Source organism: Streptomyces fumanus, from assembly GCF_014655295.1.
Classification (GTDB): domain Bacteria; phylum Actinomycetota; class Actinomycetes; order Streptomycetales; family Streptomycetaceae; genus Streptomyces; species Streptomyces fumanus.
Map to the genome: position 1 here is coordinate 57,672 of NZ_BNBI01000015.1, position 113,029 is coordinate 170,700.

Below are 113,029 nucleotides of genomic sequence, written 5' to 3' on the forward strand. Positions count from 1 at the left end.
CCAGCCGGCCCGGGCGAACCGGGACATGGTGGAGACCGACACGTTGCGGGTGACGGACTCCAGCATCAGCAGGGCCTGGGCCTTGCGTTCCTCGGGGGCGAGGCCGAGTCCGGCGCGGACGGCGGCCCGTACGCTGCCGGGCCGCAGCGGCCGGCCCCCGACCAGCACCTGTCCGGCGGTGGGCTTGCGGGCGCCGAAGACGGTCTCCAGGATCTCCGAGCGGCCGGAGCCGACCAGTCCGGCCAGCCCGACGATCTCCCCCGGGCGGACGTCCAGGTCCAGGGGCGCGAACTCGCCCTCGCGGGTCAGCCGCCGCACGCTCAGCACCGGTTCGGCGGCCGGCGGCGACACGGGCCGGTCGGGGAAGACGTAGGCGACGTTGCGGCCGGTCATCAGGGAGACGACCTCGCTGGTCGGGGTGGACTTCGCGGGCAGTCCGCGGGCGACGGCGCGGCCGTCCTTGAGGACGGTGACCCGGTCGCCGATGCGGCGGATCTCCTCCAGGCGGTGCGAGATGTAGACGACGGCGACTCCGGCGGCGGTCAGGTCGCCGACGATCCGGAAGAGGTTGTCGACCTCGTCGGGGTCGAGGGCGGCGGACGGCTCGTCCATCACGATCAGCCGTACGTCGTGGGAGAGGGCCCGTGCCATGGAGACGATCTGCTGCTGCGCCGCCGACAACTCCCCCACCAGGCGGCCGGGTTCGATCTCCGGGTGGCCGAGCCGCTTGAGCAGGGCGCCGGTCGAGGCGCGGGCCGCCTTGCCGCGGACCACGAATCCGGCGGTGGTCGGCTCATGGCCGAGGTGGACGTTCTCGGCGACCGACAGGTGCTCCACCAGGTCGAGTTCCTGGTAGATGGTGGCGATGCCCAGGCGCATGGCGGCGATGGGCGAGCGCAGCGTCACCTCCTCGCCGCGCCAGCGGATGGCGCCGGTGTCGGGCTGGTGGGCGCCGGCCAGGACCTTGATGAGGGTGGACTTGCCGGCCCCGTTCTGGCCGAGCAGACAGTGCACCTCGCCGGCCTGGACGTCGAGGTCGACGCCGTCCAGGGCCCGGACTCCGGGGAACGACTTGGTGATGCCGGACATGCTGAGCAGCGGTGGTTCTGGTGCCATGTGGGGTCCCCTCGGCGGGCGTGCGGGCCGGTGACAGGGCAGTTCAGGGCGGTTCGGGGCAGAGCTGGGCGGTGCGTGGCGGTACCGGGAACGGGCACGGCGGGGCGGAGCGCCGCGCGGGAAGGCGTGCTCTTACCAGGGGTGCGTGCGGGTGGGGTCGTACGGGTGGCGCGTAGGGACGTGCGGCTTGGTACGTACGGACGTGCGGGTGGTGCGTACCGGAGGTCGTACGGGTGGTGCGTACCGGGGTTGTACGGGTGGTGCGTACGGAGGTCGTACGGGTGGTGTGTGCCGGGGTCGTGCGGGTGGTGCGGCTCTACGCGGGGGAGAACAGGTGGTCGCTGATGAGCCGGGCCGCGCCGATGACTCCGGCGGTGGGGCCCAGTTCACCGAGCACGATGGGCAGGTTGCCGGTCGCCAGCGGCAGCGACTGGCGGTAGACCTGGGTGCGGATCGCGGCGAGCAGGGTGTGGCCGAGGCCGGTCACCCCGCCGCCGATCACCACGAGACCGGGGTTGAAGAAGCTGACCAGGCCGGCGATGACCTGGCCGGTGCGGTTGCCGCCCTCGCGGATCAGGTCGAGGGCGGTGGCGTCGCCCGCGGCGGCCGCGGCGGCGACGTCGGCGGCGCTGAGGCCCCCGTTCGTCTCCAGGCGGGTCGCGAGTTCGGCCGACCGGCCCTGCTGGGCGGCCTCCTCGGCGTCGCGGGCGAGTGCCGCGCCGCTGAAGTGGGCCTCCAGGCAGCCCCGGTTGCCGCAGGCGCAGGGGCGGCCGTCGGGCACGGCCTGGATGTGCCCGATGTCGCCCGCGCTGCCCGTCGTTCCGCGGTAGACCTGACCGCCGACGATGATGCCGCAGCCGATACCGGTGCCGATCTTGACGACGAGGAAGTCCTGCACGGTGCGGGCGACGCCCGCGTGCTGCTCCCCCAGCGCCATCAGGTTCACGTCGTTGTCGACCATGACGGGGCAGCCGAGTTCCTGGCTGAGCGCCTCCCGTACGGGGAAGCCGTCCCAGCCCGGCATGATCGGCGGTGCCACGGGGACGCCCTCGGGGAAGCGGACGGGCCCGGGGACGCCGATGCCGGCGCCGTCGAAGCCCTCCGCGAGCCCCGAGGCCCGCAGCTTGGCGGCCATGGACAGGACCTGCTCGAAGACCGCGACGGGTCCCTCGCGGACGTCCATGGGCTGGTTGATGTGTCCGAGGATCTCCAGCTCGGCGTTGGTGACGGCGACGTCGACCGAGGTCGCGCCGATGTCGACGCCGAGGAAACGCAGGTGCGGGTGGAGCCGGATGTTGTGCGAGCGGCGCCCGCCGCGGGAGGCGGCGAGTCCGTCGGCCACGACCAGCCCGGTCTCCAGCAGCCGGTCCACCTCGACGGCCAGCTTCGACCGGGAGAGGTCGACCTGGTCGCCCAGTTGGGCACGGGAGTTGGGGCCGCCGTCGCGCAACAGCTTCAGCAGCTTGGCCTGGTGGGCGTTGGCGGGTCGTGCGGTCATGCGTCTCACGAGCCCCTCCCCGCCTCAATCGGCCGCCTGCTGTCGTGCTTTCGAAGGGAACGTAGCAGCGGCTGCCGAAGCTGGGAAGAAGCTGTGCACAGATTGCCGCCGACTTTTTCCACTCACAGGACAAAGAACGGCGTCACGCCGGTCCCGCACGCCCCCGGCAGCGGCCTTTCAGGACCCCGGCTCCGCACGGGCGTGGTACGAGCGCCGGGTGTGCTCGGTGTGCTCCCGCATCAACCGGGTCGCGCGCTGCTCGTCCCGGTCGGCGATGGCGGCGATCAGCTCGCGGTGCTCCACCCAGGACTGCCGTCCGCGCTGCCGGGCGACCGGCGTGTAGTACCAGCGGACCCGGCGGTCGACCTGGGCGGCGAGCTCGGCGAGGACGGCGTTCCCGGCGAGTTCCATCACCTTGGCGTGGAAGCGGGCGTTCAGGGCGACCGCGGCGTCCACGTCGTCGGCGGCGACGGCCCGCTCGCCCTCGGCGCACAGCTCCTCCAGGGCGGCCACACCCGCGTCGCCGGCGCCCGCGGCGGCGAGCCGGGCGGCCTCGGCCTCCAGCAGCGTACGGACGGTCAGGAGCTGGTCGGCCTCGGCCTCGGTCGGCTCGTGCACGAAGGCGCCCTGGGCGGGGCGGAGATCGACCCAGCCCTCGCTGTTCAGCCGCTGGAGGGCCTCGCGCACGGGCTGGCGGGAGACGCCGAGGTGGCCGGCGAGTTCGCTCTCCACGAGGTGCTGGCCCGGGCCGAGGGCGCGGGTGGTGATGAGCTCCAGCAGGGCCTCGTAGACCCGGTCCCGCAGCGGGCCGGGGCGTTCGAGCTTGGGTACCGCCCCCTGGGGCAGTCCGGTCGACAACATCGCGGTCCCCTCGGCGAAGACGATGGTAAACGGAAAGACAGCGCTGATCGCGGAACGGTAAAGACCGTAAAGGGATTATCAAGTGTCTTTCGTCTACAGTCTACGGTGCGCGCGTCGGTACGCCGGGGCGGGCCGGGGCGCTCAGGGGCAGCGGACGACCTGTCCGGCGTAGGAGAGGTTGCCGCCGAAGCCGAACAGGAGGACCGGGTCGCCGGTGCCGATCTCGCCGCGTTCGACCAGCTTGGCCAGGGCGAGCGGGATGCTGGCCCCTGAGGTGTTGCCGGACTCGGTGACATCGCGGGCGACCACGGCGCGGCGGGCGCCGATCCGCTCGGCGAGGGGTTCGATGATGCGCAGGTTGGCCTGGTGCAGGACGACGGCGGCGAGGTCGGCGGGGTCGGTGCCGGCCCGGGCGCAGACCTCGCGGGCGATCGCGGGCAGCCTGGTGGTGGCCCAGCGGTAGACGCTCTGCCCCTCCTGGGCGAAGCGCGGGGGCGTGCCCTCGATGCGTACGGCGTGGCCCATCTCGGGCACCGAGCCCCACAGCACCGGCCCGATGCCGGGTTCCGCGCCCGGGGCGCACGGCTCGACGACCGCGGCGCCGGCCCCGTCGCCGACGAGGACGCAGGTGGTGCGGTCGGTCCAGTCGGTGACGTCGGACATCTTGTCGGCGCCGACGACCAGGGCGCGGCGCGCGGCACCGGCGCGGACGGCGTGGTCGGCGGTGGCGAGGGCGTGCGTGAAGCCGGCGCAGACCACGTTGACGTCCATGGTGGCGGGCGCGGCCATGCCCAGCCGGGCGGCGACGCGGGCGGCCATGTTCGGGGAGCGGTCGATGGCGGTGGAGGTGGCGACCAGCACCAGGTCGACCTCGCCGGGGGCGAGCCCGGCCGCGGCGAGGGCCTTGGCGGCGGCGTGCGCGGCCAGCTCGTCGACCGGTTCGTCGGGACCGGCGATGCGGCGGGTGCGGATGCCGACCCGGCTCGTGATCCACTCGTCGCTGGTGTCGACCAGGCCCGCCAGGTCCTCGTTGGTGAGGATCCTGGCGGGCTGGTAGTGGCCGACGCCGCTGATACGCGAGCCGTGCATGGGCGGACACCCCTCTGCCTTCGGGTTGCGGGATCCACCAGTCTGATCAGTGACTCACGGGTACGGCGGCAGGTGAAGCGACAGGAAACGGCAGCGCGGCTTGTCGGCTTCCGTCAGACGCGCGGGGGCCGGACGGGTGTCCGTCACCCGGTGAACAACTGGGTCGCCTTCCGTACCAGTTCGTACAGGCCGTAGGCGAGCGGCAGCCCGACCCAGGCCCAGGCCAGGACGGTCAGGCCGCGCCGGTCAGGCGGACTCTGGCTGCTGTCGGGGGACATCGGCGGCCTCCTCGGTCTCGGCGCGGGGGACGTGGTGGCGGGGGTGGACGGGGCGGACGAGTTCGTTGGCGGCGAAGCCGACGGCCAGCAGGCCGATCATGATCACCAGGGAGAGGGCGTACAGGGAGGAGCCGTGGTGGCCGGCCTCCTCGCGCCGGTCGGCGATCCAGTTGACGATCAGCGGCCCGAGGACGCCGGCGGTGGACCAGGCGGTGAGCAGCCGGCCGTGGATGGCGCCGACCTGGTAGGTGCCGAAGAGGTCCTTCAGATAGGCGGGCGCGGTGGCGAAACCGCCGCCGTAGAAGGAGAGGATGACCAGCGCGCAGAGCACGAACAGCGGCTTGGAGGAGTCGCCGAACAGCGCGATCAGGGCGTACATCACCGCGCCGGCGCCCAGGTAGACGCGGTAGACGTTCTTGCGGCCGATCAGGTCGGAGGCGGAGGACCAGCCGATCCGGCCGGCCATGTTGGCGGCCGACAGCAGGGCCACGAATCCGGCGGCGGCGGTCGCGGAGACCGGTGTGGAGGTGCCGGCGAAGAAGTCGGTGATCATCGGGGCGGCCTTCTCCAGGATGCCGATGCCCGCCGTGACGTTCATGCAGAGCACGATCCACAGGCACCAGAACTGCGGGGTGCGGACCGCGCCGCGCGCCGAGACCTGCGGCCCGGCGAGCGCGCTCGGCGCGCCCTGGACCGGACGCGCGGTGCGCGGCACCCGCACCAGCAGCACGCCCAGCGTCATGAACACGGCGTACGTCAGTCCGTGCACCAGGAAGGCGAGGGCGATGCCGGAGCTGTCGTCGCCGAAGGACTCCAGCATCCGCGCCGACCAGGGCGAGGCGATCAGCGCGCCGCCGCCGAAGCCCATGATGGCGATGCCGGTGGCCATGCCGGGCCGGTCCGGGAACCACTTGATCAGGGTGGAGACGGGCGAGATGTAGCCGATGCCGAGGCCGATGCCGCCGACGAAGCCGTAGCCGAGGACGATCAGCCAGTACTGCTCGGTGGCCGCGCCCAGCGCGGAGAGCAGGAAGCCGGAGGAGAAGCAGACCAGGGCGACGGTCATCGCCCAGCGCGGGCCGCGCCGCTCGACCAGGGTGCCGCCGAACGCGGCGGACAGCCCGAGCATCACGATGCCGAGCTGGAAGGGGAGCGCGCTCTGGGTGCCGCTGAGGCCGAGCGCGGACTCCAGCGGCGGTTTGAACACGGACCAGGCGTACGCCTGCCCGATGGAGAGGTGGACCGAGAGGGCGGCCGGGGGGACGAGCCAGCGGCTCCAGCCGGGGGGTGCGACGGGGGGACTCATGATCCGGAACGGTAGGTACCGCCCGGCGCGTTGAGAAGACCCCGGACACCACGCGATCGCCGCACACGCGCCGGGGTCCGCCCCGCCGCCCGGGCCGGAGTACGACACGCGGGCGGCGGGCATCCGGGACGAGACCCGGCTGAAGGGGACCACGGCGGTGTCCCGCACCTGCGGGATCATGAGATCGTCGAGGTCACCTCGCCGAGACACTTCGGCCACCGGCATGTGCAGCACCGGGACCGACCCGACGGAACGGACTGATGGGGACATGGGACGAGTCACGGAACGACGCAAGGTGATCCGCATCCGGGACGGCGCCGTCTCGGCCCGGCCGGACACCCTCGTCGCCGAGGAACCCCTGGAGATCCGGCTCAACGGCAAGCCCCTGGCGATCACCATGCGCACCCCCGGCGACGACTTCGCGCTCGCCGCCGGGTTCCTGGTCAGCGAGGGCGTCCTCGCCGACCGGGACGACCTGCGCAACATCGTCTACTGCGCGGGCGCCACCGCCGACGGCGGCAACACGTACAACGTGGTCGACGTGCAGACCGCGCCCGGCGTGGTCCTGCCCGACATCACCCTGGAACGCAACGTCTACACCACCTCCTCCTGCGGACTGTGCGGCAAGGCCAGCCTCGACGCGGTACGGACCACCGCCCGCTGGCCCATCGCCGACACACCCCCCGTCCGTCTCGACCCCGGCCTCCTCGCCGGGCTCCCCGACCGGCTGCGCGCCGCCCAGCGGGTCTTCGACCGCACCGGCGGGCTGCACGCGGCGGCCCTGTTCACCGAGGACGGCGACCTCGCCGACGTACGCGAGGACGTCGGCCGGCACAACGCGGTCGACAAACTCGTCGGCCGCGCGCTGCAGGACGGCCGGCTGCCGCTGTCCCGGTCCGTGCTGCTCGTCTCCGGGCGGGCCTCCTTCGAACTGGCGCAGAAGGCCGTCATGGCGGGCATCCCCGTCCTGGCCGCCGTCTCCGCCCCGTCGTCCCTCGCCGTCGACCTGGCCACCGAGACCGGCCTGACCCTGGTGGGCTTCCTGCGGGGCAGCTCGATGAACGTGTACGCGGGCGCCGACCGCGTCGCCCAGGCGGGCTGACGGGGGGTACGGCTCAGTCGGGGCGGGTGCCCGTGCCGGCCGTGGTCCGTGGCCGGGCGGTGGGGCGGTCCGGGCCGGGGCGCTCCGCCCCGGTCACCGGGTCGTGCGAGCGGCGTCGGGCGATGACCGCGCAGACCATGAGCTGCATCTGGTGGAAGAGCATCAGCGGCAGCACCGCCAGCGAGGCGTGCGCGCCGAACAGGACGCCGGCCATCGGCAGCCCGGAGGCGAGGGACTTCTTCGAGCCCGCGAACTGCAGTGCGATCCGGTCCTCCCGGCCGAACCGCAGCGCCTTGCCCCCGTACCAGGTCAGCGTCAGCATCACGGCGAGCAGCACCGCCTCGACCGCCAGCAGCGCGGCGAGCCGGACGGGGCTGACCTGGTGCCAGACGCCCCGGACCACGCCCTCGCTGAACGCGGTGTAGACGACCAGCAGGATCGAGCCCCGGTCGACCAGCCCGAGGACCTTCTTGTGCCGGGCGACGAAGCCGCCGATCCAGCGGCGCAGCAGTTGTCCGGCGGCGAACGGCACCAGCAGTTGGAGGACGATCTTCAGCACCGAGTCGGCGGAGAACCCGCCGCCGGAGGAGCCGAGCAGGGCGGCGGCCAGCAGCGGGGTGAGGACGATGCCGACGAGGGAGGAGAAGGACCCCGCGCAGATCGCGGCGGGCACGTTGCCGCGGGCGACGGAGGTGAAGGCGATGGAGGACTGGACGGTGGACGGGACCAGGGTGAGGAAGAGCAGGCCCTGGTAGAGCGGGTCGGTCAGCAGCACCGGGACGAGGCCGCGGGCCGCCAGGCCGAGCAGCGGGAAGACGACGAAGGTGCAGGCCAGCACGGTGACGTGGAGCCGCCAGTGCTTGAGTCCGTCCAGTGCCTCGCGGGTGGACAGACGGGCGCCGTAGAGGAAGAACAGGAAGGCGATCGCGGCCGTGGAGGCACCGGAGGCGGCGTCGGCCGCCGTGCCGCGGGCCGGGAGCAGCGCCGCCAGCCCCACCGTCCCGAGCAGCAGCAGGAGGTAGGGGTCGACCGGCGTGCGGCGCGGCCATCGCAGGCGTGTCACGGTGCTCCACTTGCTCGTTCGCTCATCGGGCACGGGGACGCGGGTCCCCGCTCCATCGTGCTCCCTCACCCGGCCATCGGGAATCCGGTACACCACTCTGACTGTGATCGCGTCCCGTGATGACCGTGCCCGTCCCGTACTAACGTGAGCGGATGTACGACCCCTCTCATCTGCGGACCTTCCTCACGGTCGCCCAGACGCTGAGCTTCACGCGGGCCGCCCGGCGGCTCGGGCTGCGCCAGTCGACGGTGAGCCAGCACGTGCGGAAGCTGGAGGACGCCACCGGCCGGCCGCTGTTCACCCGGGACACCCACTCGGTGGAGCTGACCGAGGACGGCGAGGCGATGCTCGGCTTCGCGCGCCGGATCCTCCAGGTGCACGAGCAGGCGACGGCGTTCTTCACCGGGACCCGGCTGCGCGGCCGACTGCGGTTCGGCGCCTCGGAGGACTTCGTGCTGACCCGGCTGCCCGAGATCCTGGAGCGCTTCCGGCACGACCACCCCGAGGTCGACCTGGAGCTGACGGTGGAGCTGTCCGGCACCCTGCACGAGCACCTGGCGGCCGGGAAGCTGGACCTGGTGCTGGCCAAGCGGCGGCCGGAGGACCGGCGGGGCGAGCTGGTCTGGCACGACCGGCTGGTGTGGATCGGCGCCGAGACGCTGCGCCTGGACCCGGCCCGTCCGGTGCCGCTGATCGTCTACCCGCCGCCGGGCATCACCCGGGCGCTCGCCCTGGAGGCGCTCCAGCGCCAGGGCCGCCCGTGGCGGGTGGCCTGCACCAGCGGCAGCCTCAACGGTCTGATCGCGGCGGCCCGCGCGGGCCTCGGCGTGATGGCGCACAGCCGGGGGCTGATCCCGCCCGGTCTGGTGCGCGTCCCCGACCGGGCCGGGCTGCCGGAGCTGGGCCGGGTGGACTTCGTGCTGCTCGCCGGGGAGCGGCGCACCGCGGCGCAGGAGGCGGCGGACGCGCTGGCGGCGGCGATCCTCGCGGGCGGCGACCGGCTGCACGCGGTCAGGACACCGGCCGCGGGTAGATGAGCTGCTTGACCCGGCGCAGGAACGGCGACGCCTCCACGTGCTGGACGCCCGCCAGGTGCCCGAGCGGGCCGCTGAGATAGGCGTACAGGTCGGCGGTGCTGCGGGTGACGGCGGTGGCGATCAGGTTGGCGGGGCCCGCGGTCGCCGCCGCGTGGGCGATCTGGGGGTGGCCGGCGAGGGCCTGGCCGACCCGGTGCAGGGCGGCCGGACCGGCGGTGATCCACAGGGCGGCGACCACCGGGTGCCCGAACGCCGCCGAGTCGTACTCGACGTCGATGTAGAGCGCGCCGGAGGCGAGCAGCGCCGCCAGCCGGCGTTTGACGGCCGACTCGGAACGGCCGGTGGCGCGCTGGAGTTCCGGGTAGGAGGCGCGGCCGTCCCGCTCCAGGACGGCGAGCAGCGGCTCGTCCTCGGGGTCGATCCGGGCGGGCCGGCCGGCGGCCGGGGCCGGGGGCCGCAGCGCGGCGATCTCCTCGTCGGTGAGGGCGCCGTGCTTCAGGAGCCAGCCGGAGGGGCCGCCGTGGAAGCGGTGCAGCAGTTGGTGGGCCCGGATCTCCAGCACCCGCGGGGTGCGCGGCAGCTTGCCGAGCAGCAGGTCGTCGCGGTCGCCGGCGGTGCGCGGGCGGGTGCCGAAGATCACCTCGGTGCCGCCCGAGGCGAGCCCGATCCAGTGGGTGTCGGGCCGTTTGGCGAGCGCGTCGGCGATGGCGAGCGCGCTGTCGGGGACGCAGCGCAGCCGCAGCGTCCACTGGTCCTGGCCGAGCCGCTCGGCGTCGCGGACCGCCAGCACCCGCAGCCCGGCCTCGGCGCACAGCCTGCGGTAGCGGCGGGCGACCGTGCGGTCGGAGACGCCGAGCAGCGCGCCGAGCCGGCTGAACGAGGCCCGGCCGTCGATCTCCAGCGCGCACAGCAGCCGCAGGTCGAGCCGGTCGAAGGTGTCGGATTCCGTCTCCATCGCGCTCTCTCGTGTCGAGTTCCGTCGCCGGGCCGCCGGGCGGCGGGGTCATCGGCCGTGCCCGGCGCATCGTACGGAGGACCGGACGGAGTGTGTCGAAGGAGTGGGGACAATGCGCGCATGGGGACCGCTGACGGCGGTCTGCCTGGGCACGTTCATGCTGTTGCTGGACGTGACGATCGCGGTGGTGGCGCTGCCGGACATGGCGCGGGGGCTGGACGCCTCGCTGAGCGATCTGCAGTGGGTGATGGACGGGTACGCGCTGGCGCTGGCGGCGCTGCTGCTCGGCGCGGGCGCCGCGGCCGACGTGCTGGGGCGGCGGCGGACGCACGTGGCCGGTGTGGCGCTGTTCGCGGTGGCGTCGCTGCTGTGCGGGCTGGCGGCCGGGCCGGGGATGCTGGTGGCCGCCCGGGCCCTGCAGGGCGTGGGGGCGGCGGCGATGTTCGCCACGACGCTGCCGCTGCTGGGCTCGGTCTACCAGGGCCGGCGGCGGTCGGTGGCGCTCGGGGTGTGGGGCGCGGTGAGCGGCGTGGCGGCGGCGGTCGGGCCGGTGCTGGGCGGGCTGCTGACCGACGGTCCCGGCTGGCGGTGGATCTTCTGGGTGAACCTGCCGGTGAGCGTCGTCGCGGTGTGGCTGACGCTGCGGGTGGTGCCGGAGTCGCGGGGGGCGGCCGGCCGCCGGGTCGACTGGCCGGGTACGGCGGCGTTCGCGGCGTTCGCCGGGACGGTGACGTACGGGGCGGTGCGGGCCGGGTCGCACGGCTGGACGGAGGCCGGCACGGTGGCCTCCTTCGCCGGGGCGGTGCTGGCGCTGGGCGCCTTCGTCGCCGTGGAGCGGCGCTCCGCCGATCCGCTGCTCGATCCCCGGCTGTTCGCGCGGCCCGCGTTCTCGGCGGTGATGCTGGGGGCGCTGGCGTTCAACGCGGGGGCGTTCGCGCTGCTGGCGTACACCTCCATCTGGCTGCAGACGCTGCTCGGGATGAGCCCGGTCCGCGGCGGCCTGGTGTTCCTGTGGCTGTCGCTGGCCTCGTTCGCGGTGGCCGCGGCGGGCGGACGGCTGCTGCACGGGGTGCCGGCGCGGTTCACCATCGGGGGCGGGCTGCTGCTGATCGGCGTCGGCCAGTTCTGCATGGCGTCCCTCGACGCCTCGTCCACGGCGTCGGCGCTGGTGCCGGGACTGCTGCTGGTCGGCGTGGGCACCGGACTGGCCGCGCCGGGGATCGCCGGGGCGGCGCTGGCGGCGGTGCCGCCGGAGCGGGCCGGGATGGCGGGCGGCGCGGTCAACACCTTCCGCCAGCTCGGCTATGCGCTCGGCATCGCGGTCTTCGGCACGGTGCTGACCTCGTCGATGGAGGACCGGCTGCCGCACGACGCGGCCCACGCGCTCGCGGGCGGCGCCGCCGGAGCGCTGCGCGGGACCTTCCCGGAGCAGGCGCTGCGCGCGGCCTTCGCCTCCGGGCTGAACGCGGCGGCGGTGACCGCCGGGGCGGTGGCCGCGCTCGCCGGGGTGCTGGTGCTGGCACTGGCCAAGAGCGGGCGGGGACCGCGCGGGACAGTGACGGAAACGGCCGCGCCCACGCTGGACGAGGAGCGGGCCACCACCCGCGACCGACCGCCGTACCGCCGGTAACCATGGCGTACAGGTTCGGTGCAGATAGCTCCACCGAACCTCGCCCAAGGGTCCGGAAACTGTCCGACCCTTCCCCGCGTGAGCGCAATGTCCCCCGCTGACCAGCGCGGACGAGCGCCCGGCAGGTGATCGCGCCCCCTCCCGCCCCCGCCGGGGGTGGGGTAGCTTTCACGGCGCCGTGCGGGACGCCACAAGCATCGGGAGCGGGGTTTGCGCGAGTTCACGAGCCCTCCGTCCGGCCTGGCGCCGCCGGTGGGCGGCCTGGCCGACGCGGTCTTCCAGAACGCCCGGGAGGACCCGGAGCGCGTCGCCCTGGGCCGCAAGGACACGGCGGGGCGGTGGCGGGAGGTGACCGCCGCCGAGTTCCGCGACGAGGTGCTGGCCCTCGCCAAGGGCCTGCTCGCCCAGGGCGTCCGGTTCGGCGACCGGGTCGCGATCATGTCCCGTACCCGCTACGAGTGGACGCTGTTCGACTTCGCGCTGTGGAGCATCGGCGCCCAGGTGGTGCCCGTCTACCCGACCTCCTCGGCCGAGCAGTGCTTCTGGATGCTGCACGACGCCGAGGTCGGCGCCGCGGTGGTGGAGCACGAGGACCACGCGATGACCATCGCCACCGTCATCGACCGCCTCCCCCACCTGAGCCGGCTCTGGCAGCTCGACTCGGGCGCGGTGCGCGAGCTGTACGACGCCGGCGCCCACCTCGACGACGAGGTGGTGCACCGCCACCGCCGCGCGGTCACGCCCGAGTCGGTGGCGACCGTGATCTACACCTCCGGCACCACGGGCCGCCCCAAGGGCTGTGTGCTCTCGCACGGCAACCTGATGTACGAGGCGGACACCGTCCTGGACCGCTGGGCGCCGGTGTTCCGCTCCCGCCGGGGCGAGGAGGTCTCCACCCTGCTGTTCCTGCCGCTGGCCCATGTCTTCGGGCGGATGGTGGAGGTCGCCGCGGTCCGCGGCCGGGTCCGCTTCGGCCACCAGCCGCGGCTCGACGCCGCCGCGCTGCTGCCGGACCTGGCGGCGTTCCGGCCGACCTTCGTGCTGGCCGTGCCGTACATCTTCGAGAAGGTGTTCGACGCGGCGCGGCGCCGGGCCGAGCGGGAGGGCCGGGCCGGGCCGTTCCAGCGGGCCGTGGAGGTGGCCGTCGAGTACGCGGAGGCGCTGGAGGCCAAGGCGTGGGGCGAGGGCCCCGGGCCCTCGGCGGGGCTGCGGATGCGGCACCAGCTCTTCGACCGGCTCGTCTACGCCAAGGTCCGGGCGGCGCTGGGCGGGCACCTGCGCACCGCGATGTCGGGCGGCTCGGCGATGGACCGGCGGCTCGGCCTGTTCTTCGCCGGCGCGGGCGTACGGATCTACGAGGGCTACGGCCTGACCGAGTCCACCGCGGCGGCCACCGCCAACCCGCCCGGCCGCACCCGCTTCGGCACGGTCGGCCCGCCGGTGCCGGGCGTCGGCGTGCACCTCGCGGACGACGGCGAGATCTGGCTGCGCGGCGCCAACGTCTTCCAGGGCTATCTGAACAACCCCAAGGCCACCGACGAGGCCCTGCACGACGGCTGGCTGGCCACCGGCGACCTCGGCACCCTCGACGCGGACGGCTATCTGACCATCACCGGCCGCAAGAAGGAGATCCTGGTGACCTCCGGCGGCAAGAGCGTCCCGCCGGGGCCGCTGGAGGAGCGGGTCCGGGACCATCCGCTGGTCGGCCAGTGCGTCGTGGTCGGCAACGACCGGCCGTACATCGCCGCCCTGATCACCCTGGACCGGGAGGCCGTCGAACACTGGCTGGCGATGTGCGACAAGCCCCGGCTCGACCCGGCCCGGCTCGTGCGGGACGCGGAGCTGGAGGCGGAGGTGCGCCGGGCGGTGGTCGCCGCCAACACGCTGGTCTCCCAGGCCGAGGCGATCAAGACCTTCCGGATCCTGGCCCAGCCGTTCACCGAGGAGCAGGGACTGCTCACCCCCTCGCTGAAACTGAAGCGGAAGGCGATCGAGAAGGCATACGCGGCCGAGGTCGAGGCACTCTACCGGGCATGAGATTCCCCGGTCAGGAATGCATCCCGCCGTGTGATCGTTGACGATGGGAGTACCACCTGACCACAACCGAAGGGTCGACACACTCGTGAGCAGCCAGGTTCCCCCGATCGTCCTGAACAACGGCGTCGAGATGCCCCAGCTCGGCTTCGGTGTCTGGCAGGTGCCGGACGACGAGGCCGAGAAGGCCGTCGCGACGGCACTGGAGTCCGGCTACCGCAGCATCGACACCGCGGCGGCCTACGGCAACGAGAAGGGCACCGGCCGGGCCATCGCCGCCTCCGGCGTCCCCCGCGAGGACCTCTTCGTCACCACCAAGCTGTGGAACGCCGACCAGGGCTACGACTCCACCCTGCGCGCCTTCGACGCCTCCCTGGAGAAGCTCGGCCTGGAGTACGTGGACCTGTACCTGATCCACTGGCCGCTGCCCGCCCGGGACCGTTACGTCGACACCTACAAGGCGTTCGAGAAGCTCCTCTCCGACGGCCGGGCCCGGGCCATCGGCGTCTCCAACTTCCTGCCCGAGCACCTGGAGAAGCTGGCCGGCGAGACCTCGGTCGTCCCGGCGGTCAACCAGATCGAGCTGCACCCGCACCTCCAGCAGGCCGCCGCCCGCGAATACCACGCGGAGCGGGGCATCGCCACCGAGGCGTGGTCGCCGCTCGGCTCCGGCAAGGGCATCCTGGAGGTCCCGGCGATCGTCGCCATCGGCCGCAAGCACGGCCGCACCCCGGCGCAGGTCGTGCTGCGCTGGCACCTCCAGCTCGGCAACATCGTGATCCCCAAGTCCGTGACCCCGTCGCGGATCAAGGAGAACATCGAGGTCTTCGACTTCAGCCTGGACGACGAGGACCTCGCCGCGATCAGCGCGCTGAACGAGGACCGGCGCACCGGCCCGGACCCGGCCACCTTCGACGTGGCCTGACCGCCCGCCGGCCGACGCACTCCGAAGGCCCGGCGCCCCCTTCCACGGGGGTGCCGGGCCTTCGGCGCACCCGGCCGGAGCCGGCCGATCCCCTGGCCGGCTCCGCCGGCGACGCCCGGTGGGGCCCGGCCCTGGGAGGAAGAGACCGGGCCCCGTGGGGCGGAGTGCGGCTTATGACAGCGGCGGGTAGGCGTTCTTCATGAGCTCCTGGAACTGCGCGGAGAACCAGTGCCCGGACAGCGGCGCGTCGGGCAGCGCGCCGGACATGTTGTTGTTGTTCCGCGGGTTGCCGGTGTACGTGGGGTCGCACATCCGGTCGAAGCCCTTGCCCTCGTCGTTCTCGATCGCCTTGCTGGCGCCGTCGGACTCACCCGGGGGCTTGATCCAGACGTAGGCGTCGATCCCGGTGGCCGGGTTGGCCCGCGGCCGCTCGCCGAGGCCCGCTCCGGCCTGGTTGCACCAGTTGCCGGTGTTGAGCCGGCGGTCGTAGCGGCCGCCGTCGACGTAGGTGTCGACGTTCGTGGTGGCGCCGGGCCCGGTGGGCCGCTTGCTGCCGCCCCAGCCGTTGCGGGAGGTGTCGATCAGCATGCCGATCTTGCTGTCGAAGCCGATCGAGACCAGCTTCTCGCGCATCGCCTGGGCGTAGGACTGCTCGTCGACGTAGCGGTTCCAGTCCACCCACTTCGACTGGCGCACGGACGTCCCGTTCACGGTGTCCGTGATCTTGAAGTTGTCCTCCTTGAGGGCGCTGTAGTTGGCGGTGTTGACGATGAAGCCGTGCACGTCGTTGACGGTCGCGCCCTCGGTGGTCGCGGCGGTCTTGAACATCTCGGCCGAGGGGCCGAAGTTGTCGTCCCAGCCCAGCCAGCCGTGGTGTCCGGCGTCGATGTAGTTGTAGACGTTGGGCACGTCGCCGAGCTTGTTCAGCGCGTAGCCGACGCCCTTCTGGTAGTTGCCGTTGGCCTTCATCACGTCGCAGGTGGGCGTGGCGGTGGCCCGCGGGCTGACGTTGGTGACCAGGTTGGGCAGCGAGTCGATCTCGATGATGGGAACGATCCGCAGCGAGGCGTACTTCGAGTCCGACAGGATCTTGGCGATCGGGTCGATGTACTGCGTCTTGTACTTGTCGATCTCCGTCGGGCCCAGCTCGCCGTTGGAGGCGAGGGCGGCGCAGTCACGGCCGGGCAGGTTGTAGATGACGAGCTGGATGTACAGCTCGTCGGAGCCCTTCTGCCGCAGCGCCTCGTCGAGGTGGTCCCGCAGGCCCATGCCGCCGTTGACACCGTTGATCGCGGCGGTCCGGTCCAGCCACACACCGGTGGGCTGGTTGGAGATCCGGCTGCCGCCGGGCTCGGCCGCGGCCTTCGCGGACCACTCCGGGTTCACATAGCCCTTGGCGCCGGCGTACGGGTTGTCCACCCGGGTGCCCGGGTTGCCGGGGTTGCCCGGGTCGGTCGGGCCGCCCGGGTCGGTCGGACCGCCGCCGCCGTCGACGTTGCAGGTCACTCCGTCCAGGGTGAAGGTGGCCGGGACGGCGTTGGTGCCGCTGTAGCTGCCCTGGAAACCGAAGCTCACGGAGCCGCCGGTGGACAGGGCGGCGTTGTACGACTCGTTGGCGGCGGTGACCGCGGTGCCGCTCTGGCTGATCTTCGCGTTCCAGCCGTTGACGACCTTCTGGTTGCCGGCGTAGGACCACTTCAGCGACCAGGACGTCTTGGCGGCACTGTTGTTGGTGATCGTGACGGCGGCGGTGAAGCCGGTGTCCCACTGGTTCTGCACCTTGTAGTCCACGGTGCAGGGTACGGCCGCCGCGCCGACGTCTCCGGGAACGACGGCGACCGCCGTCCCGGTTGCCCCTGCGACGAGCGCCAGGGCGGCCAGTAACGCTGTTCTGGTACGGCTCATGGATGCGGGTTTCCTCTTCGGTCGTGTGCCGATTGATGGAACCGCTCCCACTGGTGCCGATGAAGCTAGCGCCAAGCCAGGGCAAAGAACAGAGGCGGAACCGAACTTCCCGCAAGAAGTACCGTCGAATATTTTCGACTCTTCAAGCATCTTGACCGCCCCACCCCGCCTCTTCAACATGGGAGCGCTCCCACTGGTTCAAGGCTTGTCGCTCCTCCCCCCTCGTTCCGAGCCGCAAGGAGGAACCAGCACCATGCATCCCGCACGAAGACGCCGCACCACGCGGCGGCTGTGGACCGCCGCGCTGGCGGCCCTGGCGCTCCCGCTGACCATGCTGGGCACCGGCTCGACCACCGCGCACGCGGCGGCGGTCCAGTGCAGCGTGGACTACAAGACGAACGACTGGGGTTCCGGTTTCACCGCGGAACTGACGCTCACCAACCGCGGTACCGAGGCCCTGGACGGTTGGACGCTGACGTACGGATACAGCGGCAACCAGAAGCTCTCCAACGGCTGGAACGGTACCTGGTCGCAGTCCGGGCAGACGGTGACCGTCAAGAACGCCCCCTACAACGCCCGAATCGGCGCCGGCGCCGCGGTGACCACCGGCGCCCAGTTCAGCTACAGCGGCACCAACACCGCGCCGACCTCCTTCTCCATCAACGGCACCGCGTGCACCGGCGCCCACCAGGCACCGATCGCCGTGCTGACCAGCCCCCAGCCGGGCGCGGTCTACTCGCAGGGCGAGCTGGTGCCGCTGGCCGCCACGGCCGCCGCCGCGGACAACGCCACCATCACCAAGGTGGAGTTCTACGACGACACCACCCTGCTGGCCACCGACACCAGCGCCCCCTTCACGCACTCCGCCGCCAATCTGGCCGTGGGCAACCACTCCCTGGTGGCGAAGGCGTACGACAGCCTGGGCGCGTCGGCGAGTTCCACCCCGGTCGGCATCACCGTCTCCTCCGGGCCCACCGTCGTCGCCTCGCCCACCCAACTGGGCGTCCGCCAGGGCACGTCGGGCACGTTCGAGGTCAAGCTGTCCAAGCAGCCGACCGCCAACGTGACCGTCACCACCGCGCGGGCCAGCGGGAACTCGGGCCTCTCGGTCAGCGGCGGCGGGACGCTCACCTTCACGCCGTCGAACTGGAACACCGCGCAGAAGGTGACCATCGCGGCCGACTCCTCCGGCACCGGCTCGGCGGTCTTCGAGTCGACCGCCCCCGGGCACGGCAAGGCCACGGTCACCGTGACCCAACTGGCGGCCGCCAAGGAGTACGACGAGCGGTTCCTGGAGCTGTACGGGAAGATCACCGACCCGGCGAACGGCTACTTCTCCCCCGAGGGCATCCCGTACCACTCGGTGGAGACGCTGATCGTCGAGGCGCCGGACCACGGCCACGAGACCACCTCCGAGGCGTACAGCTATCTGCTGTGGCTCCAGGCCATGTACGGCAAGGTCACCGGTGACTGGACGAAGTTCAACGGCGCGTGGGAGATCATGGAGAAGTACATGATCCCGACCCACGCCGACCAGCCCACCAACTCCTCGTACAACGCCTCCAAGCCGGCCACCTACGCGCCCGAGCTGGACACGCCGCAGCAGTACCCGGCCCGGCTCGACACCGGTGTCTCGGTGGGTCCGGACCCGATCGCCGGCGAGCTGAAGTCGGCGTACGGCACGGACGACGTCTACGGCATGCACTGGCTGCAGGACGTGGACAACGTGTACGGGTACGGCAACTCGCCCGGCAAGTGCGAGGCGGGCCCGTCCGACACCGGACCGTCGTACATCAACACCTTCCAGCGCGGGGTGCAGGAGTCCGTGTGGGAGACGGTGCCGCAGCCGACCTGCGACGCCTTCAAGTACGGCGGGAAGAACGGCTACCTGGACCTGTTCACCGGTGACTCCTCCTACGCCAAGCAGTGGAAGTACACCAACGCCCCGGACGCCGACGCGCGGGCCGTGCAGGCCGCGTACTGGGCGGACGTCTGGGCCGAGCAGCAGGGCAAGGGCTCGCAGGTCTCCGCGACCGTCGCCAAGGCCGCGAAGATGGGCGACTACCTGCGGTACGCCATGTACGACAAGTACTTCAAGAAGGTCGGCAACTGCGTGGGGCCCACGTCCTGCCCGGCGGGCACCGGCAAGGACTCCTCGCACTACCTGCTCTCCTGGTACTACGCCTGGGGCGGGGCCTACGACACCTCCGCGGGCTGGGCCTGGCGGATCGGCTCCAGCCACACCCACGGCGGCTACCAGAACCCGCTGGCGGCGTACGCGCTGAGCAGCTACGCCGACCTGAAGCCGAAGTCGTCGTCGGGCGCGGCGGACTGGGCGAAGTCGCTGAGCCGGCAACTGGAGTTCTACCGCTGGCTGCAGTCCGACGAGGGGGCCATCGCGGGCGGCGCGACCAACAGTTGGCAGGGCCGCTACGCGACCCCGCCGAGCGGGACGCCGACCTTCTACGGCATGTACTACGACGAGGCGCCGGTGTACCACGACCCGCCGTCCAACCAGTGGTTCGGCTTCCAGGCGTGGTCCATGGAGCGGGTCGCCGAGTACTACCAGCAGACCGGTGACGCCAAGGCCAAGGCGGTCCTGGACAAGTGGGTCGACTGGGCGCTGTCGGAGACCACGGTCAACCCCGACGGCACCTTCCGGATCCCGTCGACGCTCCAGTGGTCGGGCAAGCCCGACACCTGGAACGCCTCCTCGCCGGGTGCCAACAGCGGCCTGCACGTCACGGTCGCGGACTACACCAACGACGTCGGGGTGGCGGCGGCCTACGCCAAGACGCTGACGTACTACGCGGACCGCTCGGGTGACACCGCGGCGGCGAGCACGGCGAAGGCGCTGCTGGACGGCATGTGGGAGAACAACCAGGACGCGCTCGGCATCGCCGTCCCGGAGACCCGCGCCGACTACAACCGCTTCGACGACTCGGTGTACGTCCCCAGCGGCTGGACCGGCACCATGCCCAACGGCGACGCGATCAACTCGTCGTCGACGTTCGAGTCCATCCGTTCCTTCTACGAGGACGACCCGGCCTGGTCGAAGGTCGAGAGCTACCTCGCGGGCGGTGCCGCGCCCGTCTTCACGTACCACCGGTTCTGGGCCCAGGCCGACATCGCCCTGGCCATGGGCTCGTACGCGGAGCTCCTCGAATAAGTCCCCGCTAAAGGCTCCGCGTACCGCGTCGGGCGGTCCCCCTCCGCACGGGGGACCGCCCGATCGTCGCGTGCCGCCCCCTCGGAAGGAATCCCGCACCGTGCGAAGAACGCGCATCCTCACGGCCGTGCTCGCGCTGACGGCCGGTCTGCTCACGGGCGCCGCGCCCGCGCTGGCCGCCGGCCCCTCCGGGGTGCCGGTCGCCGCGGACAGCTACACCTGGAAGAACGCCCGGATCGACGGCGGCGGTTTCGTCCCCGGCATCGTCTTCAACCGCTCGGAGAAGGACCTGGCCTACGCCCGGACCGACATCGGTGGCGCCTACCGCTGGCAGGAGTCGACGAAGACCTGGACGCCGCTGCTCGACCACGTCGGCTGGGACGACTGGGGACACACCGGGGTGGCGAGCATCGCCACCGACGCCGTGGACCCGGACCGGGTGTACGCGGCGGTCGGCACGTACACCAACTCCTGGGACCCGGGCGACGGCGCGGTGCTGCGCTCGGCCGACCGGGGCGCCACCTGGAAGAAGACGGACCTGCCGTTCAAGCTGGGCGGCAACATGCCCGGCCGGGGCATGGGCGAGCGGCTCGCCGTCGACCCGCACGACAACGACGTACTGTACCTGGGCGCGCCCAGCGGCCAGGGCCTGTGGCGGTCGACCGACGCGGGTGTCACCTGGCAGCGGGTCACGGCCTTCCCCAACCCCGGGAACTACGCGCAGGACCCGGGCGACACCAGCGGCTACGCCTCCGACAACCAGGGCGTCGTCTGGGTCACCTTCGACGAGTCCACCGGCACCCCGGGCAGCGCCACCAAGACGGTCTACGTGGGGGTGGCCGACAAGGAGAACGCCGTCTACCGCTCGACGGACGCGGGCGCCACCTGGCAGCGCCTGCCGGGCCAGCCCACGGGCTATCTGGCCCACAAGGGCGTCCTGGACGCGGAGAACGGCTACCTCTTCCTGGCCTACAGCGACACCGGCGGCCCCTACGACGGCGGCAAGGGCAAGCTGTACCGGTACGCGACGAGGACCGGGCAGTGGACGGACATCAGCCCGGTCGCCGAGGCCGACACCTCCTTCGGCTACAGCGGGCTGAGCGTCGACCGGCAGCACCCGGGCACGGTGATGGCGACCGCGTACAGCTCCTGGTGGCCGGACACCCAGATCTTCCGCTCCAGGGACAGCGGCGGCACCTGGACCAAGGCGTGGGACTACACCTCCTACCCCGCCCGGGAGAACCGCTACACCATGGACGTCTCGTCCTCCCCCTGGCTGACCTGGGGCGCGAACCCCGCGCCGCCCGAGCAGACGCCGAAGCTGGGGTGGATGACGGAGGCGCTGGAGATCGACCCGTTCGACTCCGACCGGATGATGTACGGCACGGGCGCGACGATCTACGGCACGGAGAACCTGACCGCCTGGGACAGCGGGGGCAAGTTCACCGTGCGGCCGATGGTCCAGGGGCTGGAGGAGACGGCCGTCAACGACCTGGTCTCGCCCCCGTCGGGCGCCCCGCTGCTCAGCGCCCTCGGTGACCTGGGCGGCTTCCGGCACACCGACCTCACCAAGGTCCCGCCGATGATGTTCACCTCCCCCACCTTCACCACCGGCACCAGTCTGGACTTCGCCGAGACCAGGCCGGACGTGGTGGTCCGGGCGGGCAACGCCGACTCCGGGCCGCACATCGCGTTCTCCACGGACAACGGCGCCACCTGGTCCGCCGGCACCGACCCGTCGGGGGTGACCGGCGGCGGCACGGTGGCGGCGGGGGCCGACGGCAGCCGGTTCGTGTGGAGCCCGGACGGCACCGGTGTGCGGTACACGACGGGCTTCGGCACCTCCTGGTCGGCGTCGAGCGGCATCCCGGCCGGCGCGGTCGTCGAGTCCGACCGGGTCGACCCGAAGACCTTCTACGGCTTCAAGTCCGGGACGTTCTACGTCAGCACGGACGGCGGCGCCACCTTCACGGCCTCCCCCGCGACCGGCCTGCCCGACGGGGACAGCGTCCGCTTCAAGGCGCTGCCCGGCACCAAGGGCGACATCTGGCTGGCGGGCGGCGAGGCGGGCGGCACCTACGGCCTGTGGCACTCCACCGACGGCGGCAAGAGCTTCGGCAGGCTGGCGAACGTCGGCGAGGCCGACACCATCGGCTTCGGCAAGGCGGCACCCGGCGCCTCGTACCAGACCCTCTACACCAGCGCCAAGATCGGCGGGGTGCGCGGCATCTTCCGCTCCACCGACCGGGGCGCGACCTGGACCCGGATCAACGACGACGCCCACCAGTGGGGCTGGACCGGCGCCGCCATCACCGGCGACCCGCGGGTCTACGGCCGGGTGTACGTCTCCACCAACGGGCGGGGCGTCGTCTACGGCGACACCGCGGGCGGCACGGACCCGGGCCCGGAGCCGACGGGCGCCTGCGCGGTGACGTACCAGGTCACCAACGAGTGGCCGGGCGGCTTCCAGGCGGACGTACGGCTGACCAACACCGGCACCGCCACCTGGTCGAACTGGTCACTGAGCTGGGCGTTCCCCGACGGGCAGAAGGTGACTGCGGCGTGGAACGCCGAGTACGCCCAGTCGGGCGCGACGGTGACGGCGAGGAACGTGGGCTGGAACGCCACCGTGAAGCCCGGCTCCTCGGTGAGCTTCGGGTTCACCGGTGACTGGAAGGGGGGCAACGGGAAACCGGCCGCCTTCACGCTGGGCGACCGGACCTGCGCGGTGACCTGAGCGGGCACGCGGTGGGGGCGGGCGGACCCGCCCCCACCGGGTCTCACGGGGTGTAGACGGACGGGCGCGGGGCCGTCGGCATCTTGTCACCCAGGTAGAAGCTCGGGTGCGGCGGCTGGTTGTAGCCGCTGTTCTGCCATGCCAGGGCGGTGCGGTACATGGTGTCGTGCAGCAGGGTGGTGATCCGGGTGCTCGTCTCGTACGGCGTCGAGTAGATCCGCAGGTTCCTGTTGTCACTGGTGCGCCAGACGACCTCCTCGCGCCAGTCGCCGAGGATGTCGCCCGAGAGGGCCGGGGTCGCCTTGGTGCCGTTGTTCGAGGCGACGCCGGAGCCGGTCAGCAGCCGGGTGTCGGACGAGGGGCCGTACTTGTCGATCTTCGTGCCGTCGAGGAGTTCGCGCACGGGGTCGCCGTCCCACCAGGACAGGAAGTTGGCGGAGGACGGCTCGCGGCCCTTGGTGGCGCCAGCCTCGTCGCGGATCGCGGTGTCGGAGGCCGACCAGACCTCGGCGCCGTCGTTGCCCGCCCAGACGTCCCCGGCGACGCCCCGGCCGTTGTCGCAGCAGGCGGCGAGCTTCCAGCGGACGGCGCCGCTGGCGGGGTTCAGATACAGCTCGGCGGGCTGGGAGGCGGACTCGGAGACCTTGAAGTACTCCAGGCCGGGCGTCGACGGGTCGAGGTCGGCCAGGTGCTGGGCGTCGCCGTGCCCGGTCCGCGCGGTCCACAGGCCGCTGCCGTTGTCGTCCACGGCCATCGCCCCGTACACGATCTCGTCCTTGCCGTCGTTGTCGACGTCGCCGACGGACAGGCTGTGCGAGCCCTGGCCGTCGTAGCCCCGGCCGGCGTTGGTGGAGGAGTTGGTGTCGAAGGTCCAGCGGCGGGTGAAGGCGCCGCCTCGCCAGTCCCAGGCGGCGATGACGGACCGCGTGTAGTAGCCCCGGGCCATGATCAGCGAGGGGCGGGCGCCGTCCAGGTAGGCGGTGCCGGCGAGGAAGCGGTCGACGCGGTTGCCGTAGGAGTCGCCCCAGGAGGAGACCGTGCCCCGGGCCGGTACGTAGTCGACGGTACCCATCGCCTTGCCGGTCTGCCCGTTGAACATGGTCAGGTACTCGGGCCCGGACAGGACGTAGCCGCTGGAGTTGCGGTGGTCGGCGGAGGCGTTGCCGATGACCGCGCCGGTGCCGTCGACCGTGCCGTCGGCGGTCTTCATGGCGACCTCGGCCTTGCCGTCGCCGTCGTAGTCGTACGCCTGGAACTGGGTGTAGTGGGCGCCCGAGCGGATGTTGCGGCCCAGGTCGATCCGCCACAGCCGGGTGCCGTCGAGTCTGATGCCGTCGACGACGGTGTTGCCGGTGTACCCGGACTGGGAGTTGTCCTTGGCGTTGGTGGGCTGCCACTTCAGCACGAAGTCGAGGGCGCCGTCGCCGTCGAGGTCCGCCACGGAGGCGTCGTTGGCCTCGTAGGTGTAGGCGACGCCGTCGGGGGTGGTGCCGCCGGCGGGCGGGGAGAGCGGGACGTCCTTGTAGCCGGCCCGGAACTGGATCGCGTGCACCGAGTCGGCCTGTTCGACGCCGTTCACGACGGCGCGGACGGTGTAGTCGGCGGAGTTCGGGGCGCCGGCGTGGAAGTAGTCGGTGGAGCCGGTGACCGGCGTGGAGTTGACCTTGGTGCCGGCCCGGTAGACGTTGAAGGAGACGGTGTCGGGGTCGGTGGCCAGCCAGCGCCAACTGATCAGGTTGCCGGTGCCGGTGTGGACGCTGACCACGCCCCGGTCGAGCTTCTCCACCTGCCGGGCGGTGGCCGCCTCGGCGGTGCCGGGGGTGAGGGTGAGGGCGGTGCCGGCCAGGGCGGCGGCGACGGCGAGGGCCGTGAGCGGGACCCGGCGTCCGCGGCGCCGGTGCGGGTGCCTCATGGGGGCCTCCTGGGAGGACGGAAGGATTCCGACTACCGGTCGCCGCCGGGGGCGCGGGGGTTGCCGCCCCGCACGCCCCGATCCCCCGGCACTCCCGGGCAGTTGCCGTCCGCTCCGCCCCGATCCCCCGGCGCTCCCAGGCGGTTGCCGTCCCCTCCGCCCGGGTCCCCTCAGGTTCTGCGGAACGCCCGCAGTGTGAACACCGGGTCCGGGCGGGGCCGGTCCTGCTCGGGGAGGGCGGCGAGGCGGGCCGCGAAGAGGTCGGCCAGCGGGGTGCCGGGCGGCAGCGTCATGAACCAGCCGCGCCGCAGGTCCGCGATGGCCCGCCGGGGGCTGCGGCCCTGCCCGTGGCCGGTGAAGCGGGCCTCGCCGGCCGGCACCAGGCCGTGCTCGCGGGCGTACCCCTCGACGGCCTGCCGGGTGTCCGGGGGGACGCTGGGCGGGCGGGCGGCGAGCACGGCGTCGATGTCACTGCCGACGTTGTGCGCGGCGCCCTTGTCGACGGTGGTGACGTACACCCCGCCGGGCCGCAGCACCCGGGCGCACTCGCCGACGACGGTTCGCGCGGCGTCGGGGCTGCCCACCAGGTGCAGCAGCCAGACACTGCTGACCGCGTCGAACACCCCGTCGGCGAACGGCAGTTGGCGGCTGTCGGCGCGGACCACCCGGCCGGGCAGCCGGCCGGCGGCGCGGCGCAGCATGGCGGGGGCGAGGTCCACGCCGGTCACCCGCAGTCCGGCGCGGGCGGCCGCGAGGCGCCGGGTGACGATGCCGGTGCCGCAGCCCACGTCGAGCAGGGTGCGGGCCCGCGCCGGGAGCAGGCCGAGGACCGCCGCGGCGGCGGCCTCGGCGCGGGGCTCACCGCCGCGCAGGGCGTCGTACCGCTCCGCTTCCTGGTCGTAGTCGAGCACGGTGCCTCACTGCGCCCCGTGACCGGCGGACAGCTCCTCCACCCGGCGGGCCAGCTCCAGGTCCTTGTCGGTGACGGCGCCGCCCGCGCTGTGGGTGTGCACGCTCAGCGACACGGTGTCGTAGCCGAGGGTCAGGTCGGAGTGGTGGTCCAGTTCGTCCTGGACCTGGGCGATGTGCACGACCATCGCGGTGGCCGCGGCGTGCGAGGCGAGCCGGTAGGAGCGGGTGATCCGGTCGCCGTCGAGCGACCAGCCCGGCAGTGCGGCGAGCCGCTCCTCGATCTCCTGCCGCGGCAGCGGTCGGACGGGCATGGCTGCGCTCCTCTCGTCAAGGGTCCGGCTCCCCTCAGCGTGCCACAGCCCGGCCGCCGGGGCGCTGGTCGGCCCGCCCGGACCGCCCCGGGACGGCGTTCGGTCGACTACCGTTCCCGGTATGACCGTTTCCCCCTCCATCGCCACCGCCACCGTCGCCGACCGGGGCGTGGGCCCGCTGCTGCGGGCCTGGCGGGAGCGGCGCCGGGTGAGCCAGTTGGAGCTGGCGCTGCGGGCCGGCTCCTCCGCCCGGCACATCAGCTTCATCGAGACGGGCCGCTCCCGGCCGAGCGAGGAGATGGTGCTGCGGCTCGCCGGGCATCTGGAGGTGCCGGTGCGGGAGCGCAACGCGCTGCTGCTGGCGGCCGGTTACGCCCCGCGCTACCCGGAGACCCCGCTGGACGACCCGGCGCTGGACGCCCTGCGCGCGGGCATGGAGCAACTGATCCGCGGCTACGAGCCCTACCCGGCGCTGGTGGTCGACGCCACCTACCGGGTGCTGGCCGCCAACCGGGGCGTGCTGACGCTGACCGAGGGCGTGGCGCCCCACCTGCTGGAACCGCCGCTGAACGCGATACGGCTCACCCTGCACCCCGAGGGGCTCGCCCCGCGCATCCGCAATCTGCGCGAGTGGCGCGGGCATCTGCTGGCCCAGATGGAACGGCAGATCGCGCTGTCCCGCTCGCAGCGGCTGCGGGCGCTGTACGAGGAGGTGGCCGCCTATCCGGTCCCGGCGGACGCGCCCGGCGCGGAACCGGACGAGCCGGTGCCGTACTTCGCGCTGCCGCTGCGGATCGAGCACGCCGGGCACACCCTGTCGTTCATCTCGTCCATCGCCACCTTCAACACGCCGATGGACGTGACCGTCGCCGAGCTGGCCATCGAGACGCTGCTCCCGGCCGACCCGGCGACGGTCAAGTACCTTCAGTCGGCCGTCGCCTGACGCTGCCTCAGCGCGAGGTGCTGGAGCAGGGCGAAGCCGGTGACGACGAGGGCCTGCAGGACGGTCCAGACCGCGCCGGCCGGGGTGGGCGTCAGCCACAGGGCGAGGGCGGCGACGCTCACCGCGGCCCAGGCGAGGTTGGCCTCCACCACCGCCCGCACCCCGAGCGCCGGCGGCCTGCGGCGGGCGGCGAGCAGGGCGACGGCCACCGCGTAGGCGGCGAGGAAGGCGCCGAGGGCGAGCAGCGTGCGGGAGCCGGCGCCGAGGAACCGGCCGAGCGGCCCGGACAGGGCGAGGTAGGCGAGCGCGTTGGCGCCGGTGACCGCGGCGTCCAGGGCGAGGAACCGGCGGAGCATCGCCTGCGGCTCGGCGGTACGGGCGAGCGCGGCCATCGTGGTGGTGGACATGGGGGCACCCTCCGGGGCGTCGGGGTCGGTCGGTACGTCCTCCACGATCCCGGCCGGGCGGGCACCGGTCGATTACCCGCCGGGTAATGCCGCCGGTCCGCGCTGGGCTCGTGGGGCCGAACATGACAGACTTCCGCCATGCCTGAACAGGTCGGGGAGGCGGGGCGGTGAGCGAGCGGCGGGCCGCGCCCACCGTCGGTCAAGTGGTGCTGGGCAGACGGCTCCAGGAACTGCGGGAGGCGGCCGGACTGACCCGGGAGCAGGCCGCGCGGATCCTGCGGGTGGCTCCGGCCACCGTCCGCCGGATGGAGATCGCCGAGGTCGCCCTGAAGATCCCGTACCTCCAGCTCCTGCTGACCGCGTACGGGGTGCCGGAGGACGAGGTGGCGGCGTTCGTCTCGCTCGCGGAGGAGGCGAACCGGCCGGGCTGGTGGCAGCGGTACCACGACGTGCTGCCGGACTGGTTCAGCCTGTACGTCAGCCTGGAGGGCGCCGCCCGGATCATCCGCTCCTACGAGCCGCACTTCGTGCCGGGCCTGCTCCAGACCGAGGAGTACGCGCGGGCCGTGCTGGCCGCCGGGACCGTCGGCACCGTCGGCGAGGAGGCGGTCGAGCGGCACGTGGCGCTGCGCAAGGAGCGGCAGGGGCTGCTGGAGCGGCCCGACCCGCCGCACCTGTGGGTGGTGATGGACGAGACGGTGCTGCGCCGACCGGTGAGCATCGACGGCTCGGTGATGCGCGAACAGCTCGACAAGTTGCTGGAGTTCGGCGCCCGGGACCGGGTGACCCTGCAGATCGCCGAGTTCGCTGACGGCCCGCACCCGGGGACGTACGCGCCGTTCACCCTGTTCCGGTTCGCCGAGCCGGAGCTGCCGGACCTGGTCGTCACCGAGTACCTGACCGGCGCCCTCTACCTGGACTCCCGCGGCGAGGTCTCCACTCATCTGGAGGTCCTCGACCACATGACGGCACTGGCCGCCTCCACGCGGCGCACCGAGGAGATCCTGCGGGAGTACCGCGACAGATTCTGACCCGGCCCGTCCGCGCCATCGCACGCCGACCCGAGGAGTACACCGAGCATGACCCGAACCGACGCCGTGCCGCCCATCGACACCAGCCGGCCGCACCCCGCGCGTGTCTACGACTGGTGGCTGGGCGGCAAGGACAACTACCCGGTGGACGAGGAACTGGCCCGGAAGATCCTCGCCGTCGACGACACGGTGGTGCGCGGGGCGCGCGCCAACCGCCGGTTCATGCACCGGGCGGTGCGCACGGTCGCCGAGGCGGGCGTCCGCCAGTTCCTCGACATCGGCACCGGCATCCCCACCGAGCCGAACCTGCACCAGGTCGCGCAGGGCGTGACCGCCGAGTCCCGGGTGGTGTACGCGGACAACGACCCGATCGTGCTGCGGCACGCCGAGGCGCTGCTGCACGGCTCCGCCGAGGGCAGCACCGACTACGTGCACGCCGATGTCCGCGACCCGGAGACGATCCTGCGGCTGGCGGGCGAGTCGCTGGACTTCGACCGGCCGGTCGCGCTGTCGCTGGTGGCGCTCACCCACTATCTGGACGACGCGGCGCACGACCTGCTGAAGCGGTACGTGGCGGCGCTCGCGCCGGGCAGTCATCTGATCCTGTCGCAGGTCACCCCGGACCTGAACCCTGAGGCCGTCGCGAAGGCCGCCGCCCTGTTCGCGCGCGGCGGCACCCCGTTCTTCCCGCGCCCGCTGGCGGAGTTCGCGCGGTTCTTCGACGGGCTGGAGCTGCTGGGTCCCGGGGTGATCCCGGTGACCGGGTGGCGTCCGGAGGCGGAGGACGTAGCCGCGCAGGCGGAGGGCATCGTGCCGGTGTACGCGGGGGTGGCGCGCAAGCCCTGACCCGTACGGGTGCCGTGAACGGGTGCGCTCCCGCGCCCGCCCCTAGGTTCGAGGAGCCGGGGCCAGCAAGGGAGCGCATGTGACGGACACACGGACACCGCCCGCCGAGCCGGGCGCCGCGCTGCTGCGCGCGGGCCGCTTCCTGCGGCCGGGCACGGCCTCGCCCGACCTGCACAGCATCGGTCTGGTCGGCGGGCGGGAGTCGGACGCCTTCTACCGGGAGCGGTGGAGCCACGACAAGGTGGTCACCTCCACGCACGGGGTGAACTGCACCGGCTCGTGCCGCTGGCAGGTGTTCGTCAAGGACGGGATCATCACCTGGGAGGCGCAGGCGACGGACTACCCGTCGACCGGCCCGGACCGTCCCGAGTACGAGCCGCGGGGCTGCCCGCGCGGGGCCGCGTTCTCCTGGTACACGTACTCCCCGACCCGGGTGCGTCACCCGTATGTGCGCGGGGTGCTGCTGGAGATGTACCGGGAGGCGAAGGCCCGGCTCGGGGACCCGGTGCTGGCCTGGGCGGACGTGCAGGGCGACCCGGAGCGGCGGCGGCGCTACCAGCGGGCGCGGGGCAAGGGCGGGCTGGTCCGGGCGGACTGGGACGAGATGGTGGAGCTGATCGCCGCCGCCCATGTGCACACCCTGCGCACCCACGGCCCGGACCGGATCGCCGGGTTCTCGCCGATCCCGGCGATGTCGATGGTGTCGCACGCGGCGGGCGCCCGCTTCCACTCCCTGATCGGCGCCCCGATGCTGTCGTTCTACGACTGGTACGCCGATCTGCCGGTGGCCTCGCCGCAGGTGTTCGGCGACCAGACGGACGTACCGGAGTCGGGCGACTGGTGGGACGCCCAGTACCTGATCATGTGGGGGACGAACCTGCCGGTGACCCGGACGCCGGACGCGCACTGGATGGCGGAGGCCCGCTACCGGGGGCAGAAGGTCGTGGTGGTGGCGCCCGACTACGCCGACAACGCCAAGTTCGCCGACGAGTGGCTGCATCCGCACCCGGGCACCGACGGGGCGCTGGCGCTGGCCATGGGGCACGTGGTGCTGAAGGAGTTCTTCGTCGACCGGGAGACGCCCTTCTTCACCGACTACGTACGGCGCTTCACCGACCTGCCGTTCCTGGTGACGCTCACCGAGCGGGACGGGGCGTACGTGCCCGGGAAGTTCCTGCGCGCCGCCGACCTCGGGCAGGGCGGCGAGGACGCGCTGTGGAAGACGGTGGTGCTGGACGAGGCGACGGGCCGGGCGGTCGTGCCCAACGGCTCGCTGGGCTTCCGCTGGACCGAGGCGGACCGGGGCCGCTGGAACCTCGACCTCGGGGAGGTGCGCCCCCGGCTCAGCCTGCACGGCGATGGGGCCGCGACCGGCGTGGAGGTGCTGCTGCCCCGGTTCGACACCGACGGCGGCCCGCACGGGCAGGGCCGCGGGGACGTGCTGCGCCGCGGGGTGCCCGCGACCCGGCTGGGCGGGCCGGACGGTCCCCTGGTGACGACGGTGTTCGACCTGCTGCTGGCCCAGTACGGCGTCGGCCGGCCCGCGCTGCCGGGCGACTGGCCGGCCTCCTACGAGGACGCCGCCGCGCCCGGCACCCCAGCCTGGCAGCAGACCCACACCTCGGTCCCGGCGGCGGCCTGCGCGCGGATCGCCCGGGAGTTCGCGCGCACCGCCGAGCGGTCCCGGGGCCGCTGCATGATCCTGATGGGCGCCGGCACCAACCACTGGTTCCACTCCGAGACGATCTACCGGACCTTCCTCGCCCTGCTCCAGCTCACCGGCTGCCAGGGCCGCAACGGCGGCGGCTGGGCGCACTACGTCGGCCAGGAGAAGTGCCGCCCGCTGACCGGCTGGGCCACCCTGGCCGGCGCCCTGGACTGGTCCCGTCCGCCCCGGCAGATGATCGGCACCGGGTACTGGTTCCTCCACACCGACCAGTGGCGCTACGACCGGTTCGGCGCCGACGTCCTCGCCTCGCCGCTGGCCGGGGGCGCCCTGGCGGGGATGACCGCCGCCGACTGCCTCGCCCTGTCGGCGCGGGCGGGCTGGATGCCGTCGTACCCGACCTTCGACCGCAACCCCCTGGAGCTGGGCGAGGTGTTCGGCGACCCGGTGGCCAGGGCGGTGGCCGAACTGCGCGCGGGCACGCTGCGGTTCGCCTGCGAGGACCCCGACGCGCCGGAGAACTGGCCGCGGATCGTCACGCTGTGGCGGTCCAATCTGCTGGGCTCCTCGGCCAAGGGCGCCGAGTACTTCACCAAGCACCTGCTGGGCACCCACTCCTCGCTGCGGGCCGAGGAGGCGGCGCCCGGGGAGCGGCCCCGCGATGTGGTCTGGCGGGAGGAGGCGCCCGAGGGCAAGGTCGACCTGCTGCTGTCGCTGGACTTCCGGCACACCTCCTCCACCCTGCTGTCCGACGTGGTGCTGCCCGCCGCGACCTGGTACGAGAAGCACGACCTGTCCAGCACCGACATGCACCCCTTCGTGCACGCCTTCTCCCCGGCCGTGGACCCGCCCTGGCAGGCCCGCACCGACTTCGACACCTTCCGGGCGCTCGCCGACAAGCTCAGCGTACTCGCCGTCACCCACCTCGGCGTCCGCAAGGACCTGGTCGCCACCCCGCTCCAGCACGACACCCCCGCCGAGACCGCCCAGCCGGGCGGGGTGGTGCGGGACTGGCGGCGCGGCGAGTGCGCGCCGGAGCCGGGGCGGACCATGCCCGCGCTGACCGTGGTGGAACGCGACTACACGGCGATCGGCGCGAAGTTCGCCGCGCTGGGTCCTCTGGTGGAGGCCAAGGGCCTGCCCGCCAAGGGGGTCGCCCTGCGCCCGGACGAGGAGGTGGAGCTGCTGCAGCGGACGAACGGCACGGTACGCGGCGGGCCCGCCGCCGGGCGCCCCGCGCTGGACACGGCGGTGAAGGCGGCGAACACCGTCCTGGCGCTGTCCGGCACCACCAACGGCCGCCTCGCCGTGCAGGGCTTCCGCGCCCTGGAGGAGAGGACCGGGCAGCCGATGGCCCACCTGGCCGCCGAGCACGAGGGCAGGCGGATCTCCTACGCGGACACCCAGGCGGCCCCGGTGCCGGTGATCACCTCACCGGAGTGGTCGGGCAGCGAGTCCGGCGGGCGCCGCTACGCGCCGTTCACCCTGAACACCGAGCACCTCAAGCCCTGGCACACCCTCACCGGCCGGCAGCACTTCTTCGTCGACCACGACTGGATGCACGAACTGGGCGAGGCACTCCCCGTCTACCGGCCGCCGCTGGACATGAACCGCCTGTTCGGCGAACCCCGGCTCGGCCCCGACGGCACCCGCGAGGTCACGGTCCGCTACCTCACCCCGCACAACAAGTGGTCGATCCACTCCGAGTACCAGGACAACCTGTTCATGCTGTCCCTCTCCCGGGGCGGCCAGTCCGTCTGGATGTCCCCGCAGGACGCCGACGCCATCGGGGTGGCCGACGACGACTGGATCGAGGCGGTCAACCGCAACGGGGTCGTGGTGGCCCGCGCGATCGTCTCGCACCGGATGCCGCCCGGCACCGTCTACATGCACCACGCCCAGGAACGCACCGTCAACGTGCCCCTGTCGGAGACCACCGGCATGCGCGGCGGCACCCACAACTCCCTGACCCGGCTGCTGCTCAAACCCACCCATCTGATCGGCGGGTACGCCCAGTTGTCCTGGGCGTTCAACTACCTGGGCCCGACCGGAAACCAGCGCGACGAGGTCACGGTGATCCGCCGCCGGAGCCAGGAGGTGACGTACTGATGCGCCCGATGGCCCAGGTAGCGATGGTCATGAACCTCGACAAGTGCATCGGCTGCCACACCTGCTCGGTCACCTGCAAACAGGCGTGGACCAACCGCCGGGGCATGGAGTACGTCTGGTTCAACAACGTCGAGACCCGCCCCGGCCAGGGCTACCCCCGCCGCTACGAGGACCAGGACACCTGGCGCGGCGGCTGGGAGCTGAACCGGCGCGGCGCGCTGAAGCTCAAGGCGGGCGGCCGGTTGAAGAAGCTCGCCGGAATCTTCTCCAACCCCAGGCTCCCGGAGATCAAGGACTACTACGAGCCCTGGACGTACGACTACAAGAACCTGACCGACGCCCCGCTCGGCGGCGACTACCCGGTGGCCCGGCCCGTCTCCCAGCTCGACGGCAAGCCGATGAAGATCGCTTGGTCGTCGAACTGGGACGACAACCTCGGCGGCGCCCCCGCCCACGGCGGCCTCGACCCCATGGTGGAACGCACCCGCCGGCAGGTCTCCGACAAGGTGCGGTTCGCCTTCGAGGAGAGCTTCATGTTCTACCTGCCGCGCATCTGCGAGCACTGCCTCAACCCCTCGTGCGTGGCCTCCTGCCCGTCCGGGGCCATGTACAAGCGGTCGGAGGACGGCATCGTCCTGGTCGACCAGGACCGCTGCCGGGGCTGGCGGATGTGCGTGACCGGCTGCCCGTACAAGAAGGTGTACTTCAACCACCGCACCGGCAAGGCCGAGAAGTGCACCTTCTGCTACCCGCGGATCGAGGCCGGGCAGCCCACCGTCTGCTCGGAGACCTGCGTGGGCCGGCTGCGCTACCTGGGCGTGCTGCTCTACGACGCCGACAAGGTGGCGGCCGCCGCCGCCACCCCGGACGAGAAGGACCTGTACGAGGCGCAGTTGGGCGTGTTCCTCGACCCGGCCGACCCCGCGGTGCGGCGGGCCGCCGAGGCGGCGGGCATCCCGTACGACTGGCTGGAGGCGGCGCGGCGCTCACCGGTGCACGCGCTGGTCAGCACCTACCGGGTGGCGCTGCCGCTGCACCCGGAGTACCGGACCCTGCCGATGGTCTGGTACATCCCGCCGCTGTCGCCGGTGGTGGACGCGCTGACGGAGACCGGGCACGACGGGGAGGACGCGGGCAACCTGTTCGGCGCCATCGACACCCTGCGGATCCCGCTGGAGTACCTGGCGGAGCTGTTCGCGGCCGGTGACACCGGGCCGGTGCGGGCCTCGCTGGAGAGGCTCGCCGCGATGCGCGCCCATATGCGGGCCCTCACCCTCGGCGAGACGCCCGACCCGGGCGTCCCGGCCGCCGTCGGCATGGCACCGGAGGCGATCGAGGACATGTACCGGCTGCTGGCTCTCGCCAAGTACGAGGAGCGGTACGTCATCCCGACGGCCGCCGTCGGGGACGCGCACGAGCTGGAGGCGTCCGCGCTGCCGGACACCTGCGCGGTGGACGGCGACGGACCGTTCGGACAGGACTCGGGACGCAGGCGGCTGCCGCTGGTGCCGGTGGAGAACTTCCACCGGTTGCGCCGGCGGCAGACCGCCGACGACGAGGAGGAGGTCTGATGCCCGGCTTCGAGGTGCTGTACCAGGCGGCGGCGCTCTGTCTGACCTACCCGGACGACGGCTTCCGGGCGCGGCTGCCGCTGCTGCGCGAGGCGGCGCCGCCGCTGCGGGAGTTCACCGACCACGCGGCCCGCACCCCGCCCGGCGACCTCCAGGCGCACTACGTGGAGGTCTTCGACTTCAAGAACCGGCACAGTCTGTACCTGAGCTGGTGGAGCGACGGCGACACCCGGCGGCGCGGCATGTCCCTGGTCCGCTTCAAGGAGCTGTACCGCGCGCACGGCCTGGAGTGCACCGGCGAGGAACTGCCCGACTTCCTGCCGGCCGTGCTGGAGTTCACCTCCCGCTCCGGGGAGAGGGGCCTGCTGGTGGAGTACCGCGACGCCCTGGAGCAGCTCCGCTCCCGGCTCACCGCCTACGGCACGCCCTACGCGTGCGTGCTGGACGCGGTGTGCGCCACCCTGCCGCCCGCGACCGCCGGAGCCCGCCGATGACCGTGCTGCTCTGGGGCGTCCTGCCCTACCTCGCGTTCCTGTCGCTGGTCGCGGGCCTGGTCTGGCGGCACCGCTACGACCGGTTCGGCTGGACCACCCGCTCCTCCCAGGTGTACGAGTCGAGGCTGCTGAACATCGCCTCGCCGGTGTTCCACTACGGCATCCTGTTCGTCCTCGCCGGCCATCTGATCGGCCTGTTCGTCCCGGAGTCGTGGACCTCCGCGCTGGGCGTGAGCGAACGGGCCTACCACCTGTTCTCGCTGATCGGCGGCACGGCGGCCGGGGTGCTGACGGTGGCCGGGATCGCCGCCCTGGTCTACCGGCGCCGCACCAACGCGCCCGTGTTCAAGGCGACGACCGCCAACGACAAGGTCATGTACGTCTTCCTGCTGGCCGCGATCGTCCTCGGCATGGCCGCCAAGCTCGCCCACTCCTCCGGCACCGGCTACGACTACCGGACCACCATCGCGCCCTGGTCGCGGAGCCTGTTCCGGCTCGGCCCGGACCCGGCCCTGATGACCGGCGTGCCGGTGCTGTACCAGGTGCACGCGGTCGCCGGCATGGTGCTGATCGCGCTGGTGCCCTACACCCGGCTGGTGCACATGTTCAGCGCGCCGGTGCAGTACCTGGTCCGGCCGTACGTCGTCTACCGCTCGCGCGACCCCCGGCACCTGGGACCGGGCCCGGACCGGCGGGGCTGGGAGCGGGCGGGGCTGTGAACCGGGGGCCTAGGGCCTGTCGTCCCTGCCGGTGTCCTTGTCGTCGTCGACGATCTCGGCGTCCACCACGGCGTCGTCGTCCTGGGCGTCCCGCGGCGGGGTGCCCCCGGTCGGCGGCTGCTCGGCCTGGGCGTACAGGGCCTGGCCCATGCGCTGGCTGACCGTGGCGAGCTTCTCGACGCCGCCGCGGAGTTCGGCGGTGCCGGCCTGCCGTTCCAGCAGTCCCTTCAGCTCGGTGACGGCCGCGTCGACCTCGGCGCGGGTCTCGGCGGGCACCTTGCCGGCGTTCTCCCGGACGAACTTCTCCGTCTGGTAGACGAGCTGCTCGGCCTGGTTGCGGGTCTCGGCGGCCTCCCGGCGCGCCCGGTCCTCCTCGGCGTACTGCTCGGCCTCCCGCATCATGCGGTCGATGTCCTCCTTGGGCAGCGCCGAGCCGCCGGTGACGGTCATCTTCTGCTCGCGGCCGGTGGCGAGGTCCTTGGCGGAGACGTGCATGATGCCGTTGGCGTCGATGTCGAAGGCCACCTCGATCTGCGGCACCCCGCGCGGGGCGGGCGGCAGCCCGGTGAGGTCGAAGACGCCGAGCTTCTTGTTGTACGCGGCGATCTCGCGTTCGCCCTGGTAGACCTGGATGCCGACCGAGGGCTGGTTGTCGGTGGCGGTGGTGAAGATCTCCGAACGCCGGGTCGGGATCGTGGTGTTGCGCTCGATCAGCTTGGTCATGATGCCGCCCTTGGTCTCGATGCCGAGGGAGAGCGGGGTCACGTCGAGCAGCAGCACGTCCTTGACGTCACCGCGCAGCACGCCCGCCTGGAGGGCCGCGCCGACCGCCACCACCTCGTCGGGGTTGACGCCCTTGTGCGGGTCCTTGCCGGTGAGGTCGCGCACCAGGTCGGTGACGGCGGGCATCCGGGTGGAGCCGCCGACCAGGATGACGTGGTCGATCGCGGAGAGCTTCACGCCCGCGTCCTTGACCGCCTGGTGGAACGGGGTCCGGCAGCGGTCGAGCAGGTCCGCGGTCAGCTCCTGGAACTGGGCCCGGGTCAGCTTCTCGTCCAGGTGCAGCGGGCCCTCGGCGGAGGCGGTGATGTAGGGCAGGTTGACCGTGGTCTCGGTGGACGAGGACAGCTCGATCTTGGCCTTCTCGGCGCCCTCGCGCAGCCGTTGCAGCGCCATCTTGTCGCGGGCCAGGTCGACGCCGTACTGGCCCTTGAACCGCTTCACCAGGTGGTCGACGATGCGCTGGTCCCAGTCGTCGCCGCCGAGCAGGGTGTCGCCGTTGGTGGCCTTGACCTCGATGACGCCGTCGCCCATCTCCAGCAGCGACACGTCGAAGGTGCCGCCGCCCAGGTCGAAGACGAGGACCGTCTGGTCGTTCTCCCGGTCCAGGCCGTACGCCAGCGCCGCCGCCGTCGGCTCGTTGATGATCCGCAGCACCTTCAGGCCGGCGATCTCCCCGGCCTCCTTGGTGGCCTGGCGCTGGGTGTCGTCGAAGTAGGCCGGGACGGTGATCACCGCGTCGGTGACGTCCTCGCCGAGGTACGCCTCGGCGTCCCGCTTGAGCTTCTGCAGCACCCGCGCGGACAGTTCCTGCGCGCGGTAGCGGGTGCCGTCGATGCCGCCCTGCTCGGGGAAGCGCCACCCGGCGTCGCCCATGTGCCGTTTCACGGAGCGGGCGGTGCGCTCCACGTTGGTGACCGCCTGCCGCTTGGCGACCTCGCCGACGAGCACCTCGCCGTTCTTGGCGAAGGCCACCACCGAGGGGGTGGTGCGGGCCCCCTCCGCGTTGGCGACGACGGTGGGCTCGCCGCCCTCCAGGACGGCCACCACCGAGTTCGTCGTCCCTAAGTCGATCCCGACCGCACGTCCCATCGCTGTCCCCTTCCGCCAGGGCACTTACGGGTACCTGTGGACTCCAGCACAAAACTTGAGTGTGCTCTTGTCAAGGGGGCGTCCGGGCGGGCGCCGGCGGAAGGGGACGGGCCGGGGATCAGGCGAGCTTGGCCGAGAGCGTGATGGTGGTGCCGGCCAGGGCCTGGCTCACCGGGCAGTTCTTCTTGGCGTCCTCGGCGGCGGCGACGAAGGCGTCCTCGTCGAGGCCGTCGACGGTGCCCTCCACGGTGAGGTGGATGCCGGTGATGCCCTCACCCGGCTGGAAGGTGACGTCGGCCGAGGTGACCAGCTTGGTGGGCGGGGTGCCCGCGTTGGCCAGGCCGTGCGACAGCGCCATGGAGAAGCAGCTCGAGTGGGCGGCGGCGATCAGCTCCTCCGGGCTGGTCCTGCCGTTCGCCTGCTCGGCGCGCGACGGCCACGACACCTGCTGCTCGCCGATGCCGGACGAGTCGAAGGTGACGACACCGTTGCCCTGGAGCAGGTTGCCTTCCCAGACGGTGTGTGCGGAGCGCGTGGTTGCCACGGCGGATTCCTTTCGCAGTTGCGGATTCCTCGGGTTCCTATCCGATCACACTCCGGCCCGGTCCACGGGGAACGGGGGTGCACCGGTGGCTGAACGTGCGCGGTGGCCGCGGCGGCCCGCCATCACCGCGTACACCAGCACGCCCGCGAAGAGGAAGAGCACGCCCTGGTAGACGGCCGCGTAACCGGCCCCGGCGACCAGCCACAGCGAGAAGGCCGCCGCCACCGACGCGACCACCGCGTCCCGCACCAGCCGTGCCCGGTCGACCCGTTCGGCGCGGCCGGAGAGCAGGTGGAACAACTGGGCGGCGGTGGCCAGCAGATAGGGCACGGTCGCGGTGAACGTGGTGACCAGCACCAGGATCTCGAAGACCTTCGCCGAACCGGACGTGTAGTTGTAGACGGTGAGCAGCGAGGCCAGCACCACGGTGACGCCGACGCCGACCGTGGGCACCCCGCGCCGCTTGCGGGCGAACGCGGCCGGGAACAGCCCGTCGCGGGCGGCGGCGTAGGGGGTCTGGGCGCTCAGCAGCGTCCAGCCGTTGAGGCAGCCGGTCATCGACACCAGCGCGGCCAGCGCCACCGCCCAGCCGCCCCAGGAGCCGCCGAACATGGCGTTCACGGCGTCCGAGAACGGGGCGGAGGAGTGCACGAGCCGGTCGTGGGCGACGGTGCCGAAGACGGACAGGGTGCCCAGCAGATAGACCAGGGCGGCGCCCGCGGTGCCGATCACGGTGGCGCGGCCGACGGTGCGCCGGGGGTCCTTGACCTCGCCGGCGCTGACGGCGGCGGACTCCACGCCGAGGTAGGAGAAGAGCAGGATCGCGGCGGAGGCCGAGACCGCGCCGATCGCGCCGCCGCCGGAGGCGTTGAACGGGCCGAGGTTGCCGGCGTCGAAGAAGAACAGGCCGCCGACGGCGACCAGCAGCAGCGGGGCGAACTTCAGCACGGTGGAGACCACCTGCACGGCGCCCACGTACCGGGTGCCGGCGAAGTTGGACAGCGCGGGCAGCCACTGCAGGACGAGCGCGGCCAGGCAGGCGGTCCAGCGGTGGTCGTTCACCGGGATCAGGACGTCGAGGTAGCCGACGGCGGCGACGGCGAGGGCCGCGTTGGAGACCCAGGTGGTGATCCAGTACGCCCAGGCGGCGAGGAACCCGGCGAAGTCGCCGAACGCCTCGCGGGCGTAGACGTAGGGGCCTCCGGTGCGCGGGTCGCGGGCGGCGAGCCGGCCGAAGACCAGGGCGAGCGCGATCGCGCCGACGGTGAGCACGCCGAAGGCGAGCAGGCTGACGGTGCCGAACGGGGCGACGGAGGCCGGGAGCAGGAAGATGCCGCCGCCGATGATGTTGCCCATGACCAGGGCGGTGGCGACGGGCAGCCCGAACCGGCGGGAGTGCCGGCCGGGGTCGCCGGCGGGGGCCGGAGCCGGTGGGGGGACGGTCCCGGGGACGTGCATGGGGTGGTGCGCCTCTCTTCGAACTGCTGCCCGGGATCGCCGGGCCGCCGACCATGGTCGGACATGCCCGTACATGCCGCCAAATCAGGCGCTTTTGTCCTGTGCGACCCCGTCCGGCACCGCAAAAGGTGCGTCCCCGGCGGTCGTGGACCGCGGATCGTCCAGCGGCACCTGGGGGCCGTCGGACTCCCGCAGCCAGCGCCGCAGCACCTGGTGGACCTGCTCGGCGCCGACCAGTTCCGTCCCGCCGGACACCGGCGGGGAGAGCTCCGCCGGTGAGAGCAGGAACGCCTGGGACTGGGCGCCGCCGAGCCCGCCGTGCGAGCCGATCTGCTCCTCGAAGGCGAGGACCTCGCCGTCGGCCGGGTCGTGGAAGGAGTTGACCATGATGTCGGCGGTGTGCGGGAAGGAGTGGGTGCGGCGCACCGCGTCGGCGGCGCCGGGTCCGTACGGGGCCAGCGGGCCGGGGTCCTCGTCCAGCCGGTCCAGGGGTATCTCCGCGCCGCGCGCGCCCAGCACCAGGCCGCCGTGCTCCTCGCTGCGCACCAGCAGGAAGCCGATGCCGGGGTGGTTGGCGAGGGTGGTGAGCAGCGCGGGGTGGCGGGCGTCGATCTCCTCCCGGCTCATCCGGTGCGGGACGTCCGGGAAGGAGACCAGGCCGAGGTTGCCGGAGGCGAGCACCAGGGGTTCGGCGCCGCGGGTCGCGGGGCGGTGCTGCCCGGCGCCCTCCTCCACGGGCCGGCCCATCGCCGCGCGGACGGTGTTGCGGGCCTCGGCGCCGCTGCGGGTGCGGCGCGCCCGGCGCGGCACGGGCAGCCCGCAGCCCGCCCGGACCAGATCGGCCAGGGTCAGTCCGTAGCGGGCCTGGAAGGTCTCGCCGGGGCTCTGGCCGTGGTCGGACAGGACCACGATCCGGTACGGGCGCGGGGCGTGCTCGGCGGCCTGCTCGATCAGCGCCAGCGACCGGTCCAGGCGCCGCAGGACCTGCTCGGCGTCCCGGCTGTGCGGCCCGGAGTGGTGCGCCACCTCGTCGTAGGCGACCAGGTCGGCGTAGACGGCGGTGCGGCCGGCCAGCATGTCGCCCATCACGGCGGCGACCACCACGTCCCGCTCGACGACGGTGGCGAAGGCGCGGACGAACGGGTAGAGGCCGCCGCGCGAGACCCGGGGGCGGATCTTGCGGAAGCGGGCCCGGGTGGACTGGCCGATCTCGCGGCCGACCTCGGCGACGAAGGACAGGGCGGTGCGCACCGCGTTGGCCGGGTCGCTGAAGTAGGCGAAGTACCCGGCGCGGGACCGGGTCTCGCGGCTGCGGCGGCGCACGGCGATGGAGAGCACCAGGGCCTGTTCGTCGGCGCCGCCGCTGAAGAGGTTGCCGCGGCTGGCGCCGTCGAAGGTGAGCAGCCCGCCGTCGCCGGTGCGCTCCACGGCGCGGCGCTGGAGCTCGGCGGCGCTGGAGGGGCGGTTGCAGACCATCACCTCGCGGCTGTCCTTCTCGTACCAGCGGAACGCCGGGACGTCGAAGGTGCTGCCGTGCAGGATGCCGAGCTGGCTGGCGCCGGTCTGGCTGGACCAGTCGGTGCGCCAGGGGGTGAGGCGGTGGGTGGCGGGCTCCCGGTCGGCCCCGGTCCAGCGGGCGACGGTGGGCATCAGGCCCTTGGCCGCGGCGGCCCGCAGCACGTCGTGGCCGACGCCGTCCAACTGGACGAAGACGGTGCCGGGACCGGACGGGCAGGGCGGTCCGGCCCCGCGGCGGCGGTGGGCCAGCCGGGAGAGCCGCCGCCGGTAGGCGTCGTCGTCGCGGACGGCGAGGGCACCGCCGGTGGCGGAGGCGACGGCGGACATCACGGCGGCGACCACGACCGCGGTCTCGGGGGCGACGGCGCCGTGCGCGGAGGGGTTGACGCGGAGCGCGACCAGCAGCAGCGCGCCGTTGAGGAAGAACACCAGCAGCCCCAGGACCAGGGCCGGCACCAGCAGCAGCAGCCGGACCAGCAGCGGCCACACCAGCGCCGACAGCAGCCCGAAGGCACCGGCGCCGAACGCGGCGGTGACCGCGATCCGGGTGGCGCTGTCGCCGTCGGGGGACTGGAGCTGGAAGTCCGGCAGCAGGCCGGCGAGCACCAGCATGGTGACCGTCGAGACCGCCCACACCGCGACGCTCCGGCCGATCTGGCGGGCGACCCGCCGCCACCGCCCTCCACCCACGCTCCGCCCACCTCACGTCCCGGGCCCGCCCTCGGCGCGGGCCCCCACCACCCTGCCACACCGCCCGGGACCTGCTGTTCGTCCCCCCTGGGAGGCGGCGGTCAGCGGCCGTCGTAGCCGGCCGTCGGCATGGACAGGCGGCGGTGCACGCACGCCTTCATCCGGGCGTCGTAGCGGGGCTCCGCGTGGCCGGCGGTCTCCACCCGGACCCCGCGCCGGGCGCACTCGGCGGTGAAGTCGTCCACGGAGGCCAGCGCGCTCGCCAGCACCCGGAAGCTGGGCGCGACGAACAGGTCGCGTCCCGGGCGGACCCCGTCCCACAGGGCGTCGTGGTCCGGGCGCAATCCGCTGACCAGCAGTTCCCGGGTGACGACATAGCCGTGCTCGGCGGCCCAGCGGGCGCACATGGCGTGCTGGCTGCGGGAGTCCACCAGGAAGGGGTCGGCGTCCAGCTCCTCCAGCGGCGTCAGACTCGCGATCGCCGTGACCCTCACCGGTCCCATGCGGCCCCCCTCACCTCCGGTTTCGCCGCAGACCCTACTCCTGGACGTAGGCTGCGGGGAGTCGCGCGAAGGAGGCAAAGAGGTGCCGGTGGAGGTCACCTGGTGGGGTCATGCCACCTGCACGGTCGAGGACTCGGGCACGCGGGTGCTCACCGATCCCCTGTTCGCCCGGCGTCTGGCGCATCTGCGCCGCAGGAGGGGCGCACTTCCACCGCCGAGCGCCTGGCGTGCCGACATAGCGCTGGTCTCCCATCTGCACGCCGACCATCTGCATGTGCCGTCGCTCGCGCGGCTCGCGCCGGGCACGCGCCTGCTCGTGCCCCGGGGTGCGCCCCGCACCGTGCCGGGGCTGCGCCGGTTGTCCCACCTGGCGGTGACCGAGGTGCGGCCGGGCGACGAGACGACCGCCGGGGAGCTGCGGATACGGGTGGTGCCGGCCCGGCACGACGGGCGGCGGCTGCCGCTGGGGCCGCACCGCTCCCCCGCCCTCGGCTTCGTGATCGAGGGCGAGGGCCGGACGTACTTCGCCGGGGACACCGCCCTGTTCGACGGGATGGCCGAGCGGGTCGGCCCGGTCGACGTGGCGCTGCTGCCGGTCGGCGGCTGGGGGCCGTACCTCGGTGAGGGGCACCTGGACCCGGGGCGGGCCGCCGAGGCGCTGGCCCAACTGGCGCCGCGCAGCGCGGTGCCGGTGCACTACGGCACGTACTGGCCGATCGGGATGGACGCGGTGCGTCCGCACGAGTTCCACACGCCGGGCGAGGAGTTCGCGCGGCTGGCGGCGCTGCGCGCGCCGGGGGTGGCGGTGCACCGGCTGGCGCACGGGGAGAGCGCCCGGCTGGAGGTCGCCCGGTGACCTGGCTCGGTGCCGCCACGGTGGTCCCGCCGGAGACCACGCAGCAGGCGCTCGGCTATCCCTCGCTGTTCCTGCTGGTGCTGATCGGGGCGCTGGTGCCGGTGGTGCCGACGGGGGCGCTGGTGAGTTCGGCGGCCGTGGTGGCGTTCCACCGGACGGCGATCTCGCTGGGGATGGTGTTCCTGACGGCTTTCGCTGGCGGCGTTCCTCGGGGACCTGGCGCTGTACTGGCTGGGGCGGCGCGGCATGAAGTCGAAGAACGGCTCGCGCTGGCTGGAGGCGATCCGCTCCCGGGCGCCGGAGGACCGTCTGGCGCAGGCGCAGGAGAAGCTCGCCGGGCACGGGGTGGCGGTGCTGGTGCTGTCCCGGCTGGTGCCGGCCGGCCGCATTCCGGTGATGCTGGCCTGTCTGATGGCGAAGTGGCCGCTGCGGCGCTTCGTGCGCGGCAATCTGCCCGCCTGCCTGGCCTGGGCGGTCACCTACCAGCTCATCGGGATACTCGGCGGTTCCCTGTTCAAGGAGCCGTGGGAGGGCGTCGCGGCGGCCGTGGTGCTGACGGTGGTGGTCAGCGTGGCGCCGGGCCTGTGGAAGAAGGTGCGGCGCCCGGCGAAGGCGTGACCCTCCCCGGCGACGGCGCGGGGGCGCTCCCCCGGTCCGCTACGGGCGGTCGAGGACGCGGGAGGCGCCCACCGGGAGGTCCCACAGGTCCTCGCGGGGCAGGCCCGCCCGCTCCCAGGCGGCCCGGACCCGGGTGAGGGGTTCGAGGACGGGTTCGGCGGAGAGCACGAAGGTCGCCCAGTGCATGGGGGCCATGCGGCGGGCACCGAGGTCCTGGGCGGCCTGGACCGCCTCCTCCGGGTCGCAGTGCACGTCGCTCAGCCACCAGCGGGGGTCGTAGGCGCCGATGGGCAGCAGCGCGAGGTCGATGCCCGGGTAGCGGCGGCCGATGCGCTCGAACCAGTGGCCGTAGCCGGTGTCCCCGGCGAAGTACACCCGCCGGCCGTCGGGGTCGGTGAGGACCCAGCCGCCCCACAGGGTGCGGCAGGTGTCGGTGAGGGTGCGCTTGGACCAGTGGTGGGCCGGTACGAAGTCGAAGCGGACGCCGCGCAGTTCGGCCGCCTCCCACCAGTCCAGCTCGGTGACGCGGGTGAACTTGCGGCGGCGGAACCAGCGGCCGAGCCCGGCCGGGACGAACACCGGGGTGTCGCGCGGCAGTCGGCGCAGGGTCGGGGCGTCCAGGTGGTCGTAGTGGTTGTGGCTGATGACGACCGCGTCGACCGGCGGCAGCGCCTCCCAGGCGACGCCGACGGGCGTGATCCGGGCCGGGGTGCCCAGGATGCGCCGCGACCAGACCGGGTCGGTGAGGACGGTCAGCCCGCCGACGCGGACCACCCAACTGGCGTGCCCCGCCCAGGTGACGGCGACGGTGCGGGCGTCCACGCGGGGCAGCGGGCCCGGCTCGTACGGCAGCCGGGGGATGTCGGCGAGGCCCTCGGGGCCGGGTCTGACGGCGCCCTCGCGGGCGAACCGGGCGGTGGCCCGCAGACCGGGCAGCGGGGTGGTCAGCCGGTCGTGGAACCTCCGCGGCCAGACCCGGCGCTGGGCCAGCGGGCGGGGCGCGGGGAGCGGCGGGGCGGGCGCCAGCGGTGACGTGTCCACCGGGGTGCCGGTGTCCCGGGCGGGCGGGGTGGTGGTCGGCTCGGACTGCTGCGTCATCGGTGAGGCTCCCATCGCTGGGCGTCGCGAAGATCGTCGAAGACCGTCTTCAGATCGTTCAACGCGCGTTGCGGTTCTGGTAGTTCCAGTGGATCCGGTGCGGTGAGACAGGCCGCGCGCCGCTCCTCCGAGGCGCCCAGCAGGGGCCCGGTGGACAGCCGTACGCGCGGGGTCGCGAGGTCGTCGCCGAAGCGGTGCCCGCCGGGGACGGGAACGCCGAGCCGGCCGGTGAGGAAGTCCTCCAGTTCCTGCGCGTCGCCGACGCCCCACGCGGCGAGCGCCTCGCGCAGCGGGGACAGGTCGGCGTACAGGTGGCGGCCGGCCCGGGGCGGCCGGGACAGCGCGCCCGCGCCGGTGACGACGGCGTGCGCGGCGGCGGCCACGCGCGCGTGCAGGCGTACGGCGGCGGCGCGGTGGGCGGTGACCGGCGCGGGTTCGGCGAGGGCGTACGCGGCGGCGGCGGTGACCGGGGCGGTGACCCGGGCTCCGAGCGCGGTGAGCACGTCGAGCACGCGCGCGTGCAGGGCGTCCCCGGCGGCCCCGGCGGGGAAGCGGGCGACGGCGGCGGGCCAGCCCGGCGGGAGCAGCGCGCCGGCCAGGTCGGTGACGACGGTGACCCGCTCGGGCAGCATCTCGGCCGGGCTGAGCAGCACCGTGGCGTGCGGACCGTGCAGGGTGTCGCGCCAGGTCTCGTCGGCGGCCAGGTGCAGGCCCGCGCCGGCGGCGGCCTCGACGGTCTCGTGCAGCAGTTCGGGCGGGGCGACGGTGCCGGTGGGGTCGTCGGCGACGGACAGCACCAGCAGCCTGGGGTCGCCGCCCTCGGCACGGACCCGGCGGACGGTCTCCAGCAGGGCGTACGGGTCGGGGACGCCGCCGGACTCGGCGGGGGTGGGGACGTGGAAGACGGGCCGGCCGAGCAGCCGCGCGTACGGCGCCCACCAGGCGGCGCAGGGCCGGGGCACCAGGACGTCGCCGCCGAGCGCGGCGGTCAGCGCCAGCAGCAGGGGCGGGGCGCCGGGGGCGGCGGCGACCCGGCCGGGCCCGGTGGGCAGGCCACGGCGGTCCCAGTAGCCGCGGGCGGCGTCCAGCAGGGCGGGGGCGCCGCCGACCGGGTCGGCGGCGGCGCGGCCGGCGGCGCGGGCGAGCACCTCGGTCAGTTCGGGGGGCGGCGGCAGGCCGTCGTCGGGGAGCGGCGGCCCGTACCGGACCGGGCCGTGCCCTTCGGTGACCGTGCGCCGCATCCGTACCTCCGCCCGGTCCGCCCGGTGCTCCGCGCCTCGCCGGGTCCGTCCCGCCGCCCGCCGGTCCTCCGGGTACCCAGCTCGCGGCCGGAGCATGGCCCCGGGATCGGGGCGCGCGGATCACGGGGACCGGTGGTCAGGCGCCGGTTCCGCGGTCGCGGAAGCGCAGGCGGTGGGCCGCGGCGGCGAGCGCGCCCGCGATGAGGACGCCGCCGGCCACCAGGGCGGGGACGGAGTCGGTGAAGGCGCCGCCCTGGCCGGCGTGGACGCCGTGCGGGGGCGGGGCGTCGCAGGGCTCGCCGGGGCGCACGGTCCGGGGGCAGGGCGGCTTGGTGGTGCCGCAGTGGCCGCCCGGCCGGACGGGCTCGGGACAGGGCCCCCCGCGCGGCTTGAGCACGGTGAAGGTGGCGCTCCACGGCGGTCCCTCGGTGCCGCGCGCCCCCGGGCAGGTGCCGTCGACGGTCCAGGCGGTGTCGGGGCCGGCGGAGTCCGGGCCGCCCTCGAAGTTCCCGGCGGGGGCGACGCGGGCGGTGCCCCGGTAGGCGGGCCCGGCGCCCTTGCCGCCGTCGTCGCCGGGGACCTTGCGGAGCGTGACCGTGCCCTTGTCGAACGCCTGCGAGGTGGCGTCCAGCACGGCCGGCGCGGGCCCGTGGACGCGGGGGCAGGAGACGGACACGGTGACGGTGGCGCCCGGTTCGACGGTCCCGGGGCTGACCTCGGCGGCGGGCTCCCGGCCACCGGGGCGCCGGCCCGCGTCCGCCCCGGCCGGTTCACCGGGGTCCTCGGGCGGGCCGGGCGGCTCCGCGCCGAACGGCTCCCCGGTGTCCGCGAGGTCCTCGCCGAGGGGCTCGTCCGCGTCCGGGATCTCCGGGACCTCCCCGTCCAGCGGTTCCTCCGCCTCGGCCGGTCCCACGGCGTCCCCGGCGGGGTCCGCCGCGCGCACTCCCCCGTCCGGTGCCGCCTGCCACCGGACGGCCGGTGCCGCGTGGCCGGGCACGGGACCGGTGGTCAGGGCGGCGCCGGCCAGGACGGCGACGGACAGGGCGCGGGCGGTGCGGCGCATGGGACGGGCTCCTTCGAGCGACGGCTCGGGGGGCACGGCACTCGCGCCCCCTGCGGCCATCACAGCCCGCCCGCTCCCGTCCCGCGCGCCGCCCTGGGCCGTTCGCGGGACCGGCACGCCCGCGCGGGTGACCCGCCGGGTTTCGGCCGGTCCGCCGGGCCGGGGCGCACCGCCGGACCGAGGCGCACCGCCGGACCGAGGCGGGCCGCCGGACCGGGGCGGAGCGCCAGGCCGGGCTGCCAGGTCACAGCGGGCCAGAGCCTGGCGGCCTCGCGACGGCGGAAGGGCCCCCGGGCCGGGCGTCCGTGCCGCGGCAGGACCTCAGGCAGAAGCCGCGGGAGTCCCCGCCGGGGCGGGCGCGGGCGCGGGAGCCGGGACAGGCCCGGGGGCCGGGAGCGCCGGGGCGGGGGCGTCGGGCGCCGGTTCGGCGTCCGCGCCCGGCAGCAGCAGATCCTCGTAGCAGCCCAGGCCCAGCACCACGCCGAGCATGAGGACCGGGATGAGCAGGGCGAGCAGCACCGCCATGGTCCTTCCGTCCTTCCGGAGGAGAGGGTGAGGCGTGGGGGGCCTCCGTCCGTGTTCCCGCTCCCGGCCGGTCAAACCCGCGCGGTTTCCGGTGTCGCCCCGCGCTCGCCGGGTACGCGGTGCGGACCCCCGAAGGATGTGGAGGGAGACATGCAGCGAGGCAGCGACCGGCTGAGCGTCCACCGTGACGACGAGATGAAGCACGAACTGCAGGGGATGCTCAAGTCCGGGCACCCCACGCGCACCGAGGAGTGGCACGACCCGGAGCCGACCGCCGAGGACGACCCGGAGGTCATGAACGGCCCGGTGACGCCGGGCCGGGGACCGTCGTCGCTGGAGACGCTCCGGCTGGAGCTGGCCCGGAACCTGACGCGCGGCACGTTCCCCGCGACGCCGCGCGAGGTGGCCCGCGCGCTGCGCGGCGGCCACGCGCCCGACGCCCTGGTCGACCGGGTCGAGGGGCTGCCCCACGAGACGCGCTACGGCACCGTCCAGGAGCTGGCCGAGGCCCTCACCGGCCCGGACGCTCCGGGCAGTTAGGGGCACCCGGAGATGACGGAGATGACCACCCGCGTGAAGGACGTGATGACCCCCGGTGTGGTCGCCGTCCGGCCGGACGCCTCGCTGATGGAGGCGGCCCGGCTGATGGCCGGGCAGAACATCGGCGATGTCGTGGTGGCCGACGGACAGCGCGTCGTCGGGGTGCTCACCGACCGGGACATCACCGTGCGGGCCGTCGCCGAGGGCCGGGACCCCGTGACGGCGGGCGTCCGGTCGGTCTGCACCCCCGACCCGCTGGTGATCGGCCCCGACGACCCGGTGACGGAGGCGATGGCGCTGATGCGCGAGCACGCGGTACGCCGGCTGCCGGTCGTGGAGAACGGGCTGCCGGTCGGCATGGTCAGCCTCGGCGACCTGGCCGCGCAGCCGGCGGCGGACGCCGCGCTCGCCGACATCAGCCGCGCCGAACCGGACACCCGCGACGCCGGGTGACGGCCACCGGGACGCACGCGAGACGAGAAAGGAAGCAACGAGATCATGCGTATCGCATTTCTGACCGCGCCCGAGGGCGTCGAGCAGGTCGAGCTGACCGAGCCGTGGCAGGCGGCGAAGGACGCCGGTCACGAGCCGGTGCTGGTGTCGACGCAGTCGGGCGAGATCCAGGCGTTCAACCACCTCGACAAGGCGGACACGTTCCCCGTGGACGAGGTGGTGGGCGAGACCTCCGCCGACTCCTTCGGCGGCCTGGTGCTGCCGGGCGGTGTCGCCAACCCCGACTTCCTGCGCACGGACGAGAAGGCCGTGGCGTTCGTCAAGGACTTCTTCACCCAGGGCCGCCCGGTCGCCGCGATCTGCCACGCCCCCTGGACGCTGGTCGAGGCCGACGTCGTACGCGGCCGGGTGCTGACCTCCTGGCCCAGCCTGGCGACCGATCTGCGCAACGCGGGCGCGACCTGGGTCGACGAGCAGGTCAAGGTCTGCGACCACGGCCCCAACCGGCTGATCACCAGCCGCAAGCCGGACGACCTGAAGGCGTTCTGCGAGACCTACCTCGCGGAGTTCGCCAAGACGGGCTGAAGGCAAGACGGGCTGAAAGGCCGCGCCCCGTACCGAAGAGGCGCCCCGCCGGGTGGACCGGCGGGGCGCCTTCCTCACGTGCCCGAGGGGGTCGCGGTCTCCCCGCCGGTGCGCTCGCGCGCGCCCTCCCGGGTCCGGCCGGCGGCGACGGGGCGGCGCGGGTTGCGGCGCAGCCACTCGCCCTCCAGTTGCGCCATGCGCTCGTTGTGGGCCCGCAGGGCGTCGTTCGACCCGTACAGCAGCGTGTCGTGACGCGTGCGGTGGATGTTCTCCAGCTCCTTCATGAGCTGCTGGTCGTCCAGGCGGGCCGGGTCCACTCCGGTCGAGGTCTCGTGTTCGTTCATGGCGTCCGGGTACCCGCCCGGAGAACCACCACCCCCGAGCGGCATCCGGGAGGGATCCATGGATCTCGCATTTCTGCACCCCCTCTACGAACAGCCGGGCCCCTGGGCCTCTGTCTACCTCGATCTCTCACAGCACGCGGAGGACACCTCCCACGCCCGCCATCTGACGGCGGAGGCGGTGGCCCGGGAGCTCGCGGAGCAGGGCGCGGACGAGGCCACCTGCCGGGCGGTGCGGGACGCCGTGGAGGAGCTGCGGCGCTCCAGCGACCAGCACGGCCGGGTGCTGTTCGCCCGCGCCGGACAGGTGCTGCTCGACCCGCCGCTGGCCCGCGCCCCGCAGGGCGGCAGCACCGCGCACTGGGCGCCGCTGCCGCGCGTGTCGCCGCTGCTGGAGCTGGTCGGCGAGGACCCGGTCTGCGTGATCGCCTACGTGGACCGCAGGGGCGCCGACTTCGAGCTGCGCAGTGCGCTGGGCAGCCGGGCCGCGGGCGGGGTGACCGGGCAGCAGTGGCCCCTGCGCCGGACCGCCAGCGCCGACTGGTCGGAGCGGCACTTCCAGCTCCGGGTGGAGAACACCTGGGAGCACAACGCGGCGGAGATCGCCGACGCGCTCGCCGTGTGCCAGCAGGAGACCGGCGCCGACCTGCTGATCCTGGTCGGCGACGACCGGGAGCGGCGGACGGTGCGCGAGCACCTGCCCAAGCACCTGGCCGACTGTGTCACGGAGGCGTCCCGCGGGGCCGGCAGCCGGCTCCTGGACGACGAGGTGGAGCGGCTGCGCGCCGACCACGTACGGGCCCGGGCGCAGGCGGACCTGGACCGGTTCCTGGCCGCCCGGGCTCCGGACGACGAGGGCCGGGCCGCCGCCGTCGAGGGCGTGCCCGCGCTGGTCGAGGCCGCCCGGGAGCACCGCATCGACGAACTGCTGCTGATCCCGGACGGCCCGGACACGCACCGCGAGGTGTGGATCGGCGAGGACGCCGACCAGGTGGCCGTGCGCCGCACCGAGCTGAAGACGCTCGGCGAGCAGAACTCCTGGTCGGCCCGTGCGGACGACGCCCTGCTGCGCTCGGCCGTGATGACCGGCGCCCCGGCGATCTCGGTGGTGCCGGCGCTGCCCGAGGGCGGCGAGGACACCCCGGTGGGCGGCCTGGGGGCGCTGCTGCGCTGGCGGTGACCCGGCCGCCGGTGGCCGCCGCGTCGTCCGGGCCCGTGGCTCAGCGGGCCCGGACGACGCGGCGTTCGTCCCAGACCGGCTCGGGGGTCTCGCGGACCCGGCCGTCGCTGCCGAAGACCAGGAAGCGGTCGAAGGACCGGGCGAACCAGCGGTCGTGGGTGACCGCGAGCACCGTGCCGTCGAAGGACTCCAGGGCCTCCTGGAGCGCCTCGGCGGACTCCAGGTCGAGGTTGTCGGTGGGCTCGTCCAGCAGCAGGGCGGTGACGCCCTGGAGTTCCAGCAGCAGGATCTGGAAGCGGGCCTGCTGGCCGCCGGAGAGCCGGTCGAAGCTCTGCTCGGCCTGCCCGGTCAGCTCGTAGCGGCGCAGCCGGGACATGGCGGCGCCCCGGTCCTGGGCGTGCTCGCGCCACAGGATGTCCAGCAGGGTGCGGCCCCGCAGCTCGGGGTGGGCGTGGGTCTGCGCGAAGTGCCCCGGCACCACGCGTGCCCCCAGCTTGACGTGCCCGGTGTGCGCCACCTCCTCGCCGGCCAGCAGGCGCAGGAAGTGCGACTTGCCGGAGCCGTTGGAGCCGAGGACGGCGACCCGCTCGCCGTAGAAGACCTCCAGGTCGAAGGGGTGCATCAGGCCGGTCAGCTCCAGGCGCTCGCAGGTGACGGCGCGGACGCCGGTGCGGCCGCCCTTGAGGCGCATGGTGATGTCCTGCTCGCGGGGCGGCTCGGGCGGCGGCCCGGCCTCCTCGAACTTGCGCAGCCGGGTCTGGGCCGCGTGGTACCGGGAGGCCATCTCGTGGCTGACCGTGGCGGCCTGACGGAGCGTCAGGACCAGTTTCTTCAACTGGGCGTGCTTCTCGTCCCAGCGGCGGCGCAGCTCCTCGAAGCGGGCGAAGCGCTCGCGCCGGGCCTCGTGGTAGGTGCCGAAGCCGCCGCCGTGCACCCAGGCGTCGGCGCCGGCCGGGCCCGGCTCCAGGGAGACGATCTTCTCGGCGGCGCGGGCCAGCAGTTCCCGGTCGTGGGAGACGAACAGCACGGTCTTGCGGGTCTCGGCGAGCCGCTCCTCCAGCCAGCGCTTGCCGGGCACGTCCAGGTAGTTGTCCGGCTCGTCGAGCAGCAGGACCTCGTCGGTGCCGCGCAGCAGGGCCTCCAGCACCAGGCGTTTCTGCTCGCCGCCGGAGAGGGTGCGCACCTCGCGCCACTGCGCCTTCTCGTAGGGCACGCCGAGCGCGGCCGTGGTGCACATGTCCCACAGCGTCTCGGCCTCGTAGCCGCGCGCCTCCGCCCAGTCGGCGAGCGCCTGCGCGTACCCGAGCTGCGCGGCCTCGTCGTCCACGGTGAGCAGGGCGTGCTCGGCGGCGTCGACGGCGCGGGCGGCCTCCCGGATGCGGGGCGGGGCGACCGAGACCAGCAGGTCGCGTACGGTCGTCTCGTCCCGTACGGAGCCGATGAACTGGCGCATCACGCCGAGGCCGCCGCTGACGGTGACGGTGCCCTCGTGCGGCTTCAGCTCGCCGGAGAGCAGGCGCAGCAAGGTGGTCTTCCCGGCGCCGTTGGGCCCGACCAGGGCGACCACGGCGCCCTCCCCCACCCGGAAGGAGACGTCGCCGAGCAGCGTCCTCCCGTCGGGGAGGTGGTAGGCGAGGTGCGCTGCTTCGAGATGTCCCATGGGGGCGATTGTCTTTCCCGGCGGGGCGGCCGGGCAACCGCTTTTGCCGCGGGGCGCCGGGCAGGAACGGGGGCCGGGCGGGTAGGCGGGAGGCATGAGCCCCTATCTCGACCTCACCGTCCCGACGCCCGGCCCGCGCCCCGTCCGCGACGGCTTCCTGAGACTGGACCACCGTCTGTTCGAGGCGGTCGCCGCCCGGCACTGGCCGGGCGGCGACCAGGTGCTGCCCCGGCTGAGCCGGAGCGCCAACCACGGCGTGCTGTGGTTCGCCGCGGCGGCGGGCCTCGCCGCCTCCCGCACCCCCCGGGCCCGCCGGGCCGCCGCCCGCGGGCTGGCCTCGCTGACCCTGGCCTCGCTGACCATCAACACCCTCGGCAAGCGCACGGTCCGCCGGCCCCGGCCGGTGCTGGACCCGGTGCCGCTGGTCCGGCAGCTCAAACGGCAGCCGATCACCACCTCGTTCCCGTCCGGACACGCCGCCTCGGCCGCCGCGTTCGCCACCGGCGTCGCCCTGGAGTCCCCGGCGTGGGGGACGGCCATCGCGCCGCTGGCCGCCGCGGTCGCCGTCTCCCGGGTCTACACCGGCGTGCACTTCCCGAGCGACGTGCTGGCCGGGGCGGCCCTCGGCGCGGGCGCCGCGTTCGCGGTGCGGGGCCTGGTGCCGACCCGGGCCCAGCTCGTCCCGCCGGCCCGGCCGCGCGCCGAGCTGCCCGCGCTGCCGGAGGGCGACGGCCTGGTGATGGTCGCCAACACCGGCTCGGGCACCGCGGACCGGGTGCGGGCGCTGTGCGACGCGCTGCCCCGGGCCGAGGTGGTCGAGTGCGAGCCGGCCGAGGTGCCCGCGGAGCTGGAGAAGGCCGCGAGCCGCGCCCGGGTGCTCGGCGTGTGCGGTGGCGACGGCACGGTGAACACCGCCGCCGCGGTCGCCCTGCGGCACCGACTGCCGCTGGCGGTGCTGCCCGGCGGCACGCTCAACCACTTCGCCTACGACCTCGGCGTGGAGGACGTGCGGACGCTGTGCCGGGCGCTGGAGCAGGGCGAGGGGGTGCGGGTGGACGTGGGCCGGTTCGTCTCGGGCGGCCTGGAAGGCGTCTTCCTCAACACCTTCAGCCTGGGCGTCTACCCCGAGCTGGTGCGCGAGCGGGAGCGGTGGTCGCCGCGGATCGGCGGCTGGCCGGCCGGGGTGCTGGCGGCGGTCCGGGTGCTGCGCGCCGACCGGCACCCCCTGGAGGCCCGGGTGGGCGGCCGCCGGCGCCCGCTGTGGATGCTCTTCGCGGGCAACGGCACGTACCACCGCATGGGCCTGGCGCCGGGCCGCCGGCTGGACCTGGCCGACGGGCAACTGGACGTCCGGGTGGTGCACGGCGGGCGGCGCCCGGCGCTGCGGCTGCTCTCCGCGGCGCTGGCCGGACCGCTGACCCGCTCCCCCGCCCACGCCGCCGTCCAGGTCGGCCGGCTGCGCCTGACCGGCATCGCGCCGGGCACGCTGCTGGCCTACGACGGCGAGATCACCGAGACCGAGGGCGACGTGACGCTGGAGAAGCTGCCCGAGGCCCTGCCGGTGTACCGCCCGCTGCCGGGCTGACACACCGTCACCTATCTCGGTCACCTCTCTCCCGTCTCACATCGTAAAACGCGCGTCTCACGATACGGCTGTGCGGCCTACGGTGGTACCAGTCGCCGCAAGGCGCACACCGCAGAGGGGACCAGCGATGCCGAAAACCCGGGAGACCGCCGTCTACACCCACGGACACCACGAGTCCGTGCTCCGCTCGCACACCTGGCGCACCGCCGCCAACTCGGCCGGGTACCTGCTCGGCGCCCTGAAGCCCCACATGAAGATCCTGGACGTCGGCTGCGGCCCGGGGACCATCACCGCCGACCTGGCGGCGCTGGTCCCCGACGGCCACGTCACCGGCGTCGACCGCGCCCCCGGCATCCTGGACCGCGCCCGTGCGACGGCCGCCGAGCGCGGGGTGGCCAACGTCGACTTCGCGGTGGCCGACGTGCACGCCCTGGAATACCCGGACGACACCTTCTGCGTGGTCCACGCCCACCAGGTGCTCCAGCACGTCGGCGACCCGGTGGCGGCGCTGCGCGAGATGCGGCGGGTCACCAGACCGGGCGGGTACGTCGCCGTCCGCGACTCCGACTACGGGGCCATGACCTGGTTCCCGGCCTCGGCCGGCCTGGACGCCTGGAACGACCTGTACCACCGGGTCGCCCGCGCCAACGGCGGCGAGCCGGACGCCGGGCGGCGGCTGAAGGCATGGGCCCTGGCGGCCGGCTTCACGGACGTCACCGCCACCTCCGCCACCTGGACCTTCGCCACGGCCGGGGAACGCGCCTGGTGGAGCGGGCTGTGGGCGGACCGCACCATGGAGTCGGCCTACGCCGGGCGGGCCGTCGAGGGCGGCCACGCCACCGAGGAGCAGCTCCGCGCGATCGCGGCGGCCTGGCGGGAATGGGGCGAGCGGGAAGAGGGGTGGTTCGGTGTGCTGCACGGAGAGATTCTGTGCAGAAAAGAAGCCTGATCGGCGAAATCCTGGACACCAGTACGGCAGGAGGTAATGCGCTATGGTTCCACTTCTGCTCGTACTGCTTCTGGCGATCATCCTTTTCGGTGCCGGATTCGCCGTGAAGATTCTCTGGTGGATCGCCCTGGCGGTCCTGGTGGTGTGGCTGCTCGGCTTCCTGGCGCGCGGCACCACGGCGGGAGGCGGCAGGGGCCGCTGGTACAGGTGGTGAACAGGCCCGGGACCGAGCCGTGCGGCTCAGTCCCGGGGCAGCAGCGGTCCCAGCGGCCCGAGGTCCAGATTCAGGTCCTCGGGCCGCAGTCCGTAGCGCTCGCGCAGCTCGGTCATGCGGTCGTCCAGCAGCATCAGGGTGAGCCCGATGCGCTCCTCCTGGTCCTCGGTGAGGTCGCCCTGGTCGAACCGGCGCAGCGCCTGCCGCTCCATGAGCTGGCGCAGCAGCTCCACCACGGTCAGCACCAGCTTGATCAGATCCCGCTCGACGGTGTCCGGCTGGAACTCGATACGGCCTCGGTTCTCGCTCATGTCAGTCCCCCCAGGGCGACGGCACATCGGCGTTGACCGAGCTGATCAGCGCGTTCAGATCGATGCGGACCAGATCGACGTCCGCGATCCGCAGGGTGATGTCGCCGGTGATGACGACCCCGCCGGCCAGCAGCCGGTCGAGCAGGTCCACCAGGGCGATCTCCCGGCGCTCCACGGCGGTCACGACCGGCCCTCCCGGCTGTCCTCGGTGCCGCCGTTCTCCCCGGCGAAGGAATAGGCGGCCCACGGTCCGGTGAGTTCCACGCGAATTCCCGGCACGTCGTCCTTCGTGCGGTCCACCAATTCCACGAATTCCTCGGAATGGTCCCGCGGCACCAGATAGGCGGCGTTGAGGACGTTCCGCCCGGCCGCGCCGGACAGCGCCGGGTTCTGCGGCGCGTGCAGCCGGGCGTCGTCCGCCCGGCCCGACAGCGCCTGGTGCAGCCGGGTGGCGAACTCCTCGGCCCGCTGCCACATCTCCTCGCCGGCCCGGGTCCGCCGGCGGCGCTGGAGCAGGTACTCCCGGCCCGAGGCGGGCTTCTCGGCCGCGGCCGCCGCCGACTGCTCCTCGGCGCTCTCCACGTACACCTTGACGCCCCACTCGACCCGGCCGTCCAGCCGCTCCAGGGTGCGCAGGAAGCTCTCCTCGCGCTCCTCCATCATCACCCGGACGCCGCTGTCGTCCCGGAAGACGGTGGCCAGCCGGAGCGGCAGCGGCGTCGTGACGGCGGTGAGCGCGTCGATGACCTGCTGGTGGGCGCGGGCGGTCGCGGTCAGCCAGTCCAGGTCCTCCAGATGGGACCGCAGCGGCTCCTCGGCGAAGTCCGCCTCGGGCACATGGCTGACGACGGCGACCAGGCCCCGGTGGGTCAGCAGCCGCGGCGGATCGCCGGCGACTCCCCCCACCTGGGCCTGGAGGGCCGCGCCGAAGGGGCGGCAGACGGCGTACACGTACCGCAGTCCGGTCATGGTGTCTCTTCCTTCGGTGCGCGGCCCGACTCCAGCTCGGCCAGGCGCTGGCGCAGTTCCTCGTTCTCCCGGGCGAGTTCCTTGTGCCGGGCGTTGGTGGAGAGCGCCGGGTCGCTCTCCCACCAGTCGATACCCATCTCCTTGGCCTTGTCGACGGAAGCGACGATAAGGCGCAGCTTGATGGTGAGCAGTTCGATGTCGAGCAGGTTGATGCGGATGTCACCCGCGATGACCACGCCCTTGTCCAGCACCCGTTCCAGGATGTCGGCGAGGTTGGCGCCCTGTCCCTGTCCGTACGGTTCGGGCAGCCGGCCGGGAGTGGTCATCGGCGGCTCCCCTGCTCGGCGTACTCGTCGTCGTCCTGGTAGGCGTAGCCGTCGTCCTCGTCGCCGTCCTCGTCCTTGACCTCGTCGGCGTACTCGTCCTCGGGCTCGTCCTCCTCTACGGCCTCGGCGTCCTCGGCGTCCTCGGCGTCCTCGACGTCCTCCGGCTCGTCCTCCTCGACCTCCTCGTCGGCGAGGTCCGCGTCCGCGTCCTCGTCGTACGCGGCCTCGGGCTCCTCCTCCTCGTCGTAGGAGGCGTCCTCCGCCTCGGCGTCCGGCTCCTCGTGCTCCTCCGGCTCCTCGTGCTCCTCGTGCTCCTCGGCGGTGTCCTCCCGCTCCTCGGACTCCTCCTCCCGCGCGAGCGCGTCCTCGTGGCTGGTGACGACCTCGCCGTCGCGGATCTCGCCGCGCCAGCCGTCGGACGCCTCGCCCTTGAGCGTGATGAACCGGACGTAGTTCTTCAGGTCCAGCCGGGCGCGGCGGCCCTGGGCGCGCCAGAGGTTGCCGGTCTTCTCGAACAGGCCCTTCGGGTAGTACTCGATGACCAGCAGCACCCGGGTGAGGTTGTCGGCCAGCCGGTGGAAGGAGACGACGCCCTTGGTGGTGCCCTTGGCGCCCTCGGAGGTCCAGGCGATCCGGTCGTCCGGCACCTGCTCGGTGGTCTTCGCCTTCCAGCTCCGGTTGGACCAGAACACCTTCATCTGCCAGTCGGAGGTGGTGTCGTCGGCGCGGCTCGCGCTCTTGACGCCCTTGGCGAAGGTGCTGAAGTCCTGGTACCGCGTCCACTGGTCGTAGGCCGTGCGCAGCGGCACGCCCACGTCGACGTACTCCAGGATGACGGTCGGCTTCTTCCCGGCGCCGCCCTTGCCCTTGCCCTTGCCGCCGGCGAGGTTCTTCACCGCGCCGACGACGTTGTCCTTGAGGCGGCCCGCGCCCAGCTCCACCGCGCTGCGCACCGGGCCCTTGCCCTCGGCGAGCTTGCGGCCGCCGTCGAGGGCGAGCTTGGCGAAGCCGGGGCTGTTGCCCTCCGCGATGTCGTTGAGCTTGACGGTGGTCTGCCCGAGCTTGCGCCCGACGCCCACCAGCATGCGGGTGGCCTGCGCGGCGAGGTACTCCTGCACCTCCGCCTTGAGCCGGTCGGCGGCCTCGCCGCGGGCCACGTCGGCGAGCGGGTTCTGCTTCGCCGCGCCGCCCGCGGCCTTGGCCGCGCTTCCCAGGGTCCCGGCCATCACTCACCGCCACCCTTCGGGGTCCGGCGGCGGGCGGTGCCCTGGGCCGTCTTGCGTGCCGACTGCGCCGACTTCGCCGCCGCCTTGCGGGCGGGGGCCTTCTTCGCCGCGGTCTTCTTGGCCGCCGTCCTCTTCGCGGGCGCCTTCTTCGCCGGCCGCTCCGCCGCGGCCGGCTCCTCGGACGCGTCGTCGTACTCGGCGCGGTCGTCGCGCTCGTCCCGCTCGTCCTGCTCGTCGTACGCGTCGTCGTCGCGGTCGCCGGAGCCGGTGCCCGGCACCTTCGACGCCGCGCCCGTGAGCTGGTCGCGGACCTGGGCGGTACGGCCGTGCAGCCGGTCGGCGAGCGCGTCGATCCGGCGCTCGACCAGCGCGCCCGTGGCCGCCTTGCCCACGCCCCGCATGTCCTCGCGGAGCTGGTCGCCTATCTCCTTGAACTGCGGGTTGTTCTGCAACTGGGTGGAGACCAGGTCCGCGATGCCGCGCGGCGTCAGGTTCATCTTCTTGCCGGCCACCATGGTGCCCACGGCGACCGCGAGTTTGAGTTTCTTGGTCCGTCCCAGCAGATAGCCGGCCCCTACGGCGAGGCCGAGTCCGACTCGGTTCATGGTGTGGTCCCGTTGCCCGTTCCCGCGCTGTTGCGCGAAGCGTTCTCCAGCCGGTCCAGGAGTTCGTCCTCCTGTCGGTCGAACTCCTCCTCCGTGATCTCTCCGGCCTCCAACTGCTCCTCCAGGCGGGACAGTTCGGCCCGTACGGTCGCCGGGTCGTAGTAGATCCGCTCGGCCTCCTGGAGCACCTGTCTGACGGCCCAGGCGCTGCCGCGCACCGGCGCGAACGGCAGCAGCAGCACCTCGGAGATCAGGCCCACGTCGTCACCCCGCCCCGGTGCCCGCGCCGCCGCCCGCGGCGGCTCCCGCGGGCTCGGCCGGGCCGGGCTCGACGAAGCTGTACGGGGGCAGCGGGCCGTTGACCCGCACCTCCAGGTGCGGCAGCTCCGCGCGGGCGCGCTCGACGGCGGCCAGGAACTCCTCGGCCGCGTCCCGGCCGACCAGGAACGAGACGTTGGCCAGCCAGCCGGTGGACTCGGGGCCGACGCTGACGGCCTCGGCCTGAGGCTCCAGCACGCTCCGCAGGGCGCGGGCGTCCTCGGCCTCGCGGGCCTGGACGGCGGCGGCGACCATCTCACCGAGCTGGATCTTGGCTTCGTAGGAGCCGCCGCCCGCCTTGCGGTTGGCCTCGGCCAGGGCGCGGATCTGCTGGTTCTCGGCCATCACGTGGTGCAGGACGGCCTCTTCGACGTGGTTGGCCTTGATGTTGTACTCGACCCGGCCGTCCAGCGCGCCCAGCCGCTCCTTGTAGTGGTCGGCGCGCTCGGCGAGCACGTCGGTGACGGACTTGTCGTCGGTGGCGACGCTGCCGAACCGCATCGGCAGCACACAGCCGGCCGCGCCCGCCTCGCTGAGCACGTTCTGGTGGGCGAGCAGGTCCTTGCGCTTGGGGCGCAGTCCCTCGGGGGCGTCGCTGACGACGGCCGCCAGGTCGCCCTCCTTCAGGATGCGGACCTTGCGCGGCGGGGTGCCGACGCCGTCCATGCCCTCGGGAAGCGCGGGGTGCGTGCTCGCGGTGATCCCGTAGACGTAGGTGCTCACTCCTGCTCCTCCTTCCGGCGCGACGCGGTCGACTTGCGGGTCCTCGGCCGGGACTCGCCCTCACTCTCGCCGCGTGCCTGCTGGAAGGCGTCGGAGATGGTCTGCGCGGCGCCGGACAGCGCGCCCTTGGACTTGCCGCGCGCCCCGGACTCGGTGATGGAGCCGACCAGGTCGGGCAGGCCGGGGTCCTTGCGCGGTCCGGCCTCCAGGTCGAGGCGGTTGCACGCCTCGGCGAACCGCAGATAGGTGTCGACACTGGCCACGACGACCCGTACGTCGATCTTGAGGATCTCGATGCCCACCAGGGACACCCGCACGAATGCGTCGATGACGAGCCCCCTGTCCAATACCAGTTCGAGCACGTCGTAGAGGCCGCTGCTGCCGCCTCCGCCGCCGGTCTGCTGTGCCGGTACGACAGTCATGCCGGCTGATCCCTCCTTGAGTCGGTTGTGAAGTACGGTCGGGCGGGCTACTGGCCGCCGGACCTGCGCCCGTCGGCGCGTCCCCGCTCGTAGCGGCGGACCCGGCGGTAGCCGGTGAGCTGGCCCTGGTGGTCGAGTTCCACCTGGTAGCTGCCCATCAGGCTCATCGTGTCGGGCACCCGCTCGAGTTCGAGGACCTCGACCTCCAGCGCCCAGCCGTCCTCGGTCTGCGCGAAGGACGACACGGACTCGGCGACCATGCCGGTCAGTTCGGCGAGCTGGTCGCGCGCCTGGCGCAGCACCTGCATGGCGCTGGGCCGGCGGTCCGCCGCGGTGTCGCTGGTGTCGCTCGTGTCGCTCGTTTTCTTGGTCTCGCTCGTCTTGCTGGTGTCGTCGGTGCTCTCGCGGTCGTCCGCCGACTCGTGAGAGTCCTGTGCTGTCCGTGAACTCCGTTGCCTGGATTGTGAATCCGACGTGTTCTTTGTGTTCGTCATGGCCACCTCCCCCTTCGTGTGGCCGCAGGACTCTTGGCCAAACCTCCGCGGGCGAGGTTCAGTGACCCAGTGCCTCCAGGCGCCGGCGGGCCGGGCCCAGGGCGCGGGGGCGGCCCATGATCCCGGCCCAGGGGTCGGTACGGGCCTGTGCCACGGCGTCGGCGACGGTCCAGCGGCGGGCGTGCAGCGCCGGGTCGGCCAACTGGTCCCAGGTGAAGGGGGTGGCGACGGGGGCGCCGGGCCGGGCCCGCACGGTGTAGGGGGCGACCGCGGTCTGCGCGTAGGCGTTGCGCTGGATGTCGAGGTAGAGCCGGTCGCCGCGGTCCTTCTTGCGGGCGGCGGTGGTGAGCCGGTCGGGGTGGGCGGCGGCGAGGGTCTCGGCGACCGCCCGCGCGAACTCCCGTACCTCGTCGAAGGTCTGCTCCCCGGTGAGCGGCACCACCACGTGCACGCCCTTGGAGCCGGTGGTCATCGGCGCGGAGGGCAGCCGCAGGGTGTCGAGCAGTTCACCGAGGTACCCGGCGGCCTCGCGGACCGGGGCGAAGTCGTCGCCGGCCGGGTCGAGGTCGAAGACCAGGCGGTCGGGCCGGTGGATGCCGGCGGAGCGGTCCGCGCGGGACAGCCAGCGGTGCAGGGTGAGGGCGGCCTGGTCGGCGAGGAAGACCAGGGTGGCGGTGTCGTCGCAGACGGTGTGGCGGACGGTGCCGCCCTCCTTGGGCAGCTCGACCCGGCGGATCCGGTCCGGGTAGTGGTCCGGGGTGTTCTTCTGCATGAAGACCGGGCCGGCCAGGCCGTCCGGGTGCCGTTCCAGCATCAGCGGGCGGCCCCGCAGATGGGGCAGCATGAAGGGGGCGACCGTCCGGTAGTAGTCGACGAGGTCGCCCTTGGTGTACTCGGCGCCGCCGCCGTCCTTCGGGAAGAGGACCTTGTCCGGCCGGTGCACCTCGACGGTGCGCCGGCCGGCCCGTACGGTCCGCACGGCGTCCCGGTTCACCGCACGACCGCCTCCTCCACCAGCAGCTTGCCGGCCGCCGCGATGGACTCGGCGTCGATGCCGGCGGCGTGCAGTTGCTGGTCGGGCGCGGCCGAGCCCGGCATGGTGCGCACGGCGAGCCGGACCAGCCGGGGCACGGGGCCGCCGTCGGCCAGGGCCTCCGCGACGGCGTCGCCGAGGCCGCCCTCGGGGTGGTGGTCCTCGACGGTGACCAGGCACCCGGTCTCCTCGGCGGCCCGGCGCAGGGTGTCCCGGTCCACCGGCTTGACCGAGTACAGGTCGATCACCCGGGCCCGGATGCCCTCGCCCGCCAGGGCGTCGGCGGCGGCCAGCGCCTCGGGCACGGTGACCCCGGCGGCGACCAGCGTCAGCCGGTCCTCGGCGGAGGAGCGCAGCACCTTGCTGCCGCCGACCGGGAACTCCTCGTCGGGCCCGTAGAGCACCTCGCTGCCGCCGCGCGAGGTGCGCAGGTAGCGGATGCCCTCCAGGCCGGCCGCCGCGGCGACCAGCTTGGCGGTCTGGTTGGCGTCGCACGGGTAGAGCACGGTCGAGCCGTGCACCGCGCGCATCATCGCCAGGTCCTCCAGGCCCATCTGGCTGGGCCCGTCCTGGCCGATGGCGACGCCCGCGTGGGAGCCGTTGAGGACGATGCCGGAGCCGCTGATGGAGGCCATCCGCACGAAGTCGTGCGCCCGGGTGAGGAACGCGGCGAAGGTGGAGGCGTACGGCAGCCAGGCACGGGCCGCCATGCCGACCGCCGTGGCGACCAACTGCTGCTCGGCGATGTAGCACTCGAAGTACCGCTCGGGGTGCTCCTTGGCGAAGTACTCGGCGCGCGTGGAGTCGCCGACCTCGCCGTCCAGGACCACGACGTCCGGGCGGGCGGTGCCGAGCGCGGTGAGGGCCTGGCCGAAGGCGTCCCGGGTGGCGGCCTGCTCGCCCTTCTCCCAGCGGGGCAGCTCGATCCGGCCGGCAGGAGCGGGGTGCGGCGAGCGGGCGGACGGCGGCTCGTGCACGTGCAGGGTGATGCCGCGGGGGCCGCCGAGTTCGGCGATGGCGTCGTCGGCGTTCTTCAGCGGCTTGCCGTGCAGTCCCTCGTGGTCCTCGACGTCCGCGACGCCCTTGCCCTTCAGGGTGCGGGCGATGATCGCGGTGGGCTGGCCCCGGGTGGACAGGGCCTCGCCGTAGGCGCGGTCGATGGCGTCCACGTCGTGGCCGTCGATCTCCACGGTGTGCCAGTCGAAGGCGCGGAAGCGGCGGGCGTAGGCGTCCAGGTCGTGGCCGTGCCGGGTCGGGCCGCGCTGGCCGAGCCGGTTGACGTCGACGATCACGGTCAGGTTGTCCAGGTGCTCGTACCCGGCGTGCTCGGCGGCCTCCCAGATGGAGCCCTCGGCCAGCTCGCTGTCCCCGCACAGCACCCATACCCGGTATCCGGTGCGGTCCAGGCGCTGCCCGGCCAGCGCGATGCCGACGCCGACGGGCAGGCCCTGGCCGAGGGAGCCGGTGGCGGTCTCCACCCACGGCAGCCGCCGCGGCGTCGGATGGCCCTCCAGGCGGCTGCCCAGCTTGCGGAAGGTGACCAGCTCCTCGTCGTCGACGACGCCGGCCGCCTTGTACGCGGCGTACAACAGGGGCGAGGCGTGGCCCTTGGACAGGACGAAGCGGTCGTTGCCGGGGTGGGCGGGGCGCTCGAAGTCGTAGCGCAGGTGGCGGGCGAGCAGCACGGCCATCAGGTCGGCGGCGGACATCGACGAGGTCGGGTGCCCGGAGCCCGCGGCGGCCGCGGCACGGACGCTGTCGACGCGCAACTGCTGGGCCAGTTCGACGAGTTCCTCGGTGTTCATGAGTCTCCTTCCGCGGGTACGGGGGCAGCGGGACCGGCACTCTCCCCGGGCCGTACGGGGCGCCCGCCCCGGGGCCGCTCGCGTGCGCGCGGGCCTTCCGCGTCCCCGTGGCCCGGTGCGGTCAAACACGGGCGGCCGGCGGCGCCGGTTGCCGGCCTCCCGCGCGGGTACCCGGCCCGGGACCCCGCACGCTCACGTTCCGGAGGCGTCCCCCCATGCCCGAGTACGGCTATTTCCTCTCGTGCGAGCAGTTCGGCCCCGCCGAGCTGATCGAGCAGGCCCGGATGGCCGAGCAGGCCGGTTTCCAGGCGCTGTGGATCTCCGACCACTACCATCCGTGGAACGACGAGCAGGGCCAGAGCCCGTTCGTGTGGTCGGTGATCGGCGCGCTGTCGCAGGCGGTGTCGCTGCCGATCGAGACGGCGGTGACCTGTCCGACCGTGCGCATCCACCCGGCGGTGGTGGCCCAGGCCGCGGCGACCAGCGCGGTGATGACCGGCGGCCGGTTCCGGCTCGGCGTCGGCTCCGGCGAGGCGCTCAACGAACACGTCGTCGGCGGTGCCTGGCCGCCCGCGCGCGTGCGGCTGGAGATGCTGGAGGAGGCGATCGAGGTGATGCGCCGCCTGTTCACCGGCGAGCAGGTCACCCATCACGGCACGCACTACACCGTGGAGAACGCCCGGCTCTACACGGTCCCGGACGAGCCGGTCCCGATCGACGTCTCCGGTTTCGGCCCCGTCGCCACGGACCTGGCGGCCCGGGTCGGCGACGGCTACATCACGATGATACCGGACGCCTCGATGGTCGAGCGGTACCGCTCGGGCGGCGGCGGCACCAAGCCGGTCAGCGGCGGTACGAAGGTCTGCTACGACACCGACCCGGAGGCCGCCGTCCGGACGGTGCACCGGCTGTGGGCCAACGAGCTGCTGCCCGGCGAGCTGGGCCAGGTGCTGCCCTCGCCGAAGCACTTCGAACAGGCGCAGACCCTGGTCACCGAGGACATGGTCCGGGAGAACCGGGTCTGCGGCGACGACGTCGACGCGCACGTGGCCGAGCTGAAGCGGTTCGCGGACGCCGGGTTCGACCGGGTGTACGTCAACCAGATCGGCCCCGACCTGCGCGGCTTCTTCGACTTCTACCGCACGAAGGTGCTGCCCCAGCTCCCGTAGCCCCACCGGGGCCGGGGCGGTACCGTCCCGGGGCGCCGGACGGCCGGGTCAGCTCCGGTCGTGCGGGGCCTCGGGGTCGATCTCGTCCTGGCGCGGCGCGGCCGGCCCGGTGCCGCCGGGGGCCGGGCTGCCCGCGCCGGGCGCTCCGGTGGCGCCGGAGGCACCGCCGGGGGCGACCGGCGGCATCGGCGGGTAGGGCATGCCCAGGCCGCTGGGCGGCGCGGCGGGGGCGGTGCCGCCGACCGTGCGGCCGGGCGCGGACGGCTGGTGGGTGCCGTCGGGGCGGTGCGGCCGGGCGGCGCCGCGCAGCGCGTAGGCGACGGCGGCCAGCAGCGCGGCGGTGATCAGCGCGGCGGCCCAGTCCGGCAGCGCGAGGGCGAGCAGGAGACCCACGGCGAGCGCGAGGGCCGCGCCCGCGTACAGGGCGACGGCGCCGGACGCGGCGTACAGCGTCGCGCGGCGGCGCTGCTTGCGGGTCTGCTCGCGCAGCTCGTCCCGTACGGTCTCGCGGGCCACCTGTGCCAGTTCGTCGACCAGGTGCTTGTCCAGATGCTCCAGATGCTCCAAGCGGTCCATGCCGGACGGGTACCCGCGACCCGGCGGTCCATGGGCGGGCCGCCCGCCGCGCCAACTAGGCTCCCCCGTATGGACATTCTGGGAGCCACACTGCGCATCTGTGTCGACGACCTGGACAAGGCGATCCCCTTCTACGAGGGACTGGCCGGGGGCCGGGCCCTGCGTTTCGAGCGCGGTGGGGTGCAGGTCGCCGCGATCGGCTGCTTCCTGCTGATGAGCGGGCCCCCCTCCGAGCTGGACCTGCTGCGCAAGGTCGCCGCGACCATCGCCGTGACGGACGTGGCGGAGACCGCCCGGGTGCTGGCGGACCTGGGCGCCGACATCATCGCCGGCCCGGTGCCGACCCCGGTGGGCCGCAATCTGATCGCCCGTCACCCCGACGGCATGGTGTACGAGTACGCCGACCGCCGTCCGTGAACCGGTGGCCGGGCGGGGCCGGTCCCCGTCCGGCCGGATCAGCCGGCGGCGGACTCGGCGGTGATCGCCCACCGCTGGTGGTCGCGCCAGGCCCCGTCGACGTAGAGCATCTTCGGTGAGAAGCCCTCCAGGCGGAAGCCGCAGGAGCGGGCCAGGGCGATGGACGCGGCGTTGCCGGGCTGGACGTTGATCTCCAGCCGGTGCAGGCGCATCGGTCCGAAGGCGTACCGGACGACGAGGCCGAGGCCCTCCTTCATCAGCCCCCGGCCAGCCGCGTGGGCGAAGGCGCCGTAGCCGAGCGCCCCGCTGAGGAAGCCGCCCTCGACGATGTTGTTGATGTTGATGAACCCGGCGATCGCGCCCCCGGCGGCCTTCTCGCACACCAGGAACCCGGCCTTGGCCGGGTCCTCGATCAGCCGCCCGGCGTACCGGGCGTACGCCTGCGCGCTGTCCGGCGGGAAGAGCCAGGGGTGGTGCAGGTCCTTGCTCTCCCGGGCCCGCGCGGTGAACTCGGCGGCGTCCGCGTGGGTGAAGTGGCGCAGGCCGGTCCGGGGGCCCTCGATCAGGTAGCGCGGCGGGGTGTGCGGCATCCGGCCAGCCTACGCCGGGCGCTCAGGTGGTCAGTTCCAGGGTGGGGATGCCCCGCGGGTCGATGCCGAACACCTGCGCGTACAGGGAGAGTTCGGCCTCCAGGGCGCGGACCATGGTCTCCGCGCGCCGGAAGCCGTGCCCCTCGCCCGCGAAGGCGAGGTAGGCGTGCGGCACCCCGCGCCCGGCCAGGCGGGCGAGGAACCGCTCGCACTGGGCGGGCGGGCAGATCACGTCGTCCAGGCCCTGGAGCAGCAGGAACGGGACGGTGATCCGGTCGGCGTGCTCGGCGGGCGAGCGTTCCGCGTACCGGGCGGGCACCTCGGCGTACGGGCCGATCAGGGACTCCAGGTAGCGGGACTCGAAGTCGTGGGTGCCGCCGGCCTGCCACTCGGTCAGGTCCAGCACGGGGTAGCTGATCGTGCCGCAGGCGTAGACGTCGGTGCCGGCCAGGGAGGCGGCGGCGGTCCAGCCACCCGCGCTGCCGCCGCGCACGGCGAGCCGGTCCGGGTCGGCGGTGCCCTCCTCGGCGAGGGCGAGGGCGACGGCCGCGCAGTCCTCCACGTCGACCACGCCCCACTGCTCGCGCAGTTGCTCGCGGTACCGGCGGCCGTAGCCGGTGGAGCCGCCGTAGTTGACCTCGGCGACGCCGATGCCGCGGGAGGTGAAGTAGGCGATCTCCAGGTCGAGGACGAGCGGCGCCCGGCTGGTGGGCCCGCCGTGCGCCCAGATGACGTACGGCGGCAGTTCGTCGCCGGGCGCGACGCACTCCGGGTTGTGCGGCGGGTAGACGTGGGCGTGGATCTCCCGGCCGTCGGGTCCGGTGAAGGTGCGGATCTGCGGTTCTGGGTAGTGCACCGGGTCGACGGCGTCGTCGTGGGCGGCGCCGATCACCCGGGCGCGGCCGGTGCGGGCGTCCAGTTCGACCACCTCGTAGGCGCTGCGCGGGCTGGCGCCGACGGCGGCGATCCGCTCGCCGTGGGTGGCCAGGGCGGGCGCGAACTCGGTCCAGGGGCCGGCCGCGTCGACGACCTCGCCGGTCTCGGGATCGAGGATGCCGAGCGCGGTGGCGCCCCGGCCGTGCACGACGGCGATCAGTCCGTTCTCCAGCGGGGCGAACCAGCGCATGCCCAGCTTCCACAGCGGCCCGCCGAACTCCTCCTCGCGGGGACACAGCGGCCGGCCGTCGCGGTAGAGGTTCCACCAGCCGGTGCGGTCGGAGGCGTACAGCAGGGCGCCGTCGGGGGCCCAGTCGACCTGGGCGATCGACTCCTGGGGGCCGCCGGCGACGGTCTCCGGCGGGCCGAAGACGCCGTCGGGGCCGATGTCGGCGACCAGCAGTTCGGTGCCGTCCCACGGCATCCGGGGGTGGTCCCAGGCCAGCCAGGCCGCCCGCCGCCCGCCGGGCGCGAGACGGGGGCCGGTGACGAACCGGTGCCGTTCGGGGGTCAGTTCGCGTACCGCGTCCCGGTCCTCGGCGGCCGAGCCGTCCAGCGGTACGGCGGCCGGTACCCGGCGCACGTCGGTGGGGCCGTCGCCGGTGAACTCCTCCAGCACGCACCACACCTCGCCGCGCTCCACCAGCACCCGCGGCTCGGCCCAGCGCAGCCCGCCGCCCACCGGCGACCGGGGGGTGAGGGGCCGGGGCTCGCCGCCGGGCGCGCAGCGGTACAGCCGCTGGTCGGCGAAGTTCACGAACACGATGAGCGGGCCGTCGGCGGTGACGGCGGCGTCCCAGGGCCGGCCGCCGTACTCGATGACCCGGCTGCGCACGTTCCACGGGGCGGGCAGCAGGACCTCCTCGCCGCCGTCGGCGCGCCGCCGCACCAGGGTGCGCCGGCCGTCCTCGGTCGGCCGGGGCGCGGTCCACCACACCTCGTCGCCGACGAAACCGACGTCCTCGGGCCGCCCGTCGTGCGCGGCGGCGAGCGCCGCGTCGATCGGTGACGGCCACGATCCGTACGCCAGGGTCCGCACTGTCTCCCCCACTCCCCTAGGCCGTGCGCAGGAACCGGTCGAGAACGCGGACGCCGAAGTGCAGCGCCTCGACGGGTACGCGTTCGTCGACACCGTGGAAGAGGGCCTGGTAGTCGAAGCCCTCCGGAAGTCTCAGGGGCGCGAAGCCGTAGCCGGTGATGCCCAGGCGGGAGAACTGCTTGGCGTCCGTGCCGCCCGACATGCAGTACGGCACCACGTGCCCCTCGGGGGCGAACTCCTCGACGGCGGCCCGCATCCGGGCGTACGTCGGCGAGTCCACCGGCGCCTGGAGGGCGACCTCGCGGTGGGCGAACTCCCAGTCCACGTCCGGTCCGGTGAGCCGGTCCAGGGTGGCGCGGAACTCGTCCTCGGCGCCGTACAGGAAACGTCCGTCGACGTGGGCGACGGCCTCGCCCGGGATCACGTTGACCTTGTAACCGGCGTCCAGCATGGTCGGGTTGGCGCTGTTGCGGACGGTGGCCTCCACCAGCTCGGCGGCCGGGCCCAGCTTCTCCAGCAGCGCCTCGACGTCGCCGAGATCGGGGTCGACGCCGTACAGGGCGGCGAGTTCGGTGAGGGCCGCGCGGACGGTGGGGGTCAGCCGCGCCGGCCACTCGTGGGCGCCGATCCGGGTGATGGCCGCGGCGAGCCGGGTGACCGCGTTCTCCCGGTTGACCTTGGAGCCGTGTCCGGCCCGGCCGCGGGCGGTCAGCTTCAGCCAGCCGGTGCCGCGCTCCCCGGCGGCGATCGGGTAGAGCTGCCGCCCGGCGCCGTCGTGGAAGGTGAACGCCCCGGACTCGCTGATGCCTTCGGTGCAGCCCTCGAACAGCTCGGGGTGCCGGTCGGCGAGGAACCCGGAGCCGTCCTCGGCGCTGGCCTCCTCGTCCGCGGTGAACGCGATCACCAGGTCCCGCCGGGGCCGTACGCCCTGCCGGGCCCAGCTCCGCAGCACGGCGAGGATCATCGCGTCCATGTTCTTCATGTCGACCGCGCCGCGGCCCCAGACCACCCCGTCGCGGACCTCGCCGGAGAACGGGTGGACGCTCCAGTCGGCGGCCTCCGCGGGCACCACGTCCAGGTGGCCGTGGACCAGCAGCGCCCCGGCGGACGGGTCGGTGCCCTCGATCCGGGCGACCACGTTGGTGCGGCCCGCGGTGCGCTCCAGCAGGGCCGGCTCGGTCCCGGCCCCGGCCAGCGCCTCGGCGGCGTACTCGGCGGCCGGGCGCTCCCGGCAGTCGCCGCCGCCCCGGTTGGTGGTGTCGATCCGGATCAGCTCGGAGGTGAAGCGGACCACCTCGTCGAGCGCCTGTCCGTCCGGGCCCCCGCCGTGCTCAGCCATACTGCTCCTCCACCGCCGCCGACGCGATCGTGGTGACCGCCTTGAAGGTCCGGATCGCCTCGTACATCGTGCCGGTGGTGTACCCCACCTTGCGTTCGCCGATCCGTGCCACGCCCGGGACGACGGTCGAGGCATCCGCGAGGTGCTCGGCGTCGAACTCCACGGCGACGCCGAACGGACCGCCGGACACCGGCTCGTGGCGCACCGCGAGGGCCGTGGCGTCCTGGGCCGCGGCCCGGATGTCCGCGGCGGTGCGGGCCGGGGTCCGGCACACGGCCGCGTACCGCGACACATGGTCCTTCACCGCGACCTTGCGGGCCTCCGGCGCGTAGCCGAGCGCGTCCTCGCAGGCCACGTCGTCGCCGGTGACCAGCACCACCGGCACCCCGTACTCGGCGGCGACCCGCGCGTTGAGCAGGCCCTCGCTGGCGCGTACGCCGTTCAGCCAGACGCCGGTGATCTGGTTGGCGAGGTAGGTGTGGGCGAGGACGCCCGGCATGCCGGCGCCCGCGTGGTAGCCGACGAAGGCGATGCCGTCCACGTCGCCGTGCTGCACGCCCTCCACCATGGACAGCGCCTTGTGCCGGCCGGTGAGCATCAGCGCCCGTTCGTCGAGCTGTTCCAGCAGCAGATTGCGCATGGTCCAGTGCGCCTCGTTGACGAGGACCTCGTCGGCGCCGCCGTCGAAGAAGCCGCGCACGGCCGCGTCGACGTCGGAGGTGAACAACGCCCGGCACCGCTCCCACTGCGGCGTCCCCGGCAGCACATCGGCCGGCCAGGTCACCCCGGTGGCGCCCTCCATGTCGGCGCTGATGAGGATCTTCATGGTCCGCCACGTTACGCGCCGCGCGGGGAACCGGCCAGCGGCAACGGACACCCGGTCAGGCCGCCCGCCCGGCCACCAGCCAAAGGGAGGGCAGCGCTATCCGGGTGCCGTCGGGGCGGTGCTCCGTGGTGAGCAGGGGCAGTTCGCCGCGGGCCAGCACGGTGAGGCCGGCGGTGCGCAGGTGGTCCGGTACGGCGGCGTCGGTGAGTTCGCCGGGGGCGATGCCGTGCCGCAGTACCGGCGCCAGCTTGGGCGGCGGGCCGCCGGGGGCGCCGGCCAGCTCGGCGAGGACCGCACCGGCCGCCTGGGCGGGCTCGACCAGGAAGGCCCGGCCGCGCTCCCCGAGCAGCGCGGCGAGCCCGTCGGCCAGCGCCTGCCGGTCGCCGGGCGGGCACTGGTGCAGCACGCCCCGCAGATAGACGTTGGCGTCGCCGAGTTCGGCGTGCAGGGCGCGGGCCGCGTCCCGGTCGGTGGCGTCGAGCTGCCGGTACCCGGCCTGTCCGGCGGGGTCGGCGCGGCGGGCCCGGTCGAGGGCGGCGGCGGCCAGGTCGACGCCGATGACGTGCGGGAAGCGGTCGGCGAGGTAGCGGGTCTGGGTGCCGTTGCCGCAGCCGAGGTCGAGCAGCGGCAGGCCGGGGTCGGCGAGGCGGGGCGCGAACAGGGCGAGGTGCCGGCCCACGGTCAGGGCCGGTTCCGCGTCCCAGAACACCGCCCCCGGACCGTCGGGGGCCTCCGCCCAGAATCCCTCCCAGGCGTCCCGGTACCGACTGGTCACGCTCATGCCCGACTCCCCAGGGTGCGACGGCCGTGTCCGGCCCGCCGCGCGGGACGGGCCAGTACGGTGTATCGCCGTCCGCGCCGCTCGACAAGCGGGGCGGGCGCCCCGGTTCACCGCCGGGGCAGGGTCAGTTCGCACCAGACCGTCTTGCCGGCCCCGCTCCGGGCGGTGCCCCACTCCCGGGCGAGGGCGCTGACCACGCGCAGTCCGCGCCCGTACTCGTCGCCGGGTCCGGCGCCGCGCAGCGAGGGCAGTTCGTGGTCGTCGTCGTCCACCTCGCACAGCAGCGTGTCCCCGCGCACCAGGCGCAGCCCGACGGGCCGGGCCCGGGCGTGCCGTACGGCGTTGGTGACGAGTTCCCCGACCAGCAGCTCGGCGGTGTCGGCCAGCGCGTCGAGCCCCCAGTCGTGGAGCTGCTCGCGGACCGCCGCGCGGGCCCGGGGCACCTCGGCGGGGTCGCGGGCGAGCCGCCACTCGGCGACGTCCTCGGGGGCGATGCCGCCGAGGCGGGCCATCAGCAGGGCCACGTCGTCCTTGCGGTCGCCGCCGGTGTTGAGGGCGCGGACGATGGTGTCGCAGGCGTCGTCCATGGAGGCGGCCGGGTGGGCGGCGGACTCGCAGAGGGTGGCCAGGCCGACGCCGATGTCCTCGCCGCGCACCTCGACCAGTCCATCGGTGCACATCACCAGCCGGTCGCCGCTCGCCACCGGCACCCGGACCGTCTCGAAGGGCACCCCGCCGACGCCGATCGGGGCGCCGGTGGGCAGGTCGAGCAGTTCGCTGCGGCCGTCGGTGGCCCGGACCAGGACGGGCGGGATGTGCCCGGCGTTGGCCAGGCCCAGTTCGCCCGCGATCGGGTCGTAGACGGCGTACAGGCAGGTGGCGAGGTAGCTGTCGCCGAGCCGCTGGGCGAGGTCGTCGAGGGTGCGCAGCAGCCGGGCGGGCGGCAGGTCGAGCGCGGCCATGGTCTGCACGGCGGTGCGCAACTGGCCCATCATCGCGGCGGAGTTCAGGCCGTGGCCCATGACGTCGCCGACCACCAGGGCGGTGCGGGCGCCGGGGAGTTTCACCGCGTCGAACCAGTCGCCGCCGATCCGGCCGAGCAGGGTGCCGGGCAGGTAGCGGGTGGCGATGTCGCAGCCCGCCATCCGGGCCGGGATGTGCGGCAGCATGCTGTCCTGGAGCGTCTCGGCGACGTTCTCCTGGTGGGTGTAGATCCGCGCGTTGTCCAGTACCAGGCCCGCGCGGGCGGCGAGTTCGGCGCCGGTGGCCCGGTCCATGTCGTTGAAGACGGGCCGCTCGGGGTGGCGCAGCAGGATCATGAAGCCGAGGACGACCTGCCGGGCCTTGAGCGGGACGACGAGCATGGAGCGGCCGGTGATCAGCGGCCGGATGTCCCGCTTCTCGAACTGCGAGGCGATGGCGTGGCCCGTCTCCTCGGTGATGCGGGGCACCAGCACCGGCTCGCCGGTGGTCATGCACTGGAAGAACGGGGTGTGCGCGGGGAACGGCATGGCCTCGCCGACCGGCACCACGTCGTCCCAGCGGCCCGGTTCGTCGGTGTGCTCCAGGGCGACCCGGTGCCACATGGTGGTGGTGTCGGGCACGCCGTCGGGGAAGCCCTCGCCGGCGACGACCTGTTCGCGCAGGTAGGTGCCGGCCACGTCGGTGAAGCGGGGGACGACGGCCCGGCTGACCTCGCCGATGGTCTCGGTGAGGTCGAGGGAGGTGCCGATCCGGCCGCTGACCTCGTTGAGGAACTCCAGGCGTTCGCGGACGGCGGCGTACTCCAGGTCCTCGGCCTCGTCGTCCGCGTCCGCCGGGAGCGGCCGGCCGGCGGCGCGGGCGCGGGCGGCCCGCTCGAGCCGGGCCCGGCGCTCGGCCCGCCGGGGCACGCCCCAGTCGGGGGTGACGGGGACGCGTTGCTGGTGGCTGAAGTCCAGGACCGGGTAGCCCAGTTCGAGGACCTGGGCGACGATTTCGGCGCTCTCGCCGACGCTCATGCTGGGCAGGATCTCGGGGAGCCGGCGGGCGAGTTCGCCGGCGCGGGGCAGGTCGGTGTGGCGGGCGAAGCCGGGGGCGACCCGCTCGGGCGGCGGGGCGTCGCCGGGGCGGTCCGGCAGCAGGGCGCCCGCGTCGGCGGCCAGCACCAGCAGCCGCTCCCGGCCGGGGCCGACCAGCGGGTAGGCCCACCACAGGACGTCGATCCGGCCGGGCCCGGCGCCGGGCAGGCGGGCGCGTCCGGCGGCCGGGTAGGACAGGTGTCCGCCGAGGGAGTACTCCAGGCCGGGGCCGGGTCCGTCGTGGACCGCGGCCGAGCCGTGGCCGTCCCCGGACGCCTTGTCGTCGGGCAGCGCCCCGGAGACGGGCAGCAGGTCGAGGGCGGGCCGGCCGATCGCGCGCTCCTTGGGGACGCCGAACAGGCGGCGGGCGCCCCGGCTCCAGTGGGAGACGAGTCCGTCCCCGTCGACCACCGCCACGGCCAGCGGGACGCGGCCGTACGACGGGTCCGGCTCGCTGCCACGGTCCATGGCGTCAGGCCCTCTCTCCACGGCTCGGCAGGATCGTGCCGCCGCCACCACGGTACGGCCGGGACCGGTGCGATGTGACGGGAACCGGGAATCGGGTGCCGGTCCTCGCTCCGGCGCACGCCCGCGCGCCCGGGGGCGGTTCCGGTCCTCGGCCGACCGGTCCGGTTCCGCGCCGCCGCACGCCCGCGCGCCCGGGGCGGGTTCAGTCCTCGTGGCCGAGCTGGAGGTCCCGTTCGGTACGGCCGCCGCCGGCCACCTGCAGGACGGTGGCGACCGGCGGGTAACCGGCGGCGATCACGGTGTACTCGCCGGAGGACAGGTCGACGAAGCGGAAGGTTCCGTCGGCGCCGGTGGTGAGGGTGTCGACGACGTTCCCGGCGGCGTCCAGGAGGGTGACCCGGGCGTCCTCGACGGCCCGTCCGCCGCCCGCCCGGACGGTGCCCTTGAGCACGGCCCCGCCGGCCAGTTCGATGTCCTGCCGGGTCTCGCGGGCCGCCTGCACGGTGACCGGCAGCGCGGCCGGGCGGAAGGCGGGGGCGCTGCCGGCCAGGGTGTACTCGCCGGCCACCAGCTCGGTGATGACGTAGCCGCCCTCGCGTCCGCTGCGGGTGGCGGCGACGACCTCGCCGTGCACATTGGTGAGGGTGACGGTGGCGTCCCGGACGGGGGTGCCGTCGGCGGTGACGACGCTGCCGGCGAGGCGTCCGGCGCCGCCGAGGACGACGTCGAGTTCGACGGGGCGTTCGCCGACGGTGACGGAGACGGCCTGCGGCTGGTGGCCGCCGGCCGCGGCGATCAGGACGTACGCCCCGGAGCCCGGGGTGGCCAGGGCGTAGCGGCCGTCGTCGGCGCTGGCGCCGCGGCCGATCTGCTGTCCGGATACGTCGATGAGGGTGAGGGCGGCGCGGGGCACCACGGTGCCGTCGGGATGCTGCACGGTGCCGCAGACCGGGATGCCGCCGGTGTGGGGCGCGCGGGCACCCGGGAGCGGGGCGGCGGGCCGCTCGGTCTCCGGCTCGGTCAGGGGCGCGTGGTGGGACACGAGGGGTTTCTCCTTGAGGAAGAAGGCGAGGAACAGGCCGAGGGCCAGTACCGGCACCAGGTACAGGAAGATCCGCGGCATGGCGTCGGCGTACGCCTGGATGTAGGCGTCGCGCAGCGGCGGCGGCAGGGCGTGGACGAGCTGCGGGGTGATGGCGTCGGCGTCGGGCAGCCCGGGGCCGGCGTCGGCGGGGAGGCGGTCGGCGAGGGCGTCGGTGAGCCGGTCGGCGAAGAGGGTGCCGAAGATCGCGGCGCCGACGCTGCCGCCGATCTGCCGGAAGTAGTTGTTGGCGCTGGTGGCGGTACCGAGGTCGGCGGGGCGCGCGGAGTTCTGCACGGCCAGGATCAGGACGGGCATCACCATGCCGATGCCGGCGCCGAGGACGGCCATCCAGAGGCTGTAGAGCGGGCGGGGGGTGTCGGTGCCGAGGCGGGAGAGCAGCCACATGCCGGTGACGGAGAGGGCGCCGCCGAGCAGGGGGTGGAGGCGGTAGCGGCCGGTGCGGCTGATGAGCTGCCCGGAGACGACCGAGGCGGCGACGATGCCGCCCATCATCGGCAGCATCAGCAGCCCGGACTCGGTGGCGGAGGCGCCGTCGACCATCTGCAGATAGGTCGGCAGATAGCTGGCGGCGCCGAACAGCGCGACGCCGACCACCAGGCCGACCAGGCCGGTGATGGTGAACACGGAGTCCCTGAACAGCCGCAGCGGGATGAGGGGTTCGGCGGCGAACCGCTCGGCGACCAGGAACAGGAGGGTGCAGACCAGCGCCCCGGCGGCGAGAGCGAGGACCGTCCGGGAGCCCCAGGCGTACTCGGTGCCGCCCCAACTGGTGAGCAGGACCAGGCAACTGGAGGCGGCGGTGAGCAGCAGCGCGCCGAGCACGTCCAGGCGGGGCCGGCCGCGCCGCTTGGGCAGCTTCAGGACGAGGGCGATGACGGCCATGGTGACCAGGCCGAAGGGCACGTTGACGTAGAAGCACCAGCGCCAGGAGAGGTGGTCGGTGAAGTAGCCGCCGAGCAGCGGTCCGGCGACCGAGGCGAGGCCGAAGGCGGCGCCGATCAGGCCCATGTACCGGCCGCGCGCCCGGGGCGGCACGATGTCCGCGATGATCGCCTGCACGCCGATCATCAGGCCGCCGGCCCCGATGCCCTGGACCGCGCGGAAGGCGATGAGCTGGTCCATCGTCTGTGCGCGGCCGGCCAGCGCGGAGCCGACGACGAAGACGGCGATGGCGAACTGGAAGACGCCCTTGCGGCCGAAGAGGTCGCCGAGCTTGCCGTAGATCGGCAGTCCGACGGTGGAGGTGAGCAGGTAGGCGGTGATCGCCCAGGACATCTTGTCCAGGCCGTGCAGCTCACCGACGATCTTCGGGAGCGCGGTGGCGACGATCATCTGCTCCAGCGCGGCGAGCAGCAGCGCCAGCATCAGCCCGAAGAAGACCAGCCGGACCCGGCGCGGGGCGAGCCCGGCGTCCGGTTCCGGGGCGGGCGCCGGAGCGTCCGGCGGCGCGGCGGCGGCCGGCACCTCCTTCACCAGAGTGTTCCCGCCCATGTACCGCTCCCCTCGTCGCGCTGCCGCTGGTTTCCCGCGAGGCGACAACTACGAACAGGGGTGGCGAGTTACGGCGTACCGCCCGGCGGCACGAAGATCACTCGAATCGGTGAGGCGGCCAACTGCCGCCGTCCGCCGGTGTGTTGGCTATTTCTCCACCTCGGCGGCGAGCCTGGCGAGCACCGCGTCGTAGATCCGGGCCAGGCCCTTGGGGGCGAACGTCTTCTCGAAGAAGCCGCCGATGCCGCCGGCGCCGTTCCAGACCGTCACCACCACGACCCGGGACCGGCCCTCGCCGGCGGGGGTGACCCGCCAGGTGGTGACCATGGAGGAGTTGCGGTCCTTCTCGACCAGCTCGCCGTCGGCGGGCTCGGTGACCTCCAGCAGGCAGTCGCGGACGCGCTTGCTGGTGGCCTGGAGCTTCCAGTGGACGAGGGTGCCCTCGCCGTCGCCGCCCTCGCGCACCTCGTACTCGCTGAACTGTTCGGGCAGCAGCTTCGCGCGGGTGCCGCTGTAGTCGGCGAGAGCGTCGAACACCGTCTCCGCGTCGGCGGCGACGATGCGCTCCGTGGTGGCCTCGACCTGCGCCATCGGGGTTCCTCCAGGGCCTGGTTCCTCGGGGTCGGGGCAAGCCAACCACCCCGCCGCCCGGCCGCCAAATCGGGGGGTGTCCGGGGCTGGTCCGCACGATCAAGGGAACACGTGTTCTATTGTGGGCCGAGCACTACCGAGGAGGCGTCATGCGCTGGGAGAACCTCTCCGAGTCCGGCCACGACCGGGCGGCCGACGCCGCGCTGTTCGGCGCGGACGCGGTCACCACCCGCACCTTCGACACCCCGGAATTCCAGGGGATCACCTTCCACGAGGTGCGGGCCCGCTCGATCGTCAACCGGGTGCCGGGCGCCTCGCGGATGCCGTTCGAGTGGACGGTGAACCCCTACCGGGGCTGCACGCACGCGTGCGTGTACTGCTTCGCCCGCAAGACCCACAGCTATCTCGACCTCGACACCGGGCTGGACTTCGACAGCCAGATCGTGGTCAAGGTGAACGCCCCGGAGCTGCTCCGCCGCGACCTGGCCTCGCCGCGCTGGCGGGGCGAGCACATCGCGATGGGCACCAACGTGGACTGCTACCAGCGCGCGGAGGGCCGCTACCGGCTGATGCCGGGCATCATCGACGCCCTGCGGGAGCGGGCGAACCCCTTCTCCATCCTCACCAAGGGCACGCTGATCCTGCGCGACCTGGACCTGCTGACCCGGGCGGCCCGGGTGACGGACGTCGGGATCTCGGTCTCGGTGGGCTTCACCGACGCCGAGCTGTGGCGCACGGTGGAGCCGGGCACGCCCGCGCCGGAGCGCCGGCTGGACGTGGTGCGCACGCTGGCCGGGCAGGGCATCGGCTGCGGGGTGCTGATGGCGCCGGTGCTCCCGTTCCTGAGCGACGAACCGGCCCAGCTCCGGGCGACGGTACGGGCGATCGCGGCGGCCGGGGCGACCTCCGTGACCCCGCTGGTGCTGCATCTGCGGCCCGGCGCGCGGGAGTGGTTCATGGCCTGGCTGGCCCGGCACCACCCGCACCTGGTGCGCCGCTACGAGCGGCTGTACGCCGAGGGCTCCTACGCCCCGAAGTGGTACCAGCGGCGCGTCACCCGCCAGGTGCACGACCTGGCCCGGGAGTACGGCATCGGCCCGGCCCGCGCGGGCATGCCCCGGCGGATCAGGGCGGCACGGCCGGAGACCGCCCCCGAGGTCCCGGGCCCGACCCAGCTCTCGTTCCTCTAGGCGCATCCGCACGCGACCGAACACTTCGGCACCCGCGGCTGAGCGCACCACCCCCCAGGGCCGGACGCATGCTCCATGATGGGCGCATGACCGAGCCGACCAGGATCACCGCCCCCGACGGGGTCGCCCCCGCCGCCCAGTACAGCCACGTCGTGACCGCCACCGGCCGGCTGGTGGCCGTCTCCGGCCAGCTTCCGCTGGACGAGGACGGCCGCGTGGTCGGCGAGGGCGACCCCGAGGCGCAGGCCCGTCAGGTCTTCGAGAACCTGCGCCGCTGCCTGGCCGCCGCCGGTGCCACCTTCGCGGACGTCGTCAAACTCACCTACTACGTCACCGACATGGCGCACCTGCCGGCCGTCCGCGCCGCCCGGGCCGCGCACCTGGCCGACGACCGGCTGCCCGCCGCCTCCGCGGTCCAGGTCGCGGCCCTGGTACGGCCGGAGTTCCTGATGGAGATCGAGGCCCTGGCGGTCGTCGCCGGCTGACCGCTCACCCGCCCTCCGGGAGCCGTTTCAGCGCCCGCGCCGCCGCCTCGGCGACGGCCGGGTGGGCCAGGGCCTCGGTCAGCACCGGCCGGGCCCGGGGGTCGCCGAGCGCGGCGAGCCCCTCCACGCAGGCCAGGGCGACACGGCGGTAGGGGTCGTGCGGGCGCAGCCGCCGCCGCAGGGTGGTGATCAGGGCGGGCACGGACTCCGGGGCGCGCAGCTCGGTCAGCAGGCGGACCGGGTGCAGGGCGTAGGCGACGCGGAGTTCGTTGGTCGCCAGGGCCGCGGCCGCGCGGGCGGTGCGGGGGTCGCCGAGCCGGGCGAGGGCGTACGCGGCGGCGGCGCAGCGCGGCGGGTCGCGGTGGTTGAGGAACAGCACCAGGGCCTCGAAGGCCCGCCGGTCCCCCGCCAGGCCCAGCCGGAACGCGGCCAGTTCCCGGGCCCACAGCGGCTGTCCGGGCCCGGTGAGCACGGCGGCCAGGTCGTCGAGGTCCTCGGTCGCCAGCAGTTGCTCGTACGCCGGTGAGGCGCCCGACTCCGCCCGTAAGCGCTCCGTGAGCGAGCGCGACTCTTCGTCCATGGCACCGAGGTTAGGACGGGCACCGGCCGGGTGGGACGTACCTCACGAACACCGGAGGCTGGCGCGCTCGTTACCCGCCGGTTAAGCTCAGACGAGCGAGTGACCCACTCGTGTTCTCCCGTGGCGGTCTGGTGACGCGGCCGGCGCGGGAGCCGGCTTCATCCGGTACCTCGGGTACCGCAGTGCGACTCGGCTCCGGGACAGGGCCGGTCGGTCTCCGCCGCGGCGCGGGCGTGTGCACGCCCGCCCCACGGCACCGGGCGTGTGCGCCAGCAGCCCGGCAACACCCGCACTCCGCACCTTCCGCACGCACCCCCGGCCCGCCGCCCCGCGCGCCGGGGGTGCGGCTCCCGTCGTCACCCTCATCCCAGGAGCCCCGCGATGGCCTCTCCCCTTCCCGACCCTTCCCTGTCCCCGCTCCGCACCGTCGCCGTGGTCGGCCTCGGCACCATGGGCACCGGTATCGCCGAGGTGCTGGCCCGGGCCGGCCGCACGGTCATCGGCATCGACATCAGCGAGGCCCAGGCCGTCCGCGCGGTCGCCGCGCTGGAGGCGTCCACCGCGCGGGCGGTCGAGCGCGGCCGGCTGACCGGGCAGGAGCGCGCCCAGGCCCTCGCCCGGGTGCGCACCGGCACCGATCCCCGGGCGGCGGCCGACGCCGACCTGGTGATCGAGGTGGCGCCGGAGTCGTACGAGGTCAAGCGGCAGATCTTCCGGGAACTGGACCGGATCGTGCGGCCCACCGCGATCCTGGCGACCGGCACCAACGCGCTGTCGGTGACCCGGCTGGCCGCCGACTCCGCGCACCCCGAGCGGGTGCTGGGCCTGCACTTCTTCAACCCGGCCCCGGCGATGAAGCTGGTCGAGGTGGTCTCCTCGGTGCTGACCGCGCCCGCCGCCGTCACGGCCGTCACCGACCTCGCCCTGGACCTGGGCAAGGAGCCCGTCGCGGTCGGCGACCGGCCCGGTTTCGTCGCCGACGGGCTGCTGTTCGGCTATCTCAACCAGGCGGCGGCGATGTACGAGGCGCGGTACGCCTCCCGGGAGGACATCGACGCCGCGATGCGTCTGGGCTGCGGGCTGCCGATGGGCCCGCTCGCCCTGCTCGACCTGATCGGCATCGACACCGCGCGGACCGTCCTGGAGGCCATGTACGCCGCCTCCCACGACCGGCTGCACGCCCCCGCGCCGATCCTCCGGCAGCTCAGCGAGGCGGGCCTGACCGGCCGCAAGGCGGGGCGCGGCTTCTACACCTACCAGGAGCCCGGCAGCGCGGCCGTGGTGCCGGACGCCCTCACCCCGCGCGCGGACGCCACCGCCGGGCCCGGCCGGCCGGTCCGCGCGGTCGGCGTGGCCGGCTCGGGCACCATGGCCTCCGGCATCGCCGAGGTGTTCGCCAAGGCCGGGTACGAGGTGGTGCTCGCCGCCCGCAGCGAGGAGAAGGCCCAGGCGGCCCGGGCCCGGATCGGCGCCTCCCTGGCGCGTTCCGTGGACAAGGGCCGGCTGACCGCCGAGGCCGCCGCGCGGGCCCTGGAGCGGATCACGCCGACCGGGACGTACGAGGACTTCGCCGACGTCGACCTGGCGGTGGAGGCGGTCGCCGAGGACCTGGCGGTCAAGCGGCACCTGTTCGCCGCCCTGGACAAGGTCTGCAAGCCGGGCGCGGTCCTCGCCACCACCACCTCCTCGCTCCCGGTCGTCGCCTGCGCCCGCGCCACCTCCCGCCCGCGGGACGTGATCGGCATGCACTTCTTCAACCCGGCGCCGGCCATGAAGCTGGTCGAGGTGGTCCGCACGGTGCTGACCTCCGACGAGGCGCACGCCACCGTCCGCGAGGTCTGCGGCCACCTGCGCAAGCACCCCGTGGACTGCGGCGACCGGGCCGGCTTCATCGTCAACGCGCTGCTGTTCCCGTACCTGAACAACGCGGTCAAGATGGTGCAGGAGCACTACGCGTCCCTGGACGACATCGACGCGGCGATGAAGCTGGGCGGCGGCTATCCGATGGGCCCGTTCGAGCTGCTCGACGTGGTCGGCCTGGATGTGTCGCTGGCCATCGAGAAGGTGCTGCACCGCGAGTTCCGCGACCCGGGGCTGGCCCCCGCGCCGCTGCTGGAGCACCTGGTGGCCGCGGGCTGCCTGGGCCGCAAGACGGGCCGCGGCTTCCGCGAGTATGCCCGCCGCTGACCCCCGGCCCGGCGACCGGTTCCGGCCCGCCGGCGACTGGGGCGGACTGCTCGGCCCGGTGGCGCCTCCCCCGCCCCCCGGGGGTGGGGGAAACCCCGGTCGTGCGCACCGAGCTGGGCGCATGCAGTACGTTCGGGGCATGTCCCAGCCCGCCAAGTCCGCACGTACCCCCGCTTCGTCCGACGCGCCGGAGAGCGCCGCCGGTGGCCGCGCCGCCGCCCAGCGGCTGAAAATGCGCCGGGAACTGGCGGCCGCCGCGATGGAGCTGTTCGCGACCAAGGGGTACGAGGCGACCACCGTCGACGAGATCGCCGCCGCGGCCGGGGTGGCCCGGCGCACCTTCTTCCGGCACTTCCGCTCCAAGGAAGAGGCGATCTTCCCCGACCACGACGACACCCTGGTCCGCGCCGAGGCGGTGCTGAACGCCGCCCCCGCGCACGAGCACCCGCTCGACACGGTGTGCCGCGGCATCAAGGAAGTCATGAAGATGTACGCGGCCCACCCGGACATCTCGGTGGCCCGGTACAAGCTGACCCGCGAGGTGCCCACCCTGCGGGAGGCGGAGATCGCGTCGGTCGCCCGCTACGAGCGGCTGTTCACCCGCTACCTCCTCGGCCACTTCGACGAGCACGCCCACGACGACGACGCCAACGACGACCCGCTGCTGGCCGAGGTCGCCGCCTCGGCCGTGGTCACCGCGCACAACCACGTCCTGCGGCGCTGGCTGCGCGCGGACGGCCAGGGCGATGTCGAGGCCCAGCTCGACCACGCCTTCGCCATCGTCCGCCGGACCTTCGGCACCGGCATCGGCGCCGGGCGCGGCGGTGCCGCCCCCCGGCCGGCCGCGGTCGCCTCCGAGGGCGAGGTGCTGGTCACCGTGGCCCGCACCGACGCCCCGCTGGACGAGGTGATGCGCGCCATCGAGCAGGCGTTGAAGGAGCGCTGACCTCCCCTCCCCCTGTGACGACGGCCACCCCAACCGGGTGGCCGTTTCGCGTGTCCGGGTCCGGTTTCGCCCGCCCTCTCCCCCGTATTCGATCGATCATCGCTCATCTGTTACGTAAAGATTTCATCTGAGAGCAATTTCTGGCACCGAGTGCCTTGCGGGGTGACACGGGGTGCCATACGTTGAGGGAGTCCGGGCTGTCCCCGCGAGCCCCGCCCGCGTTCCCGGACGCCTGCGTCACAGGCACCTTCAGCAACACCACCGACGTCCCCTCAGCGCCCCTCCCTCAGGGCGCTCACCGCCGGAGGCAACACCGTGACCGTGAAGGACATCCTGGACGCGATCCAGTCGCCCGATTCCACGCCGGCCGACTTCGCCGCCCTGCCGCTGCCCGAGTCGTACCGCGCGATCACCGTGCACAAGGACGAGACGGAGATGTTCGCGGGCCTGCAGACCCGCGACAAGGACCCCCGCAAGTCGATCCACCTGGACGAGGTGCCGGTGCCCGAACTGGGTCCGGGCGAGGCCCTGGTGGCCGTGATGGCCTCCTCCGTCAACTACAACTCGGTGTGGACCTCGATCTTCGAGCCGCTGTCCACCTTCGGGTTCCTGGAGCGCTACGGCCGGACCAGCGAGCTGGCCAAGCGGCACGACCTGCCGTACCACATCATCGGCTCCGACCTCGCGGGCGTGGTGCTGCGCACCGGCCCCGGGGTGAACGCCTGGCAGCCGGGCGACGAGGTGGTCGCGCACTGCCTCTCCGTGGAGCTGGAGTCCTCCGACGGGCACAACGACACCATGCTCGACCCCGAGCAGCGCATCTGGGGCTTCGAGACCAACTTCGGCGGGCTCGCCGAGATCGCCCTGGTGAAGTCCAACCAGCTCATGCCCAAGCCGGCCCATCTGAGCTGGGAGGAGGCCGCCGCTCCCGGTCTGGTCAACTCCACCGCGTACCGCCAGTTGGTCTCCCGCAACGGCGCCGGCATGAAGCAGGGCGACAACGTGCTCATCTGGGGCGCGAGCGGCGGCCTCGGCTCCTACGCCACCCAGTTCGCGCTGGCCGGCGGCGCCAACCCGGTCTGCGTCGTCTCCTCGCCGCAGAAGGCGGAGATCTGCCGGTCGATGGGCGCAGAGGCGATCATCGACCGCACCGCCGAGGGCTACCGGTTCTGGAAGGACGAGCGGACCCAGGACCCCAAGGAGTGGAAGCGCTTCGGCAAGCGCATCCGGGAACTGACCGGCGGCGAGGACATCGACATCGTCTTCGAGCACCCCGGCCGGGAGACCTTCGGCGCCTCCGTCTTCGTCACCCGCAAGGGCGGCACCATCACCACCTGCGCCTCCACTTCGGGCTATATGCACGAGTACGACAACCGCTACCTGTGGATGTCGCTGAAGCGGATCATCGGCTCGCACTTCGCCAACTACCGCGAGGCGTGGGAGGCCAACCGGCTCATCGCCAAGGGCAAGATCCACCCGACCCTGTCGAAGGTGTACGCCCTTCCGGACACCGGCCAGGCCGCGTACGACGTGCACCGCAACCTCCACCAGGGCAAGGTCGGGGTGCTCTGCCTGGCCCCCGAGGAGGGCCTGGGCGTGCGCGACGAGGAGCTGCGCGCCCGGCACATCGACGCCATCAACCGCTTCCGGAACGTCTGAGGTCACGCAGATGAGCGAGCGTCAGAAGGACCGGCCGTGGCTCATGCGGACCTACGCCGGCCACTCCACGGCCGAGGCGTCCAACGCGCTGTACCGGCGCAATCTCGCCAAGGGACAGACGGGGCTGTCGGTGGCGTTCGACCTGCCGACGCAGACCGGGTACGACGCCGACCACGTCCTCGCCCGCGGCGAGGTCGGCCGGGTGGGGGTGCCGATCGCCCACCTCGGTGACATGCGCAAGCTGTTCCAGGACATCCCCCTGGAGCGGACCAACACCTCGATGACCATCAACGCCACCGCCATGTGGCTGCTGGCGCTCTACCAGGTGGTCGCCGAGGAGCAGGGCGCCGACATCAGCCGGCTGCAGGGCACCACCCAGAACGACATCGTCAAGGAGTACCTGTCCCGGGGGACGCACGTCTTCCCGCCGGGCCCCTCCCTCCGGCTGACCACGGACATGATCGCGTACACGGTCTCCCACCTGCCGAAGTGGAACCCGATCAACATCTGCAGCTACCACCTGCAGGAGGCGGGCGCCACCCCGGTCCAGGAGATCGCGTACGCGATGTCCACCGCGATCGCCGTGCTGGACGCCGTGCGCGACAGCGGCCAGGTGCCGCGGGAACGCATGGGGGACGTGGTCGGCCGGATCTCCTTCTTCGTCAACGCGGGGGTCCGCTTCGTCGAGGAGATGTGCAAGATGCGCGCCTTCGGCCGCATCTGGGACGACGTCACCCGGGAGCGGTACGGCATCGAGAACCCCAAGCACCGCCGCTTCCGCTACGGCGTCCAGGTCAACTCCCTCGGTCTGACCGAGGCGCAGCCGGAGAACAACGTCCAGCGGATCGTGCTGGAGATGCTGGGCGTCACCCTCTCCAAGGACGCACGCGCGCGTGCCGTGCAACTGCCCGCCTGGAACGAGGCGCTGGGCCTGCCCCGCCCCTGGGACCAGCAGTGGTCGCTGCGCATCCAGCAGGTGCTGGCCTACGAGAGCGACCTGCTGGAGTACGACGACATCTTCGAGGGCTCGAAGGTGATCGAGACCAAGGTCGAGGAACTGGTCGCCGACGCGCTCGGCGAGATGCGCCGGATCGAGGAGATGGGCGGCGTGCTGGCCGCCGTGGAGTCGGGCTACCTCAAGTCGCAGTTGGTCGCCGCGCACGCCGAGCGGCGGGCCCGGATCGAGTCCGGCGAGGAGAAGATCGTCGGCGTCAACGCCTTCGAGACCACCGAGCCCAACCCGCTCACCGCCGACCTGGACACCGCGATACAGACGGTGGACCCGGCGGTCGAGGAGCGGGTCGTGGCCGCGCTGCGGGAGTGGCGGGAGACCCGCTGGCAGCCGCCGTTCAACCACCCCCGGTGCTCCTCGGCGCTGGAACGGCTGAAGGAGGCGGCCCGCGGCACCGACAACCTCATGGAGGCGACCCTGGAGTGCGCGCGCTGCGGGGTCACCACCGGCGAGTGGGCCGGCGCCCTGCGCGAGGTGTTCGGCGAGTTCCGCGCCCCGACGGGCGTGTCCTCGGCACCGGTGGCGGTCACCGCCGCGGAGGGCAGCGCGCTGGCCCGGGTGCGCCGGGCGGTGGAGCTGACCGCCCGCGACCTGGGCGTGGGCAAGCTGCGCTTCCTGGTCGGCAAGCCCGGCCTGGACGGGCACTCCAACGGCGCCGAGCAGATCGCGGTGCGGGCCCGGGACGCCGGCTTCGAGGTGGTCTACCAGGGCATCCGGCTGACCCCGGAGCAGATCGTGGACGCGGCCCTGGCCGAGGACGTGCACGCGGTCGGCCTGTCGGTGCTGTCCGGCTCGCACGCGCGGCTCGTCCCCGACGTGCTCCAGAGGCTGCGTGTGGCCGGTGCCACAGAGATACCGGTGATCGCCGGTGGCATCATCCCCAGCAGTGACGCCGAAGCGCTGCGGGCCGCCGGAGTGGCCGCGGTCTTCACCCCGAAGGACTTCGACATCACCGGCATCATCGGCCGGATCGTGGCCGAGATCCGGTACGCGAACCAGCTCGACCCCCTGGAGGTCCCCGCATGACTACCGTCAACCGCCCTCCCGTCTCCCACCACCACCCTCAAACGGCGTCCCTTCGGGACGGCACCTCCCGCCTTCGTCCCCGGCGTTCCTGTCTGGCCGTGCCGGGCTCGAACCCGCGGTTCCTGGAGAAGGCCCAGGGCCTCCCGGCCGACCAGGTCTTCCTCGACCTGGAGGACGCGTGCGCGCCGCTCGCCAAGCCCGAGGCGCGGCACACCATCGTCAAGTTCCTCAACGAGGGCGACTGGACGGGCAAGACGAGGGTGGTCCGCGTCAACGACTGGACGACCGAGTGGACGTACCGCGATGTCGTGACGGTCGTCGAGGGCGCGGGGCAGAACCTGGACTGCATCATGCTGCCGAAGGTGCAGGACGCCCAGCAGATCGTCGCCCTCGACCTGCTGCTGACGCAGATCGAGAAGACGATGGGCTTCGAGGTGGGCCGCATCGGCATCGAGGCGCAGATCGAGAACGCCCAGGGCCTCAACAACGTCAATGCGATCGCGGCCGCCAGTCAACGTATTGAGACGATCATCTTCGGACCGGCCGACTTCATGGCGTCGATCAACATGAAGTCGCTCGTCGTGGGCGAGCAGCCGCCCGGCTACCCGGCGGACGCCTATCACTACATCCTCATGAAGATCTTGATGGCCGCCCGCGCCCACGACCTCCAGGCGATCGACGGCCCCTACCTCCAGATCCGCAACGTCGACGGCTACCGCGAGGTCGCCCGGCGCGCCGCCGCCCTGGGCTTCGACGGCAAGTGGGTGCTGCACCCGGGCCAGGTCGAGGCGTCCAACGAGATCTTCTCGCCCTCCCAGGAGGACTACGACCACGCCGAGCTGATCCTGGACGCGTACGAGTACTACACGTCCGAGGCGGGCGGCAAGAAGGGCTCGGCGATGCTCGGCGACGAGATGATCGACGAGGCCAGCCGGAAGATGGCGCTGGTGATCGCGGGCAAGGGCCGGGCCGCCGGCATGCGGCGGACCAGCACGTTCGAGATCCCGGAGGCGTGAGCGCGATGCAGTTCGGCCGCACCTACGAGGAGTTCGAGGTCGGGGCGGTGTACAAGCACTGGCCCGGCAAGACGGTCACCGAGTACGACGACCACCTCTTCTGCCTGCTGACCATGAACCACCACCCGCTCCACCTGGACGCCCACTACGCCGAGCGCACCACCGACTTCGGCAAGAACGTGGTGGTCGGCAACTACGTCTACAGCCTGCTGCTCGGCATGTCCGTGCCGGACGTCTCGGGCAAGGCGATCGCCAACCTGGAGATCGAGTCGCTCCGACACGTGGCGCCGACCTTCCACGGCGACACGATCTACGGCGAGACGACCGTGCTGGACAAGTGGCCGTCGAAGTCCAAGGGCGACCGCGGCATCGTGCACGTGGAGACCAAGGGCTACAAGCAGGACGGCACCCTGGTGTGCGTCTTCCGCCGCAAGGTGATGGTGCCCACCCAGACGTACACCGAGGAGCGCGGCGGCGAGCAGCCGGGCCGCCCGGAGCTGAAGGAACAGGGGAAATAGCGATGGCCCGCCTCGCCCAGACCGCCGGTCTGACCGACGTCCAGCAGGAGATCCTGGCCACCGTCCGCGACTTCGTGGACAAGGAGATCCTCCCGGTCGCCACCGAACTGGAGCACCGCGACGAGTACCCCCAGGCCATCGTGGACGGCCTGACGGAACTCGGCCTGTTCGGCCTGATGATCCCCGAGGAGTACGGCGGCCTGGGCGAGTCCCTGCTCACCTACGCGCTGTGCGTGGAGGAGATCGCCCGCGGCTGGATGTCGGTGTCCGGCATCATCAACACCCACTTCATCGTGGCGTACCTGCTCAAGCAGCACGGCACGGCGGAGCAGAAGGAGTACTTCCTGCCCCGGATGGCCGCCGGGGAGGTCCGGGGCGCGTTCTCCATGTCGGAGCCGGCGCTCGGCTCGGACGTCTCGGCGATCACCTCCAAGGCGGTCCGGGACGGCGACGAGTACGTGCTGACCGGCCAGAAGATGTGGCTCACCAACGGCGGTACGTCGTCCCTGGTGGCCGTTCTGGTGCGCAGTGACGAGGGTCACCCCGAGGGGACCGCCCCGCACCGGTCGATGACGACGTTCCTGGTGGAGAAGGAGCCCGGGTTCGGCGAGGTGCGCCCCGGTCTGACCATCCCCGGGAAGATCGACAAGATGGGCTACAAGGGCGTCGACACCACCGAGTTGATCATGGACGGACTGCGCATTCCGGCCGATCGGGTGCTCGGCGGGACCACCGGCCGAGGTTTTTACCAAATGATGGACGGCGTCGAGGTGGGACGGGTGAATGTCGCGGCGCGTGGCTGCGGCGTCGCTCAGCGTGCCTTCGAGCTGGGCGTCCGGTACGCCCAGCAGCGTCACACTTTCGGCAGGCCGATCGCCCAGCACCAGGCCGTCCAGTTCAAGCTGGCCGAGATGGCCACCAAGGTCGAGGCGGCGCATGCGATGATGGTGAACGCCGCACGCAAAAAGGACTCCGGTGAACGAAACGACCTGGAAGCGGGGATGGCCAAGTACCTCGCGTCCGAGTACTGCAAGGAGGTCGTGGAGGACGCCTTCCGCATCCACGGCGGCTACGGCTACTCCAAGGAGTACGAGATCGAGCGCCTCTACCGGGAGGCGCCGATGCTGCTGATCGGTGAAGGGACCGCCGAGATCCAGAAAATGATCATCGGACGCAGGCTGCTCGAAGAGTATCGATTCCAGGGCTGAATGTCCGGATACGGGGTGTTTTCTTGGAGAAGAAGATCACACCCCGTAGGGGCTCTTCGGCCGCCGACTCGGCTTCCTGGCTTACCCAGTTGCGGCCCCGAGCCGCTACGATCGCCGAAAAGCCGCCGTCCCCCGTCAGAGCGCGGCCTCATCCGCTACGAAGGTCATCCATGCCCCACAGCCAAACCTCTGCACCTCGCGACAGCCTGGCCGGCGTACGCCTCGCGCGCGGAGCATCGCCGTGGCTCCTCCCGACCGTCGCCACCGCGGCCGTCAGCCTGGTCCGCGCCCGCCGCTCGGGAGCCGCCAAGGCCGTCGCCGTCCCCGCCACCGCGCTGGCGGCGGGGATGCTGTGGTTCTTCCGCGACCCCGAGCGCGAGATCGCCCAGGGCCGGGTCGTCTCGCCCGCCGACGGCGTGGTGCAGAGCATCATGCCGTGGAAGGACGGCCGCACGCGCGTCGCCATCTTCATGAGCCCGCTCAACGTCCACGTGAACCGCGCGCCGCTGTCCGGCACGGTCACCTCCGTCGAGCACGTGCCCGGCGGTTTCGTTCCCGCCTTCAACAAGGAGAGCGAGAACAACGAGCGGGTCGTCTGGCACTTCGACACCGAACTCGGCGACATCGAGATGATCCAGATCGCCGGCGCGGTGGCCCGTCGCATCGTCCCGTACGTGCCGCGGGGCACCAAGGTCGAGCAGGGTGAGCGGATCGGTCTCATCCGCTTCGGCTCGCGCGTCGACCTCTACCTGCCGGAGGGCGTGGAGGTCGCGGTCGAGGTCGGTCAGAAGACCGTGGCAGGGGTGACTCGCATTGACCGTGATTGATCCGGACACCAAGGCGGGCTGGGTCCCGGAGGCCGACGAGGTCGACGAATTCGAGCAGGAGGAGATGCCGCTCTCGCTCCGCCTGTCGATAGCGGACACCCTGACCCTCGGCAACGCCACGTGCGGGTTCATGGCGGTGTACTTCACCACCACCGGCATCCTCATCCCGCACCTGCAGGGCAGCCAGGAGAGCGGCATGGCGCGGCACAGCGCCGCGACCGCCGTGATCCTGATGCTGTGCGCGGCCGTCTTCGACCTGTTCGACGGGCTCGTCGCGCGCAAGCTGCGGTCCTCGCCGATGGGCGCGGAGCTGGACAACCTCTCCGACCTGATCAGTTTCGGGCTGGCGCCGGCGTACTTCGTCCTGGTGTACGGCATGGTCGCTGACGACGCGCACCAGCGGCTGGCGGCGGTCGGGGCGATCGTGGTGCTGCTGGCGGTCGTGCTGCGGCTGGCCAGATTCTCCTGCGTGACGGTGAAGGACGGCACGTTCCAGGGGATGCCGTCGCCGTTCGGGGCACTGACGGTCGTGTCGATCGTGCTGCTTGAGCTGCCGTTCGTGGCGACGGTGCTGGCGATCGTCGGGACGGCCTGGCTGATGGTGAGCCGGGTGGAGTACCCCAAGCCGCGGGGGCGGCTCGCGGTGGCGATGCTGTCGTGGATCGTGCTGTCGATGGGGCTGCTGGCGGCGTGGGCGTTCGACGCGCCGAGCGGGCAGTTGCTGCTGCAGACGGGGTGTGCGCTGCAGTTGGTCATGGGGGCGGTGATTCCGCTGTTCGCCACGGCGCGCCGGGTGAACAACTTCCGTGACAACCGGCGGGAGGCGCGGGCGGCGCAGTTGCCGTGACGCCCCGCTGGGCGGGCCTCGGACCGGGTGCGGTTCGGGGCCCGCTTCTCTGTTTCCGGGCGCTGCCTGCCGGGGGCTCCGCCCCGGGCGCTGCGTGCCGGGGGCTCCGCCCCCGGACCCCCGGGCCTGTGCCCACCCACCACCCGACTCGGTCGGCCGGGAGGTACCGAAACGGCCTGTCTCCCCGACTCGGTTCGCCGAGAGCTACCCGGGCGGTGCCCATTCGGCCTACCGAGTCGGGTGGGTGGGTGGGAAAGCGAGGGGCCGGGGGCGGAGCCCCCGGGGCCTCAGTTCAGGAAGTCGCGGGCGATGCGCTCGGCCACGCGCTCCAGGATCGGGCCCGCCTCCGCGATGCACACCGCCACGTCCGGCTCGACGTCCGTCAGCGGGTAGGCGCGGCGGATGCCGGCCCGCCCCAGCTCCTGGGCCGGCAGCGCCAGCCGCCCGCACACCGCGACGACCTCCTTGCCCGCCGCCCGCGCCGCCGCCGCGACCCCCGCGGGAGCCTTGCCGTGCAGGGTCTGCTCGTCCAGCGACCCCTCCCCGGTGATGACCAGCCCGGCCCGCTCCACCGCCGGCCCGAAGCCCAGCACGTCGAGCATCACCTCGATCCCCGGCCGGAACCGCGCCCCCAGCAGCAGCGCCCCGTACCCGATGCCGCCCGCGGCCCCCGCGCCCGGCGCGGCGGCGTACTCGGCGGCCCGTGCGCCCACCGCGCCCTCCAAGACCTTCACGAAGCGGCCGAGCGCCGCGTCGAGCGCGGCCACGTCGTCCGGCGAGGCCCCCTTCTGCGGGCCGTAGACCGCGGGCGCGCCCTTCGGCCCGGTCAGCGGGTTGTCGACGTCACTGGCGAGGACGAGTTCCACGCCGGCCAGCCGGGGGTCGAGCCCGGACAGGTCCGCCGAGGCCAGCGCGGCGAGCCCGCCGCCGCCCGGCGGCACCGGCTCCCCCTCCGCGTCCAGGAACCGCGCGCCCAGCGCCGACAGCATGCCCGCGCCGCCGTCGGTGGTGGCGCTGCCCCCGACCCCGAACACGATGGTCCGGGCCCCGGCGTCCAGCGCGGCCCGCAGCAGCTCACCGGAGCCGTACGTGGACGCCGTCAGCGGCGCCAGCACCCCGGCCGGAAGCCGCTGCAACCCGCTGGCCTCGGCCATCTCCACCACCGCCGTGCCGTCGCGCAGCGCGAACGCCGCCGTCACCTCCGCGCCGAGCGGCCCGGCGACCCGTACCTCCCGGCGTTCGAACCCGGCCGCGACCGCCGCGGCCACCGTGCCGTCGCCGCCGTCGGCGACCGGCAGCGCCTCGACCGTCACGTCCGGCGCGACGCGGCGCAGCCCGGCGGTCACCCGCTCGGCGACCTCGACGGCCGTCAGCGAGCCCTTGAACTTGTCCGCGGCCACCAGTACCCGGCGGGCCCCGTCCACTGAAGCGTCAGCCACCTTGCTCTCCCCTTGCTCTCCGAGCCTTGCGCACGTCAAGGCAGTCGCGCCGCTGCGACCTTAACCGCAGCACGCCCCGGCCGTCATGCCCCCGCCCACCCGCCGGAACGGGACCGACGACCCGGAATGCGCGCGGTGCCCCTGGTTAGGCTTCCGGGATGAGCACCGCTGACTACGCCACGTACATCGCCGGCCTCCCCCGGGTGCTGGCCGCCGCTGCCGCCCTGTTCCGGGACGCCGAGGGCCGGATCCTGCTGGTCGAGCCGAACTACCGCGAGGGCTGGGCGCTGCCCGGCGGCACGGTGGAGTCCGACGCCGGGGAGACGCCCCGGCAGGGCGCGCGCCGGGAGACGGCCGAGGAGATCGGCCTGGACGTCACCCTGGGCCCGCTGCTCGCGGTCGACTGGGTGCCGGGCACGGACCGGCCGCCGCTGGTGGCGTACCTGTACGACGGCGGGGTCCTCACCGAGGACGACCTCAAGGCGATCCGGCTCCAGGAGGAGGAGCTGCTCTCCTGGCGGCTGGTCCCCCGCGAGGACCTCGCCGACCACCTCCGCGGTTCCCTGCACGCCCGCGTCCTGGCCGCCCTCGACGTCCTGACCGAGGGCACCGGGCCGGCCGAACTGGAGAACGGCCACCGCGTCGACCGCTGACGGCTCCGCGACGCCGCGGCCGGTTCATCATCGCGACGGTCCGGGCGCGACCCGTTGAACCGTCCGTGGCCCGCCTCCGTTGTGGACACCAACGCGAATTTCCCGCAACGCGAGAGGAACCCCCGTGTCGACACCACCCCAGAACCCGCCCCCACAGACCACCGGCCAGAGCCAGAACTCCCCCGCACCGGCACCCGCCGGGTCGAACCCGACGCCTGCTCCGATGGACCCGGAGGCTCAGAAGCAAGAACCGAGCAAGAAGAATACGAGCGATGATCTGACCAACATGGCCGTGGCAGGCGGCACCCTGATAACCGGCGTCGGCAAGTTTCTCACGCCCAAAGCTCCGACGGCAGGGCCCGCTGTAGCTGCCGCTGGCATGCTCATCGCATCGGCTGCCGAGGCAAAGCAGACTTATGATGCGACGCGGGCGCACGACCCTGCGAAGGCTGTCGGCTCGGCCGCGAAGTTTGCCGGCGCGGTGACCGCCGCCGCCAGTCAACCGCTGAATCCAGAACTGCAGCCCCAAGTGGAGGCGGGGGGCCTAGTGGTTGCCGCCGCAGGCGCATTGGGCCAATCCGCCGCAAATCACCTTTCGGGTTCCAACACGTCCCAAGGCGGCGCGCCCGCCCCGCAGGGCCAGAGCGGCGCCCCGTCCCAGCCAGCCCCCACCAGTCCGATTCCGCCCGGGACGCAGATGGCCCCCGCCGGCTCGCCGCCCCCCGGCACCACGGCGAGCAGTGCTCAGGCCAACAAGCCGCAGACGCCGCCGCCGACCGCGCAGACGCAGACGTCGCCGGGCAAGCGGGTGCGGTAACCAGTCGCACCAGATGACCCGCGCCCGCGCCCACCCGAGACGACCCGCCCCCGGCCCCGCGAAAGGGGCCGGGGGCTCGCGTGTCGCGGGCGCGGGTCAGAACAGGGCTGCCCCCCGTTCGAAGTCCAGGAGCCGGCGTTTGCGGTCCAGGCCGCCGCCGTAGCCGGTGAGGCCCCCGCTCGCGCCGATGACGCGGTGGCAGGGGACGACGATGCCGATGGGGTTGCGGCCGTTGGCGAGGCCGACGGCGCGGGAGGCGGCGGGGTTGCCGAGCTCGGCGGCGAGTTCGCCGTAGGTGCGGGTCTCGCCGTAGGGGATGGCGCGCAGCCGGTCCCAGACGGTGCGCTGGAAGGGGGTGCCGAGCAGCCGCAGTTCCAGGGTGAACTCCTTGAGGTCACCGGCGAAGTAGGCGGTGAGCTGGTCGATCGCCGCGCCGAACGGGCGGTCGTCGCGGGGGCCGAAGGTCTCCTCGGGCGGGCGGTGGCGCTGGTCGGTCATGTACAGGCCGCACAGGACGCCGTCGTCGGCGACCAGGGTGAGGGGGCCGTAGGGGCTGTCGGTGACGGTGTGCTGCTTCACGCGGTGTTCCTCACTGGGGCAGGAAGTTGATCGGGTGGCTGTCGGTCGCCCACAGGTACTGGACGGCGTACGCCCGCCAGGGCCGCCAGGCCGCCGCACGGGCGGTGAGCGCCGCCGAGGTGGAGGGCAGGCCGAGGTCCCGGGCGGCGCGGCGGACGCCGAGGTCGGTGGGGAGGAAGGCGTCGGGGTCGCCGAGGGCGCGCATGGCGATGACGTCGGCGGTCCAGGGGCCGAAGCCGGGCAGGGCGAGGAGGCGGGCCCGGGTGTCGGCCCGGTCGCTGTCGACGCCGAGGGGCAGCGAGCCGTCGGCCAGGTGGCGGACGAGGGTGGTGAACGTCGTCCGGCGGGTGCGCGGCATGGCCAGCGCCCCGGGGTCGGCCGCCGCGAGCGCCTCGGGGGTGGGGAAGAGGTGGGTGAGGCCGCCCTCGGGGTCGTCGACCGGGTCGCCGTGCGCGGTGACCAGGCGGGCGGCGTGGGTGCGGGCGGCGGCGGTGGAGACCTGCTGGCCGAGGACCGCGCGGACGGCGAACTCGGCCTCGTCGACGGTGCGCGGCACCCGCCGCCCGGGCGCCTTGTCGACCAGCGGCGCGAGCAGCGCATCGGCGCGGAGCTGGTCGTCGATGGCGGCCGGGTCGGCGTCCAGGTCGAGCAGGCGCCGGCAGCGGCTGATGGCGACGGTCAGGTCCCGGGGGTCGCTCAGGGAGAGCCGGCAGGCGATGTGGTCGGGGCGCGGGGCGAGGGCGACCGTGCCGTGGCCGTACGGCAGGCGCAGGGTGCGGCGGTAGGCGCCGTCCCGCCATTCCTCCACGCCGGGTACGGCGGTGGCGGCGAGGTGCCCGAAGAGGTTGTCGGGGTTGAGGGGGGCGCGGAACGGCAGGCGCAGGGAGAGGGTGCCGGGGGTGGTGCCGGGGCCGGTGCGGGGCGCGCGGGCGCGCAGGTCGGTCGGGGAGAGCGCGAAGACCTCGCGGACGGTGTCGTTGAAGGTACGTACGGAGGCGAACCCGGCGGCGAAGGCGATCTGGGCCATGGGCAGCGTGGTCGTCTCGATGAGCAGCCGGGCGGTCTGGGCGCGCTGCGCGCGGGCCAGCGCGAGCGGTCCGGCGCCGAGTTCGGCCAGGAGCTGGCGTTCTATCTGCCGGGTGCTGTAGCCGAGCCGGGCGGCCAGGCCGGGTACGCCGTCGCGGTCCACGACGCCGTCGGCGATCAGCCGCATCGCGCGGGCGGTGAGGTCGGCGCGGTGGTTCCACTCCGGGGAGCCGGGGCTGGTGTCCGGGCGGCACCGCTTGCAGGCCCGGAACCCGGCCTGCTGGCAGGCGGCGGCGCTCGGGTAGAAGGTCATGTTCTCCGCTTTGGGCGGCACCACCGGGCAGCTCGGCCGGCAGTAGATGCCGGTCGTGGTGACGGCCGTGAAGAACCAGCCGTCGAAGCGCGCGTCCTTGGACCGGACGGCGCGCACGCAGCGCTCGGTGTCGGTGTGCATCGCGTTCCGCATGGCTCCAGGATGGCCCCGCGGCCCCGCCGGGGCTGGCGAGAATGCGACATCCACCTCCCGCTCACCGGGGCCGGGGGCGGCTCGGGGGCGGTGCGTAAGATGGCGGCATGGGTCACGGAGCCGCCATCCCCGCGAAGGACACCGCCGAGCGGGTGCGTCTGGACGCGGGCAATGTCACCAAGGTCGCCACCACGCTCCAGGCCCTGTCCACGCCGTCCCGGCTGCTGATCCTGGCCCGGCTGCGAGAGGGGCCGCTGCCCGCCACCGAGCTGGCGGCGGAGGTCGGCATGGAGCAGTCGGCGTGCTCGCACCAGTTGCGGCTGCTGCGCAACCTGGGTCTGGTGGTGGGCGAGCGGCGCGGCCGGTCGGTGGTGTACGCGCTGCACGACGACCATGTGGCCGAGCTGCTCGACCAGGCGGTGTACCACGTGGAGCACCTGCGGCTGGGGCTCAGCGACCCGGCGGACTGAGCAGCTCCCGCATGGTCTCGGCGGCGCGCACGGCGGCGTCCCCGCAGCAGTTGTTGAACAGCACGTGCAGTTCCTCGGTGTGCCGGGCCGCCCGCCGCAGCTTGGGCACCCAGGCGGCCAGTTCGGTGACCGCGTAGTCGTGGCGGAACCGGTCCTCCTTGCTGCCCCTGCCCCAGGAGGCGCTGCGGCCGTGGAAGCGGACGACGGCGAGACCGGTCCGGGTCACCGGCAGCACCGGCGGCAGGGACCCGGTCAGGCCCTGGGCCATGTCGACGCCGACGGCGGTGACGCCGAGGCCGGTGAGCAGCGCCCGGGTGTCCTCGGCGCACGGCGGCGACCACCATCCGGGGTGCCGGAACTCCACGGCCAGCGGCCAGCCCGCGGTGCGTTCCGCGCACTCCTCCAGCTTCCGCTCGGCGTCGGGGCCCGGCGCGAACCAGGGCGGGAACTGGAACAGCACGCCGCCCAGCCTCCCCGCCTTCCGCAACGGCTCGACGGCCTCGGCGAACCGCCCCCACACCTCGTCCAGCAGCGCCCCTCCCGCCGGTCCGTCGCCGCGGGCGCGCAGATCGGCGGGCAGTGCCTCGCGGCGGGTGGGGTGGCCGGTGAGCAGCGAGAACGCCTTGATGTCGAAGCGGAAGCCCTCGGGGGTGCGCTCGACCCACAGTTCGCTGTTGCGGCGGCGGGGCAGCGCGTAGTACGCGGAGTCGACCTCGACGAGGGGCAGCCGGGAGGCGTAGTGCCGCAGCTTCCCCTCGGCGTCCCGCCGGCCGCGCGGGTACCAGCCGCTCGCGGCCAGTTCCCGGTCCGTCCATCCGCACGCTCCGACCAGTACGTCACCCATGGGAGCCCGGTTACCCCGGGCTCCCGGCCCCTTAATCCAGGGTGGTGGGGCGGCGCGCCGCCCCGGGCGCGTCCCGGACGTCGGTCAGCGGGCGCAGCCGGTAGGTGTAGGCGTAGTCCCGGTCGGCGAAGAGCTTGAACTCGTCGTGGGTGTGCGCGCCCCAACTGTTGTCGCCGCCGACGCCCATCTGACGGTGGTTCAGCCGCAGTACGACGGCGTCCCTGGGCGTGAGTTGGTAGTCGTGCCGCACGCCCGTGGACAGGTCCTCGGGGGTGAAGTGGGAGGCGTTGACCTCCAGCAGGGGTTCGCCGGTGGCGAGCAGGCCGGTGCCGCGGGCGTCGGTGAGGGCGACCCAGCGGACATCGGTCTTGTTGCCGTTCTCCTGGGGCCGGATGTAGGGCGTCCACTGCCCGGCGACGGTCCCGGAGTAGCGGCCGACGTCGGTGCCGGTGTGCCGGTCCCAGTGGTTCTCCTCGGGGCCCCGGCCGTACCAGTGCAGCCGGTCCAGGCGGCGCGGCAGGAACAGGATCGTGCCGACCTCGGGGATGTACGGCAGGTCCGGGGCGCCCGGGTGCAGCGTGTTGTCGACCTTGATCTCGCCGTTGCCGAACACGGTGAAGGTGGTGGTGTACGCCGACTCCACCGTGGTCGGCAGGGTGCCGGTCACCTCGATCCGGACGGCCCGTCCGCCGTACCCGGTGACCTCGACGCCGGTGACCGCGCGGCGGGCGCCGGCGTCGCGCCAGGTCTGGTTGCGGGTGTGCTGGCCGTTGCCGTGGTCGTTGTCGGTGGGCGCCCGCCAGAAGTTGGGCACCGGCCCGGAGGTGATCAGGCGGACGCCCTGGGCGACATACGAGGTGATGGTGCCGGTGCGCTTGCCGACGGTGAGCGTGAAGCCGCGGCCGTCGACGGTGATCTCGTCGCCGTCCTCGCGGTGGCGCAGGGACGGGACCCGGGCGAGGGGTACGGGGGTGACGGCGGGGACGCCGGCGTCGACCGGGAGCTGCTGCCGGGCGACCTCGAAGCCGGCCTTCGCCCAGGGGGTGTCCTCCTTGAGGGTGAAGGAGACCTGGAGGAAGTACTCGGTGCCGGGCGCCGGGCCGGCCGGGAGCCGTACGGGGACGGTGATGTCCTTGCGGGACAGCGGGGGCACGCTCACCTGGTCGCGGGTGAGCCGGCCGCGGCGCACGGTCTCGCCGTCGGCGACGAGTTCCCAGTGGCCGTCGAACTCGCGGAGGTCGGTGAACAGGTACTCGTTGACCAGGGTGACCGCGCCGGGCCCCCCGGACCGCCGCTCGACGCCGATCGCCTGGTAGACGCGTTTGACCTCGGCGGCCTTGCCGGTGTGGCCGCGGTCGGCGGTGACGATGCCGTCGGCGACGAAGGCGCCGTCGTTGGGGTTGTCGCCCCAGTCGCCGCCGTACGCGAAGAACGTCTTCTGCGCCGGGCGCTCGTGCTCCGTGCGCACGGTCGCCGCGTCGAACCAGAAGCGCACGCCGTCGTCGCCGGGGCCGCGGTCGCCGTCGGCGAGTTCGGCGGCGGTGAGGGCGCGGGCGTAGACGCGGGCGCGGCGGATGGTGCCGCTGAACTCGCGGGTCTGGTTGTCGGCGTCGGTGCCCAGGGCGAGCGGCGCGGTGGTGACGGCGGGGCGCCGGTCGGTGCCGCGGGTGGCCCGGCGTTCGCCGTCGACGTACAGGGTGAGGGTGCCGGCGTCGGCGTCGAAGACGCCCGCGAGGTGGTGTTCGCGGCCGGTCCAGTCCTCCGGCACGGTCCAGGTCGCGGTGATCCACTGGCCGCCGGAGTACAGGAAGAACTCCAGGGTGCGGCCGTTCTGCTTGAGGGCGTACTGGGTGTCGCCCTTGGCGATGATCGGCTGGTGGTAGCCGGTGTAGCGCGGGGTGACCCATGCCTCCAGGGTGAGCGAGCCGGTCAGGTCCAGGCGTTCGTCGCGGGCGAAGACGGCGGGGCCGGACAGGCCCTCGGCCCGGTCGAAGCGGCCCGCGGGGCTGAGGATCTCGCCGCGCAAGGAGGCGGGGCCGGTCTCGGTGAGCAGGGTGCGCCGGGGCACCGGCCAGGTCAGCGACTGGTCGACGAAGTCCCAGATCCAGCCGCCCTGGAGGACGTCGTAACGGCGGATCAGGTCCCAGTACTTGAAGAGGTTGCCGGTCGAGTTCCCCATCGAGTGGGCGTACTCGATCATCACGTACGGCCGGGTGTCGGCGGTGTCCTTGGCGCGCTGCTCGACGCGCTGGGGGGTGTCGTACATCTCGGAGCGGATGTCGCTGATGCCGGGGCGGTCGTCGCCCTCGTACTGGATGACGCGGGTGGAGTCGTAGGAGCGGATCCAGTCGTGCATGGCGGTGAAGGTGGAGCCGGTGCCGGCCTCGTTGCCGAGGGACCAGATGACCACGCTGGCGTGGTTCTTGTCGCGGTGCACCATGTTCTGGGCGCGGGCCACGCACGCCGCGGTCCACTCGGGGTGGCTGCCGGGGTAGTCGTCGCGGATGCCGTGGGTCTCCAGGTTGGTCTCGTCGACGAGGTACAGGCCGTACTCGTCGGCGAGTTCGTACCAGAGCGGCTGGTTGGGGTAGTGCGAGGTGCGGACGCTGTTCATGTTCATCCGCTTGATGATCCGGATGTCCTCGACCAGGTTCTCGCGGGTGAGCGCGGTGCCGTGGTCGGGGTGCATCTCGTGGCGGTTGGTGCCGCGCAGCGAGACGGGCTTGCCGTTGATCCGCATCAGGCCGTCGCGGAGCGCGAACTCCCGGAAGCCGACGCGGTGCGAGAGGGTCTCGATCACCTTCCCGGCGGGGTCGCGCAGCCGCAGGACGGCGGTGTAGAGGTGCGGGTGCTCGGCCGACCACAGCTTCGGCGCGGAGACGGCTCCCGCCAGGCGTACGGTGACGTCCTCGCCGGCGGCGACCGTGCCGGGGTCGGCGGTGGCCCGCAGCGGCCGGGACCAGACGGCGTGGCCGCGGCGGTCGTAGAGCTGGGTCTCCACGGTGTGGCGCCCGGTGCCGCCGTCGCCGTAGGCCCGTACGGCGGCGGTGACGGACAGTTCGGCGTCGGTGTAGGTGTCGTCGAGCAGGGTCTCGATCTTGAAGTCGCGCAGGTGCACGGCCGGGGTGGAGTACAGGTAGACCGAGCGGAAGATGCCGCTCAGCCGGATCATGTCCTGGTCCTCCAGCCAGTCGCCGTCGGAGTAGCGGTAGACCTCCACGGCGATCTGGTTGGTGCCGGGCCTGAGGAGGTCGGTGATGTCGTACTCGGAGGGGGTGTAGGAGTCCTCGTCGTATCCGGCCAACTGGCCGTTGATCCACACGTAGTGGGCGGACTTGACGCCCTCGAAGTGCAGGAAGGTGCGGCGGCCGGACCAGTCGCGGGGGACGGTGAAGGTGCGCCGGTACTGGCCGACCGGGTTGTGGCGGGTCGGCGCGGCGGGCGGCCGGGGGTCCTCGCCGAGGCCGTTGGGTCCCCAGTACGGGTAGGTGATGTTGAGGTAGATCGGCCGGTCGTAGCCGTGCGTCTGCCAGACGGAGGGCACGGGGATGCGGTCCCAGTCGCCGTCGTCGAGGTCGGGGCGGTGGAAGTCGGGGTCGCGGTCGTCGGGGCGGTCCGCGTAGGCGAACTTCCAGGTGCCGTCGAGGCTGAGCCGGTACGGGGAGCGGGTGCGGTCGGCGGCGAGGGCCTCGGGGAGGCCGGCGTACGGCATGAGCGTGGTGTGCGGCGGTTCGGTGCCGAGCCGGAAGACCCCGAAGTCGTTCCATTCCGGGGGCCCGTCGGGGGTGGCCGCGTGGGCCCGGCCGGGCGGTGCGGACAGGGCGAGCGCGCCGAGGACGGCGGCGCCGCCCTCCAGGAGCCGGCGGCGGCTGACCACCGGGCGGGGGCGGGCGGCGGGTGACACGGGGTGCGGCATGACCGTGGCCTTCCGTTGGAATGGGGGGCGGCTCAACGCACGGTGCGGGGACGGCAGTTGCGGAAGGGGGGTGCGTCGCGACTGCCGGTGAGGGAGCGACTACGGAGACATGGTCACCCTAGGACCCGAACACAACCGAATCAATTACCCCGTCGGACTTTGTCGGTTCGTGCGCGCGGGTCAGCCGAGTGCGCGGGTGAACGCCTGGTGCGCGCGGGCGTCGAAGAGGACGAACCGGACCTCCTCGACGGCGGTCGGGATGGCCCGTACCGTCTCCAGGGCGATGCGGGCCGCGTCGTCCATCGGCCAGCCGTAAATCCCGGCGGAGATCGCGGGGAACGCGACGGTGCGGGCGCCCAGTTCGCCGGCCACGCGCAGGCTCTCGCGGTAGCAGGAGGCGAGCAGGGCGGAGCGGTCCTCGGTGGCGGACCAGACCGGGCCGACGGTGTGGATCACCCAGCGGGCGTCCAGCGCACCGGCGGTGGTGGCGACCGCCTGGCCGGTGGGCAGGCCCCTGCCGTACCGCGAGGCGCGCAGCCGCCGGCACTCGGCGAGGATCTCCGGACCGCCCCGGCGGTGGATCGCGCCGTCGACGCCGCCCCCGCCGAGCAGGGAGGAGTTGGCCGCGTTGACGATCGCGTCGGCGCGCTGGCGGGTGATGTCGCCCTGGACCAGGGTGATGGCGGTCATGTGTGCCGCAGCCTCCGCCAGACGGCCTTGGCCGCGTTGTGCCCGGACATGCCGTGCACGCCGGGGCCCGGCGGGGTGGACGAGGAGCAGATGAAGACGGCCGGGTGCGGGGTGGAGTACGGGAACAGGGACAGCTTGGGGCGGAGCAGGAGCTGGAGTCCGGAGGCGGCGCCGGAGGCGATGTCCCCGCCGACGTAGTTGGCGTTGCGGGCGGCCAACTGGGGCGGGCCGGCGACGGCGCGGGCGAGGACGCGGTCGCGGAAGCCGGGGGCGAAGCGCTCCAGTTGGCGTTCTATCGCGTCGGTGAGGTCTCCGGTCCAGTTGTTGGGGACGTGGCCGTAGGCCCAGAAGACCTGTTTGCCGGCGGGGGCGCGGGTGGGGTCGGCGACGCCGGGCTGGGTGGTGATGAGGAACGGCCTGTCGGGGGCGCGGCCCGCGCGGGCCGCGGCGTGCAGGGCGGCGCCGATCTCCGCGCTGTCCGCGCCGATCTGCACGGTGCCGGCGGTGCGGGCCTCCGGCGCGGTCCACGGCACCGGTCCGTCCAGCGCGTAGTCGATCTTGAAGGCGGCGGGGCCGTACCGGAAGGTGTCGTAGTGGTTGCCGAGGCCGGCGATGCGGGCGAGGGCGGCGGGTGAGGTGTCGAAGACGTAGGCGCGGGCGGGCGGCAGGTCGTCCAGGCGCTTGACCTCGTAGTCGGTGTGGACGGTGCCGCCGAGGTCGCGGAGGTGGGCGGCGAGGGCGTCGGAGATCGCCTGGGAGCCGCCGCGGGCGACGGGCCAGCCGCGGGCGTGCGCGGCGAGCGCGAAGACCAGGCCGACGGCGCCGGTCGCCAGGCCGTTCAGCGGGGCCATCACGTGCGCGACCAGCCCGGCGAACAGGGTCTTCGCCTTCTCGTCGCGGAACCGGCGGGTCAGCCAGGTCGACGGGGGCAGCCCGGCCAGGCCGAAGCGGGCGAGGGTGACCGGGTCCCGGGGCAGGGCGCTCAGCGGCAGGGACATGAAGTCGCGGACGAGGGTGTCCCACCGGGGCAGGAACGGCTCGACCAGTCTGCGGTAGGTGCCCGCGTCCCGGGGGCCGAAGGAGGCGGCGGTCTCGCCGACCGAGCGGGACAGCACGGCGGCGGTGCCGTCCGGGAAGGGGTGCGCCATGGGCAGCGGGGCGTGCAGCCACCGCAGGCCGTAGCGCTCCAGGGGCAGGGCGCGGAACGCGGGTGAGTTGATGGCGAGGGGGTGCGCGGCGGAGCACGGGTCGTGCCGGAAGCCGGGCAGGGTCAGCTCCTCGGTGCGGGCGCCGCCGCCCACGGTGTCCCGGGCCTCGAAGACGGCGACGGAGAAACCGCGCCGGGCCAGCTCCACGGCGGCCGTCAGCCCGTTCGGCCCCGCCCCCACCACGACCGCGTCCAGCATCGGCACCTTCGGACCCCTTCGTCAGCCGACGGCCACTGCGATCAGGATAGGCCCGGCCGCGGACGGGCAGGGGGGTCGGGGCGGGGGCGGCGGGATTCAGGGTGGGGCGTCGGCGAGCAGGGGCGGGCATCCAGCCCCGGGACGAGGCGTCGGCGCCCGAGGCCGGGGCGTCGGCGCCCGGCGGACCCCGCTGGCCCGGCGGACCCCCGGGTCCGCCGGGTCAGGCCGCCTCTCCCGAGAGCAGGGCCACCACCCGGCGGGCGGTCGCGGCGTCGCGGGCGGCGGTGAACGGCAGCTCGTTGCCCCCCGTGATGCGGAAGGGCTCGCCGGTGATCGTCAGGTGGGTGCCGCCCGCCTCCTCGACGAGCAGCAGGCCCGCCGCGTGGTCCCAGGCCGCCTCCCAGGAGAACGCCACGGCGTCGCACTCGCCGCGGGCCACGGCCAGGTACTCCAGTCCGGCCGAGCCGCAGGGGCGGGGTGCCACGCCGGGGGTGCGCAGGGCGAGCAGGGCGCGCTTCTGCTCGTCCGTCGTGTAGTCCGGGTGGGAGGTGGCGACCCGCAGCTCGCGGCCGGGCTCCGGCGGACCGGCGTGCAGCCGCCGGCCGTCCAGGTGGGCGCCCCGGCCGCGGACGGCGGTGGCGAACTGGTCGCGGGCGGGCGCGTAGGTCCAGGACGCGCGCACCACCCCGCGGTGGGCGAGCGCGACGAGCGTGCAGAAGCCGGTCTCGCCGCGCACGAACTGGCGCGTGCCGTCGACCGGGTCGACGATCCAGACCGGCGCCCCGCCCCGTATCGCCTCGTAGGTGGCCGGATTGGCGTGCACCGCCTCCTCGCCGACCACGACCGAGCCGGGCAGCAGGGCGGGCAGCGCCGCGGTCAGGTACAGCTCGGCCTTGCGGTCGGCGTCGGTCACCAGGTCGTGCGGCCCGGCCTTCTGGTCGACCTCGTGCTCGGCGAGCCGCTGCCAGCGCGGCATGACCTCCTGGGCGGCGGCCTTGCGGACGGCTTCCTCCACGTCCTCGGTGTGCCGGGCGAGAAACTCGTCGATGGTTTCGGTGTCCTCGATCATGGGTCCATGAGACCACGGACCACTGACAATCCCCGCCCGGCCGGTGCACACCGGGTGGAATCGGTACGAACACCGGGTGCGGACGGCTACCGCCCGACGGCGTAGCCCTGCATGCCGCGGGGGTTCGCCGCCGCGGAGAGCACGCCGGTGCGGGGGTCCCGGGCGACGGCGCACAGGCGGCCCTCGGACCAGCGGTCGCCGATCAGGACGTCGTGGCCGCGGCGGCGCAGCTCCGTGACGACCTTTGCCGGCATCCGGGACTCCACGGTCAGGGCGCCCGGGCGCATGCCGCGCGGGAAGAAGGAGCCGGGGAAGCTGTCGTTGTGCCAGTTGGGGGCGTCGATGGCGCCTTGGAGGTCGAGGCCGCCGCGGACCGGGTCGCGCAGCGCGACCGCCAGCAGGAAGTGGAGCTGCCACTGGTCCTGCTGGTCCCCGCCGGGCGTGCCGAAGGCCAGGACGGGTTCGCCGTCGCGCAGCGCCAGGGAGGGCGTGAGGGTGGTGCGGGGGCGGCGGCCGGGGGTGAGGGAGTTCGGCAGGCCCTCCTCCAGCCAGGTCATCTGCAGCCGGGTGCCGAGCGGGAAGCCCAGTTCGGGGACGACGGGGTTGGACTGGAGCCAGCCGCCGCTGGGCGTGGCGGCGACCATGTTGCCCCAGCGGTCGACCACGTCCAGGTGGCAGGTGTCGCCGCGCGTGCCGCCGTCGGCGGCGACCTCCGGCTCCCCCGGCATCGGGGAGGCCGGGGACTTGGCGACGGTCGGCTCACCGATCCCCAGCGCGTCGAAGGCGCCCGCGTCGGCCGCCGCGACGGCGGCCACGCGCGCGTGGGCACTGAGCCGGGGGGTGCGTCCGCCGGGGCTGCCGGGCCGCAGCTCGAAGGACGCCTCCGGGCCGATCAGCGCCCGCCGCGCGGCGTTGTACCGGTCCGACAGCAGGTCGTCGAGCGGTACGTCGGCGGCGTCGCCGTACCACGCCTCCCGGTCGGCCATGGCGAGTTTGCAGCCCTCGACGAGCAGGTGCACGTAGTCGGCGGAGCCGTAGGGGGGCAGCTCGGGCGGGAGCAGGGCGAGCTGCTGGAGCAGGACGGGTCCCTGGCTCCAGGGCCCGGCCTTGCACACCGTCCAGCCGTTCCAGTCGTAGGTGACCGGCGGCTCGTAGGTCGCGCTCCAGGCGGCGAGGTCGGCGGCGGTGAGGGTGCCGGTGTGGTGCTCGCCGCTGGTGTCCAGGGTAGGGCGGGCGGCCTGCCGGACGAGGGCCTCGGCGATGAACCCGGTGCGCCAGACCTCGCGGGCGGCCTCGATCCGGGACTCCCGGTCGCCGGCCCCCTCGGTGTGGGCGAGCAGGCGCTTCCAGGTGGCGGCGAGCACGGGGTTGCGCAGCAGCTCGCCGGAGCGGGGCGGGTGCCCGCCGGGCAGGTAGACCTCGGCCGACGAGGTCCACTCCGTCGTGAACAGCTCGCGTACGGTCGCCACGGTCTCGCCGACGCGCTCCACGGGCGCGTGCCCGTGTTCGGCGTAGCCGATGGCGTACTTGAGGACGTCGGCGAGGGACTTGGTGCCGTAGTCGCGCAGCAGCAGCATCCAGGCGTCGAACGCGCCGGGCACGGCGGCGGCGAGGGGGCCCGTGCCGGGCACGAGGTCCAGGCCCAGGCTCCGGTAGTGCGCGACGCTCGCCCCGGCGGGTGCCACGCCCTGGCCGCACAGCACCCGGACCTCGCCGCCGGCCGGGGCGAGCAGTACGGGCACCTCTCCGGCCGGCCCGTTGAGGTGCGGTTCGACGACGTGCAGGACGAACGCCCCGGCCACGGCGGCGTCGTAGGCGTTGCCGCCGTCCTCCAGCACGGCCATCGCGGACTGCGCGGCCAGCCAGTGGGTGGCGGAGACCATGCCGAAGGTCCCCTGGAGGGTGGGGCGGGTGGTGAACACGCGGCTGTCACCTCGTTGTTCGCGTCGACCGGGCCGGACGACGCGCGGTCGGGACGGGTCCTGGGGAGGGGCCGTTCCCTCCCCCGGCAGGCTATCGATCGTTCCGCGTCCCTCCGTACCCGCCTGCCCCCCAAGTCCGGGCCGGTGGCCCGCGCCGCGTCCCCGGGGCGGGGACGCGGCGCGGGTCACACGGTGCGCAGTGCCTCGGTGGGCTGCATCCGGGCCGCGCGGATCGCCGGGAGCAGTCCGGCGATCGCGCCGATGGCCAGCGCCGATCCGACGCCGCCCATCCACGCCTCGGGAGGGACCACGACCATCCAGCTCTTGACGGAGGCGTAGACGACCGTGGCCGCGACGCCGCAGAAGACGCCCACCGCCCCGCCGATCCCGGCGAGCAGCACCGCTTCGGAGAAGAACTGGGTGCGGATGTGTCCGCGGGTCGCGCCCAGTGCGCGCCGCAGTCCGATCTCCGACCGGCGTTCCAGGACCGAGATGACCATGGTGTTGGCGACCCCGACCCCGCCGACCAGCAGCGCCACCGCGCCCAGACCGAGGAACAGGCCGTTGAGCGCCGACTCCGCGGCCGCCCGGGCCACCAGCGCGTCGGACGGGTTGCTGACCGTGGCGTTGGCCGGGTCCTCCGGGTTGGCGGTCCGTGCCAGCACCGAGTGCACGTCCTCCACGTACTCGGTCTGCGACCTGACGTAGATGGTGGTGGGGTGCCCGCTGTAGTTCAGATAGCGCTCCGCGGCCGGGAACCCGACGAGGACGGAGGCGTCGATCTCCGGGGCGAGGGCGGCCTTGTCGAGGATGCCGATCACGTAGAACCACTGGTCGCCGAGCCAGATCCGCTGCCCGGTGCGGATCCGGTCGATGCCGAGGCGCTGGGCCGCGTCGTAGCCCAGCACCGCGGTCGGCTGGGTGGCGGTGGCCTTGTTCAGGTACGCGCCGTGGGCGACGTTGGTGCGCACCGTCGCGGGCAGCTTCAGGCTCGCCGCCTGGACCTTGAGCCCGTTGGTGTTGAGCGCCGGGACCAGCGGACTGCGGTACACCTTGGCCCCGGTGGCGCCGGTGTTCTCCACCTGCTGCACCGGGCCGATACGGGAGATCATCCCGGGGGCCGTCTTGGGGAGTTTCACCTCGTTGCCCTGGATGTCCTTGCCGGGGGTCACGGTCAGCATGTTGGTGCCGAGCCGGTCGATCTCGGCCAGCAGTCCGGCCTGCGAGGAGGCGGACAGTCCGAGGACGGCCACGATCGAGGCCACCCCGATCGCGATGCCCAGCGCCGACAGGGTCGCCCGCAGCCGCCGGGTGCGCAGCCCGACGCTGCCCGTGCGGGCGAGGTCGACGAACCCCAGGTGTCCGGGGCGGTAGGTCACGGTCACTGGTTCCAAGCCCCCTTCCGGGGCGCGTTGTCGGCGACCACCCGGCCGTCCAGCATCTCGATGCGGCGGGGCAACTGGGCGGCCATGTCCCGGTCGTGCGTGATCACGACGATGGTGGCGCCCTGCTGGTTCAGCTCGGTCAGCAGTGACAGGATCGCCGAGCCGTTGACGCTGTCGAGGTTGCCGGTGGGCTCGTCGGCGAGCACGATCGCGGGGCTGCCGACCAGCGCGCGGGCGATCGCGACCCGCTGCCGTTCGCCGCCGGACAGCTTGGACGGCCGGAACTCGGCGCGGTGCCCCAGCCCGACCCGGTCCAGGGCCTCGGCCGCCGCCCGGCGCCGGGCCGCCCGGCTCACGCCCGCGTACAGCAGGCCGTCGGCGACGTTCTCCAGCGCACTGGTGTGGTCGGCGAGGAAGAACTGCTGGAACACGAAGCCGATCTCGGTGGCCCGCACCGCCGCCAACTGCCGGTCGCTCATCATCGCGACGTCGGTGCCGGCGATGCGCATGACGCCGGAGGTCGGCCGGTCCAGGGTGCCCATGACGTTGAGCAGCGTGGACTTGCCGGAGCCCGACGGGCCGACGATCGCGACCAGTTCGCCGCGGTTGACGGTGAAGCTCACGCCGCCGAGGGCCACCACGGGCGAGGTGCCGCCCGGGAAGAGGCGGGTCACCCCGTCCAGTTCCAGGACCGGGGTCTCGGCGCTCTCCGCCGGCGCGTCACCCGCCAACGCGACATCGCCCGTCCGGGTGCTGAGTTCGCTCATGACGTCGGCACCACAATCCGCTGACCGGCCTTCAGGTTGTCCCCGGTGACCTCGACGAGTCCGCTGTCCTGGTCGAACATGCCCAGTTCGACCGGCACCAGCCGGCGCTTGCCGTCGGAGCCGACCACCTCGACGCCGTAACCGCCGTCGAGCAGCGCCAGCAGGGAGTTCACCGGGACGTTCAGCGCGTTCTTGGCGCTGTCGGTGACGATCGACACCTGTACCGGCGCTTGGTCGAGACTGCCGGTGGCCTTGGGGTCGAGGGGCTCGATGCCCACCTTCACCTTGGCGCCCTGGTTGTCGCCGCCGGACTCGGCGACCCGGCCCACCGACGTCACCTTGCCCTGGGTCGTCTTCAGGTCCGGCAGCGTGATCGTCACCTTGTCACCGCGCTTGACCTGCGACTGGTAGGCGGTGTCGATCTGCACCGAGACGTACCGGCGCAGCGAGCTGGCCGTCAGCACCGCCATCCCCGGCTGGGCCTGGGCTCCCGGTTTGACGTTGAGCTTGGTCACCTTGACCTTGCTCTGCGGCAGATACACCACCTCGCTCATCGCCAGCTTCCCGTCCTCCTCCAGGCCGAAGTCCTCCTCCATCTCCTCGACCGCGGCCGTGGTCAGGTAGCTGTAGTCGTCGGAGGAGGCACTGAGATAGTCGCTGTAACCGAGCTTCACCAGCGCGGCGTTGAGCTGTTTGACATCGGGGCCCTCGTCGCCCTCCTTCAGGTCCCGGAACACCGGCAGGGACCCCTTCAGGAAGATCACCGGCTTGCCGTTGACCTCGTACAGGACCTCGCCGGCGCGGAGTACGTCGCCCGCCCTGGGCACCTCGGTGACCACACCGCTCGCCCGGCCGATGGCCTCATAGCTACCGGCGTAGGCCAGTGTGCCGTTGACCGATGTGCGAGCGGACACCGTGCCCCGCTTCACGGTCGCCGTGCTGATGGGCGTCTTGTCACCGGTGTCCTCGGCCTTGGCCTCCTGGTCGAAGGGGGCGACCAGGTAGGCGGCGACGGCCGCTCCCGCGGTGCCGACCACCAGGATCGTCACGATCGTCCACCGCCGGCCCTTGCGCCGCCCGGCCGGCTCCGCGGCCACGGGCTCCAGGTCCTTGCTCTGCGTAGGGGAGGGCACCACGCTCACCGTCCGTCACCGCCCAGTCGCCGCACCTGGCCGTGTTCATGCACGCGCATACCCGTCTCCTTCGACTGGCCTTCATCAAGCGCCTATTTGCCTGCTGGTTTTGTTCTACGGGAGCGACGGTTTCAGGACGGTATCGCCCGCCGCCGAATTCCCGGGGCCCTGGCCGTGACCACTCCCACGCCCGTCGCGGGCGGGCCGGACGGGGCGATCGAGGCGTTCCGGAACGGCCGGATGAAACCCCGCCGCAACCGTCCGGTCGCTAACATGGGATTACGGCACGGGATTAATAGCTGTGCGCCGAAGTCCTGTCCCCGGGGGGAGATTAAGGTGCGCGTTCTTATCGTCGAGGACGACGAGGAAGTCGCCAACGCGGTGGCGGTGGGGCTGCGTCGGCAGCGGATGGCGGTCGATGTCGCGCTGGACGGGCTGTCCGGTCTGGAACGCGCCCTTGTCAACGACTATGACGTGATCGTCCTGGACCGGGACCTGCCCGGGATGGACGGTGACACCCTGTGCGCCAAGCTGGTCGCGGCGGACTGCCGCAGCCGGGTGCTGATGCTGACCGCGGCCGCGACCAACGAGGACCTGGTGGACGGGCTGAACCTCGGCGCCGACGACTATCTGTGCAAACCGTTCGACTTCCGTGTGCTGACGGCCCGGATCGTCGCGTTGTCCCGGCGGGCGCATCCCGCGGTGCCTCCGGTGCTGCGGCACGGCGACATCGAACTGGACGCGGCGCAGCGCCGGGTGACCCGGCGGGGCCAGCCGCTCGACCTGGCCCCGAAGGAGTTCGGCGTGCTGGAGCTGCTGCTCACCGCCCGGGGCCGGGTGGTCTCGGCGGAGGAGTTGCTCGAACGGGTATGGGACGAATCGGCTGACCCGTTCACCAAGTCCGTCAAGGTCACCATCAGCCGGCTGCGCGCCAAGCTCGGCGACCCACCGGTGATCCATACCGTGGCCAAGTCCGGCTACCGCGTCTGAGAGCAGCCCATGCGCACCGTCTTCCGCGTGCCCCGCAACACCGTCCGGTTCCGCCTGACGCTGCTCTACGGCGGGGTCTTCCTGGTGTCCGGCGTGGCACTGCTCGCGATCACCTTCTTCCTGGTCGACCGGGCCGACCCGGGCCTGTACGTGTACAACGGCCAGGGCGGCGCGGCCACGGTCAAAGAGGTGGCGAAGCCGCCGGGCAAGAACGGCCCGCAGGAACTCAGCAACGAAGGGGGCGACCTGCCCGCGCCGGATGTCGGTGAGAGCGAAGCGCTCGTCGAACTGGCGAAGCGGCAGAAGGACGAGCGGCGGCACACGCTGCTGGTCCAGGGCGGCACCGCACTGGGCTTCATGGCGGTCGTGTCGGCGGGTCTCGGCTGGGTGCTGGCCGGGCGGGTGCTGCGCCGTCTGAGCACGATCACCCGCACGGCCCGGGAGATCTCCGCGACCAATCTGCACGCCCGGCTGGCCCTGCCGGGGCCCGCCGACGAACTCAAGGACCTCGGCGACACCTTCGACGAGCTGCTGGCCCGTCTGGAGGCGGCTTTCGAGGCACAGCGCCGGTTCGTGGCCAACGCCTCGCACGAGCTGCGGACCCCCATGACGCGGCAGCGCGCCCTCGGGCAGGTCGCCCTGGCGGACCCGGACGCGAGCGTGGAGTCGCTGCGCGAGGCCCATCTGCGGATCCTCGCCGCCGGCCGCGAGCAGGAGCGGTTGATCACCTCGCTGCTGACCCTGGCCCGGGGGCAGGCCGGCCTTGAGCGGTGGGTGCCGTTCGACCTCCAGCGGCTGACCGGGAAGGTCGTGGCGGCCCGCGACGACGAGGCCGAGCGGCGCGGTGTGTCGTGGCGTACGACGCTGGATCCGGCCGTCGCGGTCGGTGGCGCGGGCCTGGCGGAACGCCTGGTGATCAATTTGGTGGACAACGCGCTGAGCTACAACATCCCCGGCGGGTGGGTCGAGGTCACCACCCGCACCGAGGGCGACCGGGCCGTGCTGACCGTCAGCAACTCGGGCCCGGTCGTCGCCGACGACGAACTGGACCGGCTGTTCCAGCCGTTCCAGCGGGTCGGCACCGCGCGTATGCACCGCCGTGAGGGGCTCGGTCTCGGACTGTCGATCGTCAGCGCCGTCGCCACCGCCCATCACGCCGACCTCGACGCCGTGCCCCGGCCGGACGGTGGTCTGACCGTGACGGTGCGCTTTCCCGGCGCCGCGGCGGACCCGGCCGCGGGGCCGGCCGCCGTCGAACGGGTCTAGCGACGGCGGGGCAGCGGCCGGGGGCACCACGGTCACCGCCCCGCGGAACGTCGCGGTCATCCGCCCTGCATGTGCGGGCCACTGTTTTTCTTGCCTTTCCCGCCCTTCCGCAGGACTCCCTTGCACTTGTCGTCAGCCTTCTTGAAGACGGGGCCGGTGATGTCGACGCCGAGCTTGTCCCGGTCGATGTCGGTTCCGCCCTCGGAGTTGGGGTCCGGGAACTTGGGCACACCGTTCTCGCGCATGCATTTGGCGTACTTCAGTGCGGCCTCCCGGTCCGGAGCCGCCTCGGGCGCCGGCGCGGAGTTGTACGACTTGCACTTCTCCGCGGCCTTCTCGTACGCCGGTGTGCCCAGGCCCACCTTGTCGCCCTCGATCTTGAGACCGCCGTTGGCGTCCGGGTCCGGGAAATTGGGTACGCCGTTCGCCCGCATGCACTTCGCGTAGGCGAGGGGACCTTTCTTCTGGGAATCGCCGCCTTGCTTCGCGCTCTCGCTGTTATTGGGGCTGGCCGCGGCGACACCGCCCTTGTTGTCGCCGTCGTCTCCGTCGTCTCCGCCGCACGCGGTCACGAGCAGGCCGACGGCGGCGAACGCCGCGACCAGTGTGACGCGCGGCCGGATACGGCGCGGCGTTCCTGCGGACTTCCATTCCTCGCGCTCAGCCGTATTCGTCGGCATGCTTCAGCACCTCTTTCGAATCGCTCCTGAGAACGTTCTATCGGACGGACGGTTGCGGGAAGGTATCAGCGGAAGTGAGAGGCCGGCGCCGTCTGCCGGCCCTCCCGCGAGGGATTTCCGCCGGTTATCCGGATCCCTGCTCCGCACGGCATCGCGTGGTGTTGAGCGTGAAGGAGGAGGGGATGCCGTCGCGTCCCCGCCAGGTACCGGTGAGGGCTATCTCACGGGTCTCCCCGGGCTCGATCGCGCCGTCGGCCGGGGGGTTGGTGAGGGAGACGTCGGTGCCGTTCTGCTTGCCGACGGCGCCCCGCGTCCCGGTGATCTCCTGCTCGTCCGGGTACCGGAACCGCAGCGCCCAGGCGTCGATCGGCCGCCGCGTGGTGTTCGTGACGCGCACGGTCGCCTCGTACGTGCCGGAGTCGGTTCCGGTCCGCGCGGTCGTGCGGTAACCGACCCGGCAGCTCTGCGGCGGCACCTGTCCCTTGGCGAAGAAGACATTGCCGGCCAGGTCCGAACGCTCCAGATCGGTATTGCGGGCGATGAGGTCGCCCAGATTCGCCCGGAAATCGATGCCGTAGCGTTTCGCGATGCGGTCGAGCACCGGCATCTGATTTCCGTAGAAGAAACGGTCGCCGTCGCGCAGCCGTTGGAATTCACGGCTCCACATCGCCCGCTGGAGTTCACCGAACTCGGGGCCCGAATGCTTTTCCGCGAGCATTCCCACATAGGCGTCCAGCTTGTCCACCGAGCCGTACAGCGCCTTCAGCCGCGCCGCCAGCGGGGTGCGCCGCGCGTACGAGACCGCGCTGGTGTCCTCCGGATCGTTCTCCGCGGTGACCTCGCTGCCGAACAGGTTGGTGATGCGGGTGAAGTCCACGCTGTCCGGGTCGTTGATCTCGTCGCCGGGGGTGAGCTGCGGGTCGGCGGGGAACGTCTCGGTGCTCTCCCCGGTGATGTCCTTGAACGAGGTCTTGGCCGGCAGACCGTAGGCGCGCCGCATCTCGTTGTAGCTGGGCATGCCGTGGTCGCGGCCCCGCTCCACGTCCAGCGCGCCCAGGTCGAACACGCACTTGGGGTTGGCGTCGGGGGCCGAGCACAGCACGTCCCGGATCTCGCGCTCGATCTGCTCGTCGTTGTGGTACTGCGCCTTGGAGCCGAGCCCCTGCAGGAACGGCCCGAGCCCGACCATCGGCAGGATCATGGGATTGTCCCGCGCCTGCGCCAGCACGAACTGGAGTTTGACCTTGGCGGGGTCTTCGCTCGGGTCGATG

Annotated in this window: 100 protein-coding genes and 1 pseudogene (2 of these 101 only partly in view); 41 read left to right on the forward strand and 60 right to left on the reverse strand. The window is 73.3% G+C overall.

Going from position 1 to position 113,029, the window contains the following annotated elements:
- The 6 genes from IE316_RS28875 to IE316_RS28895 all read right to left on the reverse strand — a co-directional run.
- Positions 1-1,116: the 5' portion of a sugar ABC transporter ATP-binding protein gene (locus IE316_RS28875; RefSeq protein WP_190207470.1), read on the reverse strand. 402 nt of this gene lie to the left of the window's left edge; only the first 1,116 of its 1,518 coding nucleotides appear in the window; its start codon is at positions 1,114-1,116; the stop codon falls past the left edge of the window.
- A 316-nt stretch (positions 1,117-1,432) separates the two neighbouring features.
- Positions 1,433-2,614, reverse strand: a complete 1,182-nt coding sequence (locus IE316_RS28880; RefSeq protein WP_190207471.1) for an ROK family transcriptional regulator — start codon at positions 2,612-2,614, stop codon at positions 1,433-1,435.
- Between the two features lie 177 nt (positions 2,615-2,791).
- Positions 2,792-3,475: a GntR family transcriptional regulator gene (locus tag IE316_RS28885; RefSeq protein ID WP_190207472.1), complete on the reverse strand. Its 684-nt coding sequence runs from the start codon at positions 3,473-3,475 to the stop codon at positions 2,792-2,794.
- Between the two features lie 141 nt (positions 3,476-3,616).
- The gene (locus tag IE316_RS28890) at positions 3,617-4,564 is read right to left on the reverse strand and encodes a beta-ketoacyl-ACP synthase III (RefSeq protein WP_190207473.1); all 948 of its coding nucleotides are present in this window, start codon (positions 4,562-4,564) and stop codon (positions 3,617-3,619) included.
- A gap of 143 nt (positions 4,565-4,707) precedes the next feature.
- The gene (locus tag IE316_RS36035) at positions 4,708-4,842 is read right to left on the reverse strand and encodes an MFS transporter small subunit (RefSeq protein WP_268257657.1); all 135 of its coding nucleotides are present in this window, start codon (positions 4,840-4,842) and stop codon (positions 4,708-4,710) included.
- Positions 4,811-6,148: an OFA family MFS transporter gene (locus IE316_RS28895; protein ID WP_190207474.1), complete on the reverse strand. Its 1,338-nt coding sequence runs from the start codon at positions 6,146-6,148 to the stop codon at positions 4,811-4,813. Before IE316_RS28895 ends, IE316_RS36035 begins: the two co-directional genes overlap by 32 nt.
- A gap of 268 nt (positions 6,149-6,416) precedes the next feature.
- On the opposite strand from IE316_RS28895, the gene fdhD reads away from it, so the two are divergent.
- On the forward strand, positions 6,417-7,250 hold the full coding sequence (fdhD, locus tag IE316_RS28900; RefSeq protein WP_190207475.1) for a formate dehydrogenase accessory sulfurtransferase FdhD: 834 nt from the start codon (positions 6,417-6,419) through the stop codon (positions 7,248-7,250).
- A gap of 13 nt (positions 7,251-7,263) precedes the next feature.
- Here fdhD and IE316_RS28905 read toward each other — a convergent pair whose 3' ends face one another.
- The gene (locus IE316_RS28905; RefSeq protein WP_190207476.1) at positions 7,264-8,313 is read right to left on the reverse strand and encodes a bile acid:sodium symporter family protein; all 1,050 of its coding nucleotides are present in this window, start codon (positions 8,311-8,313) and stop codon (positions 7,264-7,266) included.
- Positions 8,314-8,465: 152 nt separating this feature from the next.
- Here IE316_RS28905 and IE316_RS28910 point away from each other — a divergent pair, with 152 nt between their 5' ends.
- Entirely contained in the window at positions 8,466-9,350 is an 885-nt protein-coding gene (locus IE316_RS28910; protein WP_190207477.1) for a LysR substrate-binding domain-containing protein, read from the forward strand.
- Here the strand turns inward: IE316_RS28910 and IE316_RS28915 are convergent.
- On the reverse strand, positions 9,325-10,305 hold the full coding sequence (locus tag IE316_RS28915; RefSeq protein ID WP_190207478.1) for an Lrp/AsnC family transcriptional regulator: 981 nt from the start codon (positions 10,303-10,305) through the stop codon (positions 9,325-9,327). The two genes, IE316_RS28910 and IE316_RS28915, sit on opposite strands and share 26 nt — an antisense overlap.
- A 112-nt stretch (positions 10,306-10,417) precedes the next feature.
- Here IE316_RS28915 and IE316_RS28920 point away from each other — a divergent pair, with 112 nt between their 5' ends.
- The 3 genes from IE316_RS28920 to IE316_RS28930 all read left to right on the forward strand — a co-directional run bounded on the left by IE316_RS28920 (position 10,418) and on the right by IE316_RS28930 (position 14,894).
- Positions 10,418-11,935 carry an MFS transporter gene (locus tag IE316_RS28920; RefSeq protein ID WP_190207479.1) on the forward strand — a complete coding sequence of 506 codons (1,518 nt, stop codon included), beginning with the start codon at positions 10,418-10,420 and terminating at the stop codon, positions 11,933-11,935.
- 210 nt (positions 11,936-12,145) lie between these two features.
- A complete protein-coding gene (locus IE316_RS28925; protein WP_190207480.1) occupies positions 12,146-13,972 on the forward strand; it encodes an AMP-dependent synthetase/ligase in 1,827 nt (608 codons plus the stop codon).
- Between the two features lie 85 nt (positions 13,973-14,057).
- Positions 14,058-14,894, forward strand: coding sequence for an aldo/keto reductase (locus IE316_RS28930; RefSeq protein ID WP_190207481.1), 837 nt, complete (start codon positions 14,058-14,060; stop codon positions 14,892-14,894).
- Positions 14,895-15,065: 171 nt separating this feature from the next.
- Here IE316_RS28930 and IE316_RS28935 read toward each other — a convergent pair whose 3' ends face one another.
- A complete protein-coding gene (locus IE316_RS28935; protein WP_190207482.1) occupies positions 15,066-16,799 on the reverse strand; it encodes a glycoside hydrolase family 6 protein in 1,734 nt (577 codons plus the stop codon).
- A 253-nt stretch (positions 16,800-17,052) separates the two neighbouring features.
- Between IE316_RS28935 and IE316_RS28940 the strand changes: the two genes are divergently transcribed.
- Positions 17,053-19,968: a glycoside hydrolase family 48 protein gene (locus IE316_RS28940; RefSeq protein ID WP_190207483.1), complete on the forward strand. Its 2,916-nt coding sequence runs from the start codon at positions 17,053-17,055 to the stop codon at positions 19,966-19,968.
- Positions 19,969-20,068: 100 nt separating this feature from the next.
- Positions 20,069-22,705 (forward strand): cellulose binding domain-containing protein, encoded by a 2,637-nt coding sequence (locus tag IE316_RS28945; protein ID WP_190207484.1) that lies wholly within the window; start codon positions 20,069-20,071, stop codon positions 22,703-22,705.
- A gap of 43 nt (positions 22,706-22,748) precedes the next feature.
- Here IE316_RS28945 and IE316_RS28950 read toward each other — a convergent pair whose 3' ends face one another.
- The 3 genes from IE316_RS28950 to IE316_RS28960 all read right to left on the reverse strand — a co-directional run bounded on the left by IE316_RS28950 (position 22,749) and on the right by IE316_RS28960 (position 25,840).
- Complete coding sequence (locus IE316_RS28950; protein WP_190207485.1) at positions 22,749-24,617, reverse strand: rhamnogalacturonan lyase; 1,869 nt, start codon at positions 24,615-24,617, stop codon at positions 22,749-22,751.
- A gap of 170 nt (positions 24,618-24,787) precedes the next feature.
- Positions 24,788-25,528, reverse strand: a complete 741-nt coding sequence (locus IE316_RS28955; protein ID WP_190207486.1) for a class I SAM-dependent methyltransferase — start codon at positions 25,526-25,528, stop codon at positions 24,788-24,790.
- Between the two features lie 6 nt (positions 25,529-25,534).
- The gene (locus IE316_RS28960) at positions 25,535-25,840 is read right to left on the reverse strand and encodes a 4a-hydroxytetrahydrobiopterin dehydratase (RefSeq protein ID WP_190207487.1); all 306 of its coding nucleotides are present in this window, start codon (positions 25,838-25,840) and stop codon (positions 25,535-25,537) included.
- A 121-nt stretch (positions 25,841-25,961) separates the two neighbouring features.
- Between IE316_RS28960 and IE316_RS28965 the strand changes: the two genes are divergently transcribed.
- Positions 25,962-26,783 carry a helix-turn-helix domain-containing protein gene (locus IE316_RS28965; protein WP_190207488.1) on the forward strand — a complete coding sequence of 274 codons (822 nt, stop codon included), beginning with the start codon at positions 25,962-25,964 and terminating at the stop codon, positions 26,781-26,783.
- Here the strand turns inward: IE316_RS28965 and IE316_RS28970 are convergent.
- A complete protein-coding gene (locus IE316_RS28970) occupies positions 26,765-27,190 on the reverse strand; it encodes a hypothetical protein (RefSeq protein ID WP_190207489.1) in 426 nt (141 codons plus the stop codon). The two genes, IE316_RS28965 and IE316_RS28970, sit on opposite strands and share 19 nt — an antisense overlap.
- A 167-nt stretch (positions 27,191-27,357) precedes the next feature.
- Here IE316_RS28970 and IE316_RS28975 point away from each other — a divergent pair, with 167 nt between their 5' ends.
- The 6 genes from IE316_RS28975 (at position 27,358) to narI (ending at position 35,626) form a co-directional block, all read left to right on the forward strand.
- Positions 27,358-28,221, forward strand: coding sequence for a Sco1979 family transcriptional regulator (locus IE316_RS28975; protein WP_190207490.1), 864 nt, complete (start codon positions 27,358-27,360; stop codon positions 28,219-28,221).
- 48 nt (positions 28,222-28,269) lie between these two features.
- On the forward strand, positions 28,270-29,067 hold the full coding sequence (locus IE316_RS28980) for an SAM-dependent methyltransferase (protein ID WP_190207491.1): 798 nt from the start codon (positions 28,270-28,272) through the stop codon (positions 29,065-29,067).
- A 79-nt stretch (positions 29,068-29,146) separates the two neighbouring features.
- Positions 29,147-32,842, forward strand: a complete 3,696-nt coding sequence (locus IE316_RS28985; protein WP_190207492.1) for a nitrate reductase subunit alpha — start codon at positions 29,147-29,149, stop codon at positions 32,840-32,842.
- Entirely contained in the window at positions 32,842-34,413 is a 1,572-nt protein-coding gene (narH, locus tag IE316_RS28990; RefSeq protein WP_190207493.1) for a nitrate reductase subunit beta, read from the forward strand. Before IE316_RS28985 ends, narH begins: the two co-directional genes overlap by 1 nt.
- On the forward strand, positions 34,413-34,907 hold the full coding sequence (gene narJ / locus IE316_RS28995; protein WP_190207494.1) for a nitrate reductase molybdenum cofactor assembly chaperone: 495 nt from the start codon (positions 34,413-34,415) through the stop codon (positions 34,905-34,907). The genes narH and narJ overlap by 1 nt, the downstream gene beginning before the upstream one ends.
- Positions 34,904-35,626, forward strand: coding sequence for a respiratory nitrate reductase subunit gamma (gene narI, locus IE316_RS29000; protein WP_190207495.1), 723 nt, complete (start codon positions 34,904-34,906; stop codon positions 35,624-35,626). Before narJ ends, narI begins: the two co-directional genes overlap by 4 nt.
- Positions 35,627-35,635: 9 nt before the next feature.
- Here narI and dnaK read toward each other — a convergent pair whose 3' ends face one another.
- From dnaK to IE316_RS29025, 5 genes are all read right to left on the reverse strand, one after another.
- Positions 35,636-37,498 (reverse strand): molecular chaperone DnaK, encoded by a 1,863-nt coding sequence (dnaK, locus tag IE316_RS29005; protein WP_190207496.1) that lies wholly within the window; start codon positions 37,496-37,498, stop codon positions 35,636-35,638.
- A 118-nt stretch (positions 37,499-37,616) separates the two neighbouring features.
- Entirely contained in the window at positions 37,617-38,042 is a 426-nt protein-coding gene (locus IE316_RS29010) for an OsmC family protein (RefSeq protein ID WP_190207497.1), read from the reverse strand.
- Positions 38,043-38,087: 45 nt separating this feature from the next.
- Positions 38,088-39,500, reverse strand: a complete 1,413-nt coding sequence (locus tag IE316_RS29015) for an amino acid permease (RefSeq protein ID WP_190207498.1) — start codon at positions 39,498-39,500, stop codon at positions 38,088-38,090.
- An 84-nt stretch (positions 39,501-39,584) separates the two neighbouring features.
- Positions 39,585-41,708, reverse strand: coding sequence for a phage holin family protein (locus IE316_RS29020; protein WP_229910598.1), 2,124 nt, complete (start codon positions 41,706-41,708; stop codon positions 39,585-39,587).
- A 101-nt stretch (positions 41,709-41,809) separates the two neighbouring features.
- The gene (locus IE316_RS29025; protein WP_190207499.1) at positions 41,810-42,211 is read right to left on the reverse strand and encodes a hypothetical protein; all 402 of its coding nucleotides are present in this window, start codon (positions 42,209-42,211) and stop codon (positions 41,810-41,812) included.
- Positions 42,212-42,293: 82 nt separating this feature from the next.
- Here IE316_RS29025 and IE316_RS29030 point away from each other — a divergent pair, with 82 nt between their 5' ends.
- Both IE316_RS29030 and IE316_RS29035 read left to right on the forward strand, forming a co-directional pair.
- Positions 42,294-43,067, forward strand: a complete 774-nt coding sequence (locus tag IE316_RS29030; protein ID WP_190207500.1) for an MBL fold metallo-hydrolase — start codon at positions 42,294-42,296, stop codon at positions 43,065-43,067.
- Positions 43,064-43,685, forward strand: a pseudogene (locus IE316_RS29035) (DedA family protein). Before IE316_RS29030 ends, IE316_RS29035 begins: the two are co-directional and overlap by 4 nt.
- A 39-nt stretch (positions 43,686-43,724) precedes the next feature.
- Here the strand turns inward: IE316_RS29035 and IE316_RS29040 are convergent.
- The 4 genes from IE316_RS29040 to IE316_RS29055 all read right to left on the reverse strand — a co-directional run bounded on the left by IE316_RS29040 (position 43,725) and on the right by IE316_RS29055 (position 47,612).
- On the reverse strand, positions 43,725-44,783 hold the full coding sequence (locus IE316_RS29040; protein ID WP_190207501.1) for an MBL fold metallo-hydrolase: 1,059 nt from the start codon (positions 44,781-44,783) through the stop codon (positions 43,725-43,727).
- Positions 44,780-46,024 (reverse strand): aminotransferase class I/II-fold pyridoxal phosphate-dependent enzyme, encoded by a 1,245-nt coding sequence (locus tag IE316_RS29045; RefSeq protein ID WP_190207502.1) that lies wholly within the window; start codon positions 46,022-46,024, stop codon positions 44,780-44,782. Before IE316_RS29045 ends, IE316_RS29040 begins: the two co-directional genes overlap by 4 nt.
- 136 nt (positions 46,025-46,160) lie before the next feature.
- A complete protein-coding gene (locus IE316_RS29050; protein WP_190207503.1) occupies positions 46,161-47,087 on the reverse strand; it encodes a hypothetical protein in 927 nt (308 codons plus the stop codon).
- Positions 47,088-47,408: 321 nt separating this feature from the next.
- Positions 47,409-47,612 (reverse strand): hypothetical protein, encoded by a 204-nt coding sequence (locus tag IE316_RS29055; RefSeq protein WP_190207504.1) that lies wholly within the window; start codon positions 47,610-47,612, stop codon positions 47,409-47,411.
- A gap of 150 nt (positions 47,613-47,762) precedes the next feature.
- Here IE316_RS29055 and IE316_RS29060 point away from each other — a divergent pair, with 150 nt between their 5' ends.
- From IE316_RS29060 to IE316_RS29070, 3 genes are read left to right on the forward strand one after another with little or no spacing between them, the layout of a single operon-like run.
- Entirely contained in the window at positions 47,763-48,152 is a 390-nt protein-coding gene (locus tag IE316_RS29060) for a DUF2795 domain-containing protein (RefSeq protein WP_190207505.1), read from the forward strand.
- 21 nt (positions 48,153-48,173) lie between these two features.
- Positions 48,174-48,605, forward strand: coding sequence for a CBS domain-containing protein (locus tag IE316_RS29065; RefSeq protein WP_190207506.1), 432 nt, complete (start codon positions 48,174-48,176; stop codon positions 48,603-48,605).
- Between the two features lie 45 nt (positions 48,606-48,650).
- Complete coding sequence (locus IE316_RS29070) at positions 48,651-49,190, forward strand: type 1 glutamine amidotransferase domain-containing protein (protein ID WP_190207507.1); 540 nt, start codon at positions 48,651-48,653, stop codon at positions 49,188-49,190.
- 74 nt (positions 49,191-49,264) lie between these two features.
- Here the strand turns inward: IE316_RS29070 and IE316_RS29075 are convergent, their stop codons facing one another.
- The gene (locus IE316_RS29075) at positions 49,265-49,534 is read right to left on the reverse strand and encodes a DUF6158 family protein (RefSeq protein WP_190207508.1); all 270 of its coding nucleotides are present in this window, start codon (positions 49,532-49,534) and stop codon (positions 49,265-49,267) included.
- 58 nt (positions 49,535-49,592) lie between these two features.
- Between IE316_RS29075 and IE316_RS29080 the strand changes: the two genes are divergently transcribed.
- Entirely contained in the window at positions 49,593-50,711 is a 1,119-nt protein-coding gene (locus IE316_RS29080) for a baeRF2 domain-containing protein (protein WP_190207509.1), read from the forward strand.
- A 40-nt stretch (positions 50,712-50,751) separates the two neighbouring features.
- Here IE316_RS29080 and IE316_RS29085 read toward each other — a convergent pair whose 3' ends face one another.
- Positions 50,752-52,371: an ABC-F family ATP-binding cassette domain-containing protein gene (locus IE316_RS29085; RefSeq protein WP_190207510.1), complete on the reverse strand. Its 1,620-nt coding sequence runs from the start codon at positions 52,369-52,371 to the stop codon at positions 50,752-50,754.
- Positions 52,372-52,465: 94 nt separating this feature from the next.
- Between IE316_RS29085 and IE316_RS29090 the strand changes: the two genes are divergently transcribed.
- The 3 genes from IE316_RS29090 to IE316_RS29100 all read left to right on the forward strand — a co-directional run bounded on the left by IE316_RS29090 (position 52,466) and on the right by IE316_RS29100 (position 55,119).
- Entirely contained in the window at positions 52,466-53,956 is a 1,491-nt protein-coding gene (locus IE316_RS29090) for a bifunctional phosphatase PAP2/diacylglycerol kinase family protein (protein ID WP_190207511.1), read from the forward strand.
- A gap of 127 nt (positions 53,957-54,083) precedes the next feature.
- Positions 54,084-54,905 (forward strand): class I SAM-dependent methyltransferase, encoded by an 822-nt coding sequence (locus IE316_RS29095; RefSeq protein WP_190207512.1) that lies wholly within the window; start codon positions 54,084-54,086, stop codon positions 54,903-54,905.
- 43 nt (positions 54,906-54,948) lie between these two features.
- On the forward strand, positions 54,949-55,119 hold the full coding sequence (locus IE316_RS29100; RefSeq protein WP_190207513.1) for a hydrophobic protein: 171 nt from the start codon (positions 54,949-54,951) through the stop codon (positions 55,117-55,119).
- A gap of 26 nt (positions 55,120-55,145) precedes the next feature.
- On the opposite strand, the gene IE316_RS29105 is transcribed toward IE316_RS29100, so the two are convergent.
- From IE316_RS29105 to IE316_RS29160, 12 genes are read right to left on the reverse strand one after another with little or no spacing between them, the layout of a single operon-like run.
- Positions 55,146-55,430 (reverse strand): gas vesicle protein K, encoded by a 285-nt coding sequence (locus tag IE316_RS29105; RefSeq protein WP_190207514.1) that lies wholly within the window; start codon positions 55,428-55,430, stop codon positions 55,146-55,148.
- A gap of 1 nt (position 55,431) precedes the next feature.
- A complete protein-coding gene (locus IE316_RS29110) occupies positions 55,432-55,614 on the reverse strand; it encodes a gas vesicle protein (RefSeq protein WP_190207515.1) in 183 nt (60 codons plus the stop codon).
- Positions 55,611-56,399: a GvpL/GvpF family gas vesicle protein gene (locus IE316_RS29115; RefSeq protein WP_190207516.1), complete on the reverse strand. Its 789-nt coding sequence runs from the start codon at positions 56,397-56,399 to the stop codon at positions 55,611-55,613. Before IE316_RS29115 ends, IE316_RS29110 begins: the two co-directional genes overlap by 4 nt.
- Positions 56,396-56,725, reverse strand: a complete 330-nt coding sequence (locus tag IE316_RS29120; RefSeq protein ID WP_190207517.1) for a gas vesicle protein — start codon at positions 56,723-56,725, stop codon at positions 56,396-56,398. Before IE316_RS29120 ends, IE316_RS29115 begins: the two co-directional genes overlap by 4 nt.
- On the reverse strand, positions 56,722-57,951 hold the full coding sequence (locus tag IE316_RS29125) for an SRPBCC family protein (protein ID WP_190207518.1): 1,230 nt from the start codon (positions 57,949-57,951) through the stop codon (positions 56,722-56,724). Before IE316_RS29125 ends, IE316_RS29120 begins: the two co-directional genes overlap by 4 nt.
- On the reverse strand, positions 57,951-58,556 hold the full coding sequence (locus tag IE316_RS29130) for a DNA primase (RefSeq protein WP_190207519.1): 606 nt from the start codon (positions 58,554-58,556) through the stop codon (positions 57,951-57,953). Before IE316_RS29130 ends, IE316_RS29125 begins: the two co-directional genes overlap by 1 nt.
- Entirely contained in the window at positions 58,553-58,816 is a 264-nt protein-coding gene (locus tag IE316_RS29135; protein WP_190207520.1) for a gas vesicle protein GvpG, read from the reverse strand. Before IE316_RS29135 ends, IE316_RS29130 begins: the two co-directional genes overlap by 4 nt.
- A 4-nt stretch (positions 58,817-58,820) precedes the next feature.
- A complete protein-coding gene (locus IE316_RS29140; protein WP_190207521.1) occupies positions 58,821-59,597 on the reverse strand; it encodes a GvpL/GvpF family gas vesicle protein in 777 nt (258 codons plus the stop codon).
- Positions 59,594-60,019, reverse strand: a complete 426-nt coding sequence (locus tag IE316_RS29145; RefSeq protein WP_190207522.1) for a gas vesicle structural protein GvpA — start codon at positions 60,017-60,019, stop codon at positions 59,594-59,596. The genes IE316_RS29140 and IE316_RS29145 overlap by 4 nt, the downstream gene beginning before the upstream one ends.
- A gap of 47 nt (positions 60,020-60,066) precedes the next feature.
- Entirely contained in the window at positions 60,067-60,513 is a 447-nt protein-coding gene (locus tag IE316_RS29150; RefSeq protein ID WP_190207523.1) for a gas vesicle protein GvpO, read from the reverse strand.
- Between the two features lie 58 nt (positions 60,514-60,571).
- Positions 60,572-61,507, reverse strand: coding sequence for a non-homologous end-joining DNA ligase (gene ligD, locus IE316_RS29155; RefSeq protein WP_190207524.1), 936 nt, complete (start codon positions 61,505-61,507; stop codon positions 60,572-60,574).
- On the reverse strand, positions 61,504-63,351 hold the full coding sequence (locus tag IE316_RS29160; RefSeq protein WP_190207525.1) for a transketolase: 1,848 nt from the start codon (positions 63,349-63,351) through the stop codon (positions 61,504-61,506). Before IE316_RS29160 ends, ligD begins: the two co-directional genes overlap by 4 nt.
- 215 nt (positions 63,352-63,566) lie before the next feature.
- On the opposite strand from IE316_RS29160, the gene IE316_RS29165 reads away from it, so the two are divergent.
- Entirely contained in the window at positions 63,567-64,520 is a 954-nt protein-coding gene (locus tag IE316_RS29165; protein ID WP_190207526.1) for an LLM class F420-dependent oxidoreductase, read from the forward strand.
- A gap of 48 nt (positions 64,521-64,568) precedes the next feature.
- On the opposite strand, the gene IE316_RS29170 is transcribed toward IE316_RS29165, so the two are convergent.
- Positions 64,569-65,096 carry a phage holin family protein gene (locus IE316_RS29170; RefSeq protein ID WP_190207527.1) on the reverse strand — a complete coding sequence of 176 codons (528 nt, stop codon included), beginning with the start codon at positions 65,094-65,096 and terminating at the stop codon, positions 64,569-64,571.
- Between the two features lie 69 nt (positions 65,097-65,165).
- On the opposite strand from IE316_RS29170, the gene IE316_RS29175 reads away from it, so the two are divergent.
- A complete protein-coding gene (locus IE316_RS29175; protein ID WP_190207528.1) occupies positions 65,166-65,513 on the forward strand; it encodes a VOC family protein in 348 nt (115 codons plus the stop codon).
- A 38-nt stretch (positions 65,514-65,551) separates the two neighbouring features.
- Here the strand turns inward: IE316_RS29175 and IE316_RS29180 are convergent, their stop codons facing one another.
- From IE316_RS29180 to IE316_RS29215, 8 genes are all read right to left on the reverse strand, one after another.
- Positions 65,552-66,103 (reverse strand): GNAT family N-acetyltransferase, encoded by a 552-nt coding sequence (locus IE316_RS29180; protein ID WP_190207529.1) that lies wholly within the window; start codon positions 66,101-66,103, stop codon positions 65,552-65,554.
- Positions 66,104-66,125: 22 nt separating this feature from the next.
- Complete coding sequence (locus IE316_RS29185; RefSeq protein ID WP_190207530.1) at positions 66,126-68,090, reverse strand: prolyl oligopeptidase family serine peptidase; 1,965 nt, start codon at positions 68,088-68,090, stop codon at positions 66,126-66,128.
- Positions 68,091-68,094: 4 nt separating this feature from the next.
- Positions 68,095-69,417 carry a M20/M25/M40 family metallo-hydrolase gene (locus tag IE316_RS29190; protein ID WP_190207531.1) on the reverse strand — a complete coding sequence of 441 codons (1,323 nt, stop codon included), beginning with the start codon at positions 69,415-69,417 and terminating at the stop codon, positions 68,095-68,097.
- Complete coding sequence (locus IE316_RS29195; RefSeq protein ID WP_190207532.1) at positions 69,410-70,243, reverse strand: M55 family metallopeptidase; 834 nt, start codon at positions 70,241-70,243, stop codon at positions 69,410-69,412. The genes IE316_RS29190 and IE316_RS29195 overlap by 8 nt, the downstream gene beginning before the upstream one ends.
- A 55-nt stretch (positions 70,244-70,298) precedes the next feature.
- On the reverse strand, positions 70,299-71,024 hold the full coding sequence (locus tag IE316_RS29200; protein ID WP_190207533.1) for a class I SAM-dependent methyltransferase: 726 nt from the start codon (positions 71,022-71,024) through the stop codon (positions 70,299-70,301).
- 107 nt (positions 71,025-71,131) lie between these two features.
- Positions 71,132-73,552, reverse strand: coding sequence for an ATP-binding SpoIIE family protein phosphatase (locus IE316_RS29205; RefSeq protein ID WP_190207534.1), 2,421 nt, complete (start codon positions 73,550-73,552; stop codon positions 71,132-71,134).
- Positions 73,553-73,754: 202 nt separating this feature from the next.
- Positions 73,755-76,148, reverse strand: coding sequence for an MFS transporter (locus IE316_RS29210; protein ID WP_190207535.1), 2,394 nt, complete (start codon positions 76,146-76,148; stop codon positions 73,755-73,757).
- A 147-nt stretch (positions 76,149-76,295) separates the two neighbouring features.
- A complete protein-coding gene (locus tag IE316_RS29215; RefSeq protein ID WP_190207536.1) occupies positions 76,296-76,739 on the reverse strand; it encodes an SRPBCC family protein in 444 nt (147 codons plus the stop codon).
- 149 nt (positions 76,740-76,888) lie between these two features.
- Between IE316_RS29215 and IE316_RS29220 the strand changes: the two genes are divergently transcribed.
- Both IE316_RS29220 and IE316_RS29225 read left to right on the forward strand, forming a co-directional pair.
- On the forward strand, positions 76,889-77,929 hold the full coding sequence (locus tag IE316_RS29220) for an Rv2578c family radical SAM protein (protein ID WP_190207537.1): 1,041 nt from the start codon (positions 76,889-76,891) through the stop codon (positions 77,927-77,929).
- Positions 77,930-78,015: 86 nt separating this feature from the next.
- A complete protein-coding gene (locus IE316_RS29225) occupies positions 78,016-78,414 on the forward strand; it encodes a RidA family protein (RefSeq protein ID WP_190207538.1) in 399 nt (132 codons plus the stop codon).
- Positions 78,415-78,418: 4 nt separating this feature from the next.
- On the opposite strand, the gene IE316_RS29230 is transcribed toward IE316_RS29225, so the two are convergent.
- A complete protein-coding gene (locus IE316_RS29230) occupies positions 78,419-78,994 on the reverse strand; it encodes an adenylosuccinate lyase (RefSeq protein ID WP_190207539.1) in 576 nt (191 codons plus the stop codon).
- A gap of 381 nt (positions 78,995-79,375) precedes the next feature.
- On the opposite strand from IE316_RS29230, the gene IE316_RS29235 reads away from it, so the two are divergent.
- The 9 genes from IE316_RS29235 to pssA all read left to right on the forward strand — a co-directional run bounded on the left by IE316_RS29235 (position 79,376) and on the right by pssA (position 90,240).
- Positions 79,376-81,181 carry a 3-hydroxyacyl-CoA dehydrogenase family protein gene (locus tag IE316_RS29235; RefSeq protein ID WP_190207540.1) on the forward strand — a complete coding sequence of 602 codons (1,806 nt, stop codon included), beginning with the start codon at positions 79,376-79,378 and terminating at the stop codon, positions 81,179-81,181.
- A gap of 139 nt (positions 81,182-81,320) precedes the next feature.
- Positions 81,321-82,127 (forward strand): TetR family transcriptional regulator, encoded by an 807-nt coding sequence (locus tag IE316_RS29240; protein ID WP_190207541.1) that lies wholly within the window; start codon positions 81,321-81,323, stop codon positions 82,125-82,127.
- A gap of 315 nt (positions 82,128-82,442) precedes the next feature.
- Positions 82,443-83,786, forward strand: a complete 1,344-nt coding sequence (gene ccrA / locus IE316_RS29245) for a crotonyl-CoA carboxylase/reductase (RefSeq protein WP_190207542.1) — start codon at positions 82,443-82,445, stop codon at positions 83,784-83,786.
- Positions 83,787-83,796: 10 nt separating this feature from the next.
- On the forward strand, positions 83,797-85,824 hold the full coding sequence (locus IE316_RS29250) for an ethylmalonyl-CoA mutase (RefSeq protein ID WP_190207543.1): 2,028 nt from the start codon (positions 83,797-83,799) through the stop codon (positions 85,822-85,824).
- Positions 85,821-86,840, forward strand: coding sequence for an HpcH/HpaI aldolase/citrate lyase family protein (locus IE316_RS29255; RefSeq protein WP_229910599.1), 1,020 nt, complete (start codon positions 85,821-85,823; stop codon positions 86,838-86,840). The genes IE316_RS29250 and IE316_RS29255 overlap by 4 nt, the downstream gene beginning before the upstream one ends.
- Before the next feature lie 5 nt (positions 86,841-86,845).
- Positions 86,846-87,358, forward strand: a complete 513-nt coding sequence (locus IE316_RS29260) for a MaoC family dehydratase (protein ID WP_190207571.1) — start codon at positions 86,846-86,848, stop codon at positions 87,356-87,358.
- 2 nt (positions 87,359-87,360) lie between these two features.
- Complete coding sequence (locus IE316_RS29265) at positions 87,361-88,566, forward strand: acyl-CoA dehydrogenase family protein (RefSeq protein WP_190207544.1); 1,206 nt, start codon at positions 87,361-87,363, stop codon at positions 88,564-88,566.
- Between the two features lie 170 nt (positions 88,567-88,736).
- The gene (locus IE316_RS29270; RefSeq protein WP_190207545.1) at positions 88,737-89,393 is read left to right on the forward strand and encodes a phosphatidylserine decarboxylase; all 657 of its coding nucleotides are present in this window, start codon (positions 88,737-88,739) and stop codon (positions 89,391-89,393) included.
- A gap of 64 nt (positions 89,394-89,457) precedes the next feature.
- Positions 89,458-90,240 carry a CDP-diacylglycerol--serine O-phosphatidyltransferase gene (gene pssA / locus IE316_RS29275; protein ID WP_190207572.1) on the forward strand — a complete coding sequence of 261 codons (783 nt, stop codon included), beginning with the start codon at positions 89,458-89,460 and terminating at the stop codon, positions 90,238-90,240.
- 287 nt (positions 90,241-90,527) lie between these two features.
- On the opposite strand, the gene IE316_RS29280 is transcribed toward pssA, so the two are convergent.
- Positions 90,528-91,664, reverse strand: a complete 1,137-nt coding sequence (locus tag IE316_RS29280) for a glycerate kinase (protein ID WP_190207573.1) — start codon at positions 91,662-91,664, stop codon at positions 90,528-90,530.
- A gap of 173 nt (positions 91,665-91,837) precedes the next feature.
- On the opposite strand from IE316_RS29280, the gene IE316_RS29285 reads away from it, so the two are divergent.
- Together IE316_RS29285 and IE316_RS29290 are read left to right on the forward strand one after the other, a co-directional pair.
- Entirely contained in the window at positions 91,838-92,332 is a 495-nt protein-coding gene (locus IE316_RS29285; protein WP_190207546.1) for an NUDIX domain-containing protein, read from the forward strand.
- 223 nt (positions 92,333-92,555) lie between these two features.
- Positions 92,556-93,149, forward strand: coding sequence for a hypothetical protein (locus IE316_RS29290; protein WP_190207547.1), 594 nt, complete (start codon positions 92,556-92,558; stop codon positions 93,147-93,149).
- Between the two features lie 96 nt (positions 93,150-93,245).
- Here IE316_RS29290 and IE316_RS29295 read toward each other — a convergent pair whose 3' ends face one another.
- A complete protein-coding gene (locus IE316_RS29295; RefSeq protein ID WP_190207548.1) occupies positions 93,246-93,728 on the reverse strand; it encodes a methylated-DNA--[protein]-cysteine S-methyltransferase in 483 nt (160 codons plus the stop codon).
- Positions 93,729-93,738: 10 nt separating this feature from the next.
- Entirely contained in the window at positions 93,739-95,208 is a 1,470-nt protein-coding gene (locus tag IE316_RS29300; RefSeq protein WP_190207574.1) for an AlkA N-terminal domain-containing protein, read from the reverse strand.
- Between the two features lie 119 nt (positions 95,209-95,327).
- Between IE316_RS29300 and IE316_RS29305 the strand changes: the two genes are divergently transcribed.
- Positions 95,328-95,690, forward strand: a complete 363-nt coding sequence (locus IE316_RS29305) for an ArsR/SmtB family transcription factor (protein WP_190207549.1) — start codon at positions 95,328-95,330, stop codon at positions 95,688-95,690.
- Here IE316_RS29305 and IE316_RS29310 read toward each other — a convergent pair.
- From IE316_RS29310 to IE316_RS29350, 9 genes are all read right to left on the reverse strand, one after another.
- A complete protein-coding gene (locus IE316_RS29310) occupies positions 95,671-96,534 on the reverse strand; it encodes a DUF72 domain-containing protein (RefSeq protein WP_190207550.1) in 864 nt (287 codons plus the stop codon). The genes IE316_RS29305 and IE316_RS29310 overlap by 20 nt on opposite strands.
- A gap of 31 nt (positions 96,535-96,565) precedes the next feature.
- Entirely contained in the window at positions 96,566-100,450 is a 3,885-nt protein-coding gene (locus IE316_RS29315) for a glycoside hydrolase family 2 TIM barrel-domain containing protein (protein WP_190207551.1), read from the reverse strand.
- A 180-nt stretch (positions 100,451-100,630) separates the two neighbouring features.
- Positions 100,631-101,140, reverse strand: coding sequence for an O-acetyl-ADP-ribose deacetylase (locus IE316_RS29320; RefSeq protein ID WP_190207552.1), 510 nt, complete (start codon positions 101,138-101,140; stop codon positions 100,631-100,633).
- Positions 101,137-102,546, reverse strand: a complete 1,410-nt coding sequence (locus tag IE316_RS29325; protein WP_190207575.1) for a phytoene desaturase family protein — start codon at positions 102,544-102,546, stop codon at positions 101,137-101,139. The genes IE316_RS29320 and IE316_RS29325 overlap by 4 nt, the downstream gene beginning before the upstream one ends.
- A 220-nt stretch (positions 102,547-102,766) precedes the next feature.
- On the reverse strand, positions 102,767-103,615 hold the full coding sequence (locus tag IE316_RS29330; RefSeq protein WP_190207553.1) for an inositol monophosphatase family protein: 849 nt from the start codon (positions 103,613-103,615) through the stop codon (positions 102,767-102,769).
- Between the two features lie 86 nt (positions 103,616-103,701).
- Entirely contained in the window at positions 103,702-105,537 is a 1,836-nt protein-coding gene (locus tag IE316_RS29335) for a gamma-glutamyltransferase family protein (RefSeq protein ID WP_190207554.1), read from the reverse strand.
- Positions 105,538-105,722: 185 nt separating this feature from the next.
- Positions 105,723-106,922, reverse strand: a complete 1,200-nt coding sequence (locus IE316_RS29340; RefSeq protein WP_190207555.1) for an ABC transporter permease — start codon at positions 106,920-106,922, stop codon at positions 105,723-105,725.
- Positions 106,919-107,689: an ABC transporter ATP-binding protein gene (locus tag IE316_RS29345; RefSeq protein ID WP_190207556.1), complete on the reverse strand. Its 771-nt coding sequence runs from the start codon at positions 107,687-107,689 to the stop codon at positions 106,919-106,921. Before IE316_RS29345 ends, IE316_RS29340 begins: the two co-directional genes overlap by 4 nt.
- The gene (locus tag IE316_RS29350; protein ID WP_190207557.1) at positions 107,686-108,831 is read right to left on the reverse strand and encodes an efflux RND transporter periplasmic adaptor subunit; all 1,146 of its coding nucleotides are present in this window, start codon (positions 108,829-108,831) and stop codon (positions 107,686-107,688) included. Before IE316_RS29350 ends, IE316_RS29345 begins: the two co-directional genes overlap by 4 nt.
- A gap of 327 nt (positions 108,832-109,158) precedes the next feature.
- Here IE316_RS29350 and IE316_RS29355 point away from each other — a divergent pair, with 327 nt between their 5' ends.
- Entirely contained in the window at positions 109,159-109,812 is a 654-nt protein-coding gene (locus IE316_RS29355) for a response regulator transcription factor (RefSeq protein ID WP_190207558.1), read from the forward strand.
- Positions 109,813-109,839: 27 nt separating this feature from the next.
- The gene (locus IE316_RS29360; RefSeq protein WP_229910600.1) at positions 109,840-111,078 is read left to right on the forward strand and encodes a sensor histidine kinase; all 1,239 of its coding nucleotides are present in this window, start codon (positions 109,840-109,842) and stop codon (positions 111,076-111,078) included.
- Between the two features lie 56 nt (positions 111,079-111,134).
- Here the strand turns inward: IE316_RS29360 and IE316_RS29365 are convergent, their stop codons facing one another.
- Both IE316_RS29365 and IE316_RS29370 read right to left on the reverse strand, forming a co-directional pair.
- Positions 111,135-111,758, reverse strand: coding sequence for a hypothetical protein (locus IE316_RS29365; protein ID WP_190207560.1), 624 nt, complete (start codon positions 111,756-111,758; stop codon positions 111,135-111,137).
- 124 nt (positions 111,759-111,882) lie between these two features.
- Positions 111,883-113,029, reverse strand: partial view of a peroxidase family protein gene (locus IE316_RS29370; protein ID WP_190207561.1) — the 3' end only. It continues 1,184 nt past the right edge of the window; only the last 1,147 of its 2,331 coding nucleotides appear in the window; its start codon lies off the right edge, out of view — the gene reads right to left on this strand; its stop codon occupies positions 111,883-111,885.

Bases quoted from the DNA above. Each gene is read 5' to 3' on its own strand.
- IE316_RS28880 (WP_190207471.1), bottom strand. From the start codon at position 2,614: ATGACCGCACGACCCGCCAACGCCCACCAGGCCAAGCTGCTGAAGCTG.
- IE316_RS28885 (WP_190207472.1), bottom strand. From the start codon at position 3,475: ATGTTGTCGACCGGACTGCCCCAGGGGGCGGTACCCAAGCTCGAACGC.
- IE316_RS28890 (WP_190207473.1), bottom strand. From the start codon at position 4,564: ATGCACGGCTCGCGTATCAGCGGCGTCGGCCACTACCAGCCCGCCAGG.
- IE316_RS36035 (WP_268257657.1), bottom strand. From the start codon at position 4,842: ATGTCCCCCGACAGCAGCCAGAGTCCGCCTGACCGGCGCGGCCTGACC.
- IE316_RS28895 (WP_190207474.1), bottom strand. From the start codon at position 6,148: ATGAGTCCCCCCGTCGCACCCCCCGGCTGGAGCCGCTGGCTCGTCCCC.
- fdhD (WP_190207475.1), top strand. From the start codon at position 6,417: ATGGGACGAGTCACGGAACGACGCAAGGTGATCCGCATCCGGGACGGC.
- IE316_RS28910 (WP_190207477.1), top strand. From the start codon at position 8,466: ATGTACGACCCCTCTCATCTGCGGACCTTCCTCACGGTCGCCCAGACG.
- IE316_RS28915 (WP_190207478.1), bottom strand. From the start codon at position 10,305: ATGGAGACGGAATCCGACACCTTCGACCGGCTCGACCTGCGGCTGCTG.
- IE316_RS28920 (WP_190207479.1), top strand. From the start codon at position 10,418: ATGCGCGCATGGGGACCGCTGACGGCGGTCTGCCTGGGCACGTTCATG.
- IE316_RS28935 (WP_190207482.1), bottom strand. From the start codon at position 16,799: ATGAGCCGTACCAGAACAGCGTTACTGGCCGCCCTGGCGCTCGTCGCA.
- IE316_RS28940 (WP_190207483.1), top strand. From the start codon at position 17,053: ATGCATCCCGCACGAAGACGCCGCACCACGCGGCGGCTGTGGACCGCC.
- IE316_RS28950 (WP_190207485.1), bottom strand. From the start codon at position 24,617: ATGAGGCACCCGCACCGGCGCCGCGGACGCCGGGTCCCGCTCACGGCC.
- IE316_RS28960 (WP_190207487.1), bottom strand. From the start codon at position 25,840: ATGCCCGTCCGACCGCTGCCGCGGCAGGAGATCGAGGAGCGGCTCGCC.
- IE316_RS28965 (WP_190207488.1), top strand. From the start codon at position 25,962: ATGACCGTTTCCCCCTCCATCGCCACCGCCACCGTCGCCGACCGGGGC.
- IE316_RS28970 (WP_190207489.1), bottom strand. From the start codon at position 27,190: ATGTCCACCACCACGATGGCCGCGCTCGCCCGTACCGCCGAGCCGCAG.
- IE316_RS28980 (WP_190207491.1), top strand. From the start codon at position 28,270: ATGACCCGAACCGACGCCGTGCCGCCCATCGACACCAGCCGGCCGCAC.
- narH (WP_190207493.1), top strand. From the start codon at position 32,842: ATGCGCCCGATGGCCCAGGTAGCGATGGTCATGAACCTCGACAAGTGC.
- narJ (WP_190207494.1), top strand. From the start codon at position 34,413: ATGCCCGGCTTCGAGGTGCTGTACCAGGCGGCGGCGCTCTGTCTGACC.
- narI (WP_190207495.1), top strand. From the start codon at position 34,904: ATGACCGTGCTGCTCTGGGGCGTCCTGCCCTACCTCGCGTTCCTGTCG.
- dnaK (WP_190207496.1), bottom strand. From the start codon at position 37,498: ATGGGACGTGCGGTCGGGATCGACTTAGGGACGACGAACTCGGTGGTG.
- IE316_RS29015 (WP_190207498.1), bottom strand. From the start codon at position 39,500: ATGCACGTCCCCGGGACCGTCCCCCCACCGGCTCCGGCCCCCGCCGGC.
- IE316_RS29025 (WP_190207499.1), bottom strand. From the start codon at position 42,211: ATGGGACCGGTGAGGGTCACGGCGATCGCGAGTCTGACGCCGCTGGAG.
- IE316_RS29040 (WP_190207501.1), bottom strand. From the start codon at position 44,783: ATGACGCAGCAGTCCGAGCCGACCACCACCCCGCCCGCCCGGGACACC.
- IE316_RS29045 (WP_190207502.1), bottom strand. From the start codon at position 46,024: ATGCGGCGCACGGTCACCGAAGGGCACGGCCCGGTCCGGTACGGGCCG.
- IE316_RS29050 (WP_190207503.1), bottom strand. From the start codon at position 47,087: ATGCGCCGCACCGCCCGCGCCCTGTCCGTCGCCGTCCTGGCCGGCGCC.
- IE316_RS29055 (WP_190207504.1), bottom strand. From the start codon at position 47,612: ATGGCGGTGCTGCTCGCCCTGCTCATCCCGGTCCTCATGCTCGGCGTG.
- IE316_RS29060 (WP_190207505.1), top strand. From the start codon at position 47,763: ATGCAGCGAGGCAGCGACCGGCTGAGCGTCCACCGTGACGACGAGATG.
- IE316_RS29065 (WP_190207506.1), top strand. From the start codon at position 48,174: ATGACCACCCGCGTGAAGGACGTGATGACCCCCGGTGTGGTCGCCGTC.
- IE316_RS29070 (WP_190207507.1), top strand. From the start codon at position 48,651: ATGCGTATCGCATTTCTGACCGCGCCCGAGGGCGTCGAGCAGGTCGAG.
- IE316_RS29075 (WP_190207508.1), bottom strand. From the start codon at position 49,534: ATGAACGAACACGAGACCTCGACCGGAGTGGACCCGGCCCGCCTGGAC.
- IE316_RS29080 (WP_190207509.1), top strand. From the start codon at position 49,593: ATGGATCTCGCATTTCTGCACCCCCTCTACGAACAGCCGGGCCCCTGG.
- IE316_RS29085 (WP_190207510.1), bottom strand. From the start codon at position 52,371: ATGGGACATCTCGAAGCAGCGCACCTCGCCTACCACCTCCCCGACGGG.
- IE316_RS29090 (WP_190207511.1), top strand. From the start codon at position 52,466: ATGAGCCCCTATCTCGACCTCACCGTCCCGACGCCCGGCCCGCGCCCC.
- IE316_RS29095 (WP_190207512.1), top strand. From the start codon at position 54,084: ATGCCGAAAACCCGGGAGACCGCCGTCTACACCCACGGACACCACGAG.
- IE316_RS29100 (WP_190207513.1), top strand. From the start codon at position 54,949: ATGGTTCCACTTCTGCTCGTACTGCTTCTGGCGATCATCCTTTTCGGT.
- IE316_RS29105 (WP_190207514.1), bottom strand. From the start codon at position 55,430: ATGAGCGAGAACCGAGGCCGTATCGAGTTCCAGCCGGACACCGTCGAG.
- IE316_RS29115 (WP_190207516.1), bottom strand. From the start codon at position 56,399: ATGACCGGACTGCGGTACGTGTACGCCGTCTGCCGCCCCTTCGGCGCG.
- IE316_RS29120 (WP_190207517.1), bottom strand. From the start codon at position 56,725: ATGACCACTCCCGGCCGGCTGCCCGAACCGTACGGACAGGGACAGGGC.
- IE316_RS29125 (WP_190207518.1), bottom strand. From the start codon at position 57,951: ATGGCCGGGACCCTGGGAAGCGCGGCCAAGGCCGCGGGCGGCGCGGCG.
- IE316_RS29130 (WP_190207519.1), bottom strand. From the start codon at position 58,556: ATGAACCGAGTCGGACTCGGCCTCGCCGTAGGGGCCGGCTATCTGCTG.
- IE316_RS29145 (WP_190207522.1), bottom strand. From the start codon at position 60,019: ATGACTGTCGTACCGGCACAGCAGACCGGCGGCGGAGGCGGCAGCAGC.
- IE316_RS29150 (WP_190207523.1), bottom strand. From the start codon at position 60,513: ATGACGAACACAAAGAACACGTCGGATTCACAATCCAGGCAACGGAGT.
- IE316_RS29160 (WP_190207525.1), bottom strand. From the start codon at position 63,351: ATGAACACCGAGGAACTCGTCGAACTGGCCCAGCAGTTGCGCGTCGAC.
- IE316_RS29165 (WP_190207526.1), top strand. From the start codon at position 63,567: ATGCCCGAGTACGGCTATTTCCTCTCGTGCGAGCAGTTCGGCCCCGCC.
- IE316_RS29170 (WP_190207527.1), bottom strand. From the start codon at position 65,096: ATGGACCGCTTGGAGCATCTGGAGCATCTGGACAAGCACCTGGTCGAC.
- IE316_RS29175 (WP_190207528.1), top strand. From the start codon at position 65,166: ATGGACATTCTGGGAGCCACACTGCGCATCTGTGTCGACGACCTGGAC.
- IE316_RS29180 (WP_190207529.1), bottom strand. From the start codon at position 66,103: ATGCCGCACACCCCGCCGCGCTACCTGATCGAGGGCCCCCGGACCGGC.
- IE316_RS29190 (WP_190207531.1), bottom strand. From the start codon at position 69,417: ATGGCTGAGCACGGCGGGGGCCCGGACGGACAGGCGCTCGACGAGGTG.
- IE316_RS29195 (WP_190207532.1), bottom strand. From the start codon at position 70,243: ATGAAGATCCTCATCAGCGCCGACATGGAGGGCGCCACCGGGGTGACC.
- IE316_RS29200 (WP_190207533.1), bottom strand. From the start codon at position 71,024: ATGAGCGTGACCAGTCGGTACCGGGACGCCTGGGAGGGATTCTGGGCG.
- IE316_RS29205 (WP_190207534.1), bottom strand. From the start codon at position 73,552: ATGGACCGTGGCAGCGAGCCGGACCCGTCGTACGGCCGCGTCCCGCTG.
- IE316_RS29210 (WP_190207535.1), bottom strand. From the start codon at position 76,148: ATGGGCGGGAACACTCTGGTGAAGGAGGTGCCGGCCGCCGCCGCGCCG.
- IE316_RS29215 (WP_190207536.1), bottom strand. From the start codon at position 76,739: ATGGCGCAGGTCGAGGCCACCACGGAGCGCATCGTCGCCGCCGACGCG.
- IE316_RS29220 (WP_190207537.1), top strand. From the start codon at position 76,889: ATGCGCTGGGAGAACCTCTCCGAGTCCGGCCACGACCGGGCGGCCGAC.
- IE316_RS29225 (WP_190207538.1), top strand. From the start codon at position 78,016: ATGACCGAGCCGACCAGGATCACCGCCCCCGACGGGGTCGCCCCCGCC.
- IE316_RS29230 (WP_190207539.1), bottom strand. From the start codon at position 78,994: ATGGACGAAGAGTCGCGCTCGCTCACGGAGCGCTTACGGGCGGAGTCG.
- IE316_RS29235 (WP_190207540.1), top strand. From the start codon at position 79,376: ATGGCCTCTCCCCTTCCCGACCCTTCCCTGTCCCCGCTCCGCACCGTC.
- IE316_RS29240 (WP_190207541.1), top strand. From the start codon at position 81,321: ATGTCCCAGCCCGCCAAGTCCGCACGTACCCCCGCTTCGTCCGACGCG.
- IE316_RS29250 (WP_190207543.1), top strand. From the start codon at position 83,797: ATGAGCGAGCGTCAGAAGGACCGGCCGTGGCTCATGCGGACCTACGCC.
- IE316_RS29255 (WP_229910599.1), top strand. From the start codon at position 85,821: ATGACTACCGTCAACCGCCCTCCCGTCTCCCACCACCACCCTCAAACG.
- IE316_RS29260 (WP_190207571.1), top strand. From the start codon at position 86,846: ATGCAGTTCGGCCGCACCTACGAGGAGTTCGAGGTCGGGGCGGTGTAC.
- IE316_RS29265 (WP_190207544.1), top strand. From the start codon at position 87,361: ATGGCCCGCCTCGCCCAGACCGCCGGTCTGACCGACGTCCAGCAGGAG.
- IE316_RS29270 (WP_190207545.1), top strand. From the start codon at position 88,737: ATGCCCCACAGCCAAACCTCTGCACCTCGCGACAGCCTGGCCGGCGTA.
- pssA (WP_190207572.1), top strand. From the start codon at position 89,458: ATGCCGCTCTCGCTCCGCCTGTCGATAGCGGACACCCTGACCCTCGGC.
- IE316_RS29285 (WP_190207546.1), top strand. From the start codon at position 91,838: ATGAGCACCGCTGACTACGCCACGTACATCGCCGGCCTCCCCCGGGTG.
- IE316_RS29290 (WP_190207547.1), top strand. From the start codon at position 92,556: ATGGACCCGGAGGCTCAGAAGCAAGAACCGAGCAAGAAGAATACGAGC.
- IE316_RS29300 (WP_190207574.1), bottom strand. From the start codon at position 95,208: ATGCACACCGACACCGAGCGCTGCGTGCGCGCCGTCCGGTCCAAGGAC.
- IE316_RS29305 (WP_190207549.1), top strand. From the start codon at position 95,328: ATGGGTCACGGAGCCGCCATCCCCGCGAAGGACACCGCCGAGCGGGTG.
- IE316_RS29310 (WP_190207550.1), bottom strand. From the start codon at position 96,534: ATGGGTGACGTACTGGTCGGAGCGTGCGGATGGACGGACCGGGAACTG.
- IE316_RS29315 (WP_190207551.1), bottom strand. From the start codon at position 100,450: ATGCCGCACCCCGTGTCACCCGCCGCCCGCCCCCGCCCGGTGGTCAGC.
- IE316_RS29320 (WP_190207552.1), bottom strand. From the start codon at position 101,140: ATGACCGCCATCACCCTGGTCCAGGGCGACATCACCCGCCAGCGCGCC.
- IE316_RS29325 (WP_190207575.1), bottom strand. From the start codon at position 102,546: ATGCTGGACGCGGTCGTGGTGGGGGCGGGGCCGAACGGGCTGACGGCC.
- IE316_RS29330 (WP_190207553.1), bottom strand. From the start codon at position 103,615: ATGATCGAGGACACCGAAACCATCGACGAGTTTCTCGCCCGGCACACC.
- IE316_RS29345 (WP_190207556.1), bottom strand. From the start codon at position 107,689: ATGAGCGAACTCAGCACCCGGACGGGCGATGTCGCGTTGGCGGGTGAC.
- IE316_RS29365 (WP_190207560.1), bottom strand. From the start codon at position 111,758: ATGCCGACGAATACGGCTGAGCGCGAGGAATGGAAGTCCGCAGGAACG.